The following is a 100759-nucleotide window of genomic DNA, read 5'->3' as shown; positions in this document are numbered from 1 at the left end:
CGCGCGCGCGCGGTGCGTGCCGCGCGGGCCGGCGCGCGGCGCCGTTCGACGCTTGCCGGTGCGTGATCGCGGCGCGCCGCGCGCGGCAAATGGGATGCTGCGCGGCGCGCGCGCCGCAGGCGCTTGGCGCGTCGCCCCCGACCGCAGCGCGCGGCGCGAAACGCCAGCGCGCGTTTGGCGCGACGCGCGCGCATCGAGGCCAAAGCGGCGGCGCAGCGAACGGCGAATACGCGAATTTCAAAACGCAGTGCGCGCATGCGGCGCGCGCGCGCGAAAAAAAAAGTAAGCGAAACGCAGTGTGCTGGTTGCGCACTGACAAGGTTTTCGTGTACTTTACGTGATTGAATTTGTCAAAACGTGAACGCGAAGATGCAAGCCGCGCGCGACGACAAAATCATCGATCAAAATGGGACGCTGATTCAAACAGATATGCGCTTAAACTTCTGCAAAAGACAAAGCCGCACTGCCTGATCCGGTTCAGGCATGGCGGCTTTTTCTTTTACGGTTGTGGGCTCTTGATGTGGACAGCGAACCATGAACACCGTATCCGTCGTCTCTGTTTTCAGAAACGACTATAGCTGAAGCGCTGCAAACTTGAGGAGTTGCAGCAGTTCAGCTGGTGCCGAATTCATTAGCATAAACACGAACACGTTTGTGCCGATGAATAATTCGCCTGACCTCCAGTTACGGGTCGGACGGGTTTTAAATCTTGTAGCGTGATTTTTTCCCATCGCAGATGAAGGAGAACCCAAATGGCAACAGCCGCTAAGAAACCCGCAGTAAAGAAACCAGCCGCGAAAGCCGCTGCCGAGAAACCAGCGAAGAAAGTCGCAGCGAAAGCCGTTGCAGCCAAGCCAGCAGCAAAAGCCGCAGCGAAACCTGCAGCCAAGCCGGCAGCGAAAAAGGCCGTCGCCAAAACCGCAGCCAAGCCGGCAGCAAAGCCTGCAGCGAAAAAAGCCGCAGCCAAGCCAGCAGCAAAGCCAGCAGTGAAAAAAGCAGCGGCAAAAACCGCAGCCAAGCCAGCAGCCAAGTCGGCAGCGAAGCCGGTAGCGAAAAAAGCGGCAGCCAAGCCAGTCGCCAAAAAAGCCGCAGCAAAGCCAGTCGCCAAAAAAGCGGCAGCCAAGCCAGCAGCCAAATCGGCCGCCAAGCCGGCAGCCAAGGCAAAAGCCACGGCCAAGCCAGTAGCGAAAAAGGCAGCAGCAAAGCCGGCAGCGAAACCAGCAGCGAAGAAAACCGCAGCGAAATCGTCGGCCAAGCCAGCAGCCAAGTCGGCAGCGAAGCCAGCAGCCAAGTCGGCAGCCAAGTCGGCAGCCAAGTCGGCAGCCAAGCCAGCCGCCAAGCCGGTAGCGAAGAAAGCCGCCGCCAAGCCAGCAGCGAAGAAAGCAGCAGCGAAGCCGGCAGCGACCAAAGCCGCAGCCAAGCCAGCCGCCAAAAAAGCGGCAGCGACGTCGACCGCCAAAAAACCAGCAGTAACTAAAGCAGCAGCAAAGCCAGCAGCGAAAGCAGCAGCAAAGCCAGCAGCAAAAAAGGTGGCGGCTAAGCCAGCAGCAAAAAAGCCGGTTAAGGCTGCGGCGACGCCAGCAGCCAAGCCAGCGGCAGCACCAGCGGCGATTCCTGCCGTTGCAGCAGCCAAGCCGGCCGTAAAGAAAGCAGCCGCCCCTAAAAAGGCAGCGGCACCGAAAGCCGACGCGGCAAAGCCAGCGGCTCCTGCGCCAGCAGCGGCACCGGCGCCAGCGCCAGCGGCGAAAACTGTGTTGGCTCCGGCAGCAGCATGGCCTTTCCCGACCAGCAGCCGTCCGTAACAGCTAGTTGGGCCTGGATCAGGCAAAATACCGCTGTGTGACTCGCTTCACACAGCGGTTTTTTTTTAAGGAGAGCATGTGTACAGTATTGTTCAGTTGATCGTCGACGCCATCGCCACCATTCTCGGTGGGGTCCTGTTGCTGCGTTTCTGGATGCAGGCGATCCGCGTGCGTCCCCCGAGCTCGCTCGGACAATTCATTTACGCCCTGACCGACTGGATGGTGTTGCCGATGCGGCGCGTCATTCCCGGCGTGGGTGGCTACGACTGGGCCAGCCTGGTCGGCGCCTTCCTGGTGGTGGCGCTGGCGACGTCGGTGATCCTGTTCTTCGGCGCCTCGTTCGAGATGGTGGCCCTGATGGCCCTGTACACCTTCCTGACCTGGATCCTGTACGGCTTCATCGGCTCGCTGTTCATCGAAGTCATCCTCAGCTGGGTCAACCCCCAGGCCCCGATGGCGCCCTTCGTGCAGGCCCTCAACGACCCCTTGCTGCGTCCGCTGCGCAAAGTGGTGCCGCCGATCGGCGGGATCGACCTGTCGGTGATGGTGGCGATGATCCTGCTCAAGATCGTGCACATCCTGGTGCAGATGCTGTTCGGCCTGCGATGAGCCGTGCCTGGTGTTCGGCGCTGCCGGGCGCGTTGCGGCTGGCGGTGCAGATCACGCCGAACGCGAAGAAGACCGAAGTGATCGGCGTGCTGGACGACGCGCTCAAGCTCAAGCTGCAGGCGCAGCCGATCGAAGGCAAGGCCAACGAGGCCCTGATCAAATATTTATCGGGAGAACTGGGCGTACCGAAAAGCGCGCTCACGATCACGCACGGCCTGACCAGCAAGCGCAAGCTGATCGAAGTGGCCTCCAGCACCCTGACGCCGGAGCAGGCCGCGCAAATCCTCCTAAAGTAAAACCAGCCATTTCCTACAACCGGGGTCAGAGCTTTAATTAGAAAGATTTCTAATTAAAGCTCTGACCCCGGTTGTAGGAACACATCGGAATTGTGGAGAACGATGCCCTCAGGCTGCAACGGGGCGAAGGCGGGGCCAATTCGAGCATAGGAACTCGAAAGATTTCTAATTAAAGCTCTGACCCCGGTTGGGGGCTTAGTAGCGGTAGCCGAACTCGGCTTCGAACTTGTCGGCGATCTGGGCGGCTGTGACGACGTGGTTCTGGCCGCCCTGGTGGGCGATCTTGATCGCGCCCATCAGGCTTGCCAGGCGGCCTGTGGTAGGCCAGTCGAGGTCGTTGGTGATGCCGAACAGCAGGCCGGCGCGGTAGGCGTCGCCGCAACCGGTCGGGTCGACCACCGCCGCCGCTTGCACGCAGGGAATCTCGTGGCGCTTGCCGCCGGTGTGAATCTCGGACCCTTTTTCGCCGCGCGTGATGATCAGCGCTTCCAGGCGCCCGGCAATCTCGGCCAGGGTCAGGCCCGTGCGGTCCATTAACATCTCGAATTCGTAGTCGTTGGCGGCCACGTAGGTCGCCTGGTTGATGAATTCGAGCAATTCGTCGCCGCTGAACATCGGCAGCTGCTGGCCCGGGTCGAACATGAACGGCACCTTCAGCGCCGCGCAGTCGCGCGCGTGCTTGAGCATGCCGCCGCGGCCGTCCGGCGCGATGATGGCGACGCGCAGCGGTCCCTGGTCGCCGACATTGTTTTCATGCGCGAATTCCATCGCCCCCGGATGGAAGGCATTGATCTGGTTGTTGTCCAGGTCGGCCGTGACGAAGCATTGCGCCGTGTACGAGTGGGTGATCTTGCGGATCGCGCGCGTCTCGATGCCCAGTTTGTCGAAGCGCTCCAGGTACTCGCCGCCATCCTGGCCGATCGCAGCCATGATCAGCGGCTCGCCGCCCAGCATCTTGAGGTTGTAGGCAATGTTGGCCGAGCAGCCGCCGTACTCTGTCCGCAAGGTCGGTACCAGAAAGGAGACGTTGACCTTGTGCAGTTGGTCGGCCAGCAGCGTTTCGCCGAAACGGCCGTTGTATTGCATGATCTTGTCGAACGCGAGCGATCCGCAGATCAGGGTGGTCTTGGTCATTTTGGGGCCTTATGGATAGAAGATGGCGATGCGGTAGCCGGATGCCTTGATCTGTTTTACTTCAAAAGTCAGTTTGATGCCCTGCTCGGAGCGCGCCGTGAAGCCTTTGCCCACGACCGTGCCCTTGGGCAGGTATTCGGCTGGCACGACGACGCGCCGCAGCAGGGTCTTGTCGTTGCCATCGGTCAGCGCCAGTTCCACGTTGGGCCAGGCCTGGGTCAGGTCGCTCTGGTTGCGCAGCAGGGTCGACAAGGTGAAGGCGTTCGAACCCAGCGATTGCAGTTCGCCGGTTTCGATGCTCAGGCTGTCGATCTGGGCCGGCAGCTCGAGCTTGCAGCCGAGCGTGGCGCAGGCCGATACCAGCATCGGTTTGACAGCCGGGAACTTGGCCACCAGGATGTTGCGGAAGGTGGTGACGCCCTGGGCCACCAGCAGGATCGCCAGCACAACAGAGCCGAGCACCAAGGCGATGCGGCGCGCGCCTTGCTTTTCTTCGAGTTCGCGGCTGCGGCGCAGGAAGTCGGGTTCGTCGTGTTCGGGCTCGCTGACCACCGGCGCCGGTGGCGGCGGCGGTGCGGCCGCCGCCGCTTTCGCCGGTTTGTCGCCCGACGACTGGCGCAGCAGCGGCAGCGGTGCATGCTCCAGGTCGCGCACCAGCGGTTCGGTGTTGGGGCCCGCAAAGGCATCACTGCGTACGTGGTCGTCCGTTTCTTCCGCGTAGGAAAGGACCATCACGGTGTGGCCCGGCTCGTCATACCCGTGTTCGATCACCAGCGGCTCGAAGCGCGCCGGTTTGCTGACGCTCCGCTTGGCGCGTGCCGGCTTTTCTACAGCAGGCTCGACGTGGACAGGGTCGACCTGCGCTCCCAGAACGTCGGCTGGCTCGGCCTGGACGGGTTCGTCGAACACCGGTTCGACCGCCGGCGGCAGGAAGGGATCCGGTTCGGCTGCGGTCGGCTCGACCTGCACCGGCTCGTCGAATACCGGCTCGACTGCCGGCGGCAGGAAGGGATCCGGTTCGGCTGCGGTCGGCTCGACCTGCACCGGCTCGTCGAATACCGGCTCGACTGCCGGCGGCAGGAAGGGATCCGGTTCGGCTGCGGTCGGCTCGACCTGCACCGGCTCGTCGAATACCGGCTCGACTGCCGGCGGCAGGAAGGGATCCGGTTCGGCTGCGGTCGGCGCGACCCGGACCGGCTCGTCGAACACAGGCTCGATCAGCGGCGGCAGGAATGGATCCGGTTCGGCTGCGGTCGGCGCGACCCCGACCGGCTCGTCGAACACCGGCTCGACCAACGGCGGCAGGAATTCGTCCGGCTCGGCAACGGCCGGTTCGACCCGGACCGCCTCGTCGAACACCGGCGCCAGGGACTCAGCGGGCTCGGCGCCTGCCGGCTCGATCGACATCGGCTCCGAAGGTAGGTCGGATGGGGCCGGTTCGACCAACATCGGTTCGGCAAAGGCCGGCTCGGAGAAACGCGGCTCCACAAACGCCGGTTCCACAAACGCCGGTTCCGCAAACGCCGGCTCCACAAACGCCGGCTCCTCGCGCTCCGGTTCGAAGAGCACCGGCTCGATGCGCGCGTCCGGATCGCGTACCGGGGCAGCCGGGTAGTTCAGGTCGAGCAGCGGCTCGTTGAAGCTCAGTTCGCCAAAGTCCGACTCGAATGCGTCTTCAGGCGGTGCAATGGCGACGATTTCTTCATCGACCGGCATGTCGATCGGAAATGGCGCAATTGCCGCATCGGGCGTCGTGTCGCCGTCGGCGCCGATATCGATGGTCGGCCACGGCGTCTTGGACTTGCCGCGCCAGACCGCGGGTTGGGGTTCTGGCTCGACGTAGGGCGCCGCGTACGGCTCGTCATACATGTCCTCGGGCTCGACAAAAGTCGCGATCGAGAGCGGGATGAACGGTTTTGTGCGCGGCGGCGCCGGCTCGGGCTCGTGTTCTTGAACAGGCTCGGCTTGCGCGACAGGAGCCGGTTCCGGTTCCGGTTCCGGCTCCGGCGCGGCCGTCAACGCCGGCTCGGGCTCGGGCGCCGGCACAGGAGCAATTGGTTCCGGAGCAGCTTGCGGAGCTGGCGCCGGTTGCTGCCTCAGCCACACCGGAACGAAGGAAGTGTCCATCTGCAAGGTCGACACCGGGCCGGTGGCCGCCGCGCCGGCCGCCGCAGCGCCGGCTGCCGGTGCGCCCACAGGCACATTCGGCGCCGCAGCGGCAGCAGGCGATTCAGCAGGGGAGGGAACGACAGGCGGCAGCGCGTCGAGTTCGACCAGGGCCGCGTTGCCGTCGAAAATTTCATTGCAGGCGCCGCAGCGCACTATGCCCCCACGTAACTTCAACTGGTCGGAAGCGACCCGGAAAGTCGTGCTGCAATGGGGGCAACGAGTGGCGAGCGCCATGCCTTTATTGACCGCGCGGGGTAGGTGGAACGTTGCTGCCCAGCTGGCCGTGCAGTGCCACCCAGCCATCCTGCTCAGCCCACACGCCGAGCGTGATGAACGGGGCGTACGCCTCGGCCACTTCCTCGGCCTGGCGCGCGAGCACGCCCGACAACACCAGCGAACCACCCGGGGCGACCCGGCCGGCCAGCATCGGCGCCATCAGTTTCAATGGGCTCGACAGGATGTTGGCCACGACCGTGTCGAACTTGCCGGTGGCGTGATGCGGCTTGGCCGAGGCGGCAAAGCTGTCCGGCAGGTAGTAATCGATCTCGCACTGGTTGCGCGCCGCATTGTCGCGCGCCGATTCGATCGCTTGCGGATCGATATCGACACCGGCCACGTCGCCCGCGCCCATTTTCTTGGCCACCATGGCCAGGATGCCGGAGCCGCAGCCGTAGTCGAGCACGGTCTTGCCGGGGGCCGGATGCGCCTCCAGCCATTCCATGCACAGGCGCGTGGTCGGGTGGCTGCCGGTGCCGAACGCCAGGCCCGGATCGAGTTCGAGGATCAGGGCGTCCGGATCCGGCGCTTCGTGCCAGCTCGGAACGACCCAGATGTTCTTGCCGATATGAATAGGCGCGAACTGCGATTGGGTCAGGCGCACCCAGTCTTCGTCGGCCACGGCGCGCGTGGTAAACGACGGTGTGGTGTCGATGCCAATCGCGGCGGCCGCTTCGGCCACGATGGCGGCCTGGTCGGCGTCGACGTCGGTCAGGGCCACCACGCGGCTGTGATCCCAGGCCGCTTCGGCCGGTTCCATGCCGGGTTCGCCGAACAGCGGCTTTTCCTGGTCGGTGCCTTCGTCGGCGTCTTCCACCGACACCGACAGGGCGCCCGCTTCCATCAGCGCGTCGGACAGGGCTTCGGCGTGTTCGCGTGCAATTTCAATGACAACTTCAGTCCAACTCATGCGTCTGCCTTCGTTTCCGATTTGTTAGGGCTGGTCGGGCCTCTCGGCAGATCCGGCTTGTCGGCCAGTTTTTGCTCGAGGTAGTGAATATTGGTGCCGCCTTCGATAAAGCGCGCATCGATCATCAGTTCGCGATGCAGCGGAATATTCGTCAGGATACCCTCAACTACCATTTCCGACAGCGCAATTTGCATGCGGCGGATGGCTTGCTCGCGGGTGGCGCCGTACGCGATGACCTTGCCGATCATCGAATCGTAGTGCGGCGGCACATAATAACCGGCGTAGGCATGCGAATCGACGCGGATGCCAGGGCCGCCCGGCGTATGCCAGGAGACGATGCGTCCCGGCGACGGGGTGAACTTGAACGGGTCTTCGGCATTGATGCGGCATTCGACGGCGTGGCCCGACAGCATGATGTCGCGCTGGCGGAAACGCAGTTTTTCGCCGCAGGCGATGCGGATCTGTTCTTGCACGATGTCGATGCCGGTAATCATTTCGGTGACCGGGTGTTCGACCTGCACGCGCGTGTTCATTTCGATGAAATAGAACTCGCCGTTTTCGTACAGGAATTCGAAGGTGCCGGCGCCGCGATAGCCGATCTTGCGGCAGGCTTCGGCGCAGCGGTCGCCGATCTTTTCGATCAGTTTGCGCGGGATGCCCGGCGCCGGCGCTTCTTCGATGACTTTCTGGTGGCGGCGCTGCATCGAGCAGTCGCGCTCGCCCAGCCAGACGGCGTTCTTGTGTTCGTCGGCGAGGATCTGGATTTCCACGTGGCGCGGATTTTCCAGATACTTCTCCATATACACTTCCGGATTGCCGAAAGCGGTACCGGCTTCGGTCTTGGTCATCGCCACGGCGTTGAGCAAGGCCGCTTCGGTGTGGACCACGCGCATGCCGCGTCCGCCGCCGCCGCCGGCCGCCTTGATGATGACCGGATAGCCCACGCGGCGCGCGGTCTGGATGATTTCTTTCGGGTCGTCCGGCAGCGCGCCGTCCGAGCCCGGCACGCAGGGCACGCCGGCGCGGATCATGGCTTGCTTGGCCGAGACCTTGTCGCCCATCAGGCGGATCGAGTCGGAACGGGGGCCGATGAAGACGAAGCCGGATTTTTCGACGCGTTCGGCGAAGTCGGCGTTTTCGGACAGGAAGCCGTAGCCGGGGTGGATCGCTTCGGCGTCGGTGACTTCGGCCGCGCTGATGATCGCCGGCATGTTCAGGTAGCTCAGGGACGATGGCGCCGGTCCGATACACACCGATTCATCGGCCAACTTCACGTACTTGGCGTCTTTGTCGGCTTCGGAGTGGACCACCACGGTCTTGATGCCCATCTCGCGGCAGGCGCGCTGGATACGTAGCGCGATCTCTCCACGATTGGCAATGAGAATTTTTTCAAACATAGTGGTCGATCAGCCAATCACAAACAGCGGTTGGCCGAACTCGACAGGCTGGCCGTTCTCGACCAGGATCTTGGTCACGACACCGGAGACGTCGGAGTCGATTTCGTTGAGCAGCTTCATCGCTTCGATGATGCACAGGGTCTCGCCTTCCTTGATGTTCGAGCCGACATCGACGTAGGCCGGCGAGCCGGGGGCCGAGGAACGGTAGAAGGTGCCGACCATCGGCGACTTGACGATGTGGCCGGTCGGTTCGGCCGGCACGGCGACCGGAGCGGCCACCGGTGCGGCGGCAGGGACCGGGGCGGGGCCGCCGGCATAGTGCTGCTGCATGCCTTGCGGCTGCATCATGACCATCTGATTCTGCGGGATTGCGGATGACTTGACGATGCGGACCTTGCTCTCGCCTTCGGTGACTTCGAGTTCAGCGATGTCCGACTCGGCAACGAGGTCGATCAAGGTCTTGAGTTTTCGTAAATCCATGTGAAACCCCTTGGAATTGTTTGTGTTTTAAGAGTATGCGGCGTGCTCATGATATAAGCATAACCGCGCATAATGCTTGAAGATGCCGGTAGATTAACGCTTTTTAAGCGCAAAGTCGATGGCAAAGCGATATCCATCAATGCCGAGCCCGCAAATGGTGCCCTGCGCAATGGCGGACAGAAAAGAATGATGGCGGAATGCTTCGCGCTGGTGGACGTTCGAGATATGCACCTCCACGAAGGGGATGGCGACCCCGGCCAGCGCATCGCGCAAGGCCACGCTGGTATGCGTCAGCCCGCCCGGATTGATGACGATCATGTCCACGCCGTCGCCGCGGGCGCCATGGATGGCATCGATCAGGGCCCCTTCATGATTACTCTGGAAGCAAGATATCGTGGCGCCCGCCGCAGCAGCCTGGGCTGTCGCAGCGTTCTCGATGTCGGCTAATGTTGCCTTGCCGTACACCTCAGGCTCCCGTGTCCCCAGCAGATTCAGGTTGGGGCCGTTGAGCAGAAGGAGCTTTTTTGCCATGGTTGAAGGGTCGTTATTGCGCGAAAGTCCCGCATTTTGCCGCCAACTGCGGGCATTGGCAAGCGAAAAAAATTGCTAAAAGTTACTGACTGGTGCATTCCGTACCGTAAAGCACGGTATCGACAAGGATTTGTGCCTCAGGACTTGAGCGCGGCGAGGTCGGCCTTGAGCTCGTCGAACTTGATGCGCCCCAGATAGGTTTTCTTGACCTGCCCATCGGCGCCGATCAGCACGGTGTAGGGCAGGCCGCCGGCCGTGTTGCCGAACTTGCGCGACAAATCGGTGCCGCTGATGCCGGCCACGTAAATCGGGTAGGTGATCTGGAATTTGGTGGCGAATTGGGCGATGTTCGATGGCGAATCGATACCGATGCCGATGACGTTGATGTTCTTGGCGCTGTGTTCGCGGGCCACTTCGGCCAGTTCCGGCATTTCTTCCACACATGGCGGGCACCACGGCGCCCAGAAATTCACCACCAGCGGCTTGCCTTTCCATTGCGAAAGCGCCTGCGGTGCGCCGGCGGCATTGTTCATGGTCTCGGCAAACAGGGCCTCGACCGGGGTGGCCTGGCCGGCCGCCGGCTGCGTGGCGGGCGCGGCGGTGGAAGCGATGACCGGGTCCTGCTTGGTGCGGGTGCCGACATACGCGCCCAGGGCGCCGGCCAGCACGGCGATGCCGGCAAAGGTGAAGAGGGTGTGTTTGTTCATGTCGGGTCCTGGGGGGAAGTCGTGGTTGTCATGATGCTGCGCAGGGTGGCCGCGTCGGCGCGCTGCGGACGGCCGTCGGCGCGCGGCTTGAGGGCGCCGCGCAGGTCGTGCTTTTCGTACAGTTCGGCGTGCACGCCTTCGCCATGCCACAAAAAGCTGACCGTCTCGACCGGGTCGAAGCGCGCGCCCTTGAAGTGCGGCGTTTCGGAAATGTCGAGCGTGACGTTGCGGTTCAGAAGGTAGATCTGCACTTCCTTGGCGCTGTCGGCGAACAGTTGCAGTTCGATGTCGTCGTGCTCGCCGGCGGTGCCGTTCAGGACCGCGCCGGTGATGTAGGGCGAAAATTCGGCCAGCGCATCCATCACCTGCAGGGCGGCAGTGCGCAGCGCGAGCAGGCGCGCCGGCTGGGTGTCGGCCAGGAACAGGGCCTGGTAGTCGCGCACGGCGTCTTCGATCTGCGCGTTGTCGGGCAGCAGGTTGGCGCTATCGGCGCGCTCGCCCAGCACCTGCAGCGCGGCCTTGCGCTTGGCGCCGGCGTAGTCGGCGCCGTCCTGGGCGATCATGCGCGCGGCGACGGCGGCGATTTCCGCGCGCAGCAGGGAGAGCTCGTCAATCGGGGTAGGCATCATGAGCGAGATGATACTCTGGAACGGAAAATCTCATTGGGTCGGGTAAAATCGCGTATTCATTCATTTGGTCACACCCCCGACACCATGCATATTCACATCCTCGGCATTTGCGGCACCTTCATGGGCGGCCTCGCGGTCCTGGCGAAAGAAGCCGGCCACAAGGTGACCGGCTGCGATGCCAACGTCTATCCGCCGATGAGCACCCAGCTCGAAGCCCAGGGCATCGAGCTGATCCAGGGCTTCAGCCCGGACCAGGTCAAGCTCAATCCCGATCTGTATGTGATCGGCAATGTGGTGGCGCGCGGCAATCCGCTGGTCGAGGAAATCCTGAATCGCAGCCTGCCGTTCATGTCCGGGCCGCAATGGATCGGCGAACATATTTTGCATGACAAGTGGGTCCTGGCCGTGGCCGGCACCCACGGCAAGACCACCACCTCGGCCATGCTGGCCTGGATCCTGGAAGACGCCGGTTACTCGCCGGGCTTCCTGATCGGCGGCGTGCCGATGAACTTCGGCATCTCGGCGCGCCTGGCCGGCAGCGAGCCGTCCGGCTATTTCGTGATCGAAGCGGACGAGTACGACACCGCCTTCTTCGACAAGCGCAGCAAGTTCGTCCATTACCGCGCCAAGACCGCCGTGATGAACAACCTGGAATACGATCATGCCGACATCTTCCCCGATATCGGCGCCATCGAGACCCAGTTCCACCACTTGGTGCGCACCGTGCCCGGCGTCGGCCGCCTGATCGTCAATGGCGACGAAGCATCGCTGGGCCGCGTGCTCAAGCGCGGCTGCTGGAGCGAGAAAGAATTGTTCGGCGCCAGCGACGGGGTCGACTGGACCATGACGGAACACGCCGGCGGCGATTTCGACGTGCTGTTCAAGGGCGCGGTGGTGGCCACCGTGGCCTGGGGCCTGACCGGCAAGCACAACCGGCTCAATGCGCTGGCCGCGATCGCCGCGGCGCGCCATGTGGGCGTGCCGGTGGCGCAGGCGGCCGCATCGCTGGCCCGTTTCGAGAGCGTCAAGCGGCGCATGGAAGTGCGCGGCGTGGTGCGCGACATCACCGTGTACGACGATTTTGCCCACCATCCGACCGCGATTGCGACCACCGTCAACGGCTTGCGCCAGCGCATTGGCTACCAGCGCGGCAGCGCCGACAAGGCCCAGGGCCGCATCCTGGCCGTGCTGGAACCGCGTTCGAACACCATGAAGCTCGGCTCGATGAAAGACGCCTTGCCGGGCAGCCTGCGCGAAGCCGACCTGGTGTTCGGCTTCGGCAGCCAGCAAGCGCTCGGCTGGAGCCTGGCCGACGCCCTCGCTCCCCTCGGCGCCATCGCCCACAGCTTCGACCAGATCGATTTCCTGGTCAAGGCCGTGGTCGACGCGGCCCAGCCGGGCGACCATATCCTGGTGATGAGCAACGGCGGCTTCGGCGGCGTGCATCAGAAACTGCTTGAGGCGCTGGCGCAATGATTCTTTACCTGCACGGTTTCCGTTCCTCGCCGCGGTCCTTCAAGGCGCGCGTGGTGGGCGAAAAGATGGCGGCGCTGGGACGCGCGTCCGAGCTGGTCTGCCCGCAACTGCCGGCCTCGCCGAAGGAAGCGATGGCGCTCGCCCTGAGCCTGGTGGAGCGGTACGAGGCCAGCGAACTGGCCATCATCGGCTCCTCGCTGGGCGGTTACTACGCCACCTGGCTGGCCGAGCGCATCGGCTGCCGCGCGGTGCTGCTCAATCCGGCGGTGTATCCCCTGAAAGACCTCGACAAGCATGTCGGTGTCACGACCGAGTATCATTCCGACAAAGTTTTCGAATTCAAGCGCGAATACATCGATGAACTGGGCGCGCTGGCGGTGCCGGCGATTACCCGTCCGGAGCGCTATTTCCTGCTCGCGGCCAGCGGCGACGAAGTGCTCGACTACCGCGACATGACAGCCCATTACGCCGGTGCGCGCCAGCATGTGATCGACGGCAGCGACCACGCCATCGCCGAATTCGGGCAGTACGTGGACGAGGTCCTGGCGTTTTGCCTGGACGGCGCCGCGGGCCGGGTGCGGTGAGGGGCGCGTCGCTGCGCCAGGCCTTGTGGCATCCGCATGTGAACCGGCTCGGCGCGCCGCCGGCCTTGCGCGACTGGCTCACCGGCGGCGGTTCGCTGACGGCGCGGCTGGTGGCGCACAGCACGGCATTTCGCGTGCAGCGCCTGCACCAGCGCCGCGCGATGTGCCTGGCGGACGAGGCGGGCGTGCTGGGCCTGCGGCGCGCGGTCCAGGTGCTGGAGCGCGAAGTGTTGCTGCGCTGCGACGGCGTGCCGGTGGTGTTCGCGCACACGGTGGTGCCGCTGTCGGCCACGGCCAGCGACTGGCCGCTGTTCGGCGGGCTGGGCGAACGCTCGCTCGGCAGCACCCTGTTTTACGACCCGCAAGTACGACGCGGCGAACTGGAATTTGCGCGCATCCGCGCCGGCCATCCTTTGATGCAACGCGCGCGCGCGGCGCTCGGCGTGGAGGGCGACACGGTGTTCTTTGCGCGGCGCTGCCTGTATCGCCGCCACCGGGGCAGCTTGCTGGTGACCGAGGTGTTCCTGCCCCCGGTGCTGGCGCTGAACGAGCAAGTAAATATATCAAGTAAAAATACAAGTAAAAATACAAGTAAAAATACAAAGTAAAGACGAAGCATTCACATGAATCTATTTTTTGAAGAATCCGGCGATTTCAAGGTCGGTACCGTGTTGTCGCAAGCGGGCGAGGCTTACCAGGTCGAAATGCCAAGCGGCAAGCGCACCAAGGTCAAGGTCAAGGACGTGCTCTTGCAGTACGAAAAGCCGTCCCCGCAAGACTTGCTGGACGCGGCCAAGGCGGTTGCCGCCGACGTCGATTTCGAGTTCCTGTGGGAAGTCGCCGGCCAGGACGAGTTCGGATTCGCCGAGCTGGGCGCCGAGTATTTCGGCCACACCCCGCTGCCGTCCGAGGCGGCCGGCCTGATCCTGGCGCTGCACGGCGCGCCGATCTACTTCTATAAGAAGGGGCGCGGGCGCTACAAGGCGGCGCCGGAGGCGGCGCTGCGCGCGGCCCAGGCCGGCATCGAGAAAAAGAAACAGCAGGGCCTGATCCAGGCCGGCTATGTGGACGAGCTCAAGGCCAACAGGCTGCCGGAATCCATGCGTCAACTGGTGCAGCAATTGTTGTTCAAGCCGGACAAGAACAGCATCGAATTCAAGGCGCTCGACGCCGCCTGCAACGAACTGCACACCACGCCGCAGCGCCTGATGCTGGCCGCCGGCGGCATCGGTTCGCCCAAGGAATTGCACATGGCGCGCTTCCTGTTCGAGAATTTTCCGCGCGGCGCGGGTTTCCCGGCCGTTGCGGTCCCCGCCATCCCGGCCAGCCTGCCGGTTGCCGCCGTGGCCGCGTTCTCGATCGACGACGTCACCACCACCGAGATCGACGATGCCTTCTCGGTCGTGACCCTGGCCGATGGGATGGTGCAGGTCGGCATCCACATCGCCGCGCCGGGCCTGGGCATCCGCCCGGACGACGCCATCGACAAGATCGCGCGCACGCGCATGTCGACCGTGTACATGCCTGGCGACAAAATCACCATGCTGCCGGACGAACTGGTGGCCGCGTTCACCCTGGCCGAAGGCAAGACCTGCCCGGCGGTGTCGCTGTACGCCACCATCGACCCGGCCGACTGGAGCGTGAAGTCGACAGTCACCCGCGCCGAGCTGGTGCCGATCAAGAGCAATCTGCGCAACAACGACCTGGACGAGGTGGTCAGCGAAGAAGCGCTGGCCGCCGGCTCCGGCGCGTATCCGCACAAGGCCGAGCTGGCCGTGCTGTGGCAGTGGGCGCTCACCCTGGAAGCGGCGCGCATGGTCAAGCGCGAAGCGTTCGGCCTGAAACCCGAGCAGAACAACCGGGTCGATTTCAACTTCTACGTCGAGGACGATGTGGTGACGGTGCTGCGCCGCAAGCGCGGCGCGCCGCTGGACAAGATCGTGGCCGAGTTGATGATCTTCGCCAACAGCACCTGGGGCAAGCTGATGCACGACTCGGGCGTGCCCGGTATTTACCGTTCGCAAGGTGCCGGCAGCGGCGCCGGCTGGGCCGCCAAGATGCAGGTGCGCATGGTCACCCATGCCGCGCCGCACCAGGGCCTCGGCGTGGACCAGTACGCTTGGAGCACCTCGCCGCTGCGCCGCTACACCGACCTGGTCAACCAGTGGCAGATCCTGGCCTGCGCCGAACACGGCGTGACGGCCCCGCTGGTGGCCCCGTTCAAGCCGCGCGACGCCAATCTGTTCGCCATCGTCTCCGCCTTCGACGCCGCGTATGCCGCCTACAACGACCACCAGCAGAATATGGAGCGCTACTGGTGCCTGCGCTGGCTCGGCCAGCAGGAGCAGCGCCAGGTCGAGGCGGTCGTGCTCAAGGATGAAGTGTTGCGTCTGGCCGACATTCCGCTGATCATTCGCCTGCCCGGCATGCCGCAGGTGGCGCGCGGGGCCCAGGTCAAGCTCGACATCCTGCGTTGGGACGAACTCGACCTGACCATCGAAGCGCGCCTGCTGGAGCTGCCGGCCAGCACCGAGATCGCCGCCGATGCCGACCTCGACTACGAAGAAGAGGAAGCGGCCGAGGCCGCCGCCCCGGCGGATACGGGCGAGGCGGCAGCGACCGAAGCGGTGGAAGCCGAAGGATCGGTCACCGTCGTGACCAGCGAACCGGCGGCCGGCTAAGCTTGTCAGCCGGCGGCCGCCCAACGTTGTCAGCATCGCCACGGCGGCCATTAGAATGTAGAATGGCCGTTCCCTGATTCAACAGATTCTTCCCCGGTATCGTGTGAAGCACTTGCAAAATTTAAGCTCCCTGTCCATTGCCGTGGCCGTTTCGGTCACGGTGCACGCGGCCCTGCTGGCGGTCCGTTTCGTCGCGCCCGACGCGCTCAACCTGACCCCGACCGATCCCGGCCTCGAAGTCATCCTGGTCAACGCCAAGCACGCCAGCAAGCCATTGAAGGCGGACGCGCTGGCCCAGGCCAACCTCGATGGCGGCGGCAATGCCGACGCCGGGCGCGCCGCCTCGCCGCTGCCCGACATGCGCAAGGACGAGACCGGCGAAAGCGTCAAATCGACCCTGCGCCGCATCACCGAGCTGGAGCAGATGCAGCAGAACCTGCTGACCAAGGCCAACGAGTCGAACCTGAACGCGGCGCCGGTGCGCGAGAAGGACCGGCCCGAGCCGGACAGCGACGGCACCGACCTGATCGAGAGCACCAAGCCGCTCGCGCGCCAGAAGGCCGAGATCGCCCAGCGCATCGAAGACCAGAACAAGCGTCCGCGCAAGACCTTCTTCACGCCGAGCACGCAGCAGGTCGGCTACGCCGAATACTACAAAACGACGCAGAAGAAGATCGAAGACATCGGTACGCTGAACTTTCCCCAGCGCGATGGCAAGAAACTGTACGGCGAGCTGATCGTGTATATCCCGATTTTCCAGGACGGCACCATTTACACCAAGGAAGGCGGCGTGCGCATCGAAAAGAGTTCGGGCAATCCCGCGCTCGACAAGGCGGCGCTGGCCATCGTGCGGCGCGCCGCGCCGTTCAACAAATTCCCGAAAAACATGCGTTCCAACGACCGCGACGACTTGTGGATCATGATCACCAGCTTCAAGTTCACGCGCGAAGACAAACTCGAAGCCGAACTGCGCGGCCAGAAGCAATGAGCGAGCGTTACTGCGTCATCGGCAATCCGATTGCCCATAGCAAATCGCCCGAGATCCATGCCGCCTTTGCCCGGCAGACCGGGCAAGACATGCTCTACGAGCGCTGCCTGGCGCCGCTCGATGGGTTCGAGGCCAGCGTGCGCGCCCTGGTGGCGGCCGGCTATGGCGGCGCCAACGTCACCGTGCCCTTCAAGCTGCAGGCGGCCGACCTGGCCGACCGCCTGACCGAACGCGCGCGCGCCGCCGGCGCCGTCAATACCCTGATGTTCAACAGCAGCGGCGGCATCATCGGCGACAACACCGATGGCGCCGGGCTGGTGGGCGACATCACGCGCAATGCCGGCGTGAGCCTGGAAGGCAAGCGCGTCCTGCTGCTGGGCGCGGGCGGGGCCGCGCGCGGCGCCGTGCTGCCGCTGCTGGCGGCCCTGCCGGCCGAGCTGACGATTGCCAACCGCACCCTGGCCACGGCCGACGCCCTGGTCGAGCGCTTCACCTCCCAGCTGGCGCAGGACCAGCGCCTGGCCGCCTGCGCCTTCGACGACATTGCCGGCCAGTACGACGTGGTCGTCAACGCCACCTCGGCCAGCCTGGCCGACGCCATGCCGCCGGTCCCGGCCGGCGCCTTCGGCCCCGGCACGCTGGCGTTGGACATGATGTACGGCAAGGCCCCGACCCGCTTCATGCAGTTTGCCGCAAGCTGCGGCGCGGCCACGCGCGACGGGCTCGGCATGCTGGTCGAGCAAGCCGCCGAAGCCTTTTTGCTGTGGCGCGGCGCGCGTCCCGACACGGCCGAGATCCTGGACCGCCTGCGCCTGGCCGTATGAGCAAGGCCGCCAAGCCAGCCAAGGGGGGCGGCGCGCGCCGGCGCTGGATCAAGTGGCTGTTCCTCGGCCCCTTGCTGATCTTCCTCGCGGTCCAGCTGTATTTCTTCCTGATGGTGTGCTGGTACGCCCAGTTCAATCCGTCGAGCACCAACATGATGGACGACCAGCTGGCGCTGATGCGCGAAAAGAAGCCCAGGGCCGTGCTGCAGCATCAGTGGGTGCCCTACGAGCGCATTTCCGAGAACCTGAAACGGGCCGTGATCGCCTCGGAAGACGCGAATTTTTCCGAGCATGACGGGGTCGACTGGGAAGCGCTGCAAAAGGCCTATGAACGCAACAACCGGCGCCACAAGGTGGTCGGCGGCGGCTCCACCATTACCCAGCAACTGGCCAAGAACCTGTTCCTGACCGGCTCGCGCAGCTACCTGCGCAAGGGCCAGGAGCTGATCATCGCCTTCATGCTCGAAACGGTGATGAGCAAGCAGCGCATCCTGGAAATCTACCTGAACGTGGCCGAATTCGGGCGCGGCATCTTCGGCGCCGAAGCGGCCGCGCGCTATTATTACCGCACCACGGCGGCCAACCTGGGCGTGGCCCAGGCCGCCAAGCTGGCCGTGATGCTGCCCAATCCGCGCTATTACGACAAGCACCGCAGCTCGAGCTACCTGGCGCGCCGCACCACGCTGATCGTCAATCGCATGAGTTCGGCCGACCTGCCTTGATGCTTTGGCCTGATTCCTTGTCCCGATCCTTTGTCCTGATTCCTTGTCCCGATCCTTTGTTCCGATCCCTTGTCCCGATCCCTTGCCCCGATCCCTTGCCATGATCCCTGAACGGAAACCCGCCATGCGCTATCGTCGTCCACCTGCCGCCTTCCAGCGCGGCGCCATCTCCCTGTTCTGGGTCGCGATCGGCTCGGTGGCGGTGGCCGGCATCGCCATGGCCGCCCTGTTTTCCATGCGCTACGAGCGCAATCTGTTCGCCGAAGGCACCGCCAGGCTCGGCAAGACGGTCAAGGCCAGCGGGGCCGGCAAGGCGATCGACGCCGCCGGCGATGCGGTCGGCGCCGCCTCCGGCAAGGGCGACGGCCGCATGCGCAAGTGCGTGATCGATGGCAAGACTGTTATTTCGAACACCGATTGCAAGGCCGACAACCGCACCAGCAAGCTCATCGAGATCCACGACACCAAGGGCATCGAGGCACCCAAGAAGCCGGTGCCGGAGAAGGCCGCGCCGGGCTCGGACCCGATGCTCGACAAAATGATCGAAAAACAGCTGCGCTGAGGCGATTTACGTGTTTCGGGGTGGCCGGACTCAGGCCTAACGGGTACACTTGCGCTGTTTTGAATCCGGCCGAGAAAGCGCATGATCAACGTATTTGTCCTACAAAATGGCCGACTCAATCAGGTACCGATCGAGTCGCGGGCGGATCTCGAAAACGTGGCGCCGGTGTGGGTCGACCTGACCGACCCGACCGACGACGAGCGGGCCTGGGTCAAGACAATCTACGGCGTGATCTTGCCGGGCGAAGACGAAGTCAAGGATATCGAAGCCTCGGCCCGCTATTACGAAGCGGAAAACGGCGACCTGCATCTGCGCACCGATTTCCTGCTGGAAGAAGACGACGGCCCCTCGCGCGTGGTCACGGTCGCCTTCATTCTTGCGCGCAAGATGCTGTTTTCGGTGCACACCGACGACTTGCCGGTGTTCCGCCTGGTGCGCATGCGCGCGCGCTCGCGGCCGGGATCGATTGCCGATTACATGGACGTGCTGCTCGACCTGTACGCCACCGACGCCGAGTATTCGGCCGATGCGCTGGAAGGCATTTACCAGCACCTGGAAGAAGTCAGCGGGCTGGTGCTGCAGAAAGAATTCACCGATAAGGACGCGGCCGACGCGCTGAACGCGATTGCGCGCGAGGAAGATTTGAACGGGCGCATCCGGCGCAACATGATGGATACGCGGCGCGCCGTAAGTTTCCTGATGCGCGGGCGCTTGCTCAATGCGGAGCAGTTCGAGGAAGCGCGCCAGATCCTGCGCGACATCGAATCGCTGGACGGCCACACCTCCTTCCTGTTCGACAAGATCAACTTCCTGATGGACGCCACGGTCGGTTTCATCAACATTAACCAGAACAAGATCATCAAGATCTTCTCGGTGGCCTCGGTGGCCTTCCTGCCGCCGACCCTGATCGCCAGTATTTACGGGATGAACTTCAAGGCCTTCCCGGAGCTGGAGTGGCAGTACGGCTACCCGCTGGCCCTGACCCTGATGCTGGTGTCGATGATTTCGCCGGTGTGGGTGTTCCTGCGCAGGGGTTGGTTGAAGTAGAGGTTTCCCGCACAGGCGCTAGCGCCGGCGCCGTCGTTCCCGCGAAGGCGGGAACCCAAGTTTCTCGGCATCGGCACGAACCTGGGGTTCCCGCCTTCGCGGGAACGACGCGGCTCAGGCGAGCGGCCTGCAAGGTCTGATCAAGCCAGCACCCGGCGCGCCGCCGCGATGGTCTCTTCGATCACCGCATCGTCATGCTGGGCCGACACGAACCCCGCCTCGAACGCGGCCGGCGCGAAGTACACGCCTTCGTCCAGCATCGCGTGGAACCATCTCCGTCGTTCCCGCGAAGGCGGGAACCCAAGTTTGTCGGCATCGGCACGAACCTGGGGTTCCCGCCTTCGCGGGAACGACGCGGCTCAGGCGAGCGGCCTGCAAGGTCTGATCAAGCCAGCACCCGGCGCGCCGCCGCGATGGTCTCTTCGATCACCGCATCGTCATGCTGGGCCGACACGAACCCCGCCTCGAACGCGGCCGGCGCGAAGTACACGCCTTCGTCCAGCATCGCGTGGAACCATCTCCGTCGTTCCCGCGAAGGCGGGAACCCAAGTTTGTCGGCATCGGCACGAACCTGGGGTTCCCGCCTTCGCGGGAACGACGCGGCTCAGGCGAGCGGCCTGCAAGGTCTGATCAAGCCAGCTTGGCAAACACCCGGCGCGCGGCCGCTATGGTCTCCTCGATCACCGCATCGTCATGCTGGGCCGACACGAACCCCGCCTCGAACGCGGCCGGCGCGAAGTACACGCCTTCGTCCAGCATCGCGTGGAACCATCTCCGTCGTTCCCGCGAAGGCGGGAACCCAAGTTTGTCGGCATCGGCACGAACCTGGGGTTCCCGCCTTCGCGGGAACGACGCGGCTCAGGCGAGCGGCCTGCAAGGTCTGATCAAGCCAGCTTGGCAAACACCCGGCGCGCGGCCGCTATGGTCTCCTCGATCACCGCATCGTCATGCTGGGCCGACACGAACCCCGCCTCGAACGCGGCCGGCGCGAAGTACACGCCTTCGTCCAGCATGGCGTGGAAGAATGCATTGAAGCGCGTCTTGTCGCCCGCCATCATCTCGGCATAGCTGCCCGGCACTTCTTCGCTGAAGTAAATCCCGAACATCCCGCCCACCGCATCGGCGCAGAAGGTCACGCCGGCCTCCCTGGCCGCCTGCGCCAGCCCGGCCGCCAGCTTGGCGGTCTGCGCCGTCAGCTTCTCGTAGAAACCCGGCTCCTGGATCAGGCGCAAGGTGGTCATGCCGGCCGCCACCGCCACCGGATTGCCCGACAGCGTACCGGCCTGGTACACCGCCCCGATCGGCGCCATGTTCTGCATCAGCTCGGCACGGCCGCCGAAGGCCGCCACCGGCATCCCGCCGCCGATGACCTTGCCCAGCGCGGTCAGGTCCGGCACGATGTCGTACAGTTCCTGCGCCCCGCCCAGGCCGACGCGGAAGCCGCACATGACTTCGTCGAAAATCAGGATCGCGCCGTGCCGCGTGCACAGATCGCGCATGGCGCGCAGGAACTCCGGCGTGGCCTTGATCAGGTTCATATTGCCGGCCACCGGCTCCACGATCACGCAGGCGATGGTGTCGCCCATGGAGGCGAACGCATCTTCCAGCTGCGCCACATTGTTATAGTCGAGCACCAGGGTGTGCTTGACGAAGTCTTCCGGCACGCCGGCCGAGGTCGGGTTGCCGAAGGTCAGCAAACCGCTGCCGGCCTTGACCAGCAGCGAGTCGGCGTGGCCGTGGTAGCAGCCTTCGAACTTGACGATCTTGTCGCGCCCGGTGGCGCCGCGCGCCAGGCGCAGCGCGCTCATGGTCGCTTCGGTGCCGGACGATACCAGCCGCACCTGCTCGATCGAGGGCACCAGGCGGCAGATTTCTTCGGCCATCAGGATTTCGCCTTCGGTCGGGGCGCCGAACGACAGGCCGCGCGCGGCCGCGTCCTGCACCGCTTTCACCACGTCCGGATGGGCGTGGCCGACGATGGCCGGCCCCCACGAACCGATGTAGTCGATGTAGCGCTTGCCGTCGGCGTCCCAGAAGTAGGGGCCTTCGGCGCGGGTGATGAAGCGCGGCGTGCCGCCCACCGATTTGAAGGCGCGCACCGGCGAATTGACGCCGCCCGGGGTGGATTTCTGGGCGCGCGCGAACAGCGTGTTATTCAGGGAGTCTTGGTTCATGGCTTGCTCGATAAGGGAATGGGGTGGGCGAAAAATTTGTTGGGCACCAGCTTGCCCATGCCGAAGCGCTGCGCGTTGGCCAGCGCGCCGACGGTGAATTCCTGGGCCGCCTGGATGGCCTCGACGGCGTCGCCCTCGCCGAAGCGGCGCGCCATCAGCGCGGCCAGCGCGCCCGACAAGGTGCTGCCGGCGCCCACGAAGGGGCCCGGCAAATGCTGCCAGTTGAAGGTGCCGACCACGCCGTTCTCGTCGAACAGGGTGTTCGACAGCTGCGCCCCGGCGCCCGTGCCGCTCGAGCCGGTGCACTTGACCAGCACGTACTGGCAGCCCATGCCGGTCAGCTCGGCCACGTCTTCCTTGAGCATGTCGGCGCCGCCTTCGCGCCAGGTTTCGGCCATGCGCGCCAGCTCGACCTGGGTGAGCAGCAGCACGGTGGCCTGCGGCACCAGGATCTGGCGGATCGCGCCGAGCATGTCGTCGTCGGCCAGGCCCGAGTCGGGCAGGCTCGATAAAAACGGGTCGAGGATCAGCGGCACGTCCGGATAGTCGGAGACGATTTCGGCGATCGCCGAGGCTTGCTCGATGCTGCTGATTGCGCCGACCTTGAAGGCGGCCACCGGCATGTCTTCGAGCACCACGCGGGCCTGGTCGCAGACCCAGTCGGCGTCGACTTCCTGCAGGTCTTCGACGCGCGCGGTGTCGGCAATGAGGATGCCGGTCATGACCGACAGGCCGTGGCAGCCGAGGGCCGAAAAACACGCCAGGTCGGCCTGGATGCCGATGGCGCCGATGGGATCGGACACGCCGAACGTTAAGATCAGTGGAGAAGTTTGGATTTGCACGGCCGGTAGATTAAGATGCCTGATTCGGCATTTTACTAGATAGAAGGGTAGTCCAACGTGAGCAGCAACGAATCGACCGGCGCAGCAGGCGCCGCTTTCCAGACCTGGATGTGCCTGATCTGCGGCTGGGTCTACGACGAGGCAGCCGGCCTGCCCGAAGAAGGCATCGCCCCCGGTACCCGCTGGGCCGATGTGCCCATGAATTGGACTTGCCCCGAGTGCGGCGCCCGTAAAGATGACTTCGAAATGACAGTTATCTGATTAGCATGAGGCTTATTGCCGACACATGTTGACTAGCCGCAACATTAAGGGGACAAAAGGGTTGCCCTATGATATCGTTCATGCTCATGCTGAGTGAAACTGAAAATGACGACATTGCCGCAACCGAACGTACTGAAAATCATGGTGATCGACGACAGCAGCACGATTCGTCGCTCGGCCGAGATTTTCCTCACCCAGGCAGGCTATCAGGTGGTGCTGGCCGAAGACGGCTTCGATGCCCTGGCCAAGATTAACGACCATCATCCGTCGCTGATTTTCTGCGACATCCTGATGCCGCGCCTCGATGGTTACCAGACTTGCGCGCTGATCAAGCGCAGTGCGCGTTTCCACGCCACCCCGGTACTGATGCTGTCATCGAAAGATGGCTTGTTCGACCGGGCGCGCGGCCTGATGGTCGGCTCCTCCGCCTACCTGACCAAACCCTTTAGCAAAGACAGTCTGCTTAGCGCAGTGCGCGAGCATACTGCCGACACCGTTTCAAAATAATTACTGGAGCCTCCCGTGGCCATACAAAAAATCCTGATCGTCGACGATTCCCCGACCGAGCGTTACTACCTGACCGACATCCTGGTCAAAGCCGGCTTCACCGTGACCACCGCCGAAAACGGCGAGGAAGCGCTGCTCAAGATCAAGGACGACAAACCTGAACTGATCCTGATGGACGTGGTCATGCCTGGCGCGAACGGCTTCCAGGTCACCCGCACCATCGCGCGCGACCCGGACCTGGGCGACGTGCCCATCATCATCTGCAGCAGCAAGAACCAGGAAACCGACCGTGTCTGGGGCCTGCGCCAGGGCGCGCGCGACTACATGGTCAAGCCGGTCGATGCCGAACTGCTGTTGGCGAAGATCGCCGCTCTCGGCGGCGCATAAATCGTGAGCGACGTCGATTTCGCCCCAGCCGTTTCCACGCCCACCGATGGCGTCGGCCGCCGCACCCGCTTGCGCCAGTACCAGGTGCAGCTGCTCGAACGCATGCAGGCTGCCCGTACCAACAGCGGCGCGCGCGTCAACCAGCTGGGAGTGCTGATCGGCGCCGAGCGCTTCCTGCTCGACCTCACCCAGGCCGGCGAAATCGTGCCGGTGCCGCCGGTCACGGTGGTGCCGCTGACGCAGCCGTGGTACCTGGGCCTGGCCAATATCCGGGGCAATCTGGTTGGCCTGATCGATTTCGCGCGCTTCCAGGGAGGCTCGGAAACCGTGGCCGGCCCGGACAGCCGCATCGTCACCCTGGCCAACCACCTGGGCTTTAACTGCGGCCTGCTGGTGGCCCGGGTGTACGGCTTGCGCCACGCCGGCGACATGGAAGTGGTCGGCGACAGATTACGCGATACCGACGCAAACGAATGGATCCCGCTCGACCTGGCGGCCCTCGTTACCGATGCGCGGTTTTTGCACGTTGGATTTTAAGCCGCAGTCATAAGTGGCCATACCTTAAGAAACTGGGAGCTGGAATGGGATTTGCATGGAAGAGTACCCCAAAGGGTGAGCCGGTACCGGATACGGAATTCGGTCCCGACCTGGAGGCTGCGGCCTTGAACAAGGCCGATGCGCCTGCTGGCGCGGAAAACGTGATCGACGACAGCCATCGCGCCGAACTCGATCAGCACGACGAGCTGCGCCTGGCCAACATCATGGGCCGCAAGCGACGCGACGACGATGACGACGGCGATGTCGAAGCGCGCCTGCCGTTCATCGGCCACCTGTCCCTGCCGCGCCAGCTGCGCATCCTGCTGATGGTGTTCGTGGCCGGTATCCTGGTCACCGTGATTGCGCTGTGGCGCAACGCGGCCAGTAGCTCCGACGCATCGGCCCAGACGCAGATCGCATCGGACGCCCTGATGCACTCCCAGCGTATCGGTAAAGCGGCGCCGAACGCGATCCAGGGTAACCCGGAAGCGTTCGTGCAGCTCGAACAGAGCCGCGCCCAGCTCAATGCCGACCTGACCGCGCTCCAGCGCGGCGGCAAGATCGGCGGCGTCGAACTGCCGACGCCACCGGCCAGCATGAACCGCCTGATCGCCGCGGCGAAAACCAAGTGGGTCAGCACCGACAATGCGGCAGGCACGATTCTGCGCATGAAGCCGGAACTGACCGGTTTCGAAAAGACCCTGCGCCAGCTCGACATCCTCTCGCCAGAGCTGTTGACGATGACCGAAGAGCTGCTCAACGAAAAAGTCCAGCGCGGCGGTACGCCACGCGAACTGGCGGCGATCGGCCGCCTGATGATGCTGACCCAGCGCCTCTCGCGCAGCGCCAGCGAATTCCTGACCTCCGGCGGTATCCGTCCTGAAACCGCGTTCCAGCTGGGCCGCGACACCACGACCTTCCGTACCACGGTCGAAGGCTTCCTGAACGGGAACGAGACGATGCAGCTGTCCGCGACCAAGGATGCGGAACTGCGCGTCAAGCTCGAGCTGATCAAATCGAAATTCGACACCTACCAGAAACTGGTGGCCTCGATCCTCGACAACCTGCCGAAATTCACGGCCGCCAAAGGCGCCGAACAGTCGATCTTCTACGAGAACGAAGAAGTCAAATCGCTGCTGACCAAGGTGCAGGTCGGCTTCCGTACCGAGCAGGATTCGAACAACGCCTGGTTCTGGGTGATGGCCCTGTCCACCCTGTTCACCCTGGCCGTCGGCGTCAGTATCGCCCGCGTCATGCTGCAAGATTCGCGTACCCGGGCCCGCGGCGCCGATGTGCGTCGCCAGGAAGCGGAAACGATGCGCCAGCTGGCGCAGTCGAAGGAAGAAGAAGCGAAAGCGACCAACGACCAGAACCAGGCCGCTATTTTGCGCCTGATGAACGAACTGCAGGAAGTGGCGGACGGCGACTTGACCGTGCACGCAACGGTGTCGGAAGACATTACCGGCGCGATTGCCGACTCGGTTAACTACACGGTGGAAGAGCTGCGCGGGCTGGTGGAACGCGTCACGACGACGGCCGAGCAGGTGACCTCGGCATCGACCAACGCACAGAATATTTCGACCGACCTGCTGGCGGCGACCGAGCAGCAGTCGCGCGAGATCCAGGAAGCGTCCGAGACGGTTCTGAAAATGGCGAACGAAATTACCGACGTATCGAAGTCGGCGAACGAATCGGCAGAGGTTGCGCGCCAGTCGGTTGCGGCGGCATTGCAAGGTTCGACGGCGGTGGAAAACTCGATCAAGGGCATGCACGAGATCCGCGAGCAGATCCAGGAAACCTCGAAACGAATCAAGCGCCTGGGCGAATCGTCCCAGGAGATTGGCGAGATCACGGAACTGATTTCCGACATTACCGAACAGACCAACGTGCTGGCGCTGAACGCGGCGATTCAGGCGGCATCGGCCGGCGAAGCGGGTCGCGGCTTCTCGGTGGTTGCGGAAGAGGTTCAGCGACTGGCGGAACGTTCGGCGGAAGCGGCAAAACAGATCGGCGCGCTGGTGCGTACCATTCAGACCGATACCCACGACGCGGTGGCCGCTATGGAAAAATCGACGCAGGGTGTGGTCGAGGGAGCCAGGCTGTCCGATGCTGCGGGTGCCGCACTGTCCGACATTTCGCGCGTTTCGAACCGCCTTGCGGAACTGATTCAGGGAATTTCCTTCGCAACCGAGCTGCAGGCGACATCGGCGAACGATGTGGCGCACAACATTCAGCACATCCTGTCGGTGACCGAAAACACCCAGGACGGTACCCAGCAAACCGCCCAATCGATTCGCCAGCTGTCGCTGCTGGCGCAGGAACTGAAAAACTCGGTATCGCGCTTCCGCGTGGTGGCTTGAGAACCCGGTTGATTTATCAAGGTAAGCATGACCACTACTGACAATTCGCACGTGCCGCAGTTCGACACAGGACCGCTGTCCTGGGTCATGAGCGAGATCCGCGATGCGCTGGGCCGCTCCAACACCGCGCTGGCAGAGGCGGCGGAGCGTACGGCGGAAGCCCAGGCAAGTTCGCTCAAACATGCGAAAGCCTATCTGCACCAGGCGCACGGCGCCTTGCAGATGGTCGATGTCGATGGCGCCGGCGCCATGACCGAAGCCGCCGAGAGCGCGCTGGACCGCTTCAAGGACGGCCTGCTCGATTGCACGCCCGAGCGCGCGCAGATCATCGCCCACGCTTACCAGGCGCTGATCGAGTATCTCGAAGAACTGCTTTCGGGCGCGCCACAGCAGCCGGCGCGCCTGTTCCCTTACTATCGCGCGCTCAAGGAAATGCTGGGCGCCGACCGGATCCATCCGGCCGACCTGTTTTTCGCCGACCTGTCGGCGCCGGTCTCGCTCAAGCGCCACACGGCGCCGACCGCCGAGCCGGACTACGCGGCCTGCCGCACGCGCTTCGAAAAAGCGCTGCTGCCGTTCCTGAAAAGTACCGACAAGGCCAGCTGGCAGCAGCACGCCCAGGTCCTGCTGGAAGCGATCGCCCATGTGGCCGACGCCCAGGACCAGCCTTTGCCGCGCACCTTCTGGATGGCGATGCAGGGCTTCGCCGAACTGGTGGCCCAGGGCCACCTGGCCAGCGACCTGTATGTCAAGCAGCTGTTCGGCCTGATCAACCTGCAGATCCGCCGCCTCTCGCAAGGCCAGGTCAGCCTGCCCGAAACGATGCTGCGCGACGCCCTGTTCTTCATGGCCGCCGTGCCGAATCCGCCGCCGACGGCATTGGCCCTGCGCCGCGCCTATCACCTGGACGGCATGGTCCCGGCCGATTACGATACGCGCCGCTACGGCCGCATCGACGCCGAAGCGCTGAAAACCGCCAAGGAAGCCCTGGCCAAGGCCAAGGCCAACTGGGACCGCCTGTCGGTCGAACCGCTGCCGTCGCTGGAAACCGAATTCGTCGAACTGCTCGGCACCCTGGCCGCGGCCGGCGAGAAGCTGGGCGCTCCGGCGCTGGCGCGCCTGCAGCAGCAGATGGTGCAGGCCGCGACCGCCTCGGCTGCGACGAAACACAATAGCGTGTTCAGTCTCGAAATGGCGACCGCCATGCTGTTCATCGAGAACAGCCTCGACAAGATCCGCCAGCTGCCCGACGATTTCGACGCCCACGCCGAGATCATCGGCGCGCGCCTGCTGGCCATCGGCGCCGGCGAAACGCCGCCCGAAGCGCCGCAATGGCAGGGCGAACTGTCGCGCCGCATCCAGCACGAGCAGACCGTCGCCGTGCTGGCCGCCGAAATGAAGAACGGCTTGCGCCAGGTCGAAAAAGTCCTCGACGACTATTATTCCGACACCAGCAAGCGCGCCACCCTGGCCCAGATCGATCCGGTGCTGCACCAGCTGCAGGGCGCTGTCGCCATCCTCGACCAGGAAGACGCGATGCGCGCCGCCCTGCACGTCAAGGATGCGGTGCGCACCCTGGCCGCCGCCGAAGGCAATCCGGAACTGGAAGCGTCTTCGCTGCAGAACATCGCCCAGAACATCGGCGCGCTCGGCTTCTTTGTCGACATGCTGGCCAAGAACGTCGACGAGGCGCGCGAGCGCTTCACCTTCGACAGCAACGAGGGCATGCTGCGCGCCGTCCCGTTCGAAAAACCGGCGCACGGCGAATCGCAATTCGACCAGGAACCGGTGATCGAGATCGAACCGGTGCCCGTCATCGACACGCCTGCGCCAGTTGCGCCGGTGGTGGTCGAAGAAGAAGTCAAGGCGCCGGTCGTGGTGGCCGCGCCGGCGCCGCCGGGCGACGACGAAATCGAAGCCGAACTGCTCGAAATCTTCATCTCCGAAGCGCAGGAAGTGCTGGCCTTTGTCGGTTCGACCCTGCCGGCCGCGCAAAGCATGCCGAACAACCTGGAAACGCTGACGATGCTGCGGCGTTCCTTCCACACCCTCAAGGGCAGTGGACGCATGGTTGGCCTGAACAACTTCGCCGAAGGCGCCGCCGCCGTCGAAAAAGTGATGAACCTGTGGTTGTCGGAAGAACGCGCGGCCGATGCCAACCTGTTGGCCTTGCTCACGCGCGCCACCACCGACATGACCGCCTGGGTCGAGCAGCTTGCCGCCACCGGCAGCTCGCAGCGCACCAGCGAAGCGCTGGTCGCCGCCGCCGAACGCGTGCAGCATGGCGAAGCGTTCTCCATGGATGCGGCGCCTGCCGACGCGCCAGCGGCGCCGCCGGCGGTCGAGGAAATCGTCGCCGCCACGCCGGTGGACGAGCAGCACGACGAGCACTTCGCGATCGACGATTCGTTCGAGCCGGTGATCCTCGACGACATCATCGCCCTGCCTGCGACCGAGAGCGCGGCGGCGGACAATGTGATCGAGTTCCCGGTACCGGGCACCATCGCGGCGGCCGACGACAACACCAAGCGCATCGGCGACCTCGAAATCCCGCTGCCGCTGTATAACATCTACCTCGCCGAGACCGACGAACTGGTTCGCTTGCTGAGCCAGGACTTCGCCGAATGGCGTCACGAGCCGCAGCGCCAGGTCACGCCGGAAGCCGAAAAAGCCGCGCATACCCTGGCCGGCACCTCGGCCACGGTGGGCTTCCACGCGCTGCGCGAAATCGCCTACGAAGTCGAGATGGTGCTCAAGAGCCCGGCGCCGGTGTTCGACGAATCCCAGCGCGACCTGCTCGACGAAACCATCGAGCGCGTCCGCCACATGCTGCAGCGCTTCGCGCTCGGCGAACTGGCGCCGGCCGAGCCGGATCTGGTGGCACGCCTGCACGTGCTGCGCGAGCAGCTCGCGGCGCAGGAAGCGGCCGCCGTGTTTGCGGGCGCCGACGAAGACCTGGCACGCCGCCTGGACGGCCTGTTTGCCGAAACGCTGGACGAGCTGGTGGCATCGCCGCCGGTGATGCCTGAACGCGAATCGGCAGCGGCCGAGGCGCCGTCCGAGCCGGCCGTCGACGCCATCGACGCCCTGTTCGGCGAAGAAGATCCGTTCGATATTCCGCTGCTGGTCAATCCGGAACCGGCGCAGCCGGTGGTGGAAGACGCGCAGGAACCGGTGCTCGAAGCCGAACCGGTCGTCGACGCCGAAGAGGCGATCGAAGCCGCGCCGGTCGTTGAAGAGCCGGTGCCTGAAGCCGCGCCGGCGATCGAAGAGCCGCCGGTCGAGGAAGCTGTACTCGAAGCCGAACCTGTGCTTGAAGCCGCGCCGGTGCTCGAAGAGCCGCTGGCCGAGGAAGCTGTGCTCGAAGCCGAACCTGTGCTCGAAGCCGAACCTGTGCTTGAAGCCGCGCCGCCGGTCGACGAGCCGCTGGCCGAGGAAGCTGTACTCGACGCCGAACCTGTCATTGACGCAGAGCCTGTCATTGAAGCAGAGCCGCTCGTCGAAGAGGCGGTCGTCGACGCCGTGGCGGAGCCGGAACCGGCGCCGATGCAGCCGATGACGGCGCACGTGCCGCTGCTGGAAGCCTTGCTGCAGACGGAGCCCGAAACGGCCGCCGTGCCGGTGGCGCCCGAAACCGCCTTCGCCGATGACCTTGACGTCGACTTGCTGCCGGTGTTCCTGGAAGAGGGCACCGACCTGCTGCCGGAAATCGGCAACAACCTGCGCAAGTGGCAGCAGAATCCGTCCGATACCGGCCCGGTAGCGCAGCTGCTGCGTACCCTGCACACGGTCAAGGGCAGTGCGCGGATGGCCGGTGCGATGCGCCTCGGTCAGCACACCCACGAGATCGAAACGCAGATCGAGAACATGGTCCACGCCGGAACGTCGACGCCAGCCGCGTTCGACGAACTGATGGCCAACTACGATCACGCGCTGCTGCTGTTCGAACAACTGCAACAACCAGCGCTCGGCGTGGTGCCGGTGCCGGGCCTGGCGGCAGCTGTCGCCGGCAGCGTGGACGACGCGCACGCGGCGACCAGCCGTTCGCCGCTGGTGCGGGTACGCGCCGACATCCTGGACCGCCTGGTCAACCAGGCAGGTGAAGTGTCGATCACGCGTTCGAAGCTGGAAAGCCAGGTCTCGACCCTGAAGGCGTCGCTGAGCGACTTCTCGGACAACCTGGGGCGCTTGCGCCGCCAGCTGCGCGAAGTCGAGATGCAGGCCGAATCGCAGATTTCGTCGCGTATGTCGATCTCCAGCGAACGCGAATTCGATCCGCTCGAATTCGACCGCTTTACCCGTTTGCAGGAACTGACGCGGATGATGGCCGAATCGGTGAACGACGTTGCGTCGTTCCACGAAAGCCTGACGCGTACCGTCGACGGCGCCACCGACGACCTGACCGTGCAGTCGCGCCTGACGCGCGACCTGCAGCAGGACCTGATGCGGGTCCGGATGGTGCAGTTTGCCAGCCTGTCGGAGCGTCTGTTCCGCGTGGCGCGCCAGACCGCAAAAGAAATCGACAAACGGGTCAACCTGGACATCCGCGGCGGCACGGTCGAAATCGACCGCAGCGTTCTGGAACAGATGTCCGCACCGTTCGAGCACTTGCTGCGTAACGCCATCGTGCACGGTATCGAATCGCGCGCCCGCCGTGGCGCGGCCGGCAAGGCCGAAACGGGCGAGCTGCTGATCCAGGTCAGCCAGCAGGGTAACGAGGTGGTCATCCAGTTCAACGATGACGGCGCAGGTCTCGACCTGGCCCGCATCCGCACCAAGGCGCGTGAAAACGGCCTGCTGGCGCCGGACGCCGTCGTCAGCGACGCCGAAGCGGCCGACCTGATTTTCGAACCGGGCTTCTCGACCGCCGATGCGCTGACCGAACTGGCCGGCCGCGGCGTGGGTATGGACGTGGTGCGTTCGCAAGCGCAGGCGCTTGGCGGCCGGGTGGCGATTTCCACCGAAGCCGGCAAGGGCGCGCGCTTCACGATTCACCTGCCGCTGACCCTTGCGGTTACCCAGGTCGTGCTGACCACCAGCGGCACCAAGACCTTTGCGCTGCCATCGATCCTGGTGGAGCAGGTCTTGCAGATGAAGGAATCGGCAGTCAATGCCGCGCACGCCGAAGGCTTTGTCGAATTCCAGGGCCAGAAGGTCGCGCTGCATTACCTCCCGACCTTGTTGGGCGATACCGAAGCGCGCCCGATGTCGCAGCGTTCGTGCCCGGTGATGGTGCTCAAGAGCGGCACCGACCGCATCGCGGTACAGGTTGACGACGTGCAGGGCAACCGCGAGGTCGTTATTAAGAATATCGGCCCGCAGCTCTCGCGCATGATCGGTATTTCGGGCGCGACGGTGCTCGGTTCGGGCGATATCGTCCTGATCCTCAACCCGGTGGCCTTGTCGCACCACCTCGACCATCATCCGCAACAACGCCAGCGCGTGGTGGTGGAGACGGTGGCGGCGGTGCCCGAGACGCGCGCGGCCGACTTTGTGATCATGGTGGTGGACGATTCGCTGACCGTGCGCAAGGTGACCCAGCGCCTGCTGGAGCGCGAAGGCTACCAGGTGGTGCTGGCCAAGGACGGCGTGGACGCGCTCGAACACCTGCAAGAGACGCTGCCCGACCTGATGCTGGTCGATATCGAGATGCCGCGCATGGATGGTTTCGACCTGACCCGCAACATTCGCGGCAACAGCAGCACCAACGAGATCCCGATCATCATGATCACCTCGCGTACGGCGGACAAGCACCGCAACTACGCGCTGGATCTGGGCGTGAATGCTTACTTCGGCAAGCCGTTCCAGGAAGACATGCTGCTGGCGGCGATTGCCGGTCTGCTCAATCGCGAAATGCCGGTAGCGCATTAAGCGAGAGGCAACAAACAAGAACGCCTTCCCGTTAAACCGGGTAAGGCGTTTTTTATTTCTGCTACCTTTAACTCCGTCGTTCCCGCCTGCGCTGGAACGACGGGGTGTGGGCGGTTCTCAGGTTCGCACCGGGTTCAAGCCGCCTTGACCACCGCATACCGTTCCAGCGTCTTCGCCCGCGCCTCGTCATGCCTGACCAGCGGCGCCGGGTAATCCTTCCCCAGCACGATCTTCTTTTGCGCCAGCACCATCGGCGGCACGGTCCACGGCGCGTGGATTTCCTTGTCCGACAAGCCATCGAGCTGCGGCAGGTAGCGCCGGATGAACTTCCCCTTGGCGTCGAACTTTTCCGACTGCGTGACCGGATTGAAGATCCTGAAGTAGGGCTGGGCGTCGCAGCCGGACGAGGAGGCCCATTGCCAGCCGCCGTTATTCGACGACAGGTCGAAGTCGTTCAGGTGCAGCGCAAAATACGCCTCGCCGCGGCGCCAGTCGATCCCCAGGTCCTTGATCAGGAAGCAGGCCGTGACCATGCGCAGCCGGTTGTGCATGTAGCCGGTCTGGTTCAACTGCGCCATGGCAGCGTCGACCAGCGGGTAGCCGGTGCGGCCTTCGCACCAGGCGGCGAACAGCTGGTCGGCTTCGGGGCCGGTCTCGAACGCAATCGCGTCGTAAGCCGGCTTGAACGCGCGCTCGACCACATGCGGATGGCGGTACAGGATCATCGCGTAAAAATCGCGCCAGATCAGTTCCGACAGCCACACCGGCGCGCCTTCGCCGCCGGCCCCGCGCGCGATCAGCTGCGTCACCGTGCGCACCAGGTGGCGCAGCGACAGGGTGCCGAAGCGCAGGTGGATCGACAGGTAGGACGGCCCCTTCAGCGCCGGGTAATTGCGCGCCTCGCCGTAGTCGGCGATGCGGCCGATGAAGTCCTCGAACAGCTGCGCCGCGCCGCTCATGCCGGTCGGGATCGACAAGGCCGACAGATTGGTCGGCTCGAAACCGATCTCGCCCAGGGTCGGCAGGCGCTCGTCGCCGCCAGGGGGCGCGAAGCGCGCCGCGTGCGGCTCCACCGCGTACGCCACCAGGCAATCCGGTTCGGCCGCCATGCGCTTGAGCCAGGCGTTCTTGTATGGCGTGAAGACCGAGAAGTATTGTCCCGCCAGGGTCAGCACCTCGTCTTTTTCGAAAATGACCTGGTCCTTGTAGCTGCGCAGGCGCCGGCCGTCGGCCTCCAGGCGCGCGGCCACCGCCGCATCGCGCGCGATCGCCTGCGGCTCGTAGTCGCCGTTGACGAAGACCGTGTCGACGCCTAATTCTGCGGCGAGTGTTGGAATTGCCTCCACCGGATCGGCATGGCGCACGATCAGGCAAGCGCCCATCTGACGCAATTCCGCATCGAGTTCGGCCAGGCTGGCGTGGATGAATTCCACGCGGCGGTCGGCGCGCGGTAAACTGTCGAGGATTGTGTTATCGTAAATGAATGCGCAATAGACGCTATTCGACGATGTTAGCGCATGATGCAGCGCCGCATGATCGAAGGCGCGCAAGTCGCGGCGAAACCAGACGAGCGATTTACTCATAGTATTGATGGTGTTCGGTATCAAGTAAGGTGGGCCGATTATCGGCTACCATCGCGCTTGGCTGCGCGCATGATGGCGCTTCCCATGGTGGCGGCCGTAAATCAGTGTAAACTATCGAAAAAACCATCGATGGCAAGCCCGGATACTAGCAGTAAAGTGACATATCAGAGAGCGAGCAGAGAGAGTGACGCATATGAAGAAAAGCAAAATCGACAAAACTCTGCCCGTGCCCGGCATGTCGCAGGACGACGATGCTCGTCCCGACGGGGGCAATGCCATGGCATCGGCATCGACCTTGAATCTGGCAAATCATTTCTTGATAGCGATGCCCTCGATGCAAGACCCGATCTTCGGCGGCACCGTGGTCTACATCTGCGAGCACAACGACAAAGGCGTGCTCGGCGTCGTCATCAACAAGCCGACCGACATGACCATGGAAGTGCTGTTCGAACGGATCGACCTCAAGCTGGCCGACGGCTTGCGCACGGCCGTCGTCAACGAACCGATCATGTTCGGCGGCCCGGTCCAGGACGACCGCGGCTTCGTGCTGCACACGCCCGGCGCGCGCTATTCGTCCTCGCTGACCGTGACCGAGGACGTGGCCTTCACCACCTCGATCGACGTGCTCGAAGCCGTGGCCAATGGCGACGGCCCGCAACGGCTGCTGGTGTCGATCGGCTACGCCGGCTGGAGCCCCGGCCAGCTGGAAGATGAAATCGGCCGCAACGGCTGGCTGACGGTGGGCGCCGACGCGCGCGTGCTGTTCGACCTGCCGATCGAAGAACGCTACAACGCCGCCATCAAACTGCTCGGCATCGACCCGATGATGCTCGCTTCCGAGGCCGGCCATGCGTGAGCGGCACTGCAAGGACCGCGCGCGTGGCTGAAGCGGTGATTGAACTCGTACTCGGCTTCGATTTTGGCATCAAGCGCATCGGCATCGCCATGGGCAATACCCTGACCGGCCAGGCGCAGCCGCTCGCGGTGGTCAAGGCCATCGACAACGCGGCCCGCTTCAAGCAGATCGGCGAGCTGATCGCCGCCTGGTCGCCGGCCCGCCTGGTGGTGGGCGAACCGCGCCATCCGGACGGCACCGAACACGAGATGACCCTGCGCTGCCGCCGCTTCGCCAATCAACTGCACGGCCGCTTCAACCTGCCGGTCACGCTGGTCGACGAACGCTATTCGTCGGCCGTGATCCACGCCAAACGCGGCCAGATCGTCGACGACCAGGCCGCGTCCATCATTTTGCAACAATACTTTGACGACCATGCCAACAACAACTAAGCAGTTCGACGCCGAGGCGCTGTACCAGACGCTGCTCGGCCAGGTGAAGGACGGCTTGCACGCAGTGCAGGACGCGGCCATCATCGGCATCCATTCGGGCGGCGCCTGGCTGGCCGAACGCCTCGCGGCGGACCTGGGCCTCAAGGACCGCCTGGGCTTCATCGACGTCTCGTTCTACCGCGACGACTTCGCCAAAAAGGGCCTGCATCCGGACGTCAAGCCGACCCACATCCTGTTCAACGTCGACCGCGCCCACATCGTGCTGGTGGACGATGTGCTGTACACCGGGCGCACCACGCGCGCGGCGATCAACGTGCTGTTCGATTATGGCCGTCCGGCGCGCATCATGCTGGCGGCGCTGGCCGACCGCGGCGGACGCGAACTGCCGGTGGCGGCCGATTTCGTCGCCACCTCGGTCGCGCTGGACGCCAATCAGTCGCTTGTGCTGGCGCGTGCCGGCGACGGGCAATTTTCGCTCACCATAGAAGAAGACCATGCTTAATCCGCAACTGAATAAAAATGGCGAACTGCAGCACCTGTTAAGCATCGAAGGGCTGCCGAAGGCTATCGTCAATCATATCCTCGACACCGCGTCGAGCTTCGTCGGCATCTCGGACCGCGAAGTCAAGAAGGTGCCGCTCATGCGCGGCAAGAGCGTGTTCAACCTCTTCTTCGAAAACTCCACGCGCACCCGCACCACCTTCGAGATCGCCTCCAAGCGCCTCTCGGCCGACGTGATCAACCTGAACATCCAGGCTTCCTCGGCCAGCAAGGGCGAGTCGCTGCTCGACACCATCGACAACCTGTCGGCCATGCACGCCGACATGTTCGTGGTGCGCCATTCGCAGTCGGGCGCGCCCTACCTGATCGCCAAGCACCTGATCGACACCAGGCAGTCGCACGTCCACGTGGTCAACGCGGGCGACGGCCGCCACGCGCACCCGACCCAGGGCCTGCTCGACATGTACACCATCCGCCACTACAAGAAGGACTTCACCAAGCTGCGCGTGGCGATCGTCGGCGACATCCTGCACAGCCGGGTGGCGCGTTCCGACATCCACGCGCTGACCACCCTGGGCGTGCCGGAAGTGCGCGCCATCGGCCCGCACACGCTGCTGCCGGGCGGACTGGAACAGATGGGCGTGCGCGTCTTCACCAACATGGACGAAGGCTTGAAGGACGTCGACGTCATCATCATGCTGCGCCTGCAGAACGAGCGCATGAGCGGCGCCTTGCTGCCCTCGGCGCAGGAGTATTTCAAGAGTTACGGCCTGACCCCGGAGCGCCTGGCGCTGGCCCGGCCCGATGCGATCGTCATGCATCCGGGCCCGATGAACCGTGGCGTGGAAATCGATTCGGCCGTGGCCGACGGCACGCAGGCGGTGATTTTGCCGCAGGTGACATTCGGGATCGCGGTACGCATGGCGGTAATGAGTATTCTGGCAGGAGCGCAAGGGTGAACGTGAACAAGCATCTTCATATCAAGAACGGGCGCCTGATCGACCCGGCCAACGGCATCGACGCCGTCACCGATCTGTACATCGTGGACGGCAAGGTCGCCTCCATCGGCACGGCGCCGGCCGGTTTCAACGCCGGCGGCAGCATCGACGCCACCGGCCTGGTGGTCGCTCCCGGCCTGGTCGACCTGTCGGCGCGCCTGCGCGAGCCGGGCTACGAATACAAGGCCACCCTCAAGTCCGAGATGCAGGCGGCGATGCAGGGCGGCGTGACCAGCCTGATTTGTCCGCCCGACACCGACCCGGTACTGGACGAACCGGGCCTGGTCGAAATGCTCAAGCACCGCGCCAACAAGCTGCAGCAGGCCAATGTGCATCCGCTGGGCGCGCTGACCATGGGCCTGAAGGGCAAGTCGCTGACCGAGATGATGGAGCTGACGGAAGCGGGCTGCATCGGCTTTTCGCAGGCCGAGGAAGTGATCGAAGACACCACCGTCCTGCTGCGCGCCATGCAGTACGCGAAAACCTTCGGCTTTACCGTGTGGGTGCGTCCGCAGGATGCGCACATCGGGCGCGGCGGCATTGCCCACAGCGGGCCGCTGGCCTCGCGCCTGGGCCTGGCCGGGGTGCCGGTCATGTCCGAGACGATCGCCCTGCACACCGTGTTCGAACTGGCGCGCGCCACCGGCGCGCGCGTGCACCTGTGCCGCATGTCGTCCGCCGCCGGCCTGGAGCTGGTCAAGGCGGCCAAGAAGGAAGGCTTGCCGGTCACCTGCGACGTGGCGGTGCACCATGTGCACATGACCGACGCCGACATCGGCTTTTTCGATTCGAACGCGCGCGTCACGCCGCCGTTCCGCAGCCAGCGCGACCGCGATGCGATCCGCGCCGGCCTGTACGACGGCACCATCGACGCGATCTGCTCGGACCACACCCCGGTCGACGACGACGAGAAGCTGCTGCCCTTCGGCGAAGCCTCGCCCGGCGCCACCGGGCTGGAACTGCTGTTGTCGCTGGCGATCAAGTGGGCCGACGATTACGCCGGCATGCAGCATGCCGCTGCCGGTTCGGCCACGCCGCTGGCGCGCGCCATCGCCAAGATCACCGTCGACGCGGCGCGCATCGCCGGCCTGAAAGCGGGCCAGCTGGCGCCTGGCGCTTGCGCCGACGTGGTGGTATTCGATCCGGCCGCGCGCTGGACGGTCGAGGCGTCGGCGCTGGCCAGCCAGGGCAAGCACACGCCGTTCCTCGGCTACGAGCTGGCAGGCCAGGTCAAGGCAACCATCGTGGGCGGACGCATCGCGTTTCAGCGTTAAGATGGTCGGTGGCGCGCGCTGTGCGCGCGCCGGCTTCCCCCGTTCCTTTGGTGTCATTTGAAGATCAAGCTCTATTTCCGGCTGTGCCGCGTGTTTCTCCACCTGTTGACCGGCTTGTCCGCGTGCGCATTCGTGTTCCCGTGGGCCAGCCACAGGCTGCGCGACCGCGTGGTGCAGGGCTGGTCGCGGCGGCTGGTGAAGATCTGCGGCGTGACCGTGGAGCCGCCGGCCGGCGCGCCCGCGCTGGCGCACGCGATGGTGGTGGCCAACCACGTCTCGTGGCTCGATATTTTTGTCATCAACGCGCTGTACCCGTGCCGCTTTGTGGCCAAGTCCGAGATCCGCGAGTGGCCGCTGCTCGGCTGGCTGGCCGACAAGGGCGGCACGGTGTTCCTCGCGCGCGGCAACCGGCGCGACCTGCGCCAGATTTTCAAGGGGCTGGTGCTCAAGCTGCAGCAGGGCGAGCGGGTCGCCTTCTTCCCGGAAGGGACCACCGGTTCGCAGGGCGGCCTGCTGCCCTTCCACGCCAACCTGTTCGAAGCGGCGGTCGATGCCGGCGTGATGGTGCAGCCGTATGCGCTGTGCTATATGGACGGCACACATCAATCGCTGCACCCATCCATCGAATTCATCGGCGAGATGACCTTCGCCCAGAGCATGGTAACGATCCTGTCCGGCCCCCCCATATTCGCGCGAGTGGTGTGTTCCCAGCCGATTAATGCCGCCGGCGCGCATCGGCGCGACGTGTGCGCCGCCGCCCATGCCTCGGTGGGCGCGATGCTGTCCCAGGAAATCGTCGGCCGCTAGACTTGCGGCTTGCCGGGTGCCTTGTACTCGGGGCAGTCGACCTGCAGCAGGCTGCGGTCGTTCAGGCACAGCGCGCTCAGTTTGCCGCCCCATACGCAACCGCTGTCCAGGCCGACCACGTCCTCGCGCAGCAGCAGGCCCAGGGCCGACCAGTGGCCGAACACCACGGTGGTGCCGGCGCTGCGGCGGCCCGGCAGGTCGAACCAGGGCAGCAGGTCCGATCCGGGCGGCGCGCCCGCGCTTTCCTTTTCCTTGAAGTCCATGGTGCCGTCGGGCGCGCACAGGCGCATGCGCGTAAAGGCGTTGACGATGCAGCGCAGGCGCGCGATGCCGGTCAGCTTGTCGTCCCAGCGCGCCGGCTCGTTGCCGTACATCTGGCGCAAAAAATCGATCCAGCCCGGCCCGCGCAGCACCGCTTCGACTTCCGCTGCCAGCGCCATGGCCTGCGCCGCATCCCACTGCGGCGCCACGCCGGCGTGCACCAGCAGGTGGCCTTCGGCCATCATCGCCAGCGGGCGATGGCGCAGCCAGTCGATCAGCTTATCGCGCCCGGGCGCGGCGAGGATGGCGTCGAGCGTGTCGGACCTGGCCATCTTCTGCGCGCCCACCGCCACCGCCAGCAGGTGCAGGTCGTGGTTGCCGAGCAGGGCGTCGCCGCCGCCGCCATCGGCCAGCGCCGCCACCCGGCGCAGGGCCTCGAGCGAGTCCGGGCCGCGGTTGATCAAATCCCCGACGAACAGCACGCGCGCGCGGCCGCCCGCATCGTCATCGATACGGTCGAGCAGGGCGGCGGTTTCGCGGGCACATCCTTGCAGATCGCCGATCACATAGGTTCTTAACAATTCAATTCCAGTCCTGGCGGGTTTCACATAAAATCGGAGTTTCCAATTTCCGGCTTGCGCGGATAGTAAATGATTTTTGTCGGCAGTGCTGCCGGTTTATCCGGCGCCGCGCTATCCGGACTGTGCCCGGTGTCCGCGCCCCCGCGCCGATCGCCCGCGCGCGCCGGCCCTGCCGATCAGAGTTAATGCTTGCCGGCAGTATTTGCTGCTATTTCAAATGATAGGATTTTCTGATGAAAGTCACGCCCACCGCCATCCCCGAAGTGCTGATCCTGGAGCCGCGCGTATTCGGCGACGACCGGGGTTTTTTCTTTGAAAGTTTTAACGAGCGAAAATTCGAGCAGCTGACCGGGGTATCGGTCCATTTTGTCCAGGATAACCATTCCAAATCCGCCAGGAACGTGTTGCGCGGACTGCATTATCAGATCAGCCAGCCGCAGGGAAAACTGGTGCGTGTGAGCGCCGGTTCGGTGTACGACGTGGTGGTCGATTTGCGCAAATCGTCGGCCTTTTTCGGGCGCTGGATCGGATTGGATTTATCGGCCGAAAACCAGCGTCAGCTGTGGGTGCCGCCCGGCTTTGCGCACGGTTTCATGGTCACCAGCGATAGCGCCGAAGTCCAGTACAAGACCACCGATTATTGGGCGCCGGAGCTGGAACGGGTGATTTTATGGAATGATCCGGATATCGGCATCGAATGGCCTTTGTCCGGCGTGCCGATGCTCTCGGGTAAAGACAGCAAGGGTGCGCTGCTGGCGCAGTCGGATGTTTTTCCATGAACATCCTGCTGACCGGCGCCAACGGCCAGCTCGGGCATGAACTGGCGCGCGGCCTGCGCGCCCTGGGCCAGGTGACAGCGCCCGCGCGTGCCGACTGCGACCTGGCCGACCTCGACCAGTTGCGCGCCGTGTTGCGCCGCGTGCGGCCCGGCCTGATCGTCAATGCGGCCGCCTACACGGCGGTGGACCGGGCCGAGGACGAGCGCGCGCTGGCGATGCGCGTCAACGCCGACGCGCCCGCCCTGATGGCCCAGGAGGCCGCCCGGCTCGGCGCGGCGCTGCTGCATTACTCCACCGATTACGTGTTCGACGGCAGCGTTGCGGGCGCGTATGCCGAAACCGACAGGCCCGCGCCGCTGAGCGTCTATGGGCAGAGCAAGCTTGCCGGCGAGCAGGCCATCGCCGCCGCCGGTATCCGGCATCTGATCCTGCGCACCAGCTGGGTGTATGGCATGCGCGGCAATAACTTTCTGCTGACCATGCTGCGCCTCGGACGCGAGCGCGCGCAACTGCGCATCGTTGCGGACCAGCATGGCGCACCGACCTGGAGCCGCACCCTGGCCGATACCAGCGCGCACCTGGCGGGCCTGGCGCTGGCCGGCGGCGCCCCGTGGTGGGAGCGGCATGGCGGCCTGTACCACCTGGCGAGCCAGGGCCGGACCAGCTGGGCCGGCTTTGCCGAGGCGATTTTCAGCGCCGCCGGCCTGGCCTGCGAGGTGATTCCGATCACCGCCGCCGAGTACGGCGCCAGGGCGCTCCGGCCGGCCAATTCCAGCCTCGATTGCCGTCGATTGATGGCGCTGTGCGGCCCCTTGCCGGACTGGCGCGCGGCACTGGCCGCTTGCCTGGCGTCGGCGCCCATACCTGGCGGTATTGCGCAAGAATAAGCAAAAGGGCCGCAACAGGCGCCGATGGCGCTCTTTTTTGCATAAAACCTGCTTATCGCCGGCCGCTGGCCCCCCTCCCGGCGCATTTCAGGGGCGGGTAATCCGGTACAATCATGGATTACCTTCATACCAGATCATGGCGACGGCAACATGTACCGCATGCGTTGGTCCGCCGGGTAGGGCACGAGCCTGCCCGCGTTTTTGCATATATAAATAATAATGTTTTCATTTCTCGTGAGTTTCGTCGCTTCCGCCTTGCTGACCCTGCTTGTAATCAAGCAGGCCAGGCTGCATGGTCCCGCGCTCGATGCCGATTTCTTCGGCGTTCAAAAAGTCCATTCGCATACCGTGGCGCGTATCGGCGGGCTGCCGATTTTCATGGCGGTCGTGATCAGCGCCCTCATTTCGATCTGGCGCGTGCCGCCCATGGCCGGCTGGCTGCTCTCGCTGATGCTGTGCGCGGGCGTGGCCTTTGTCGGCGGGATCGTGGAAGACTATACCGGCAATGTCAGCGCGCTGCGCCGCCTGATATTGACGATGGCGGCCGCCTTGCTCGGCTATTTCCTGCTCGACGCCAAACTCGACCGCATTGATTTTCCGTTCAGTTCATGGCGCATCATGTATATCTGGGTGGCGGTTCCCCTGACTGTGCTGGCAGTGGCGGGGATCGCCAATGCGATTAATATCATCGACGGATTTAATGGTCTGGCCAGCGTGGTAACCATTTGTATGCTTATCTCGCTCGGCTATGTGGCGTGGCAGGTGGGCGATGTGTTCGTGCTGGTGGCGGCGCTGATGGTGGCGGGCGCCACCGCCGGTTTCCTGATCTGGAATTATCCGGTCGGCCTGATATTCCTGGGCGACGGCGGGGCGTATTTTATCGGCTTCATGCTGGGCGAGCTGGCGCTGCTGCTGGTAATGCGCAACCCCGAAGTGTCGACCTGGTACGCGGCTCTGCTGCTGATATATCCGGCTTTCGAAACGATTTTCTCGGCCTATCGCCGCATGTTCTTGCGCGGCAAATCCCCCGCAATGCCGGACGGAATACACCTGCACAGCCTGATTTTCCGGCGCATTGTGCAATGGGCGGTGGGGCGCAAAGAAGCGCGCGCCCTGATGCGGCGTAATTCGCTAACATCGCCCTACCTGTGGATGTTTTCCCTGATGGCGGTAATCCCGGCCACGGTGTTCTGGAAAGATACCGGGGTATTGATTTTCTTCTGTTTATTGTTCGTGGTCAGTTATGTGTGGCTGTATGCGCGTATTGTTCGATTTAAGTCACCTCGCTGGCTCATTCTTCGCAAGAAGGACTAGCAATAATACGCGGATGTAGTATATTGCGACAATTGGTGAGATTTCACTTAATCTGTTTCAACCCACTTTGAAGGAACGATGATGGATCTGTCAAATATGTCCGTTGGTGACCTGCGCAACCTGCAGGATCAAATCAAGCAAGAAATGAAGAAGCGCGAACACCAGGAAGTCGCCAAAGCCCGCGAACAGATCCTGGCGATCGCCCAGAGCGTCGGTGTGCCACTAAAGGATCTGATCGGCACGGGTATCCGCGCCAAGACCGGCAGCGTCGCCGTGCGTTATCGTCATCCGGACAATGCAGCCCAACAATGGACCGGCCGCGGCCGCCAGCCGAAATGGGTGAAAGAATGGGTCGAAGGCGGCAAGGATATCGACAAGCTGCGCGTGTAATCGGTTTTCATGTAGCGGCAGGATCGGCGGGCAATTCCCAAAGGCCCCGCTTGCCGCTACAATATCAGGCATTCGTTTAAGCGTTCCCCCATCACCCTCCCGACGCACTGTTTGCAAGCCCGGTACCGCATGTTCCCGCATGGTTCCCGCCAGCATCTTGCCGCGCCGCGATTCTCCTAAGGTTTCTACTCCATGCTTCCACTTTCCAAGACGATCTTCAAAGCCTACGACATTCGCGGCGTCATCGGCAGCACGCTCGACGCCGGCATCGCGCGCCAGATCGGCCAGGCCTTCGGCACCGCCGCGCTGGCCAAGGGCGAACGCACGGTCGTGATCGGCCGCGATGGCCGCCTGTCCGGTCCGGAACTGGCGCAAGCGCTGGCCGAAGGCTTGCAGGCGTCCGGCGCCGACGTGATCGATCTGGGCGTGGTCGCCACGCCGATGGTCTACTTCGGCACCAATGTGCTGGGCGCGGCCTCGGGCATCATGGTCACGGGCAGCCACAACCCGCCCAACTACAACGGCTTCAAAATGGTGCTGGCCGGCGAAGCGATTCACGGCGAGACCATCCAGGCCCTGTACCACAGCATCGCCGCGCAGGACTGCCCGGCGGCCGCCACGCCGGGCGCCTACCGCACCCACGACATCCGCGCCGCCTACCTCGAGCGCATCATCGGCGACGTCAAGCTGGCACGCCCGATGAAGATCGCGGTCGACTGCGGCAACGGCGTGGCCGGCGCCTTTGCCGGCGACCTGTATCGCGGCATGGGCTGCGACGTGATCGAATTGTTCTGCGACGTGGACGGCACCTTCCCGAACCACCATCCCGATCCCGCGCACCCTGAAAACCTGCAGGACCTGATCCGCTGCCTGCAGGAGACCGACGCCGAAATCGGCATCGCCTTCGACGGCGACGGCGACCGCCTGGGCGTGGTGACCAAGGATGGCCAGATCATTTATCCGGACCGCCAGATGATGCTGTTCGCGGCCGACGTCCTGTCGCGCAATCCGGGCGCCGAGATTCTGTACGACGTCAAATGCACGCGCCACCTGGCGCCGTGGATCAGCAAGCACGGCGGGCGTCCGCTGATGTGGAAGACCGGCCACTCGCTGGTCAAGGCCAAGCTGCGCGAAACCGGCGCACCGCTGGGCGGCGAAATGAGCGGCCATATCTTCTTCAAGGACCGCTGGTACGGTTTCGACGACGGCCTGTATTCCGGTGCGCGCCTGCTCGAACTGCTGACCAGAGAGAGCGATCCGTCGGCCATGATGAACGCGCTGCCGCAGTCCGACAGCACGCCCGAACTGCACCTGCACCTGGCCGAAGGCGAGAACGTGGCCCTGATCGAGCGCCTGCGCACCGAAGCGACCTTCCCGGGTTCGGAGCGCATCATCGACATCGACGGCCTGCGCGTCGAATACCCGGACGGCTTCGGCCTGGCGCGTTCGTCCAACACCACGCCGGTGGTGGTGATGCGCTTCGAAGCCGAAACGCCGGAAGCGCTGCGCCGCATCCAGGCCGAGTTCCGGCGCGTGATCGTGGCCGCGCGCCCCGACGCCGAACTGCCGTTCTGAGCGCGAGCCCCGTTTGGCGCGCCTGAACATCCTGCTGGTGCGCGTGTCGTCCCTGGGCGACGTGCTGCACAACCTGCCGATGGTGGCCGACATCCTGCGCCACCATCCCGACGCCAACATCGACTGGGTGGTGGAAGAGGGCTATGTCAGCCTGGTGCGCCTGAACCCGCGCGTGCGCCGCATCATCCCGTTCGCCTTGCGGCGCTGGCGCAAGAGCCTGGGCAAGAAGGAGACGCGCGCCGAGATCCGCGCCTTCTTCAAGGCCGTGCGCGAAGAAGAATACGACTACGTGTTCGACACCCAGGGCCTGCTCAAGACCGGCATCATCATGGGCGCGGCGCGCGTGAAGAAGGGCGGGCGCAAGGTGGGCCTGGCCAACGGCAGCGAAGGTTCGGGCTACGAAGGCATCTCGCGCATCTTCCACACGCAAAGCATCCCGCTTGACGCGCGTACCCACGCGGTGGCGCGCGGGCGCCTGGTGGCCGGCGCGGCGCTCGGCTACGCGCTCGATACCCAGCCCGACTTCGGCCTGCCCGGTCCCGACCACGCCAACCGCCCGGCATGGATGCCGGCCGGCGACTACGCGGTGTTCTTCCACGGGACCGCGCGCAATGCCAAGAAATGGGCGCCCGAGCACTGGATCGCCACCGGGCGCGCGCTCGCGCCGATGCCGGTGCTGCTGGCCTGGGGTTCGCCGCTTGAGAAAGCCGAAGCCGACACGCTCGCGGCCAGCCTGCCGAATGCCACCGTGCTGCCCAGATTGTCGATGGATGAAGCGGTCGGCCTGGCGCGCAACGCGGCGCTGGCGATCGGCGTCGATACCGGCCTGACCCACATCGCGGCCGCCTTCATGCGCCCGGTGATCGAAATCTACTGCGATTCGCCCAAGTGGAAGACCGAAGGCAACTGGTCCGACAGGATCGTCAACCTGGGCGACAAGGGCGCGCCGCCGCCGGTGGACGAGGTCCTGGCCGCCGTCAGGCAGTTGCGGGGCCTGGCCTGATGCGCGCTTTCTACAGCGTGCTGTGGTACCTGGCCTTGCCGCTGGTGCTGCTGCGCCTGTGGTGGCGCGGCATCAAGGAGCCGGGCTACCGCCAGCACTGGCGCGAACGCCTCGGCTTTTACCGCGAGCGCGTGCCGGGCTGGCACACGATCTGGGTGCACGCGGTGTCGGTCGGCGAAACGCGCGCCGCCGAACCGCTGATCGACGCGCTGATCGCGGCCTATCCCGACAGCCGCGTCCTGCTCACCCACATGACGCCGACCGGGCGCGCCACCGGCCGCGCGCTGTTCGCCAGACATGGCGAGCGCCTGATCCAGGCTTATCTTCCCTACGATACCGTGGCCATGGTGAACCGCTTCATCCGCCAGTTCACGCCGCGCATCTGCATCCTGATGGAGACCGAGGTCTGGCCCAACCTGATCGCCGCCTGCGGCGAGCGCATTCCGGTCGCGCTGGTCAACGCGCGCCTGTCGGAACGCTCGCTGCGGCGCGGCCAGCGCTTCGGCAAGCTGATGGCCGACGCCGGCCGCGGCATCGCCCTGGTGGCCGCCCAGACCGAGGCCGACGCGGCGCGCCTGCGTTCTTTCGGCGCGCAGAAGGTGGAAGTGACCGGCAGCATCAAGTTCGACGTGGTGGTGCCCGAGGCGGCGCTGGAAACCGGCGCCTGGCTGCGCGCGCGAATCGGCGCGCGTGCGGTCCTGCTGTGCGCCAGCACGCGCGACGGCGAGGAAGCGCTGATCCTGGACGCCTTCAGGCGCATGGCCTGGCCGCACGGCGGCGCGCCGCTGCTGGCGATCGTGCCGCGCCATCCGCAGCGTTTCGACGAGGTGGCGGCCATGGTCAAGGAGCGCGGCCTGTCGCTGCAGCGCCGCTCCGGCCTGGCCCAGCAAAGCGTCGAGGCGGACGTGCTGCTGGGCGACTCGATGGGCGAAATGTTCGCCTATTACGCCGCCTGCGACGTGGCCTTCGTCGGCGGCAGCCTGCTGCCGCTGGGCGGCCAGAACCTGATCGAGCCGTGCGCGCTCGGCAAACCGGTGCTGGTCGGTCCGCACACCTTCAATTTTGCGCTGGCCACGCAAGACGCTATCGACGCCGGCGGCGCGATTTGCGTTCTCGATGCAGGCGCCCTGCTCGGCGAAGCGGCGCGCCTGCTGGGCGACCCTGGCGCCCGCGCCGCGATGGGCGCGCAGGCCGCCGCGTATGCCCGGCGCCACCGGGGAGCGACGGCGCGCACAGTTGGTTTATTGCGACGACTGATTTATTAGGCTTTGGTACCATGTGACCACAATAAATAATAACTGGGGAAGCACATGTGGTTCAGTCATCCAAAGCAGGTGGGCAGCCGCAAGCCTGTCGCCGTGCTGGTTCAACGCCAGCGGCTCGATCCGGCCAACGGGATCGCCATCGATGCGCCGCTGATGCCGCTGCCCGTCCTCGGACCGGGACTGGTGGCCGCAGGGGCGCCGGAGACGGTGCAGTTTTCGGTGCGTTACGCCTTGCCGGAATACGTCAGCTTCATGTGGCAGCACGCCGGCTATATCATCCGCCGCCGCCGCATCGGTACCCTTGCTACTTATTGGATGCAAACCAAAAGTACTTCATCGGCCGCCCTGCATTTCGTCGCGCAGGGCCGTTCGCGCAATACCTACGAATTCACGATCGACACGCACGGCATCGTGCGCGCCAGCCGCAGCGGCGTGACCCTGGTCCCGTGGGGCGATGTGTGTTCGATCCGGCGCTATTCGCGCGGCTTCATGATGGTGCTCAAACGCGGCACCCTGCCGATCCCGTTTCGCTGCCTGAGCCAGGCCCAGGGCGAGAGCATGCAGCGCTTCGGCGAATCGGTGCGCGCGCTGGCGCGCCACTGATGCGGGCGGCGCCTGGCGTCAGGCGCTGAACACCACCGGCATCTCCTGCGAGCGCTGGCGCAGCGCCAGCCTGGCGCCGTCATAGTCGGGATACACCGACTCCACCTTGGCCCAGAAGCGCGGGCTATGGTTCATCTCCAGCAGGTGCGCCAGTTCGTGCGCCACCACGTAGTCGATCAGCGTCGGCGCGTAATGGATCAGGCGCCAGTTCAGGCGGATGCGCCCATCGACCGTGCACGAACCCCAGCGCGTGCCGGCCGAGGACAGGGTCAGGGAGGCGTGGCGCACGCCCAGTTTTTCCGCATACACGTCGAGCCGTTCGGCGAACAGGCGCTTGGCTTCGGCCTGGAACCAGATTTTTACGCGCTCCTGCAACTGCCATTCGGCCAGCCCCGCCACCACCCCAACGGTCAGCACGCGCGCTTCGGCATCGAACTCGCAGCGGCTGCGCGGCGCGTCTTCGAGGCGCAGGGTGATGTTCGCGCCCAGGTAGGGCAGCTGGGCGCCGTCGACCCAGACCACCGGTGCGCGTTCCTGGCGCAGTGCGCGCCGCTCGCCGCGTTCGCGCAGCTTGGTGAGGATCCAGCGCTGCTTGGCGCGGATGGCGTTGTCGATCTCGGCGAGGGTGATGCGCCTGGGCGCCGTGACGCGCAGGCCCTGATCGTCGATCATGAAGCCGATCGAACGCCGCGTCGAGCGGCGCAGTTCGAATTCGAGGTGATGGGGACCGAGCTGAATGCGCCGCAGCGGCGGCGCGTCCGGTGCGCGCACCGGCGTGGGGAAAACGACTTTGGGCGCCGGCGGCGGCGCCTTGAACAGCGGCTGCGGCGGGATCGACTGTTTCGCGGCCGGTTCGAGCGCCGCGAAAAAATCCTGGGCGAACAGTTCGAGCTGGTCGCCGTCGATCCTGGCCGAGGACGCGCTTTGCTGCGGCGCCGACGACTGGATCAGGGCGCCGACTCCGCTCAGCCAGCGTTGTAGACGTGGGGCGAAATGACGCGCATTTCGGATTCTATCCAATTTTCTACCTCTTGCATCAAGCTGTCGGGAGTGTGTCCATCGGGCGAAATCGGTTTGCCGACCGATACCGTGATCACACCGGGGCGTTTCAGAAAAGAGTTCTTGGGCCAGCATTCACCAGAATTATGCGCGATCGGCACCACCACCGCGTTGGTTTCGATCGCCAGGCGCGTCCCGCCGCTTTTGTACTTGCCTTTTTGTCCGACCGGGATGCGGGTCCCTTCAGGGAACATGATAATCCATTGGCCGGTCGCCAGGCGGCGTTTGCCATGCGCGACCACGTGCTTGAAGGCGTTCTTGCCCTGGTTGCGGTCGATCGGGATCATGCGCAGCAGCGCCATGGCCCAGCCGAAGAAGGGGATATACAGGATCTCCTTCTTGAAGACGAAGACCAGGGGGCGGGTCAGGTTCGGCAGCAGGAAAATCGTTTCCCATGCCGACTGGTGTTTCGACAGGATGATGGCCGGCGCGTCGGGCAGGTTCTCGTATCCCTTGAATTCGTAGCGGATGCCGCAGATGACCTTGGCGCACCAGATCACGAAGACGTTCCAGCGCGAAGTGACCCAGAAGCGCTGGTTGTACGGCAGCGGCGCGGCCAGGAAGCATACGCAGGCCCAGACGACGGTGGCCACGACCATGATCAGGGTAAACAGCAGGGAACGCAGGAACAGAATGGTATGACGCAAAGAAGTCTCCGGGGATGCGTAAGGAAAGATGGCAGGTAGCGATGGCAGGTAGCGATGGGCAGGCAGCGGTGTCAGGTAGCGCCGGCGGCGGCTGCGGCATTCGCCTTGAGCAGCGCGCCGACCATCGCCGCCAGGTCGGGGAAGACCTGGGTGCCGGGCGGCAGGCCGCCGGTTTCGCGGGTCTTTTCGCCCTTGCCGGTCAAAACCAGGTACGGCGTGCAGCCGCTGATGAAACCGGCCTGCAGGTCGCGCAGCGAGTCGCCCACGGTCGGCACGCCTTTCAGGCTGATCTTGAAGCGCTTGGAGATTTCGTCGAACATGCCGGCCTTCGGCTTGCGGCAATCGCAGTTGTCGATGGCCGCGTGCGGGCAGAAGAAGATGGCGTCGATGTCGGCGCCGACCTGCTGCGCGCTGGCGTGCATCTTCTGGTGGATCGCATTGAGGATCGCCATGTCGAACAGTTCGCGCGCAATGCCCGACTGGTTCGACGCGATGACCACCCGATAGCCCGCCTGGTTCAGGCGGGCGATCGCTTCGAGCGAGCCGGGGATCGGAATCCATTCGGCCGGCGACTTGATAAATGCCGGCGAATCGTGGTTGATCACGCCGTCCCGGTCGAGGATGATCATCTTCATGCTGCTATCTCCTAGGCCGCCAGCTTGGAAATGTCGGCGACGCGGTTCATCATGCCATGCAGGACCGACAGCAGCGCCAGTCGGTTGTTGCGCAGCGCGAGGTCTTCGTCCATCACCATCACGTCGTCGAAGAACCTGGCGACGTCGTCGCGCAGCTGGGCCAGCGTTTTCAGCGTGCCTGCGAAGTCGCGCGCGGCAAAGGCCGCGTCGATCTCGGGGCGCACGCGCGCAATGGCCGCGAAGAGCGCGCGCTCGGCGTCTTCCTTGAGCAGCGACTCAAGCGGCTCTTCCGCCACGGCGCCATTCTTCTTGAGGATGTTGGTGATGCGCTTGTTCGCTTCGGCCAGGGTGGCGCTTTCCGGCAGGGCGGCAAAGGCTTGTACGGCTTCCAGGCGTTCGACGATGTCGTGCAGGCGGTCGACGTGCGAGGTGAGCACCGCTTCGACTTCGTTGGCGGTGAAGCCGCGCTCGCGCAGCACGCCGCGCAGGCGGTCGAACATGAAGGCGCGCACGTCCAGCACCGGATCGGTGAAGCCGGCGATGCCGGCGAAGCGCGCATTGGCGAAACCGAGCAGCTGGATGATCGAGACGTCCATGCGTTTTTCGACCAGCATGCGCAGCACGCCCAGCGCGTGGCGGCGCAGCGCGAACGGATCTTTTTCGCCGGTCGGCTGCAGGCCGATGCCCCAGATGCCGACCAGGGTTTCGAGCTTGTCGGCCAGCGCCACGGCGGTGCCGGTGTCGGTCGACGGCAGGCTGTCGCCGGCGAAGCGCGGCTGATAGTGTTCGGTCGCTGTCAGCGCCACCTGTTCCGGCTCGCCGTCGTGACGCGCGTAGTAGGTGCCCATGATGCCTTGCAGCTCGGGGAACTCGCCCACCATGTCGGTCAGGAGGTCGGCCTTGGACAGTTGCGCGCCGCGCGCGGCCAGCTGTTCGTCGTAGCCCATGGTGTGGGCGATGTCGGTGGCAATGGCCACCACGCGCTGCGAGCGCGCGGCCTGGGTGCCCAGCTTGTTGTGGTAGACCACATTGGCCAGCAGCGGCAGGCGCGATTCCAGGGTCTTCTTTTTATCCTGCTCGAAGAAGAACTTGGCGTCCGACAGGCGCGGGCGCACCACGCGCTCGTTGCCGCCGATGATGTGCTGCGGGTCGTCGGTGGCGATGTTGGAGACGATCAGGAAGCGCGAACGCAGCTTGCCGCCGGCATCGGTCAGCGCAAAGTACTTCTGGTTGGTCTGCATGGTGAGGATCAGGCATTCCTGCGGCACGGCCAGGAATTCTTCCTCGAAGCGGCATTCGTACACCACCGGCCATTCGACCAGGGCGCAGACTTCGTCGAGCAGCGCTTCCGGCATCAGCACCTGGTCGGCGCCGGCGGTGTGCAGCAGGGCGCTGCGGATTTTTTCCTTGCGCGCCTCGATATTGGCGATGACTTTGCCGCCGCTTTCGAGCGTGGCCGCGTACTGGTCGGCGTGCGCGATCGTCAATGGCGCGCCATCGGTCAGGAAGCGGTGGCCGAGGGTCTGCTTGCCGGCCGCCAGGCCGAGCAGGGTCAGGGGCACCACGGCGTCGCCATGCAGCGCGACCAGCTTGTGGGCCGGGCGCACGAACTGCACGGTGGTGCCGTCCGGACGCTGGTAGCTCATGAGTTTTGGAATCGGCAGGCGGGCGCACGATTCGTCCAGCGCGGCCTGCAGGCCGCTTTGCAGTGCGCTGCCGGCCACGCTGCGCGTGTAGAACAGGCTGTCGGCCTTGCCGTCGACGGCGCGTTCCAGGGTAGCGATATCGAGGTCGGGCACGCCGAGGGCGGCCAGCTTCTTGGCCAGCGGCGCGGTGCCCTTGCCGTCGGCGTCCAGCGCGACGCTGACCGGCAGGACTTTTTCGCGCACCGATTTATCGGGCGACATGGCGCGTACGCCGGTGATCGAGACAGCCAGGCGGCGCGGGGTGGCGTAGCTGGTCGCCACGCTGTCGGCGCCGAGGAAGTCGCGCGCTTTGAGGCCGTTGACGATGCCGGCGGCAAAGGCGGCGCCCAGTTTGGCCAGCGCTTTCGGCGGCAGTTCTTCGGTCAGCAGTTCGACGAGGAGAGTTTGAGTCATCATTCTGTTTTTATCTTTCAGGCGGCGAGCGGCGCTTTGGGAGCCATCGGGAATCCCAGTTTTTCGCGCGAGTCGTAATAGGCTTGTGCGACCAGGCGCGACAGCGTGCGCACGCGCCCGATGTAGGCGGCGCGTTCGGTGACCGAAATGGCGCCACGCGCGTCGAGCATGTTGAAGCTGTGCGAGGCCTTCATGATCTGCTCGTAGGCCGGCAGGGTCAGTTCGAGTTCGATCAGGCGCTTGGCTTCCGATTCGTGGTTGGCGAACTGGGCGAACAGCAGCTCGGTGTTGGCGTGTTCGAAGTTATAGGTCGATTGCTCGACTTCGTTCTGGTGGAACACGTCGCCGTAGCTGAGCGATTTCTTTTCCGGAGCGCCGGCCGCACCGATCTCTTCCCATTCGGTCCAGACCAGGTCGTAGACGTTCTCGACGCCCTGCAGGTACATGGCCAGGCGCTCGATGCCGTAGGTGATTTCGCCGAGCACCGGTTTGCAGTCGAGGCCGCCAACTTGCTGGAAATAGGTAAACTGGGTCACTTCCATGCCGTTCAGCCACACTTCCCAGCCCAGGCCCCAGGCGCCCAGCGTCGGGCTTTCCCAGTCGTCTTCGACGAAGCGCACATCGTTCTTTTCCAGGTCGAGGCCGAGGGCCTTGAGCGAGCCGAGGTAGAGGTCGAGGATGTTTTCCGGCGCCGGTTTCAGGACCACCTGATACTGGTAGTAGTGCTGCATGCGGTTCGGGTTTTCACCGTAGCGGCCATCTTTGGGGCGGCGCGACGGCTGCACGTAGGCGGCGCGCCAGGGTTCCGGTCCAATTGCGCGCAGGAAAGTACCCGTGTGAAAGGTGCCCGCGCCGACTTCCATATCGTATGGCTGGAGCAAGGCGCAGCCCTGCTTGTCCCAGTAGGTTTGCAAGGTCAGGATAATTTGTTGAAATGTGAGCATCTTGGTGGCTGTCGCGCGGCTGATGTCGCGAACGAATGAGTTTGCTAAAACGACCAATTTTAGCGGGTTTTAGCGGGACGCTGGGGGGCAAGTAAGGACAATGTCACGTTTGCTGCTTTTTTGCTAATGTGTCCGCATACTTGCGGCCCGAGAACCAGGCAAGGCCCAGCGCCAGCGCCGCCAGCGACAGGAACAGGTAATTGCCCATGCGGATGAAGGGCGTCATGCCGCCCATGCCCTGCACCTGGGCCGTCAAGGCGCCGTGCCGGTACATGGGCAGGGCGTTGACGATCTTGCCACGGCCATCGATCACGACGGTCGCGCCGGTGTTGGTTGCGCGCAGCATCGGCCGCCCGGTTTCGAGCGAGCGCATCTGCGACATCTGCACATGCTGGGGAATCGCCACCGATTCGCCGAACCAGGCCAGGTTCGATACGTTCAGCAGCATCGTGGCCGGACGCGCCATCGAGCGCAGCTGCATGGCGATTTCTTCGCCGAAGACGTCTTCGTAGCAGACATTCGGCAACACCAGCTGGTCCTTGACGGCGAAGGCCGGCTGGACTTGGGCGCCGCGGCTCATGTCGCCCAGCGGAATGCGCATCATGTCGACGAACCAGCGGAAGCCCGCCGGCACGAATTCGCCGAAGGGCACCAGGTGGTGCTTGTCGTAGCGGTAAGCCTGGCCCGAGGGACCGAATCCCATCACGCTGTTGGCATAGCTGCCGGGACCGTCGGACATGGGAATGCCGAACAGCACATGGCTGCCGCTGTCGGCCGCGTATTTCTGGAGCGACGGCAGGTAGTCGGGCGGCAGGTACTGGGGCAGGGCGGCCACGGCCGTTTCCGGCAGGGCGATCAGGTCGGCCGGCTGGGCCGAGATCATGCCGCGATACATCTCCAGCGCCCGCATCACGTGCTCGGGATCGAATTTTTTCTGTTGCTCGACGTTGCCCTGCAGCAGGCGCACGCTGATCGGCTTGCCTTGCGCTTCGGTCCAGGCCACATGGCTCAGCCCGTAGCCGGCCGCGAGGATGCCGGCCAGCAATCCCACGCCGGCCCAGCGCGCGCGCTGGGTCAGCATCACGATGCAGCTGGCGCACACGGCGGCAATCGCGCCGATGCCGTACACGCCGACGATGGCGGCAAAGCCGCCCAGCGGGCCGGCGTTATGGGCGTAGCCGGTGGCAACCCAGGGGAAACCGGTCAGTATCCAGCCGCGCATCCAGTCCGACAAGCCCCACATCACGGGCAGCACCAGCAGCAGGAAGCTGGCGACCGGCAAGGACCAGCGCTTGCGCAGCCAGGTGGAAAACCCGCTGGCGAAGGCGCCGAACAAGCCCATGTAGGCGCCCAGCAGGCACACCGCCGCGACCGCCATCGGCCCCGGAATGTTGCCGAAGCGATTCATGGTGATGTACAGCCAGTGCATGCCGGCAACCGACCAGCCGAAGCCGAAGGCCCAGCCGATCAAGCTGCTGCGGCGCACGCTGGTATCCATGCCGACCTGATAGAACAGGAAGGCGAGCGCCAGGATTTGCAGCGGCCACCAGCCGACCGGCGCGAAGGCCAGTACGCTGGACGCGCCCGCGAGGGCGGCGAACAGCATGGGCAGCAGCGTGGTGCGGGGAGGCCGCTGCGCCGCATGGCGCAGCGCCGGATCGAGCGGCACGGTCGAGCGGCGCAGCATCAATCGTGTTCGTCTTCGGGCAGCGGCAGTTTTTCGACCAGCAGGACGTGCACCTGGCGCGCGTCGGCGCGCAGCACCTCGAAGCGCAATCCGGCAACGTCGAAGGTGTCGCCCTTGTGCGGCATGCGGCCGAGGTGGCTGGCCACCAGGCCGCCGATGGTGTCGACGTCGTCTTCGGGCAGGCTGGTGCCGAGTTCTTCGTTGAACTGGCTGATCTCGGTCAGCGCCTTGATGCGCCAGCGCGGGCCGAACTGGCCTTCCTTGATCGAGAGAATGTTGTCTTCTTCTTCATCGAAATCGTATTCGTCCTCGATGTCGCCGACGATCTGTTCCAGCACGTCTTCGATCGTGATCAGGCCGGCAACGCCGCTGTATTCGTCGACCACGATGGCCATGTGATTGTGATTGGCGCGGAAATCGCGCAGCAGCACGTTCAGGCGTTTCGATTCGGGGATGAAGATGGCGGGACGCAGCATCTCGCGCACGTCGAAAGATTCTTCGGCGTAATAACGCAGCAAGTCCTTGGCCAGCAGGATGCCGATCACCTTGTCGCGTTCGCCTTCGATGGCGGGGAAGCGCGAGTGGGCTGTTTCCAGCACCTGCGGCATCCATTCCTCGATCGGCTTGCTGATGTCGATGACGTCCATCTGCGAGCGCGGGACCATGATGTCGCGCGCGGACAGGTCCGAGACCTGGAACACCCCTTCGATCATGGACAGCGCATCGGCGTCGATCAGGTTGCGTTCGTGGGCGTCGTGCAGGACTTCGAGCAGCTCGGCGCGGTTTTCGGGCTCGGGGGAGATCAGTGCGGTCAGGCGTTCAAACAGTGACCGGTGGGTCTTGGCGTCCGTCCGGACGTCATAAGGATGCTCTGGCATAGTTGGCGTGAGCCGTTGTTGCGATAGGCGTAGGATACACCAAAAGCGCGATTGCCTGTTTTTTGAGCGGAACTGCCTGCCACGCCGCCCGCGCCAAGGCGCGGGCGGCGTTAACGCTTAATCGGTGCGGCGTTCTTCCTGCGCTGCCGGATGCGCGCCTCCCCCCACATCGCCTTCCAGCGTGGCCGCCGCCAGCGCCCGTCTGGCCGGGCCGTGCAGCACTTCCCCGTCCGGCGCGAAGCGCGAGCCATGGCACGGGCAGTCCCACGACTTGTCGCCGGCGTTCCAGTGCACCGCGCAGCCCAGGTGGGTGCAGGCCGCCGATACCGCCTGCAATCCGCCATCGTCGCCCCGGTACACCGCCAGCAGGCGTCCGCCGTCGCGCAGCAGGGCCCCTTCGCCGCGCGCGATCTGGCCGGCGCTTTCGACGTCGGCGCCGCGCAGCCAGTCGGTGTACTGGGCCAGCGTGTTGGCCTGCTCGGTAATGAAGTCGCCCAGCCCGTGCAGCGCCTTGCGCGACGGCGAATACAGCTCGGTCCAGACATTCGTGCGTCCGACGATCAGGTCCGTCACCAGGATCGCCCCGGCCGTGCAGTGGGTCATGCCGTTGCCGGAGTCGCCGGTGATCACGTACACATTCTCACGATCGAGCCGGTTGCGGCCCAAAAACGCCAGGCCGTCGGACGGCTCCATCACCTCGCCCGACCAGCGGTAGGCCACCGCGCCGGCGATCGGGAAGCGCTGGCGCGTCCACGCTTCGATCTCGTCGTAGCGCTGCCGCGCATGCGCATCCTGCCCGCTCTTGTGATCCTGCCCGCCGACGATCAGCAGTTCGTGATCGGCGCCGCTGCCGGCCGAGGCCAGGCGCACGTAGTAGTACGGCTCGCCCGTATCCCACAGCAGCACGCGCGGCAGCGCATCCTTGGGCACCCGCAGCGCCACCACGTAGCTGCGGTAGCCGGCCTGCCTGGCGTGCAGTGCCGTGCGCTCGTTGAACGGGGTGTTGGTCGCCACCACCACGGCGGCCGCGTCGACCTGGCCATGTGCGGTCGTGACCAGCTGGCGCGCCTGTTCCGCACGCAGGTCGAGCGCGCGGGTGTTGTCGTAGATGCGACCGCCCAGGCGCTCGATGGCGCGCGCCAGGCCGTCCAGGTACTTCAAGGGATGGAACTGGCCCTGGCGCGCAAAGCGCAGGCAGGGGCCGGTATCGAAATGCAGGCCCGGCACGCGTTCGAAACGGCGCACGTTCAGGCCGAGGCGGGTGGTGATGGCGTACTCGCGTTCGAGGATATCGTTCCAGGCGCCGTCGGGGGTGAACAGGTAGCCGTCCACGCGTTCGAATTCGCATGCGATGCGTTCGGTGCGGATGATGGCCTCGACGCAGTCGGTGGCCTTGCGGTAGGTGTCGGCCACCAGCGCGGCCTTGTCGCTGCCGAAGCTGCGTTCGATCTCGAAAAAGCGTTCGTCGGGCGGGAAAAAATGCGCGCTGGTGCGGCCGGTTTCGCCGGCGCCGACACCGGAGGCGTCGAGCACCACCACTGATTTGCCTTCGCGCAGAAGCATGTAGGCGGTAGTCAGGCCCGCGATGCCGGCGCCGATCACGCAGACGTCGGCGCTGTCCTTGCCCGTCAACGGGCAGTAGCGGGGAAGGCTGGCGGTGGCGAGCCATGCGGATGTGGCGCCGTGCGGCGTTGTGCTTGTTGTTGCGTTTGTCGCTGCGTCTGTCGCTGCGTCTGTCGCTGCGCTTATTGCTGGGTTTGTTGCCGGGTATGCTGCTGTCATTGGCAGGTTCCTCCTGTCTTGGTTTTCCTCTTGTCGAGTAGTCCAAGTAGACCCGAAGCGGCCGGTCGCCACAGTGCGATGCCGTACAAAAGCGGGTGAGCGGAGTTACCATGTCGTGTAGGCCTGCAAGCCGTGCGCGAGTGCGCCAAATACTACGCCGCGGCGCCGGCGGGCCTTTACACCATCGCGCCGCTGGCCCAGGCGCCAAGCAGTTCCTGCGGCCAGAACTGGCGCGGCGCGATCATCAGGCACAGCGTGTCGGGGTGGGTCAGCACCGGGAACCGGGCGCCCTTCATGACATCGGCCGGCAGGTGCTTGCGGATCGCCAGGATGGACGAGAGCATCACGCGCCGCGTCGTGAGCAGCTGCGGCACCGCGACGTCCTGCGCGCGCTGCTGTTCGCTGGCCAGGTATTGGGCGATGTGCTGGAGCGCGGGCGGCATCTCCTTGCCCTTGTACGAAAACAGCTCTTGCGCGATGCGCTGCAGGGCGTGCGGACGCGCTTCGAAATGGCGTTCGAGGCTGTACGCCAGCAGCGCCGGCATGTCGTGCGGCCCCTCCGAAAACAGGGCATTGTTGGCATGCACCAGCGAGGCCCAGACCACCATGCCTTTTTCGAGCAGCAGGTGCTGGCGGCGGTAGATTTCGGCCAGGCTGTCGGCGCCCAGCCATCCCGGATTGTCGGCGCAGGCGGCGGCGTAGTCGGCCGGGGTGGCCGAGCGGCGCCACTTCATGATGGCGTTGCGGACCTGGTCGAGCGCCAGTTCCATGGCGGCGTCGGCCGGGCATTGTTCGATATCGCCCGGGACCAGCGGCCCGGCGCGCTCGTCGGCGGCCTGCGGCAGCAGCCTGCGCGCGTAGGTTTGCAGCGATTCGGCGCGCGCATCGGCCAGCAGGGTGTCGACGGTGGCCAGCGGATAGGCGGTCGATTCCACGCTGTCGAGAAAACCCATGAAGCTGCGCGCGCGCCGACGCTGGCGCGCAAAGGCCGGATGGGCGCGCACCATGTCGTCGTAGTTCATCCATTGCCACTGGCCTGGGTCGGGCGCGTTGCTGCGCACGACTTCGCCCAGGTAGGCGCCGGCCGCGTCGACGACGCGCTCGCGTTCCTGCGCAGCGATGGCGGCGCCTTGCTGGCGCAGCTGCCCCAGCCAGGCGTCGACGTGGCGCAGCGATGCGACGCTGTAATCGAGCTTCTCGCGCGCCAGTTGGGCGGCGAGCGGCAATGGCTCGTCGCCTTGGCCGAGCAGCGCGGCGCACAGCTGCGGGATGCGGCTGGCGATATCGTCGGCGCGGGCGCAGGCGCTGGCGTCGCTCACGGCCAGTTGCGCGTACCAGCGCGCCACGCTGTCGTGGGCGCCGTTGATGATGTGGTCGAGCACCTGCTGCTGCGGATGGCAGACGCGCCCGCGATGGGTGCGCACCACCTGCAGGCGCCTCTGGCCGCGCGTGACGTAACCCCACTGCCCGCCGATCTGGCCGGCGGCCACGGAGCCGAGGTAGCAGCCGGCGCGGATCGCCCAGCTGGCGGCGAGCGGGCTGCTGAAGGCCGCATTGTCCGGCTGCCTGGCGCGTTCCAGCAGATACCAGGCGTGCAGCTTGTCGAGCAGGGCGGACAGCGCGTTGATGCTGGCGCCGCTGCCATCGAGGACGATGCCGTATTTGTCCTGCACGCCGGCAGCCAGCTTGCGCTGTTCGACGCGGGCGCCGGCATCGATCTCGCGCGCGGCGACAAAGCCGGGGCGGTGCGCGGACAGGCCGGGGCCCGGGCTGACCATGGTGGCGCTGTGGGCCAGGGGCGCCAGCGGCGCCGACTCGACGAACAGCTGCGAGCTGGCGTCGTGCACAAAACGGTAGAACGGGCGGTAGCCGGGATTGGCGCCGACGGCGGCATCGATCCGTGCGGCCAGGTTGCGCAGCACGCGCAGAGTGGCCGGGTTGCAGGCTTCGGGCCGGATCGCCAGGTCGATGGCCACTTCCCTGGCGGCGGCATCGCTCTGGTCGAACAGCTGCAGTTGCAGGCCGTGCGCGTTGGCGTTGCGGTAGGCCAGGGCCGGCGGCGGCGCGGCCGGCAAGCGCGTTTCCAGCTGGTCGGGCCAGAGCTGCTGGGCGCTGTCGACGCGCCGCACGCCGTTGGCGCAGGCGGCCGCAAAGGCCGGCGCCAATGCGGTGGCGCTGTGCAGCGGGGTGTAGACCATCTCCAGCGCGTCGTCGAAGGCGGCGCAGCCCAGTTCGCGCATGCAGTCCCACACCAGCGCGCGCAGGGGGGCGTCGAAACACGGGCGCTCGAAACCGATGCACAGGGCGCCGTCGACGCGTCCGCCGATGACGGTGGCGCTGGCGGCCACGCCGTCGGCGAAAGTGACTTCGGTATCGTACAGGCCGCGACCGAGCTTGCCGTGGCGCGCCAGGATCGGGATCAGGACTTCGAAAGGCATGGCGGCCGGGGCGCCGTTGGCGAAGCGCTGCAGGTAAAGAAAAGTGGTCACGAAATTCCCGGGAAAATGCTGGGCCGCGCAGGAACACCGCCGACCATACGATTTATTCTGTATTTCCGTATGGTACTTCAGAGGCCCCTTCCGGGTCCAATAAAGCGTTAGCATTGTGGAAAGAAAGTGACACGATCCGCCGCGCTGTCCGGACACAAAGTCCGGTCCGCGCCATCCGGAAACCCATGGCGCGGCGACGGTGTCGATGCGTGCGCAGGGCGCCTGGACGGCGCACACGGGCCGCTGCGGCCGCACACCAGGGAGCGGCCAGGGAACTGGTGAAAGCGGCGCCGCTGGCGCGGGCAGCTGGAAGGCGCTCGAGCGCGACAACGCGAAGCTGCCGCGCCCGCGTTCAGGAAGCGTAAGGGTCGGGGTAGCCCAGCGCCTCGAGGATGTCGCGTTCGAGCTGCTCCATCTCGGCCGCTTCTTCATCGTCGTTGTGGTCGTAGCCCTGGGCGTGCAGCACGCCGTGCACGATCAGGTGCGCAGTGTGTTCTTCCACGGTTTTTTTCTGTTCCGCCGCTTCTTTTTCCAGCACGTCGGTGCACAGGATGATGTCGGCGCGGGTCGGATCGATCTCGGCGATGTCTTCGCCTTCGTTATAGGCGAAGGTCAGCACGTTGGTGGCGTAGTCCTTGGCGCGGTAGTCGCGATTGAGCGCGCGGCCTTCGTCGGCGTCGACGAAGCGGATGGTCAGTTCGGCCGGCGCGAACAGCGCCGCCTGCACCCAGCGCCTGATCTTCGGGCGCGTGATCGATGCCTGCAGGCGGGTGTCGGGATACTGGACCGACAGGGAGAGCTTATTTTTTGCGGACATTTTTAGCGATGACAGGTTTCGGCAGGGCGGCCAGCTCGTCGACCGAGGCGGCGCTTTCGTAGGCGTCGACGATGCGCGCCACCAGCGGATGGCGCACCACGTCGGCGCTGGAGAACTGGGTAAAGGCGATCCCGCGCACGTCCTTGAGCACATGCACGGCGTCGCTCAAGCCGCTCTTCTGCGTCTTGTGCAGGTCGACCTGGGTGACGTCGCCGGTGACCACGGCCTTGCTGCCGAAGCCGATCCGTGTCAGGAACATCTTCATCTGTTCGACGGTGGTGTTCTGCGCTTCGTCGAGGATCACGAAGGCGTGATTCAGGGTGCGCCCGCGCATGTAGGCCAGCGGGGCGATCTCGATCACCTGTTTTTCGAACATCTTCTGGGTGCGGTCGAAGCCGAGCAGGTCGTACAGCGCGTCGTACAGGGGGCGCAGGTAAGGATCGACCTTTTGCGCCAGGTCGCCCGGCAGGAAGCCCAGGCGCTCGCCCGCTTCCACCGCGGGGCGGGTCAGGATGATGCGCTTGACGGCATCGCGCTCGAGCGCGTCGACTGCGCAGGCCACCGCCAGGTAGGTCTTGCCGGTGCCGGCGGGACCGACCCCGAAGCTGATGTCGTGTTCCAGGATCGAGCGCAGGTACTGGATCTGGTGCGGGGTGCGCCCGCGCAGGTCGTGGCGGCGCGTCTTGAGTACCGGGCTGTTGATCTCGATGTCGGGCAGCGCCTCGGTCGGCGTGCTGTCCGGGGTTTGCTGCTTGTGCAGGCCGGAGCGCTGTTCGACCAGCGCCAGCTGCACTTCCTCGATCGGGACGATCTTGTTGGCGACCGCGTAGAAGCGTTCCAGGATCTGGACCGCGTGTTCGGCGTTATGGCCGCTGACGATGAATTTTTCGCCGCGCCGGAAAATGGTGACATCGAGCGCCGACGAGATCTGGCGCAGGTTTTCGTCGAGCGGTCCGCACAGGTGGGCAAGCCGCGTGTTGTCGAGCGGCTCGGGGATGAAGTAGTGAGGCTGGATGGGTGTTTTGGTTTTCAACTGGCGCAGGCTAAAGTGTCACCGCGCGCAACGAGTTCGCCGCGCAGGGTGTAGTTAAAACTTTCGGTGATGCGCACGTCGGCCATCTGGCCGATCAATGCGCTCGGATTGATGCCGGGTTCGAAATTGACGACCCGGTTGTTTTCTGTGCGGCCCTGCAGTTCGGCCGGGTTCTTGACCGACGGGCCTTCGACCAGGATGCGCTGCACGCTGCCGACCATGGCGGCGCTGTACTTGCGGGTGTTGGCGTCGATCGCGGCCTGCAGCTTTTGCAGGCGCGCCAGCTTGACCTCGTGCGGTGTGTCGTCGTCCAGGTTGGCGGCCGGGGTGCCGGGACGCTTGCTGAAGATGAAGCTGTAGCTGGTGTCGAAGCCGACGTCCGCGATCAGTTTCATCATCGCCGCGAAATCGGCCTCGGTCTCGCCCGGGAAGCCGACGATGAAGTCGGACGAAATCGACATGTTGGGACGCACCGCGCGGATGCGGCGGATGATGGATTTGTATTCGAGGCCGGTGTAGCCGCGCTTCATCGCGGACAGTACATTGTCGGCGCCATGCTGGGCCGGCAGGTACAGGTGGTCGACCAGCTGCGGAATGCTGGCGTAGGCGTCGATCAGGCGCTGGGTGAATTCCTTGGGGTGGCTGGTGACGAAGCGGATCCGCTCGATGCCGGGAATGGCGGCCACGTATTCGAGCAGCAGGGCGAAATCGGCGATGTCGCCGCCTTCCATCACGCCGCGGAAGGCGTTCACGTTCTGGCCGAGCAGGGTGATTTCCTTCACGCCCTGGGCGGCCAGGCCGGCCACTTCGGTCAGCACATCCTCGAAGCGGCGCGAGACTTCCTCGCCGCGCGTGTACGGCACCACGCAGTAGCTGCAGTATTTGCTGCAGCCTTCCATGATCGACACGAAGGCCGAGGCGCCTTCCACCCTGGCCGGCGGCAGGTGGTCGAATTTTTCGATTTCGGGGAAGCTGATGTCGACCTGGGCGTCGCCGCTGGCGCGCCGTTCGCGCATCATCTGCGGCAGGCGGTGCAGGGTCTGCGGGCCGAACACCATGTCCACGTAGGGGGCGCGCTTGACGATGGCGGCGCCTTCTTGGGAAGCAACACAGCCGCCGACGCCGATCAGCAGGTCGGGCCGGGCCAGCTTGAGCTCGCGCAGGCGGCCGAGGTCGGAAAAGACTTTTTCTTGCGCTTTTTCACGGACCGAGCAGGTATTGAGCAGGATCACATCGGCGTCTTCCGGCGTGTCGGTGCGCACCAGGCCGTCGGACGCGCCGAGCACGTCCGCCATCTTGTCCGAGTCGTACTCGTTCATTTGGCAACCGAAGGTTTTGATGAAGACTTTTTTCTGCATGGAATGATCAACGTGGCGCTGCAGCCTGGTTTCAGGCGGGGTTGCCAGTTTATCGTAAATCAGCGGGGGCGGCCATGTTCGCGACGGCAGCCCGCGCCACGGCAGCGGCGCGCGCCTGCCGCGCCCGCCATTGCACCCGGTCAATGGTTGGGCTAGCCACCCGTCACTGTCCGGTATCCGCAGGAAAAGTTTCGCAAAATCAAATTTCACAATTGCTTAATTGCACACTACCTATTTCTTCTTGTAAATCAATGAGTTCCGAGGGAATTCTGAAAACGGACTGAACACAATAAATGTTCTTGCGTGCGCCACAAATTGTTCTCATGTGTTGAAATGACTATGTGACAAGCTTTCCGGCGGTTAGCTTGATTTCAAACAATGCCGCGTATGCAGAGGTAAGTTGTACTTATGGCATATGAGTCTAATAATGTGTTTGGAGTTTCAAGTGCGTTGGAAGTGAGTAGCGCAGAGCGCATACGAACCGGAAACGTGCTTTTAAGCCAGTTATCAGATTTGTTCTGTTTAATCACGCTCAAGGGCGATTTTCCGGGAACTTATTAAGACGCGTATGGGTCTTTAACATAGTTCGTAACGGCATTATTTCAACCACTCACCACGAGGACAATCATGGCACACCATGCTCTGGCATCACAAGAAAGTTACAACCCCAACCACCTGCTCGATATTCTGCTTGGCAAGATGCAGCTGAAAAACGATGCAGCCCTGTCGCGCATGCTCGAAGTCGCGCCACCGGTCATCAGCAAGATCCGCCACCACCGCCTGCCGGTCGGCGCCTCGCTGCTGATCCGCATGCACGAAGTGACCGGCATGAGCATCCGCGACCTGCGCGACCTGATGGGCGACCGCCGCACCAAGTACCGCCTGTCCGACGCCCAGGGCCGTCCAAAGGCAACCGAAGAGAAAAGCACGCCACCTGACGCATCGACGTCCGGAAACTATGCGCACTAAGTCCACCGGCATGACGCTCCCTGTCATGCCAGCGGAACGGGGCGCCTGATTCCGCCTCTGCGCGCAGAGGCGGGTCGGTCAGCCCATCAGGATCATCGTGATTTCTTCGTACTGCAGTTCGGTTTCGCGGAACACCTGCAGATAGCATTCTTCGTTCAGCCCGAGCGCGGTCCAGGCGACCGGCGACACGGCGGGCACCAGATCGTCGCTTTCCCTTCCCAGGTCGAGCGCATGCACGATGGCGTTGGCCACATGCACGATCGTGGCCAGCAAGCCTGCGTCAGGCAAACCCGGGTCATGGTGGAAGGCGATCGCCATCCGCATCGTATCCGAAAAATTCCAGTGCTCGGCCAGCGCCATGCCGGCCTGCACATGGTCCACACCCATCACCGCCAGTTCGGCATCTTGCACATACGTATCGTTGGCCGCGCGGTATTCCATGACTTGCTGATACAGGTCGGGGAAGCTGCTGACCAGGACCAGGCGACCTATATCGTGCAGCAATCCCGCCGTGAAGGCGTAATCCTGATTGAAACGCACGCGCCGCGCCAGCACCTTGGCACAGCAGGCGCTGCCGATCGAGTGGCGCCAGAAGGCCTTGTGGTCGAAGGCGGCGCAGCGCCCCTCGGCGAAGCAGCCGGTCAGGGCCGAGGCGGTGATCAGGTTGCGCGTGGTCTGGAAACCCAGGTAGGTAATGGCCTGCTGGATGGTGGTCACGCGCACCTGCAGGCCGTACAGCGAGGAATTGGCCAGGCGCAGGGTCTTGGCCGTCAAAGCCTGGTCGTGCGAGACTTTTTTGGCCAGCACGGTGATGTCGATGTCTTCCTGGTCGATGCTGGTGAGCAGTTCCATGACCACCGCCGGCAGCGAGGGCAGGTCGGCCAGGCGCTTGAGCACGTCGTCGAGCACGATGGCGCTCATAAGGCGGCCTCGCGCGCGGCGCGGTAGTCTTCCACATAGCGGCGCAGGGCGCTGGTGGCCCAGTCGTGCGGTTCGTCCGGCTTGTGCTTGCGGAACAGCAGCGCCAGGCGCTGCTGGCTGGCGGCGTGGTCGGGCGCGCGACCGGGGGCCGGCGCGGCGCCGCTGCGCAGCACGGGGACGGCATCGATGCCGTGGCTGGGCAGCAGGGCGATGGTGCGGTCGGTCAGGATCGCGCCCTTGGGCAGGAGGACCTGTCCCTGCCGGTCGAGCAGATCGTCGGACAAGACCATTCCCGGTTCCACGTCGGCCAGCGCCAGGTGCTGGTAAGCTGCGCTCATAGGCATCCTCCCTCGTAATGTACCGATCTTACCATTGCTGTCCACGCCTGTGCGCCACGCAAAAGCGCTCTTTTTGCGAGGCCATGCGCCGCAATTTCTTGCCAATGGGAAGGGCTTACCGTACAGTCGGAGATGCATCGCGCGCAGGCGATCGGGAGGAATCGGATGTTCGGTATTCAAAGCCGGCTGAAACTGCTGTTCGTGGTGATCGTCACCGTGGTGCTGGCCATTTCCGGCAGCTATACGCAGTATTCGCTGGGCAAGGCCCTGGAAGAAAGCAACCAGCGCCTGCGCAAGGGCGTGATCACGCGTTTGCAGATCAGCCTGCCATCGGCCCTGTGGGACCTGGACAAGTCCAAGGTCGACAGCATCGTCGAGGCCGAAATGCTGCCGCCCGAAGTGGTGGCGATCCGCGTCTACGACAGCTCGGTCGGCCTGTTCGCCGGCAAGCTGCGCGCGGCCGACGGCAAGCTGGTGGCGGTCGAGGGCGCGCCCGAGCCGGCCGGCCAGGCGGTCGAGGCGGCGCTGGTGTTCCAGGAGGGCGGCAGCGCCAGCGCCTCGATCAAGCCGGTCTCGGTGGGACGGGTGGTGATCAATTTCAGCCGCGCCCAGATCGACCAGGCGCTCGCGTCCGAACTGATGCGCAAGGTGATCGAAGTCCTGCTGCTCGACCTGATCCTGGTGGTGGCGCTGTCGCTGTCGCTGCGGGTGGTGTTCGAGCCGCTCAAGCAACTGCGCGACGGCCTGTTCGACCTGGCCACGCGCGGCACCGACGAGGTGGAAGAGTTGCCCGAAAACCGGCGCGACGAGCTCGGCGAGGTGATCCGCGGCTTCAACCAGATCCAGCGCCGCCTGAAGTCGACCATCGGGCGCATCCGCGAAGCCGAGGACGCCGCGCGCCGCTCGGCCCAGCAGACCGCGCAGGCGCTGCAAGACTTGCGCCAGACCCAGGAATCGCTGCTCCAGGCTGAACGGCTGGCCTCGCTCGGCAGCCTGGTGGCCGGGGTCGCCCACGAAATCAATACGCCGGTCGGGATCGCCCTGACCAGCGCCTCGGTGCTGAAAGCGGCCACCGACGAACTGGAAACGGCGGTCAAGGGCGCCGGCCTGAAGAAGTCCGACATCCTGCGCTACGTCGAGACCGCCAGCGAAAGCGCGCGCCTGATCATGAACAACGCCTACCGCGCGGCGCACCTGATCCACAGCTTCAAGCAGATCGCGGTCGACCAGACCAGCGAGGCGCGCCGCCCCTTCGGCCTGCACGAATACATCGAGGAAATCGTCTCCAGCCTGCAGCCCAAGCTCAAGAAGACGCCGATTTCGCTGGTGCTGCACTGCCCGGACGACATCGTGCTCGACAGCTACCCCGGCGCCTTCGCCCAGGTCATCACCAACCTGACCCTCAATTGCGTGGAGCACGCCTTCGAAGTCGATACCGCCGGCGAAATCCTGATCAGCGCCCGCCTCGACGGCGAGGTGGTGGAACTGCATGTGAAAGACGACGGCAAGGGCATCGCGCCGGATGTGCTCGACCGCATCTTCGACCCCTTCTTCACGACCCGGCGCGGCCAGGGCGGGACCGGGCTGGGCCTGAACATCGTGTACAACCTGATCGTCAAGCAATTCCTGGGCACCATCGCGGTGAGCAGCACCCTGGGGCAGGGCACCCATTTCACCTTGCGCATCCCGCGCGTGACACCGGTGGACGGCGCCCAGGTGTAGCTGGCGCCCTTGCGTGCGCCCCAGCGCGAGCGCCTGGTTTATTGTACGCTTGTCATTCTTTCGACGCGCCGCCGCGCGCGCGGCATCTCATCAGCTACTCAAAGGACCATCATGAAACTGTACTTCAGTCCCGGCGCCTGCTCCCTTTCTCCCCACATCGTCCTGCTCGAAGCGGGGCTGGCATTCACGACCGAAGCGGTCGATCTGCGCAAGAAGGTCACGGCAAGCGGGGGCGACTACAGCGCCATCAATCCCAAGGGCTATGTGCCGGCCCTGGAAACCGGCCAGGGCGTCCTGCTGACCGAAGGCCCCGCCATCGTGCAATACCTGGCCGACCTGGTTCCCGAGAAGAACCTGGCGCCCGCCGCCGGCACCCCGGAACGCTATGCGCTGCTCGAGTGGCTCAACTTCATCTCGACCGAGCTGCACAAGAATTTTTCACCGCTGTTCCGCCCGAATGCCGGCGCCGACCTGGTCAATTACGCGCACGCCAACCTGACCCAGCGCCTCGGCTACGTGGAGCGCATGCTCGACGGACGCGATTACCTGACCGGCGCCCGCTTCACGGTGGCCGATGCCTATCTGTTTACCGTGCTGAACTGGGCCGGCCCTGTCAAGTTCGACCTGTCGGGTTTTCCGCTGCTGCAAGCGTTCCAGAAGCGCGTGGGGGCGCGGCCGATGGTGCAGCAAGCGCTGCGCGACGAAGGCTTGCTCAAGTAAGCGCCGTTCATGGGCGGACAACGCTGCATCGCGCTGCTGCGCGGGATCAATGTGGGGCGCGCCAAACGGGTCGCCATGGCCGACCTGCGCCAGTTGATCGGCGAACTGGGCTGCACCGAGGTGCGCACCCTGCTCAACAGCGGCAATGTGGTCTTCGATGCGCCGCGCAAGGCGCAAGCCGGGCTGGCGGCGCGCATCCAGGATGCGATGGTGGTCAAGCTGGGCGTGGCGGCCAGGGTGACCGTGCTCGGCAGCGAGGAGCTCGACCGCATCGCCGCCGCCAATCCGCTGCTGCCGGTGGCGACCGATCCTGCGCGCATGCTGGTGTTCGTCTTCAGCGATGCCGGCGCGCCGGCCTTGCTGGCGCCCCTGGCGGACACGGACTGGGCGCCCGAGGTGCTGTCCGTGGGCCAGCATGCCGCCTACCTCTGGCTGCCGGCGGGTGTGGCGGAAAGCCGGGCGATGGCCGCGATGGGCAAGCTGCTCGGCGACGGCTTGACTTCGCGTAACTGGAATACGGTCTGCAAGCTGCAGGCGCTGTGCGCGCAGCCGGCCAGGGGCTGAGGCGGCCGCCGCGCGGGACGGTGCAGGCAAAAAAAATCCCGCGGCGAGCGGGATTTGTTCATGGCTGATCTGTGGTGTTCTTTGATTACTGGAATTTTTCGCCACTGTCGCGGCGGGCGCGGTAACCGATCAGCACCAGGCCGAGCAGCATCATGGCGAACACTTCGGGCTCGGGCAATTCCGACATCTGCGGGGCGGGCATCGTGGCCATTTGCATGGCGCTCATCCGTGGCTGGCTTTCCACATGGGCGGCGGCCGCCTGCTGGTTGTCCAATATCTCGATAGCGCTCGCTGGCGCGGCGCCCACCAGGGCGAGCATGAAAGCTGCTGCGACTGCGTATTTTTTCACGGTGGTTCCTCTTCTTTTTGGTTACCGCAAGCGCATGATTACTCATGCTGCATTGCAACCAGATGAGCAGTAATGCGAATCATCCGGGCCTTGTATTTAACCACGCTCACCACCGATTTCAAAGCCTATTCCACTCTAAACGTCGTTTTTTTGATGTTTTATTGACCAGAGGAATTAACATTTCTCGGTAAATGCTGCACTGCGGCAAAATGCAAGGAAAGTGTCATAAAGACATGAGGCTTGCCGAGGGTTACGCCTCGCTGTCGCGCGACAGCAAGCCATGGCAATACGCGGTATCGGACAGGTCGACCGCGCCTGTCAGGGGATCTTCGGCGGCGGCGGGGCGGGAGCCGAACAGGCTGGCCAGGTAGGCGAAGAATCGACGCATGTCAAACTTTCCATTCGTGGGTTTTAAGGATCATCTAATGATCGCGAATTACCATCAAGGGCTGATACGAAATGTTACGAACGTACCTACATTGCACAAGCGGACCTTGCGCTTTGTCAGGCCCATCCCAAGACGCATTGTCGACTTGATCAGAGGTGTTGCGTCGCAAAATTTTTTCAGCAGATCAAGGTATACCTGGCTTTTTTTTGGCGGTATAGTCTCCCTAATCCTATTGCCCTCAGGCATCAAACTGATGGCAAAGGAGCATGCATGGGCCACATTGCCCGGCAGATGGATGTACCGTCAAGCGACATCGACTGGCCACTTGGTTTGCGGAAATTATCCTGGTCGGATATCGAACGTCGCTGTCACTGCCGCTCCCCACCATCGCGCGGCAGAGGAACGATGTTTGCATAGAAATTCCGTCCGCAGCCACCATTCATAGAGTAAACACATGCCCAATCTTGCCAAGCTCCAGCTCGCCCTCAAGAATGTCTACGTGCGCATCGGCGCCGGACTCCTGCTCGCCCTGCTCGTCGGTTTGGCCATCTATAACGCCGATGTGGAGCAGGACAGCAGCCCGCTGGTCCATTCGCAGGACATTTCGCGCATCACCGCGCTGGCCTCGCAGAAGGACAAGCTGGAATACCTGATGGTGGCCAAGCCGCTGTCGGAGTCGCCGCGCTACATCTTCAAATTCAAGAACGCTCCCGAGCTGCACGTGATCAAGGTGCCCAGCACCTCGCACCTGAGCCTGGAGCGCGAAGTCCTGCTCAAGAACGCGATTCCGTATTCGATCGCCAAGGAAGACTACCTGGCCTCGCACAAGGCGGTGCTGCTCGACGAAGGCCAGAGCGCCGCCAGCGCCGAGGCGCTCGCCTTCCTCAAGCGCCACGCCCTCGATATCTTCCTGATCCTGCTGATCGTCTACGCGATCAAGTTCGGCATTCCCGGCATGGGCATGAGCGCCGCCGTCATCACGCCGGACAAGCTCAAAGGCAGCATGGATGACCTGATCGGCATGGACGACATCAAGCAGGAAGTGCTGCACCTGGAAGACATGATCCGCAACCGCAGCGAATACAAGTCGCACAACATCGACAAGCCGTTCAACGTGATGCTGACCGGCCCCGCCGGCACCGGCAAGACCAAGCTGGTCGGCTACCTGGCCAAGAAACTCAATGTGCCGCTGATCCAGGCATCCGGCTCGGCCCTCGAATCGGGCTACGTGGGCGGCGGCTCCAAGGCGCTCAATGCGCTGTACCGCAAGGCCTGCGCGCGCGGCAGCTGCATCATCTTCCTGGACGAAGCGCAGACCCTGTTCATGCCGCGCGGCCGCGGCGAAAAGAAGTGGGAAGACGACACCGCCAACACGCTGCTCGGCCTGCTCGACGGCGTCAAGAGCGACAAGGGCGCCGGCGTGATCTGGGTGGTGGCCTCGAACTTCGACGACGCCTCGGTCGAGATGGATGAAGCGATGCTGCGCCGCTTCTCGGTCAAGATCAACTTCCGCCTGCCGAACAAGGGCGAGCGCGGCCAGCTGCTCAAGAGCTTCCTGGGCCGCAAGAAGGATGGCCTGGTCGACTGGAACGACCTCGATCTGGGCCAGGTCGCCGAAATGACGGCCAACCTCAGTCCCGCGCTGCTGGAAACCGTGGTCGAACGCGCCAGCATGATCTCGATCCAGGAAAAGGCGATCATCAACACCGACCTGATGTTCCGCGCCTTCGAGCGCGCCACCCTGGGCCTGACCGACCGCGCCACCACGGCCGAAAAGCACAAGCAGCGCGAACGCGTGGCCCTGCACGAGCTGGGGCACTTCTTCATGCAGATCGATCCGTATCTGCGCCAGGGCATGACCCTGGCCGAGGTCAAGGAAAAATCGCACCTGCTCAAGATCAGTACCGAGTCGGTCTCCAAGCTGGGGGCGCTGGGCTATGTGCTGCAGTCGGGCGACGACGTCTCGCTGCGCACGCTGGAAGAACTGGAGCAGGACGTGATCCAGCTGTACGGCGGCGTGGCGGCCGAGGAGCTGTTTTATGGGGCGCGCGGAATATCGGTGGGCAGCCAGAACGACATCGAGAAGGCCACCAAGATGCTCAACCTGATGGTCAACCGCCTGTCGATGTATTCGCGTTCGAAGATCGACTACACGCAGTTGAAGAACGAAGGCAGCGGCGAGCACACGATCCGCCAGGTGGAAGAGAAGTCCGATGAGCTCTACAGCTACACCCTGGGCGCGATCCGCGATTACAAGGCCGTGATCGAGTCGCTCAAGGATACCTTGCTCGACCAGTACGTGCTGTCGAAGGATGCCGTGTTCGCGCTGCTGGAAGAGCGCCGCGACCTGCTGGCGTTCCATGTGGCCGGGCAGCGCCTGGGTAACCTGAAGCTGTGTAGCGAGGCGGCGGTTTAGGGGCCAACGCCAGTATCTTGGTATTGTTAGACTAAGAACCGTCGTTCCCGCCTCGCGGGAAGGACGGGGGTAGCGGCTAGTGCCCGCTCGCCGGCTTCACCCCCGCCAGGTCCACGCTGATTCGCTCCGCCATGCTGCGCGCCAGCTCCCTCTCGCCGACGAATACCTGGCAGCCGGTCTCCTTGCGCAGCAGTTCCGCCTCTTCCTCGTTATGCGTGCGCACCAGCGTCCGGATCGCCGGATTGAGCGCGCGCGCCGTCTCGATCATGGCGCGCACATGGAAGGTGTCGGGCGTCGCAATCACCAGCAATGCCGCGCGCGCGATGTGCGCCTGGATCAGCACCGCCGGTTCGGCCGCATTGCCCACCACCGCCGCGATATCGCGGCGGCGCAGCTGGTCGACCAGCTCGCGGTTCTGCTCCGCCACCACGATATGCACGCCCTGCGCCATGAGCGAATCGGCGATCATCCGTCCGACCCGCCCGTAGCCGACCAGCACCACCTGGCCGCTCAGGCGTTCCTGCGGCACCGACATGGGCAGCTCGGCCAGCGGATCGGTCGAGCGCTCCACCTTGCGCGCCGCGTCCGATTTTTCGCGCAGTGCGCGCTGCAGCGGTTCGATCAACTTGAACAGCAGCGGATTGAGCGCGATCGAGATGATCGCCCCGGCCAGGATCAGGCTCTGGCCTTCTTTCGGCAGCAGGCCGAGCGACATGCCGAGCGCCGCCAGGATGAAGGAAAACTCGCCGATCTGCGCCAGGCTGGCCGACACCGTCAGCGCCGTATTGAGCGGATAGCGCAGCACCATCACCAGCGCAAAGGCGACGATCGACTTGCCGAACATGACCACGGCGACCACCGCCAGCACGCGCAGCGGGCTGTCGACCAGCACCATCGGATCGGCCAGCATGCCCACCGAGACGAAGAACAGGACCGAAAACGCATCGCGCAGCGGCAGCGATTCCTCGGCCGCGCGGTGGCTCAGGGGCGACTCGCGCAGCACCATCCCGGCGAAGAAGGCGCCCAGCGCGAAGGACACGCCGAACAGTTCCGACGAGCCGTAGGCGATGCCCACCGCGGTGGCGACGACGGCCAGCGTAAACAGTTCGCGCGAGCCGGTCTTGGCCACGCGCCACAGGAACCACGGGAACAGCTTGCGCCCGACCACCAGCATGAACACGATGAAGGCGGCCACCTGGCCCAGGGTGATGCCGAGCGTCTTCCAGATATTCGCGTCGGCGCCGGCGGCGGCGCCGTCAGGACCGGTGCCGCCCAGCGCACCGGCCAGCGCCGGCAGCATCACCAGCATCAGCACCGTGACCAGGTCCTCGACCACCAGCCAGCCGACCGCGATGCGGCCGTTGATCGAATCGAGGATGCCCAGGTCTTCCAGGGCCCGCAGCAGCACCACCGTGCTCGCCACCGACAGCGCCAGGCCGAATACCAGGCCGGCGCCCAGGCTCCAGCCCCAGAAGTAGGCCATGCCGATGCCCATGCCGGTGGCCGCGCCGATCTGCAGCACCGCGCCCGGCACGGCGATGCCGCGCACTTCCATCAGGTCGTCCAGCGAAAAGTGCAGGCCGACCCCGAACATCAGCAGCATGACCCCGATTTCGGCCAGTTGCCCGGCCAGCGCCACATCGGCCACGAAGCCCGGCGTGGCCGGACCGATCACGATCCCGGCGGCCAGGTAGCCGACCAGCGCCGGCAATTTGAAGCGCACGGCGATCATGCCGAATATGAGCCCGAAGCCCAATGCGGCGGCGATGGTGGTGATCAGGGTGATGTTGTGGTGCATACGGACGCTCTCCTCGTGATGGGCGGAGCCCCCAGTATAGTTGACATGACGTTGTAAAGACGCCTACGCTTCGGTGGCCAGCGCCAGCAGCGCCTTGCGCACCGAGGCGCGCACGGCCAGGAATTCGGCGCGGCGCCCGGTCTTATCGAGCCGGAACAGCATCAGGCCCTCGATCTGGGCCACCATCAGGATCGCGCGCTGGCGGTATTCGTCGTCGCCGATGGCGGGATTGAGGCCGCGAATGAGCTTGAAGATGGCCTTGCGCTCGCGCGCCATCATGGTATCCATCAGGTTCGAGGCAAAGGCGTTGCGCGAGGCCAGCGCCCAGATCTCGAAAAAGATCGCGTGCGTCACCGGATCGGTGATCTCCTCCAAAAACATGTCGCAGGTCGACAGAAACTGGTCCAGGCGCGGGGCGCCCGCCATGGCCGCCGAAATCGAATCCATCTTGGCCTGGAACAGGTCCATCGTGTAGAGCAGCAGCGCTTCGAGCAGCGCATCCTTGCTCTGGTAGTAGTGCTGCACGTTCGACAGGCTGATGCCGATGTCCGCCGCCACGCGCCGCATCGACAGCCCGGCATAGCCCTCGGCCGCCAGCAGGGTGCGCGCCGCGCGCAGGATGTCGTGGGCCCGCCCCAGCCCTTTTTCGGTGGTGACGGAGGCTTTGTGTCTGAGGGCGCTGGCGAGGGTAGGGGACATGGGCGCGATTATCGCATGGCGCTATGCAAAGCAGGTCGGCTGACCTATAATCGGCGCACTAGGTCGAGCGACCTAGTTTATAAAAACTCCAGGAGACGCGCATGAGCCGCAACGTTTTTGTCACGGGCGTGGGGATGATCCCCTTCGCCAAGCCGGGCGCCAGCGCGCCGTACGACCAGATGGGTGCCCTCGCCGTGCGCCAGGCGCTGGAGGATGCGGGCGTCGCCTATGACGACATCGAGCAGGCTTACGCCGGCTATGTATACGGCGACTCGACCAGCGGCCAGAAGGCGCTGTACCAGGTCGGCATGAGCGGCATCCCGATCGTCAACGTCAACAACAACTGCTCGACCGGATCGACCGCCCTGTTCCTGGCGCGCCAGGCCGTGGCCAGCGGCGCCGCCGACTGCGTGCTGGTGCTCGGCTTCGAGCAAATGAGCCCGGGCGCGCTAGGCTCCGTGTTCGCCGACCGTCCCAGCCCGTTCGAGCCGTTCGACGCGGTGACCGATGAACTGGTCGGCATGCCGGACATTCCGCTGGCGCTGCGCTACTTCGGCGGCGCCGGCCTGGCCCACATGAAGAAGTACGGCACCCCGCTCGACGCCTTTGCCAGAATCCGCGCCAAGGCCAGCCGCCACGCGGTGAACAATCCGCTGGCGCTGTTCCGCAAGGAGGTCAGCACCCAGGACGTGCTGGACGCGCCGGTGATCTGGCCGGGCGTGATGACGCGCCTGATGGCCTGCCCGCCCACCTGCGGCGCGGCGGCCGCGGTGCTGGTGTCCGAAGGCTTCGCGAAAAAGCATGGCCTCAAGGCCGACGTGTACATCGCCGCGCAAGCCATGACCACCGACCGCCCCGGCACCTTCGACTCGGGCGACATGATGCGCCTGGTCGGCTACGACATGAGCCGCGCCGCCGCCGCCAAGGTGTACGCGCAGGCCGGCATCGGCCCCGACGAACTCGATGTCGTCGAGCTGCACGACTGCTTCGCCCACAATGAGCTGATCACCTACGAGGCGCTGGGCCTGTGCCCCGAGGGCGGCGCCGACAAATTCATCAGCGACGGCGACAACACCTACGGCGGCAAGGTCGTCACCAATCCGTCCGGCGGCCTGCTTTCGAAAGGGCACCCGCTGGGCGCGACCGGCCTGGCCCAGTGCTACGAACTGACCCACCAGCTGCGCGGCAGCGCCGGCGCGCGCCAGGTGGGCGGCGCGCGCGTCGCCCTGCAGCACAACCTGGGCCTGGGCGGCGCCTGCGTGGTCACCATGTACCGGGCCGCATGATGGAGATGAACGTTTGCGGCACCTCGACCTGGATGACACAAGAACTGGAGGGCTTTCGCGACGCCGTGCGCCGCTTCGTGGCCAGCGAGGTCGCGCCGCACCAGCAGCGCTGGCGCGAGCAGCAGCACGTCGACCGCGCCCTGTGGCACAAGGGCGGCGCCATGGGCATCCTGTGCGCCGACATTCCCGAACAATACGGCGGATCGGACGGCAGCTTCGCGCACCAGGCCATCGTCTTCGAGGAACTGGGCTACGCGGGCGACATGGCCTTCGGCATCCACGTGCATGCCATCGTCGCCCATTACCTGCTGAACCAGGGCACCGAAGCGCAAAAGCGCAAGTACCTGCCCAAGCTGGCCAGCGGCGAGATGGTGGCGGCGATCGCCATGTCGGAACCCGGCGCCGGCTCCGACCTCAAAGGCATCCGCACCAGCGCCGTCAGGACGGCCGACGGCTACAAGGTCAATGGCTCCAAGACCTTCATCTCCAACGGCTACCTGGCCGACCTGGTGCTGGTCGTGGTCAAGACCGATCTTGAGGCGGGCGCCAGGGGCGTCTCCCTGCTGCTGCTCGAGACGAAGGACAATCCGGGATTCCGGGTCGGCCGCATCCTGGAGAAGGTCGGGCAAAAGGGACAGGACACCTGCGAACTGTTCTTCGACGACGCCCATGTGGCGCTCGATAACGTGCTCGGCGGCGTGGAAGGGCAGGGCTTCGCCCAGCTGATGACCGAGCTGCCCTACGAGCGCACCATCCTCGGCGTGGCCGGCGTGGCCGCGATCGAACGCGCACTGCGCCTGACGGTCGACTACACGCGCGAGCGGCGCGCCTTCGGCCAGGCCCTGATCGAGATGCAGAACACGCGCTTCGTGCTGGCCGAGGTCAAGACCGAAGCCACCGTGGCGCGTATCTTCATCGACCGCTGCATCGAAGACACCATTGCCGGCCGCATGGACACGGTGCGCGCCTCGATGGCCAAGTACTGGATCTCGGACCTGCAATGCAAGGCCGTCGACCAGTGCGTGCAGCTGTTCGGCGGCTACGGCTACATGCTCGAATACCCGATCGCCCAGATGTACGTGGACGCGCGCGTGCAGCGCATCTACGGCGGCGCCAATGAGATCATGAAGGAAATCGTCGCCCGTTCACTTTAGGAGAAGCGCATGGCAGGACCGCTGGCAGGAATCAAGGTGATCGAAATGGCCGGCCTCGGACCCTGTCCGTTTTGCGCCATGATGTTGGCCGACATGGGCGCGGAAGTGATCCGCATCGAGCGCAAGACGGCGCCCGGCGCGGCCACGCCGTTTCCCATGCTGGGCACGAAATACGACGTGCTGGCGCGCGGACGGCGCTCGCTGGCGCTGGACCTCAAGCAGCCGGCCGCGCAAGCCATTGCGCTCGACCTGATCGCAAAGGCCGATGTGGTGCTGGAGGGCTTTCGCCCCGGCGTGATGGAGCGGCTCGGACTCGGGCCGGACCCCTGCCTGGCACGTAACGCCGCGCTGGTGTACGGACGCGTGACCGGCTGGGGCCAGGGCGGCCCGCTGGCGCAGGCGGCGGGGCACGACATCAACTACATCGCCCTCACCGGCATGCTGCACGCGATGGGCCGCGCCGATGCGCCGCCGGCGCCGCCGCTCAATCTGGTGGGCGATTTCGGCGGGGGCGGGATGATGCTCGCCTTCGGCGTGGTCTGCGCCGTGCTCGAAGCGCGCAGCTCCGGCAAGGGGCAGGTGGTCGACGCCGCCATGACCGACGGCGCCGCGCTGCTCGGCGCCATGATGTACGGCTTGCGCGCGCAGGGCGGCTGGAGCGGCGGGCGCGAGGCCAACCTGCTCGACGGCGGCGCCCATTTCTACGATACCTACGCCTGCGCCGACGGCAAATTCGTCTCGGTCGGGGCGATCGAGCCGCAGTTCTACGCGCTGCTGCGCAAGCTCGCCGGCGCGGAAGATGCGGCTTTCGACGCCCAGATGGACCCTGCCGGCTGGCCTCTGCTTACCGACAAGCTGGCGGCCCTGTTTGCGCGGCGCACGCGCGACGAGTGGTGCGCGCTGCTGGAAGGGACCGACGCCTGCTTCGCGCCGGTGCTCGACCTGGACGAAGCGCCGCGCCATCCGCACAACGCCGCGCGCGGCACCTTCGTCGAGGTCGACGGCGTACTGCAGCCGGCACCGGCGCCGCGTTTTTCGCGCACCGTGCCGGCGCTCGGCGGCGCGCCGGCCCGGCCGGGCCAGCACAGCGCGGCCGTGCTCAAGGACTGGGGCTGGGATGAGGCCGCGATCGCCCTCCTGGGGGAGCAGGGCGTCATTTAGCCCGATGCCGTTCTTGTGTTTCGTTTGTGTGGGCGGATTAACCGGCAGCGGCGGCGATCAGGAGTAAGATCGTCACAGTCAACTAACCCTGCGGAGGCATCATGCAAGATACCCTGAACGGCCCCGAGTCCTTCCCGGACGACGCCACGGCCGAAGCGGAAGCGATTCCGGGCCGCGACCTGTTCATCGTCGCCAAATTCTTCACGCCGACCGACGCGTACCTGGCGCGCAGCTTCCTGGTCGCCTCCGGCATTCCGGCGGTGGTGGCCGACGTCAATCACGCCCAGGCAGACCAGTTCCTGCTGCCGGCAATGGGCGGGGTGCGCGTGCTGGCGCCCGAAGAATACATCGCCCAGGCGCAGGAACTGCTGGCCGCGCGCGAGCACGGCGACTTTACCCTGAGCGACGATGTCGATGTCGGCCAGCCCGAATAACTAGGCCGGCGTCGCCGTCCATCCCGGCAGGGCGCCGATGCGCGCCGCCAGGAAGTCCATGAACAGGCGTGCGCGCGCCGGCTGGTAGCGGCGCGACGGATAGACCAGGGCCAGCTGCTGCGGCGTGCCGCTCCATGCCGGCAGCACGCGCGCCAGCCGGCCCGATCGCAGCATGTCGTGCACCAGCCAGTGCGGGCACATGCCGATCCCGGCGCCCGCCAGCAGGCTGTCGCGGATCGCCAGCGCATTATTGACCCGGTAGCGCCCGCGCGTGGTCACCCTCACGAGCTCCTCCCCGCGCTGCAAGGTAATGTCATCGCCATCCGCCAGCCAGGCGAAGCGGAGAAAATCGTGGCGCGCCAGGTCGTCCGGTTTTTTCAGGCGCGCGTGCGCGGCCAGGTAGGACGGCGCCGCCACCAGCCAGCGCGGCGAGGCCGCTAGCGTGCGTGCGACCGCATCGGGCGGCAGCGGGCCGCCCAGGCGCACCGCCACGTCCACGCCGTCGCCGACCAGGTCGACGAAGCGGTCATTCAGAATCAGCTCGATCTCGATCTGCGGATGCAGTGCCAGGAAGTCCTGCGCCAGCGCGTTCAGGTGAAACTGGCCCAGCGCCACCGGCGCATTCACGCGCAGCATGCCTGTAGCCTGGCGCGCGTGGCCGCGCACCTCGGCCAGCGCATCCTCGTATTCGTCCAGCAGGCGCCGGGCGCGCTCGTGAAAGCGCACCCCCTCGGCCGTCGCCAGCAGGCCGGTGGTGCTGCGCTCGAGCAGGCGCACGCCCAGGTGCGCTTCCAGCGCGTTGATCGCCTTGCTGACCGTCGGCTGCGTGGTGCCGGCCTCGCGCGCCACCGCCGACAGGCTGCCCAGGTCGATAGCGCGGGTAAACAGATGCATCAGGCGCAGGGTATCCATCGCCGCTCCTTATTCCATTTTGGAATGAATGATAGTCGATCCGCCCGTCTACCAGGCTAATTCGGAATGGCCTACCTTGTGCCTTTACTTCACTCAAAGGGAAATGCCATGCTTGCCTTTCGCACGTTGCCGTTGTTGTTCGCCTTGTCCATCCCGGCTGCCGCCGCCGAGCCGCACTGGGTCGCCAGCTGGGGCGCCAGTCCGCAGGCGCGCTGGGACGACAGCTTTATCCTGCCGGCCGGCGTGCCGGCGTCGTTCGAGCGGCAATCGGTGCGCGACGTGGTGCGCCTGAGCGTGGGCGGCAAGCGCCTGCGCATCGTGCTGTCGAACCGGTATGGCGCAACGCCGCTGCGGGTGGGCGAGATGCGGGTCGCGCTGGCGGGCGAGGGCGCCGCGCTGGTGGCCGGCAGCAGCCGCGCCGTCACCTTCGGCGGCAGTGTCCATGCCAGCGCGGCGCCGGGCGCGGTGCTGGTCAGCGATGCGGTCGACCTGCCGGCCGGCGCGCTGGCGCGGCTGGCCATCACCACCTACTACCCGGCGCCTACGCCGGTGTCGACCTTTCACTGGGGCGGCCAGCAAATGCCGTATCTGGTGGGCGGCAATGCCACGGCGGCGGCCGACCTGCCGGCGGCGGCGCGCTTTGCGGGGCGCGCTTTTTTGAACTCGGTGCTGGTCGAAGCGCCTGCGGCGGCGCGCAGCGTGGTGGTGCTGGGCGACTCGATCACCGACGGTAACGGTTCCTCGCCCGACCGCGACCGGCGCTGGACCGACGTGCTGGCGCAGCGGCTGGCGCCGGCCGGCGTTGGCGTCGTCAACGCCGGCATTTCGGGCGCGCGCCTGCTGGGAGACCGGATGGGAGCCAATGCGCTGGCGCGTTTCGACCAGGACGTGCTGGCGCAGCCCGGCGTATCGAGCGTGATTATCATGATGGGGATTAACGACATCGGCTGGCCCGGCAGCCCGTTCGCGCCCGGCGATGCGGCCATGAACGCGCAACCGGTCGTCGAGGCCTTGCGCCAGCTGATCGCGCGCGCCCGTGCGCACCAGCTGCGCGTCGTCGGCGCCACGCTCATTCCGTTCGAGGGCGCGCTGGCCGGCACGCCGTTCGAAGGCCATTACAGTCCCGCCAAGGACGCCGTGCGCCGGCGCGTCAACCGCTGGATCCTCGATAGCGGGGAATTCGATGCGGTGTTCGATGCCGATGCGGTGCTGCGCGATCCGGCGCGGCCGTCGCGCATGCGGGCCGAATTCGATTCGGGCGACCATCTGCATCCGGGCGACGCCGGCTACCGCGCGCTGGCGCAGGCGCTCGATTTGCAGGCGCTGATGGGCAAAAAGCGGACGCGGCGCTGAACCAGATGCCTCGCGGCGGCGTCCAAGCAGGGAGATCACTTTGCCCAGGAGTTGCCATGAACGATTTTTTTGAGGCGCGCAACAAAAAGCTGATGCGCGATCTGCAAGCCGCCGCGCTCAATGTGCTCGAGCATAACCAGACCGAAGCGCTGTGCATCCCGATCGACGGCACCGATCCGCCGCTGTACGTGTTTGTCGGCGATGCCGCCGCGCTGGCGCGCGTGTGCGCGATAATCGACAGCGAGGGCGGGCCGATGAATTTTTCGTAGACCAGGGGGCGCCGGCGGCAGATGTAAAAAAACCCCTGAGTGTTTGAATTCTCAGGGGTTTTAAGGCAAACCGCGATTTGCCGTGTTCTTGGTGGTGATAGGTGGACTTGAACCACCGACCCCAGCATTATGAATGCTGTGCTCTAACCAACTGAGCTATATCACCCGACAGACAAAGATTATAAAGATCGGATTTTCAGGTGTCAAGGCTGTGCGATTATTTTTTGCTGCCGGGACACGATCATCTCCAGCATCTGGCCGGCTGGGTTGTCACTCAGGCAATCGATCACCACCCGCTCCGGCATCGAGCGCAGCCAGGTCAGCTGGCGCTTGGCGAGCTGGCGGGTGGCGATGATGCCGGTGTCGCGCAGGGCCGCGCGGTCGATCTTGCCATCGAGATAATCCCACGCCTGGCGATAGCCCACGCAGCGCATCGACGGCAAGCCCGCATGCAGGTCGCCGCGCGCGCGCAGGGCCGCCACTTCCGCCACGATGCCGCTGTCGTCGCGCGTGCCCAGCATCTGGTCGAATCGGCTTGCGATGCGCGCGTGCAGCACGCTGCGGTCCGAGGGCTCCAGCCCGAACGAGAGCAGATCGAAGGGCAGTTCGGTCTTTTCGCGTCTGGCCAGCAGTTCCGACATCGGTTTGCCCGAGAGCGCGATGATTTCGAGCGCGCGGTTGATGCGCTGGGCGTCGTTGGGCGCCAGGCGGTCGGCCGTGTCGGGATCGAGCGCGCGCAGCCTGGCGTGCATGCCGGGCCAGCCGATGAGGGCCGCTTCGGCGTCGAGCTGCACGCGCAGGGCCGGATCGGCCACCGGCAGGTCGTCCAGGCCGTCGGCCAGGCCCTTGAAGTACATCATGGTCCCGCCGACCAGCAGCGCCAGTTTGCCGCGCGCGCTGATCTCGGCCACCAGGCGCAGCGTATCGTCGCGGAACTGGGCCACCGAATACGACTCGGTCGGCTCGATGATGTCGATCAGGTGGTGCGGCGCGCTGGCCAGTTCCTCCGGCGTCGGCTTGGCGGTCCCGATATCCATCTCGCGGTACACCAGCGCCGAATCGACGGAGATGATTTCGGCGGGGATGGCGCGCGCGATCGCCAGCGCGGCGGCGGTCTTGCCCGACGCGGTCGGGCCCATGATGGCAACGGCGAACGGCTTCATGGCGTGGCCCTCGCAAGTGGGGTAGCGGTGATGCGCACCGAGGCAAAGATGGCCAGGCCGAGCCCGCACGACACCAGCGCCAGCGGAATCAGGGTACCGTCGAAGCTGGCGCCGACCACGCTGCCGACCGCGAACGCCACGCACATATACAGGGCGCCCATCAAGCCGGCGGCGGTGCCGGCCTGCTGCGGAAAGGGCGAGACCGAACCCGATTGCGACACCGGAAAATTGATCCCGTGCGCGCCCATCGTCATGAACATGGCCAGCACCACCACGCTCCAGTGCGCGAGGCCGGCGCCGACGGCGGCCAGGAACACGGCGCCGGCGGCCAGCGACATGGTGCTGCCGATGCGCAGCGTGACGGCGGGGCCGAACAGCGGCAGCAGGCGGCGGCACACGATGGTGCCGCTCAGGTAGCCCGACACGCCGAGCGCGAAGCAGTAGCCGAACCACGCGGTCGGCACCTCCAGCACGCGGATCAGCACCAGCGAGGAACCGGAAATGAAGGCGAAGATGGCGCCGTACGACAGCGCGCCGGGCAGCGCATGGGCCCAGAATGCGCGCGAGCCGAGCACCAGCCGGTAGTTCGCCAGCAGGCCGCGCAATTCGGTCGCCTTGGGATTTTTATGGACGTTCGTCTCGGGCAGGCGCAGCACCACCGCCGCCAGCAGCAGCGCCGACAGGATCGACAGCGCCACGAAGGCGGCGCGCCAGCCGAAGGCCACCTGCAGGTAGGAGCCGAGGATCGGTCCGGTGAGGGGAGCCAGCGAGAGCCAGGAGCTGGCGCGCGCGATCACGCGTACGCTGTCCTGCGGCGCGTAAGCGTCGCGCACGATCGCGCGGGCGACGATCACGCCCGAGCAGCAGCCCAGCGCCTGCAGGAAGCGCGCCACGATCAGCAGCGCGATATTCGGCGCGGCCGCGCACAGCAGGCTGGCCAGCACGTACAGCGACAGGCCCCAGATCAGCACCGGGCGCCGTCCGAAGCGGTCCGACAGCGGGCCGACCACCAGCTGCGCGCCGCCGAAGGCGATCACGAACATCGACAGTGTCAGCTGCACGGTGGAGGCGGGCGCGCCGAAGCCGCTGGCCAGGCTCGGGAGCGAGGCCAGGTACAAGTCGGTCGACAGGGGCTGCAGCATCATGAAGCCGATGATCAGCAGCAGTACCGGCACGTGCGCGTACTGCGCCAGCGGGGCGATGGTGTCGTTCTGGCGCATCGTCATTGGCCGCGCAGGAACAGCTTGTCGAGCGAGGAGATGTCGAGCTGCACCCAGGTCGGGCGCCCGTGGTTGCACTGGTCGGCGCGCTCGGTGCTTTCCATCTGGCGCAGCAGGGCGTTCATTTCGGGCTGGTTCAGGATGCGGTTGGCGCGCACCGCCGTGTGGCAGGCCAGGGTGCCGAGCAATTCGTTGCGGCGCTCGATCAGCACGCGCGAGCCGCCGAATTCGCGCACGTCGCGCAGCACGTCGCGCGCCAGCGTCTGCGCGTCGGCGTTCTTGAGCAGGGCCGGGACCGAGCGCACCGCCAGGGTGGTGGGCGAGAGCGCCGCGATGTCGAAACCGAGCGCCTGCAAGGTGTCCTGGTTCTCCTGGGCGGTGCCCACTTCGACCGCGTCGGCGAAGAAGGTGACCGGGATCAGGAGCGCCTGCACCTGCATCGCCTGGCCGCCGACCTGCGCGTCGAGCGCGTTTTTCAGCTGCTCGTACAGGATGCGTTCGTGCGCGGCGTGCATGTCGACCAGCACCAGGCCCTTGGTGTTCTGGGCCAGGATATAGATACCGTGCAGCTGGGCCAGCGCGAAGCCGAGCGGGTATTGCTCGTTCGACATCGTCTGCGCCGGCGCGGTGTAGGGCGTGACGGGCGCGCTGGCCGCACTCGGGGAGGCGGCGAACAGGGCGCCGTAGCTGTCCATGGTCTGCGCCACGCCGGGGGCGTCGTAGCGGCTGCCGGGCGGATAAGGCGACGGCGAATAAGTGGAAGAGAGCTGGGCGCCGAAACTGGTCTGCTCATGCTCGCGGCGCCAGGTGGACGTGGCGCCGACGTCGGCCGCCATCTGCGGCGCCGGCACGCTGCCGTGGTCGGTGGCCGAGGTTTTGGCGAGCGCGCGCTGGACCGCGTGGAACACGAACTGGTGCACCGCGCGGCTGTCGCGAAAGCGCACCTCGATCTTGGACGGGTGCACGTTGACGTCCACCAGCGCGGGGTCGAGGTCGAGCGCCAGCACGTAGGACGGGAAGCGGTCGCCGTGCAGCACGTCCTGGTAGGCGGCGCGCACCGCGTGCACCAGCAGCTTGTCGCGCACGAAGCGCCCGTTCACATAGAAGAACTGGCCGTCGGCGCGCGCCTTGGAAGCGGTCGGCAGGCCGGCGTAGCCGTGCACGCGCAGGGGGCCGGCGCTTTCGTCGATGGCCAGGCGGGCCTCGGCGAAGTCGCTGCCGAGGATATGGGCGCTGCGGCGCGCCATCTCGCTCACGTTCCAGTGATCGATGGTGCGGCCGTTGTGCGACAGCGAAAACGCCACGTCCGGGCGCGCCAGGGCGATGCGGCGCACCACCTCCGCGCAGTGGCCGTATTCGGTCTGTTCGGACTTGAGGAACTTGCGCCGCGCCGGCGTATTGAAGTACAGGTCCTGCACATCGATGGTGGTGCCGTGCGCGCCGGAGGACGGAGCGACGGTGCCGAGGTGGGAGCCGACGATTTCCCAGGCGTGCGGCGCATCGGCGGTCCGCGAGGTGACCGAGACGGCGGCCACGGCCGCGATGGAGGCGAGCGCTTCGCCGCGAAAGCCGAGGGTCGCCACGTTTTCCAGGTCGGTCAGGGACGCGATTTTTGAGGTGGCATGGCGCGCCAGGGCGAGCGGCAGCTGGTCGGGGGCGATGCCGCGGCCGTTATCGGTGATGGCGATGCGTTTCACGCCGCCTTCTTCGAGGCGCACGGTGATCTGGGTGGCGCCGGCGTCGAGCGCGTTTTCGAGCAGCTCCTTGACCACGGCCGAGGGTCGCTCGACCACCTCGCCGGCGGCAATCTGCGAAATCAGCTGGTCGGGGAGGGCCTGGATCGGGCGGTGCGCGGAAATGGGAGCATTCATGCGCGAATTATATCCCCAGCGCCCGCGAACGCCGCACCGCGCCCCCAACTTCCCACTTTCCTACAACCGGGGTCAGAGCTTTAACTTGCAACATTGTATGAATCGGCACCGTCAGAGTGTGAACGGCCCTGGTTTCGACGACCTGGAATGATGAGCGTCACGAAGTGTGGCGCCAATGTCGCAGAACCGCAGGCTGGCTGCGATTCTGCAACGAAAGAATTGCACATAAAAGCTCTGACCCCGGTTGGGGAGGAAACTAGGGCTGTTCGCGCACGGGGATGGGGGCGTTGCAGAGGTCGACATGGCCGGCGGCAACCTTGGTCCAGGGGCCGCCGCGGTTGCGCTGGGCTTCGACCGCCGCTTTGTAGGCGGCACTGTCGGTGCGCATCACTTCGAATCGGCTGCGCTCGGCCTCGGGGACGTCGGCCGCCACCCTGAACGAGGCGATCGGGACGTGCTGCTCTTTCTTGTCGTAGAAGCCCATCGGTTGCGGGCCGCGCGGCAAGGTCGACAGCAGCGGCATGCCGGAAATCACCCGCCCCACCACCGTGATATTCCGGTCCAGGTGGCGCGGGGCGTGCCCGATCACCACGTACAGCGAGGAGCCGCCGCCGCTGTCGGCGCCATTGTCGCGCCCCACGCCGACCATGCCGTAGCAGTGCGCCAGCCAGGCCTGGCCGGTCCGCGGGTCGCGCGCGGAAGGAAATCCGTTCGAGTGCCCCACCTGGCGCGCGTAGCCGTCGCGGTCGGGCAGGCGCGTGAAGTGGCTGTCGTTCTTCATCGGGACCGTGAATTCCCCAGGCAAGGTGGCCTTCGCGGTCTTCATCGGGCGCGGGTTCTTTTCGTCCGGGTCGCCCCATTGCACCACCCAGTTGTCCTGCGAGCGGATGATGGCCAGGCCGTCGAAATAGGCTTCGCGGGCGAGCAGTCTGATGTTCGTTGCGTGCCGTGGGGCGAAGGTCGGGGCCAGTTCGATGATCACCCGTCCGCCCGGCACCTCCATGTACAGGGTGTTCTCGGGATCGAGCGGGCGCCAGTCCGAGGGCTTGGAGGCCTTGATCACGTCAGCCACTGTGGGCTTCGACGGCAGTTCCCGGGCAGCCCCGGCGCCGTGCGCGGGCAGGGCCAGGTCGCATGCGAGCAGGGCCGTCACTAGACTTGTCTTGTTGATACCGTGTGCTACATCCATCTGTTGTCTCCAGGTCGGTTGCCGGCACGGCGTCGGCTGCGCCGCTCGCCGCCATTGTAATGCGCAAGATAGTCACTCAGGAAACTTCTGACGCGGCGCAATTTTCTTGCGCGACGCCTTGTCGCGGATACAAATTTTCACGCGCAGTGATGTTATGATGCGGCGCTACCTTTTAGGATATTTATGGATCTGATGCAATTCTTCGACATGATCCTGCATGTCGATAAGACCCTGGGGATTTTGCTGGCCCAATATGGTGTCTATGTTTACGCCGTCCTGTTTGCCATCGTGTTTTGCGAAACCGGCCTGGTGGTCTTGTTCTTCTTTCCTGGCGATACTCTTTTATTCATTGCGGGTGCGGCTTGCGCCACCGGCCAGCTCGATCCCTGGATCCTGATGGCCCTGCTGATCACCGCGGCCGTTACCGGCAACACCGTCAATTACTGGATCGGCGAAGCGATCGGCCAGCGCGTGTTTACCCATAATTACCGCTGGCTCAACAAGGATGCGCTGCACCGCACCCACGAGTTCTTCGAAAAGCACGGCGGCAAGACCATCATCCTGGCGCGCTTCGTGCCGGTGGTGCGCACCTTCGCCCCTTTCGTGGCGGGCGTGTCGGACATGACGCATGCGCGCTTCCAGCTGTATAACTTCACCGGGGCCTTCCTGTGGGTGGTGAGCCTGGTGACGGCCGGTTATTTCTTCGGTAACTTGCCGATCGTGCGCGATAACCTGACCATCATCGTGATGATCGGTGTCGGCGCGGCAGTCATCCCCCTGGCCCTCGGCGGTTTGTATAAATTCAGCCGCAAGATGCTCAGCCGTTAAGCAGTTCCCCGCATCGGCGCGACATTTTCGCGCCGATGTTGCTTTGCAGACTCAAGTTTCCCCGCCTGCCCGCCGATAACCAGACTGTATTTCTAACTTTCTGGAACATCATGCGCAACCTGGTCGCCTTTTTCGCTTGCACCCTGGCCATCTCGACGGCAAGCGCCAACGATCCTCCCGCAAGCGCCAAGGCCGCCTCGTCCGCGCCTTCCGCCTCCAAAGCCGCTGCCGCCAAAACCGCTGCCTCCAAAGCCGAGCCGGTCAAGCTGGCCGCGCTCGACAATGCCAAGCCGGCCGCCGCCCCGTCGGCCAAGGCCGCCGCCGCGCAAGCGCTGAGCGAGGCCGATGCCGAAGCCGAACTGTCCGCCAAGATCGCGGCGCGCCTGGCGGTCATGCGCGCCAACCAGGCTGCCCGCGTGGCCGCTGCCGCCAGGGCCAAGAAGGCCACGGTGACGCGGCGCGAAGCGGTCGCCGCGATCACCCAGCCGCCGCCGGCGCGCCCCTTCCACAGCGATACCTGGTCGTACGAGGGCGAGACCGGCCCGGCCAACTGGGGCAAGATCAATGCCGCCTGGTCCAAGTGCGGGACCGGCACGCGCCAGTCGCCGATCGACCTGCGCGACGGCATGAAGGTCGACCTCGAACAGATCGGCTTCGATTACAAGCCGTCCGGCTTCAACGTGGTCGATAACGGCCACACGGTGCAGGTGACGGTGGGCGGCGGGAATTTCCTGACGGTGCAGAACCGCTCGTACGAACTGATTCAGTTCCATTTCCATCGCCCGTCCGAGGAACGCGTCAACGGCAAGGGGTTCGAGATGGTGGTGCACCTGCTGCACAAGGATCCGGAAGGGCGCCTGGCCATGCTGGCGGTGCTGCTCGAACGCGGCAAGGGCAACAACACGATCCAGACGGTGTGGAACAACCTGCCGCTGGAAAAGCTCGATGTGGTCAGCCCGAACGTGGTGCTGGACGTGGCCGAACTGCTGCCGCAGCGCCGCGATTACTATACCTTCATGGGGTCGATGACCACGCCGCCCTGCAACGAGGGCGTGCTGTGGCTGGTGATGAAGCAGCCGATGCAGGCCTCGCCGGCCCAGATGGCGCTGTTCTCGCGCATGTATCCGCTCAACGCCCGCCCGGTCCAGGCCAGCTCGGGACGGATGATCAAGGAATCGAACTAAGTACTTGACCGGAAATAAATGTGAGTTTTGGCAAACAGAAACGGATGCGGTGCAAGGCGGCGAGTGCGCGGCAGTGCGAGCACTGCAAGCAGGAGCCAACGCAGCAACGCGCCGGTTCTGGCAGCCAAAAACACATTTATTTCTGGGCGAGTACTTAGGCTTCTATTCGGCGCCGATCTCGACCGTATGGGCGCCGCGCCAGACTGCGCCCGGCTCCAGCGTGAGCGGCGCGATCAGGGCCGGTTCGATGCACACGAAGCGCCGGTATTCGGCGTCGTCCATGTCGCTGAGCGCGGCCGCATCGAGCGCCCCCGGATTCCACACCACCGCGTCGGTGAAGCCGCTTTGCGCCAAGCGCAGCGTGGCCTCGCCATCGGCCAGCGTCATCTCTGCGCCGATGCCCCGGTAGATGCGGTCGATGTGGTCCTCGATCCGCAAAGCGCCTTCCTGCACGCCGCCGATGCGCACGCGCGCCAGGTCGTGCACCGCAAAGTAGGTGTGCAGCGCGGCCGAAAACGCGAACGCCTCGGCGCCCGGGTTATTCACTTCGAAGGCCAGCGCCAGCGCGCCGCCGTTCACCTGCACCCGCAGCGCCAGCGCAAACGCGTGCGGCCAGGCCTGGGCCAGCGCGGGCGGCAGGTCGGCATCGGTCAGCGAAAAGACGGCATAGCCGGCGCCGCGCTCGTGCAGGCGCCAGCTGGCCACGCGCGCAAAACCGTGGCGCATGCCGGTGCCGCGTTCGGCGAACTGGGGGAAGATCACGGGCACGCCGCCGCGGATGGCGCGGCTGCCGTCGAGCTTCGAGGCGGCGCTGCAGAACAGGCGTTCGGCGCCATCGGCGCCCTGCCACGACACCAGGTGCGCGCCGTACAGGGTGACGATGGCCTGGGCTCCGCCGGCGCCGCGAATGCGCACGGCGGGCAGTTGGCCGTAGTCGACCATGTCGATGCTGTTCATGGAGTCGTTCATGGATGCGTTCATGTCTGGCGGCCCTTGGCCAGCGGCGGATTGGCCGCGAAATAGCGCTTGATGCCCTTGGTGATGGCGGCGGCGATCTGGTCCTGGTAGCCGTTGTCGCGCAGCTTGGCTTCTTCTTCGGGATTCGAAATGAAGGCTGTCTCGATCAGGATCGAGGGGATGTCGGGCGCCTTGAGCACCGCAAAGCCGGCCTGTTCGACCGAGCCTTTGTGCAGGCGCGCGATGCCGCTGATTTCGCCCAGCACCGCTTTGCCGACTTTCATCGAGTCGTTGATCTGGGCCGTCGTCGACAGGTCCAGCAGCACGCTGGCGATCTGCCTGTCGTGGCTCTGGATGTTCACGCCGCCGATGGCGTCGGCCAGGTTTTCCTTGTTGGCGAGCCAGCGCGCGGCGGTCGAGGTGGCGCCTTTTTCGGACAGAACGAACACCGACGAGCCGCGCGCGCTCGGCAGCATGAAGGCGTCGGCGTGGATCGAGATGAACAGGTCGGCCTGCACCTTGCGCGCTTTTTCGACGCGCACGCCGAGCGGCACGAAGTAGTCGCCGTCGCGGGTGAGCATGACGCGCATATTGGGCAGCTGCTCGAGCTTGAACTTGAGCCGCTTGGCGATCGCCAGCACGATGTCTTTTTCGCGCGTGCCGGCCGAGCCGATCGCGCCCGGGTCTTCGCCGCCGTGCCCGGGGTCGAGCGCGATGGTCATCATGCGCACCACCTTGCCGCCCTTTTCTCCGCGTTCGCCTCGTTCGTCTTTTTCAGCCTTGTGCGCGGCCACGCGCGGCGGGTCGGGACGGACCGGGGCCGGCTCGGGCAGGTCGGGCTTCGCCGCCGGTACGGTCGGCTGGGCCAGCACCGGGCCGGCCGGCGGCAGCGGCGCCGGCGGCTGCGCGGGCGGCACCAGCACGACCACCGGCGGCGTCACCACCGGCGGCAGGGCCGTCGAGGTCGCGGGCGCGGTGGCGGCCAGCGGCGGCCTGGGCGCGGGGGCCGGCAGTTCGGGGTTGCCGGCCGGCGCGTCGGCGCGCGACCATTCGCCTTTTTCGATCATCGCCGCGATCGGGTCGACCGGCTGCACCGGATACAGGTCGAAAATCAGGCGGTGCTTGTAGGTGCCCACCGGCTCCAGGGTAAATACCTGGGGCTTGATTTCTTCTTTCAGGTCGAATACCAGGCGCACCACGTTGGGCCGGTTCTGGCCCACCCGCACCTGCTTGATGTAGGGGTCGCCCGACTGGATCTTGGCGACCAGGCTTTTCAGGGTGGGATTGAGTTCCAGCCCTTCGATGTCGACCACCAGGCGCTGCGGGTCGGGCACGGTGAAGTGCGTGACTTTCAGGTCGCTGTCGTTTTCGAGCGTGACGCGGGTGTAGTCGGCGGCCGGCCAGACGCGCACCGCGAGAATTTGCGCGGCGCCGGCAGGCAGGACGGGAAACACGGACAGCAGCAGGGTGCCGCCAGCTTTCAGGATGGTGCGCCGGGTTACTGGTCCCGGAATCAAAGGTTTGGTGCGAATGTAAGGCGGTCGAGGCATAGCAAACCCAAGTCGGACAACGCTTGCAATTCTACATCACGGCCGAGCCCGGCAACGTGAAGGAATACACGCAAGTCGGGCGGCGGCAGCACCGGATCGGCTTTTTCGGGCCATTCGACGATGCAGATATTGTCCCCGTTAAATTCTTCGCGGAAACCGGCGTCCAGGAATTCTTCCGGACTGGCCATGCGGTACAGGTCGAAATGGATCACATGCACCGTGCGCCCGCCGAGCTCGATGCTGTAGGGCTCGGACAGGGTGTAGGTCGGGCTCTTGACGGTGCCGGCATGTCCGGCCGCGTGCAGCAGCGCGCGGGTGAGGGCGGTCTTGCCGGCGCCGAGGTCGCCGTGCAGGTGGATGGACAGCCCCGGCAGCAGGGCGCGCGCCAGTGCGGCGCCCAGTGCGGCGGTGCCGGCTTCGTCATGGAGATGGGCTTTGAAGTGCTGCATGGAATAGAATAGTCGCTGTGATGTTTGCCAGTTTCCGATTGTACTCCCGCCCAGCATGCTTTCTTCCCCTGACGAATCCGATCTGTCCGCCCTGGCGCAGTCCATCAAGCAATGGGGCCGCGAGCTCGGCTTTGGCGAGGTGCGCATCGGCGACGCCGACCTGTCGCACGCGGAAGCGGGCTTGCAGGCCTGGCTCGACGCCGGCCGCCATGGCGAGATGGATTACATGGCCAGCCATGGCATGAAGCGCGCCCGTCCGGCCGAGCTGGTGCCGGGCACGGTGCGGGTGATCAGCGCGCGCATGGATTACTTGCCGCCGGCCACGCCCGACGACTGGCGCGAGCGCGAGGCGGCGCGCCTGCAAGACCCGGGCGCGGCCGTCATCTCGATCTATGCGCGCGGGCGCGACTACCATAAGGTGCTGCGCAGCCGCCTGCAGCAGCTGGCCGAGCGCATCGAGCGCGAAACCGGGCAGCTGGGCTTCCGGGTGTTTACCGATTCGGCCCCGGTGATGGAATTGCCGCTGGCCGAAAAAGCCGGCATCGGCTGGCGCGGCAAGCACACCCTGATCCTCAATCGCGATGCGGGGTCGATGTTTTTCATCGGCGAGATCCTGGTGGACGTGGCGCTGCCGGTCGATGCGCCGGTCAGCGCCCACTGCGGCCAGTGCAGTGCGTGCATGACGGCGTGCCCGACCCAGGCGATCCTGGCGCCCGGACGGCTCGATGCGCGCCGCTGCATTTCTTACCTGACCATCGAATTAAAAAACAGCATCCCGGAAGAGCTGCGCCCGCTGATCGGCAACCGGGTGTATGGCTGCGACGATTGTCAGACAGCGTGCCCGTGGAATAAGTTCGCGCAAAAGGCGGTGGTGCCGGATTTCGACGAGCGCAACGCGCTCGGCAGCGCCGATATGGTCAGCCTGTTCGCCTGGAGCGAGGAAGAATTCGGACGCAGGCTGGAGGGCAGTCCGATCCGGCGCATCGGGCACGAGCGCTGGCTGCGCAACCTGGCGGTCGGACTGGGCAATGCGGCCGAGGCGCGCAAGGGCGACCCGGCCATCGTGGCGGCCCTGCGGGCGCGCGCCGGCCATGCCTCGCCGATGGTGCGCGAGCATGTGGCGTGGGCCTTGCAGCGGCATGCCGGAGAGCCGCCTACAGGCGCTTCAATCTGACCGCCGACCAGTCGCTATCCATCGACACCATGGCCACGCCGGTCACCCCGCGCTCCTTGGCCCAGGCAAAGATGGTGTCGCGCGTGAGGTCGGTGGCCTTGGGCGCGCTCGGCTTGAGGTAAGCCACCCACAGGGATCCCTTTTCGCCCAGCCGCTGCAATGCGGCGGGAAACCATTTTTCCAGCTCGGCCTGGTTAAGTGCGAACACCAGCACCACGTCGGCCGGGTCCTCGTCCTCGTTGATCAAGGTCTTCGGCAATTGTTCCAGCATGGCGGGATGGACCGCGCCATTGAAGACCGCCAGCGACTTGGCGGTCTTCAGGTACATCTTGTCGGCTATCGTTTTTTCGCTCATCGGATACTACCCAGATTGAATTAGGAAGCAAAATTATGCTACCAGTGTTTGACCCGGGTACGCACCGTTGCGTTCATTTTCAATGTGATTATGTTGTTCAGTTTCTTTCCGGCCACTTTTGCCGAAGCGGTCCCACAGGCGGTCGTGGAAGGGCAGGACGATGACGTTGAGCACCGGCTCGATCAGCGCCGCCAGGCCGCCGAAGGCGAGCGAGCCGCTGGCCCAGAACATGACGCCGAAGGCGACCGCGATGTGCAGGCCGGTCTGGCTCAGCTTTTCCAGCGCCAGCGCCAGCATCCGGGCGCGCGCCGCGTGCGCCGCGCTCGCCAGCGCCAGCCTGCGCAGCGCATGCCAGGCGCGTTCGTGCAGCGGCAGAAGGGCCACGTTGATGACGGGTTCGATGATGGCGGCCAGGCCGCCCAGCGCGGCCGAGCCCGTCATCAGCCAGGTCAGGGCGAAGGCGATCCCCATGTGGGTGGCGATCCTGCTGGTGGTTTTTGCGGCTGCCCTGACCATGGCGGTCCTTCCGGTGCGTATTCGATCAGTAAATGATAATCGTTCGCATTTGGAAAAGACAGTTGATTGTGTATCTTGCTGCGATAGGGGAAAGCTATCCTGCCGGCGGCAGGGCCGAGCTGTCGTTTATTTGAGCAATCCGGCCAGTTCCACCGCGGTCTTGACCTGCATCTTGTCGAAAATATGGGCGCGGTGCACTTCCACCGTGCGCATGCTGATGCCGAGCTGGTCGGCGACGACCTTGTTCATCTTGCCGGCCAGGATCAGGTCCAGCACTTCGCGCTCGCGCGCCGACAGGCTGGCCAGGCGCGCCTGCACCAGCGCGGCCGCGCCGGCCTGGCGCGACAGGGCCAATGCCTCTTCGACCCGGTCCATCAGGCGGTTGCCGTCGAACGGTTTTTCGAAGAAGTCGAAGGCGCCGCGCTTGAGGCTGTCGACCGCCATCGGCACGTCGCCGTGGCCGGTCAGGAAGATCACGGGCAGGCGCGCGGTCAGGCCGCGCGCGATCAGCTGGTCGAACACGGCCACGCCGTTCAGCTCGGGCATGCGCACGTCGAGCAGCAGGCAGTCGCCCTGCGGGTCGAAGCGGGCCGCGGCCTGGTCCAGGAAAAGTTGGGCGCTGGCGTGCCCGCAGGCTTCAATGCCGCGCGAACGCGCCAGCCAGACGAGGGAGTCGCGCAGGACGTCCTCGTCATCGACGATATGCAACATGGGGAGTCTCCGGTTTTTCGCGTAGTCTACCCCAGCGGCGCCGCTTGCGCCGGCAAGCTGAAGCTGAAAATGGTGCCGCCGTCCGGATTGGCGGCGTGTTTCAGGCTGCCGCCGTGGAATTCGACGGCGCTGCGGCACACCGACAGGCCCATCCCCATGCCTTCGGCCTTGGTCGAGAAGAAGGGCGAAAACAGGCGCGCGGCCACCTCCGGCGCAATGCCGTGCCCCTGGTCGATCACGGCCACGCACACCTGGCCCTGCTCGCAGGTCGCGGCGATGCGCAGCAGGCGCCGGCCGGGCGCAATGTCCTGCATGGCTTCGATGCCGTTGCGGGTCAGGTTCAGCAAGACCTGTTCGAGCATCATGCGGTCGGCGCTGACGCACGGCAGGTCGGGCGCGATGCTGGTCTCGACCATCACGTAGAACTTGCGCGCCTGCAGTTCGATCAGGGCCAAGATGCCCTCGACCAGGGCGTGCACGGCGATCTGCTGGCGCTGCGGTTCGCGCTTCTTGACGAAGGCGTGCACGCTGCGGATGATCTGGCCGGCGCGCTGGGCTTGCAGGCTGGCCTGTTCCAGCGCCGGCTGCAGCAGGCCGGCGTCGACGCCCTGGCCCTTCGCGCGCGCCCGTCCCAGCACGTTCAGGGCGCCGGTGGTGTAGCTGGCGATGGCCGCCAGCGGCTGGTTCAGTTCGTGCGCCAGCATCGAGGAAATCTCGCCCATGGTGGCCAGGCGCGCGCTGGCCTGCAGCTTTTCCTGCTGCTGGCGGTTGAGTTCTTCGACGCGTTTCAGGTCCGAAATATCGAGGATCGAACTCATCCAGCCGGTCTGGCGGCCGTCGCTGTCGACCAGCGGGGCTTCGAAAATGAGCACCGGCACGCGCACGCCGTCGCTGCGCTGGAAGATGGTTTCGAACTGCTGGGTCGCTTCGCCTGCCAGCACGGCGGCGAAGCGCTGCTGGTAGACCGCCATCGCTTCCGGCGCCCAGTAGGGCATGGGCGGGCTCTTGCCCAGCAATTCTTCGGGCGGCAGGCCGACCATCTCGCAAAAGGCCGGGTTGACGTAGGTGACGCGCCCTTCCAGGTCGCGCGCGCGCAGGCCGGTGACCAGGGAGTTTTCCATGGCGGTGCGAAACGCCATCTGCTGGCGCAGGGCGCCTTCGGCGGCCAGGCGGCGCGCGATGTGGCGCCACAGCGCCAGCAGGCTGGCCATCAGGCCCAGCGCCAGCAGCACCACCGAGCCGACCAGCAGGTTGGGCAGCAGGCGCGGTTCGCTCTTGACGCTGTCGGTGGCCAGCATCACGCTGGCGCCGGCCAGGTCGAGCGCGCGCTTGTGGGTGTACACGCCGCGCCCGGGACCGGCGGCGGCGCGCTTGGCCAGCACGCTGTCGTCGCGGTCGACCAGGGAAATGGCGTTATCCTGGGCGAACCACCAGGGCACGGTCTCGTCGAGCAGGACCTTGAGGTCGACCGTGGCCACCAGGCTGCCCACGTAGGCGCCGTCGCGAAACAGCGGCAGGTGGTAGTCGAGCAGGCGCTGGCCGGGCGCGGCGCCCGCATACGGTTCGGCGTAGCGCCCGGCCCGGCCGGCGCGCGCCATCTCGGCGGCGTCCTGCGCCGGCGCGCGCAGGCTGGGGAGACCCGGCGAGGGCGCGCCCGGCGCGGCGCTGGAGGCGCGCAGGCGCAGGCCGGGGTCGAACCAGCGCACCTGCTCCAGCTCGTGCGTCAGCTTGCGCATCTGGGCCAGGCGCGCCTGCAGCGCCGCCTCGTCGAGCTTGCCTTCGGACAGTTCGGCGCCGAGCGCGGCCAGCGCCTCTTCGATGCGGCTCAGTTCGAAGCGGATGGTTTGCTCGACCCACAAGGTGTCGGCGATCAATTGTTCCTGGCGCTCGTTGGTTTCCATCTGGCGCGCCTGCCACGGCAGCCAGAACAGCACCGCCAAAAACAACAGAACCAGCAGTACCGGCAACAGCCAGCGCCAGGGGCCGCCAAGAACGAAACGGGGACGTGCGCGGGGGGAAGTGGATGTCATGGCACAAAGTGTCCGGTTTTGTGTGTCTTGGCTATTGTGGTTATCCACAGTTGCAGTGCAGAATGACGGTTGGCAGACTGCCTTGCAGTCAAGAAACGTTAGTTTTCATAATTAGGGAGACAAGTATGCAGATTAAATCGCTCGTCGTCGCGCTTGCCGCAACGCTCAGTGTCAGCGCCTGGGCACAAGCCCCGATCGTGATCAAATTCAGCCATGTCGTGGCCACCGACACGCCCAAGGGACAGGCTGCCGAACGCTTCAAGGAGCTGGCCGAGAAAGCCACCAAGGGCCGGGTCAAGGTCGAAGTCTACCCGAACAGCCAGCTGTACAAGGACAAGGAAGAACTCGAAGCCCTGCAACTGGGCGCGGTGCAGATGCTGGCGCCGTCGCTGGCCAAGTTCGGCCCGCTCGGCGTGAAGGAATTCGAAGCCTTCGACCTGCCATACATTTTCCCGACCAAGGCCGCGCTGTACAGCGTGACCGAAGGCCCGATCGGCAAGAGCCTGCTGCAGAAACTGGAGCCGAAGGGCATTACCGGCCTGGCGTACTGGGATAACGGCTTCAAGGTGATGTCGGCCAACAAGCAGCTGCGCACCCCGGCCGACTTCCGCGGCCAGAAGCTGCGCATCCAGTCCTCCAAGGTGCTCGACGCGCAGATGCGCGCACTCGGCGCCAATCCGCAGGTGCTGGCCTTCTCCGAGGTGTACCAGGCGCTGCAGACCGGCGTGGTCGACGGCACCGAGAATCCGCCATCGAATATGTTCACCCAGAAAATGCACGAAGTGCAGAAGCACGTGACCGTGTCCAACCACGGCTACCTGGGCTATGCGGTGATCGTCAACAAGAAGTTCTGGGACGGCTTGCCGGCCGATATACGCACCAGCCTGACGAGCGCCATGCGCGACGCCACCACGTTCGAAAAAGCCATCGCCCAGCGCGATAACGACATGGCGCTGGAAGCGATCAAGAAAACCGGCAAGACCGCCATCTACACGCCGACCGCGGCCGAACAGGCCGAATGGCGCAAGGTGCTGCTGCCGGTGCACAAGCAGATGGAAAGCCGCATCGGCGCCGAACTGATCGGTTCGATCAACAAGACCGCCGCCGCAGCGAAGTAATCATGTTGTTCCCTGGCGGGCGCTGCGGCATGCAGCGCCCGCCTGCACGCATTTCCCCCATTCCCCGTTCTTTCCTCGATTCATAGTCTTAACATAGGATTCGACATGAAATTTCTCGACCATCTGGAAGAGTGGATCATTGCGAGCCTGATGGGCGCAGCCACGCTCGTTGTGTTCGTCGCGGTGGTCCACCGCTATTTTTCCGGCCTGCCGATTCCGGTGGTGCAGGACTGGCTGATTCAAATTAACACTAGCTGGGCCCAGGAACTGTGCATCTACATGTTCGTCTGGATGGCCAAGTTCGGCGCGGCCTACGGCGTGCGCACCGGCATCCACGTCGGCATCGATGTGATCATCAACCGCCTGGACACGCCCTGGCGCAACAAGTTCATCGTGTTCGGCCTGATGGCCGGCGCGCTGTTTACCGCCATCGTCGGCACCCTGGGCGCCAACTTCGTGTGGCACATGGCGCAGACCGACCAGACCTCGTCCGACCTCGAAGTGCCGATGTGGCTGGTGTACCTGGCGGTGCCGCTCGGCTCTTACCTGATGTGCTTCCGCTTCCTCCAGGTGGCCGTGCATTTTGTCCGCACCGGCGAATTGCCCAAGCATGACCACGGCCACGTGGAAGGCCTGGAAGACGAGATTTCCGCAGCGAAAGGCGGTGCCGCATGAACGCCCTCATCATCTTCACCCTGCTGATCGTGCTCATGCTGACGGGCATGCCGATCTCGATTTCGCTCGGCCTGACCGTCCTGACCTTCCTGTTCACCATGACCGACGTGCCGATCCAGTCGGTCGCGCTCAAGCTGTTTACCGGCATCGAGAAGTTCGAGATCATGGCGATTCCGTTCTTTATTTTGGCGGGCAATTTCCTCACGCACGGCGGGGTGGCGCGGCGCATGATCAACTTCGCCACCGCCATGGTCGGCCACTGGCACGGCGGCCTGGCCCTGGGCGGCGTGGTGGCCTGCGCGCTGTTCGCGGCGGTCTCCGGTTCCAGCCCGGCCACGGTGGTGGCGATCGGCTCGATCATCCTGCCGGCCATGGTGCGCCAGGGCTATCCGCGCGGCTTCGGCGCCGGCGTGATCACCACCTCGGGCGCGCTCGGGATCCTGATTCCGCCGTCGATCGTGATGGTGATGTATTCGGTCACCACCAACACCTCGGTCGGCCAGCTGTTCATGGCCGGCGTGGTGCCGGGCCTGATGCTGGCCAGCCTGCTGGGCCTGACCACCTGGTTCCTGGCGCGCAAGCATAACTATCCGCGCATGAAAAAGGCGAGCTGGGGCGAGCGCTGGCACGCCTTCCGCAAGAGCGCCTGGGGCTTGCTGCTGATCGTCATCGTGATGGGCGGGATTTATTCGGGCAAGTTCACCCCGACCGAAGCGGCCGCGATGGCGGCGGTGTACGCCTTCATCATCGCCGTGTTCGTCTACAAGGACTTGAAGATCAAGCAGGTGGCCAAGGTGCTGCTCGATTCGGCCTCGATGTCGGCCATGCTGCTGTACATCATCACCAACGCCATGCTGTTCTCCTTCCTGATGACCAGCGAAGGCATTCCGCAAGCGATGGCGGCCTGGATCACCGACCAGGGCCTGGGCGTGATCAGCTTCCTGCTGGTGGTGAACATCCTGCTGCTGTTGGCCGGCAACGTGATGGAACCGTCCTCGATCGTCCTGATCATGGCGCCGATCCTGTTCCCGGTGGCGATGAAACTGGGCATCGATCCTGTGCACTTCGGCATCCTGATCATCGTCAACATGGAAGTGGGCATGTGCCATCCGCCGGTCGGCCTGAACCTGTACGTGGCCTCGGGCATTACCAAGATGGGCATCTCGGAACTGACGGTGGCGGTGATGCCGTGGCTGCTGACGATGCTCGCTTTCCTGGTGGTGGTGACCTACGTACCACAGATTTCCCTGTGGCTGCCTAATTTAATTTACAAGTGAAATAATTTTCCCCTAACGTGAATAAAAAGCCACATTTTCTTAAATTAAATAAGTTATGATGAGCACCGATTCAGCACCATACTGGTGCGAATGGGGCGAACGGATTGCAGGTTGGGGGAGTGGGAAGATAGAAGAAACGGTAGTCCATACCGGAGAAATATCGAGGAGACACGCGTTTTACAGAATGCCGTTGGCATGACCAAACGGCCGGGAACGTGAACAAAATTTGGAACGCACCGCAAGGTGCGTTTTTTTTCGTCCGTCCGAAACGGCGGCGGCTTGGTTTGGCGCCGTCTGGGCCTATACTCTCGTGTATGAACGATCAAGCACAGAACATGTTTTCGGCCATTGTGACGGCGCCCTTCGGCGCTGTCGGTATCCGCACCGAGGCCGGGCAGGTGCGCGAACTGGTGTATCTGCCGCCTCATTTTGGTGCAAGGGAGGCGGGCGATGCGGTCGCCGAACTGGCGGCGCGCCAGGTGGACGCGTATCTGCGCGACCCCGACTTTCGCTTCACCCTGCCGCTCGCCGAGGCCGGCAGCGTGTTCCAGCGCAAGGTCTGGGAGGCGATTGCCGCGATCCCGCGCGGCACGGTGCGCACCTACGGCCAGGTCGCCAGACACATCGGCTCGGCGCCGCGCGCCGTGGGGCAGGCTTGCGGTGCCAACTGGTTTCCGATCATCATTCCGTGCCACCGGGTCACCGCCGCCGGCGGGCTGGGCGGCTTTTCGAACCATGACGAAGAAAATGGTTTCCACCTGAGCGTCAAGCGCTGGCTGCTCGCGCATGAAGGGGCAGGCAAGGCACCATGGCAACAGCAGTCAATGTTCAACTGATCGACGCCTTTTGCGACCAGCTATGGCTGGAGCAGGGCCTGGCCAACAACTCGATCGACGCCTACCGGCGCGACCTGCGCCTGTTCGCGCGCTGGCTGGAGGTGACGCGCCCGGCAGTGGCCAGCCTGCATGCGGTCGGCGCGTCCGAGCTGGAAGCGTATTTTTCCGACCGCCATGCCGAATCGAAGCCGAGCACGGCCAACCGGCGCCTCTCGGTGCTCAAGCGGTTTTACCAGCTGGCGCTGCGCAACAAGGAGATGATTGCCGATCCCTGCCTGCGGATGGCCTCGGCAAAGCAGCCGCAGCGCTTCGTGCACACGCTCACCGAGGCCCAGGTGGAAGCGCTGCTGCAGGCGCCCGACGCGAGTACGCCGCTGGGGCTGCGCGAGCGCACCATGCTCGAACTGATGTATGCCAGCGGCTTGCGCGTGTCCGAACTGGTGACGCTGAAGATGATGGAGCTGAGCCTGAACGACGGCGTGCTGCGCATCACCGGCAAGGGCAGTAAAACGCGCCTGGTGCCCTTCGGCCAGGAAGCGCGCCAGTGGCTCGAACGTTATCTCAAAGACGCGCGTGGGGTCATCCTGAACGGCCAGACGGACGATGCGCTGTTCGTGACCGCGCGCGGGGGGCCGATGACGCGCCAGATGTTCTGGATCCTGATCAAGAAACACGCGGGCGCGGCCGGGATCACGGCGCCCCTGTCGCCCCACACCCTGCGCCATGCGTTCGCCACGCACCTGCTGAACCATGGGGCCGACTTGCGGGTTGTGCAACTCTTGCTGGGGCATGCAGATATTTCCACCACGCAAATTTACACGCATGTTGCGCGCGAGCGCATGAAGCGGCTGCACGCCGCGCATCACCCACGTGGTTAATTCAAATGCCGATCGCATAACTGGGT

The 100759-nt window shown here is 65.1% G+C and carries 95 protein-coding genes, 1 tRNA gene and 3 pseudogenes; 52 read left to right on the top strand and 47 right to left on the bottom strand.

Annotated features, from left to right (window positions below; all coding sequences use genetic code 11):
- Positions 1-341, top strand: a 341-nt coding sequence (locus tag EJB06_RS32045) for a hypothetical protein (RefSeq protein WP_164558028.1), incomplete at its 5' end; no start/stop codon positions are given.
- Positions 342-631: 290 nt separating this feature from the next.
- On the opposite strand, the gene EJB06_RS32040 is transcribed toward EJB06_RS32045, so the two are convergent.
- Complete coding sequence (locus tag EJB06_RS32040) at positions 632-1633, bottom strand: hypothetical protein (protein WP_164558027.1); 1002 nt, start codon at positions 1631-1633, stop codon at positions 632-634.
- A 247-nt stretch (positions 1634-1880) separates the two neighbouring features.
- Between EJB06_RS32040 and EJB06_RS24545 the strand changes: the two genes are divergently transcribed.
- Positions 1881-2411, top strand: a complete 531-nt coding sequence (locus EJB06_RS24545; protein ID WP_229427264.1) for a YggT family protein — start codon at positions 1881-1883, stop codon at positions 2409-2411.
- The gene (locus tag EJB06_RS24540; RefSeq protein WP_126076645.1) at positions 2408-2707 is read left to right on the top strand and encodes a DUF167 domain-containing protein; all 300 of its coding nucleotides are present in this window, start codon (positions 2408-2410) and stop codon (positions 2705-2707) included. Before EJB06_RS24545 ends, EJB06_RS24540 begins: the two co-directional genes overlap by 4 nt.
- A gap of 195 nt (positions 2708-2902) precedes the next feature.
- On the opposite strand, the gene EJB06_RS24535 is transcribed toward EJB06_RS24540, so the two are convergent.
- Positions 2903-3841, bottom strand: coding sequence for a carbohydrate kinase family protein (locus tag EJB06_RS24535; RefSeq protein ID WP_126076644.1), 939 nt, complete (start codon positions 3839-3841; stop codon positions 2903-2905).
- A gap of 9 nt (positions 3842-3850) precedes the next feature.
- Positions 3851-4141: pseudogene (locus EJB06_RS33135) on the bottom strand (DUF3426 domain-containing protein); the annotation flags it as partial.
- Positions 4142-4577: 436 nt separating this feature from the next.
- Here EJB06_RS33135 and EJB06_RS33130 point away from each other — a divergent pair.
- Positions 4578-5456, top strand: a complete 879-nt coding sequence (locus tag EJB06_RS33130; RefSeq protein WP_370660152.1) for a serine-rich family protein — start codon at positions 4578-4580, stop codon at positions 5454-5456.
- A gap of 686 nt (positions 5457-6142) precedes the next feature.
- Here the strand turns inward: EJB06_RS33130 and EJB06_RS33125 are convergent.
- The 7 genes and pseudogenes from EJB06_RS33125 to EJB06_RS24500 all read right to left on the bottom strand — a co-directional run.
- Positions 6143-6244 (bottom strand): annotated as a pseudogene (locus tag EJB06_RS33125) (zinc-ribbon domain-containing protein); the annotation flags it as partial.
- A gap of 4 nt (positions 6245-6248) precedes the next feature.
- Complete coding sequence (gene prmA / locus EJB06_RS24525) at positions 6249-7196, bottom strand: 50S ribosomal protein L11 methyltransferase (protein ID WP_126076642.1); 948 nt, start codon at positions 7194-7196, stop codon at positions 6249-6251.
- Positions 7193-8593 (bottom strand): acetyl-CoA carboxylase biotin carboxylase subunit, encoded by a 1401-nt coding sequence (gene accC, locus EJB06_RS24520; protein WP_126076641.1) that lies wholly within the window; start codon positions 8591-8593, stop codon positions 7193-7195. Before accC ends, prmA begins: the two co-directional genes overlap by 4 nt.
- 9 nt (positions 8594-8602) lie before the next feature.
- Positions 8603-9073: an acetyl-CoA carboxylase biotin carboxyl carrier protein gene (gene accB, locus EJB06_RS24515; RefSeq protein WP_126076640.1), complete on the bottom strand. Its 471-nt coding sequence runs from the start codon at positions 9071-9073 to the stop codon at positions 8603-8605.
- Between the two features lie 93 nt (positions 9074-9166).
- Positions 9167-9604 (bottom strand): type II 3-dehydroquinate dehydratase, encoded by a 438-nt coding sequence (gene aroQ, locus EJB06_RS24510; RefSeq protein WP_126076639.1) that lies wholly within the window; start codon positions 9602-9604, stop codon positions 9167-9169.
- A 137-nt stretch (positions 9605-9741) separates the two neighbouring features.
- Positions 9742-10311 (bottom strand): TlpA family protein disulfide reductase, encoded by a 570-nt coding sequence (locus EJB06_RS24505; protein ID WP_126076638.1) that lies wholly within the window; start codon positions 10309-10311, stop codon positions 9742-9744.
- Positions 10308-10940 (bottom strand): hypothetical protein, encoded by a 633-nt coding sequence (locus EJB06_RS24500; RefSeq protein WP_126076637.1) that lies wholly within the window; start codon positions 10938-10940, stop codon positions 10308-10310. The genes EJB06_RS24505 and EJB06_RS24500 overlap by 4 nt, the downstream gene beginning before the upstream one ends.
- Positions 10941-11024: 84 nt before the next feature.
- On the opposite strand from EJB06_RS24500, the gene mpl reads away from it, so the two are divergent.
- From mpl to corA, 9 genes are all read left to right on the top strand, one after another.
- Positions 11025-12416 carry a UDP-N-acetylmuramate:L-alanyl-gamma-D-glutamyl-meso-diaminopimelate ligase gene (mpl, locus tag EJB06_RS24495; RefSeq protein WP_126076636.1) on the top strand — a complete coding sequence of 464 codons (1392 nt, stop codon included), beginning with the start codon at positions 11025-11027 and terminating at the stop codon, positions 12414-12416.
- Positions 12413-13000 (top strand): YqiA/YcfP family alpha/beta fold hydrolase, encoded by a 588-nt coding sequence (locus tag EJB06_RS24490; RefSeq protein WP_126076635.1) that lies wholly within the window; start codon positions 12413-12415, stop codon positions 12998-13000. Before mpl ends, EJB06_RS24490 begins: the two co-directional genes overlap by 4 nt.
- On the top strand, positions 12997-13608 hold the full coding sequence (locus EJB06_RS24485; RefSeq protein ID WP_126076634.1) for a chorismate--pyruvate lyase family protein: 612 nt from the start codon (positions 12997-12999) through the stop codon (positions 13606-13608). The genes EJB06_RS24490 and EJB06_RS24485 overlap by 4 nt, the downstream gene beginning before the upstream one ends.
- 15 nt (positions 13609-13623) lie before the next feature.
- Positions 13624-15681: a ribonuclease catalytic domain-containing protein gene (locus EJB06_RS24480; protein WP_126076633.1), complete on the top strand. Its 2058-nt coding sequence runs from the start codon at positions 13624-13626 to the stop codon at positions 15679-15681.
- 103 nt (positions 15682-15784) lie between these two features.
- The gene (locus EJB06_RS24475) at positions 15785-16669 is read left to right on the top strand and encodes an energy transducer TonB (RefSeq protein ID WP_126076632.1); all 885 of its coding nucleotides are present in this window, start codon (positions 15785-15787) and stop codon (positions 16667-16669) included.
- Positions 16666-17493, top strand: a complete 828-nt coding sequence (gene aroE, locus EJB06_RS24470; RefSeq protein ID WP_126076631.1) for a shikimate dehydrogenase — start codon at positions 16666-16668, stop codon at positions 17491-17493. Before EJB06_RS24475 ends, aroE begins: the two co-directional genes overlap by 4 nt.
- Positions 17490-18215 carry a monofunctional biosynthetic peptidoglycan transglycosylase gene (gene mtgA / locus EJB06_RS24465; RefSeq protein WP_126076630.1) on the top strand — a complete coding sequence of 242 codons (726 nt, stop codon included), beginning with the start codon at positions 17490-17492 and terminating at the stop codon, positions 18213-18215. Before aroE ends, mtgA begins: the two co-directional genes overlap by 4 nt.
- A 124-nt stretch (positions 18216-18339) precedes the next feature.
- Complete coding sequence (locus EJB06_RS24460) at positions 18340-18777, top strand: DUF4124 domain-containing protein (protein ID WP_126076629.1); 438 nt, start codon at positions 18340-18342, stop codon at positions 18775-18777.
- Positions 18778-18858: 81 nt separating this feature from the next.
- Positions 18859-19824: a magnesium/cobalt transporter CorA gene (gene corA, locus EJB06_RS24455; protein ID WP_126076628.1), complete on the top strand. Its 966-nt coding sequence runs from the start codon at positions 18859-18861 to the stop codon at positions 19822-19824.
- Between the two features lie 385 nt (positions 19825-20209).
- Here corA and EJB06_RS24445 read toward each other — a convergent pair.
- The 4 genes and pseudogenes from EJB06_RS24445 to thiD all read right to left on the bottom strand — a co-directional run.
- A pseudogene (locus tag EJB06_RS24445) lies at positions 20210-20344 on the bottom strand (glutamate-1-semialdehyde 2,1-aminomutase); the annotation flags it as partial.
- Positions 20345-20454: 110 nt separating this feature from the next.
- A complete protein-coding gene (locus EJB06_RS24440; protein WP_370660151.1) occupies positions 20455-20583 on the bottom strand; it encodes a hypothetical protein in 129 nt (42 codons plus the stop codon).
- Positions 20584-20708: 125 nt separating this feature from the next.
- A complete protein-coding gene (gene hemL, locus EJB06_RS24435; RefSeq protein ID WP_126076627.1) occupies positions 20709-21998 on the bottom strand; it encodes a glutamate-1-semialdehyde 2,1-aminomutase in 1290 nt (429 codons plus the stop codon).
- The gene (gene thiD, locus EJB06_RS24430) at positions 21995-22840 is read right to left on the bottom strand and encodes a bifunctional hydroxymethylpyrimidine kinase/phosphomethylpyrimidine kinase (protein WP_126076626.1); all 846 of its coding nucleotides are present in this window, start codon (positions 22838-22840) and stop codon (positions 21995-21997) included. The genes hemL and thiD overlap by 4 nt, the downstream gene beginning before the upstream one ends.
- A gap of 108 nt (positions 22841-22948) precedes the next feature.
- Here thiD and EJB06_RS24425 point away from each other — a divergent pair, with 108 nt between their 5' ends.
- The 6 genes from EJB06_RS24425 (at position 22949) to EJB06_RS24400 (ending at position 32763) form a co-directional block, all read left to right on the top strand.
- A complete protein-coding gene (locus EJB06_RS24425; RefSeq protein ID WP_126076659.1) occupies positions 22949-23101 on the top strand; it encodes a rubredoxin in 153 nt (50 codons plus the stop codon).
- A 105-nt stretch (positions 23102-23206) separates the two neighbouring features.
- Positions 23207-23608 carry a response regulator gene (locus tag EJB06_RS24420; RefSeq protein WP_126076625.1) on the top strand — a complete coding sequence of 134 codons (402 nt, stop codon included), beginning with the start codon at positions 23207-23209 and terminating at the stop codon, positions 23606-23608.
- Positions 23609-23623: 15 nt separating this feature from the next.
- Positions 23624-23995, top strand: coding sequence for a response regulator transcription factor (locus EJB06_RS24415; RefSeq protein ID WP_126076624.1), 372 nt, complete (start codon positions 23624-23626; stop codon positions 23993-23995).
- Positions 23996-23998: 3 nt separating this feature from the next.
- Positions 23999-24532, top strand: a complete 534-nt coding sequence (locus EJB06_RS24410) for a chemotaxis protein CheW (RefSeq protein WP_229427263.1) — start codon at positions 23999-24001, stop codon at positions 24530-24532.
- A 44-nt stretch (positions 24533-24576) separates the two neighbouring features.
- A complete protein-coding gene (locus EJB06_RS24405) occupies positions 24577-26892 on the top strand; it encodes a methyl-accepting chemotaxis protein (protein WP_229427262.1) in 2316 nt (771 codons plus the stop codon).
- 27 nt (positions 26893-26919) lie between these two features.
- Positions 26920-32763 carry a hybrid sensor histidine kinase/response regulator gene (locus EJB06_RS24400; RefSeq protein WP_229427261.1) on the top strand — a complete coding sequence of 1948 codons (5844 nt, stop codon included), beginning with the start codon at positions 26920-26922 and terminating at the stop codon, positions 32761-32763.
- Between the two features lie 134 nt (positions 32764-32897).
- Here the strand turns inward: EJB06_RS24400 and EJB06_RS24395 are convergent, their stop codons facing one another.
- Positions 32898-34346 carry a cryptochrome/photolyase family protein gene (locus tag EJB06_RS24395; RefSeq protein ID WP_126076623.1) on the bottom strand — a complete coding sequence of 483 codons (1449 nt, stop codon included), beginning with the start codon at positions 34344-34346 and terminating at the stop codon, positions 32898-32900.
- 193 nt (positions 34347-34539) lie between these two features.
- Between EJB06_RS24395 and EJB06_RS24390 the strand changes: the two genes are divergently transcribed.
- The 6 genes from EJB06_RS24390 (at position 34540) to EJB06_RS24365 (ending at position 39213) form a co-directional block, all read left to right on the top strand.
- Positions 34540-35202: a YqgE/AlgH family protein gene (locus EJB06_RS24390; protein WP_126076622.1), complete on the top strand. Its 663-nt coding sequence runs from the start codon at positions 34540-34542 to the stop codon at positions 35200-35202.
- Between the two features lie 89 nt (positions 35203-35291).
- Positions 35292-35633 (top strand): Holliday junction resolvase RuvX, encoded by a 342-nt coding sequence (ruvX, locus tag EJB06_RS24385; RefSeq protein ID WP_229427265.1) that lies wholly within the window; start codon positions 35292-35294, stop codon positions 35631-35633.
- Entirely contained in the window at positions 35617-36135 is a 519-nt protein-coding gene (gene pyrR / locus EJB06_RS24380) for a bifunctional pyr operon transcriptional regulator/uracil phosphoribosyltransferase PyrR (RefSeq protein WP_126076621.1), read from the top strand. Before ruvX ends, pyrR begins: the two co-directional genes overlap by 17 nt.
- Positions 36128-37093, top strand: a complete 966-nt coding sequence (locus EJB06_RS24375; RefSeq protein ID WP_126076620.1) for an aspartate carbamoyltransferase catalytic subunit — start codon at positions 36128-36130, stop codon at positions 37091-37093. The genes pyrR and EJB06_RS24375 overlap by 8 nt, the downstream gene beginning before the upstream one ends.
- 2 nt (positions 37094-37095) lie before the next feature.
- Positions 37096-38406: a dihydroorotase gene (locus tag EJB06_RS24370; RefSeq protein WP_126076619.1), complete on the top strand. Its 1311-nt coding sequence runs from the start codon at positions 37096-37098 to the stop codon at positions 38404-38406.
- Positions 38407-38463: 57 nt separating this feature from the next.
- Positions 38464-39213: a lysophospholipid acyltransferase family protein gene (locus tag EJB06_RS24365; RefSeq protein ID WP_126076618.1), complete on the top strand. Its 750-nt coding sequence runs from the start codon at positions 38464-38466 to the stop codon at positions 39211-39213.
- Here the strand turns inward: EJB06_RS24365 and EJB06_RS24360 are convergent.
- Positions 39210-40055: a symmetrical bis(5'-nucleosyl)-tetraphosphatase gene (locus EJB06_RS24360; RefSeq protein ID WP_126076617.1), complete on the bottom strand. Its 846-nt coding sequence runs from the start codon at positions 40053-40055 to the stop codon at positions 39210-39212. The genes EJB06_RS24365 and EJB06_RS24360 overlap by 4 nt on opposite strands.
- Positions 40056-40288: 233 nt before the next feature.
- Here EJB06_RS24360 and rfbC point away from each other — a divergent pair, with 233 nt between their 5' ends.
- The 8 genes from rfbC (at position 40289) to EJB06_RS24320 (ending at position 47871) form a co-directional block, all read left to right on the top strand.
- Positions 40289-40834 (top strand): dTDP-4-dehydrorhamnose 3,5-epimerase, encoded by a 546-nt coding sequence (gene rfbC / locus EJB06_RS24355; protein WP_126076616.1) that lies wholly within the window; start codon positions 40289-40291, stop codon positions 40832-40834.
- Positions 40831-41721 (top strand): dTDP-4-dehydrorhamnose reductase, encoded by an 891-nt coding sequence (gene rfbD / locus EJB06_RS24350; RefSeq protein ID WP_126076615.1) that lies wholly within the window; start codon positions 40831-40833, stop codon positions 41719-41721. The genes rfbC and rfbD overlap by 4 nt, the downstream gene beginning before the upstream one ends.
- Positions 41722-42069: 348 nt before the next feature.
- Positions 42070-43035, top strand: coding sequence for an MraY family glycosyltransferase (locus EJB06_RS24345; RefSeq protein ID WP_229427260.1), 966 nt, complete (start codon positions 42070-42072; stop codon positions 43033-43035).
- A gap of 81 nt (positions 43036-43116) precedes the next feature.
- Positions 43117-43425: an H-NS histone family protein gene (locus EJB06_RS24340; protein WP_054268487.1), complete on the top strand. Its 309-nt coding sequence runs from the start codon at positions 43117-43119 to the stop codon at positions 43423-43425.
- Positions 43426-43617: 192 nt separating this feature from the next.
- Positions 43618-45000, top strand: coding sequence for a phosphomannomutase/phosphoglucomutase (locus EJB06_RS24335; RefSeq protein ID WP_126076613.1), 1383 nt, complete (start codon positions 43618-43620; stop codon positions 44998-45000).
- Positions 45001-45022: 22 nt separating this feature from the next.
- On the top strand, positions 45023-46003 hold the full coding sequence (waaC, locus tag EJB06_RS24330) for a lipopolysaccharide heptosyltransferase I (protein WP_126076654.1): 981 nt from the start codon (positions 45023-45025) through the stop codon (positions 46001-46003).
- Positions 46003-47268: a lipid IV(A) 3-deoxy-D-manno-octulosonic acid transferase gene (gene waaA, locus EJB06_RS24325; protein ID WP_126076612.1), complete on the top strand. Its 1266-nt coding sequence runs from the start codon at positions 46003-46005 to the stop codon at positions 47266-47268. The genes waaC and waaA overlap by 1 nt, the downstream gene beginning before the upstream one ends.
- Before the next feature lie 45 nt (positions 47269-47313).
- On the top strand, positions 47314-47871 hold the full coding sequence (locus tag EJB06_RS24320) for a YcxB family protein (RefSeq protein ID WP_229427259.1): 558 nt from the start codon (positions 47314-47316) through the stop codon (positions 47869-47871).
- A gap of 18 nt (positions 47872-47889) precedes the next feature.
- Here EJB06_RS24320 and EJB06_RS24315 read toward each other — a convergent pair whose 3' ends face one another.
- The 12 genes from EJB06_RS24315 to miaB all read right to left on the bottom strand — a co-directional run bounded on the left by EJB06_RS24315 (position 47890) and on the right by miaB (position 63299).
- Positions 47890-48822: a M48 family metallopeptidase gene (locus EJB06_RS24315; protein WP_126076652.1), complete on the bottom strand. Its 933-nt coding sequence runs from the start codon at positions 48820-48822 to the stop codon at positions 47890-47892.
- A 14-nt stretch (positions 48823-48836) separates the two neighbouring features.
- A complete protein-coding gene (locus EJB06_RS24310; RefSeq protein WP_126076611.1) occupies positions 48837-49577 on the bottom strand; it encodes a lysophospholipid acyltransferase family protein in 741 nt (246 codons plus the stop codon).
- Between the two features lie 71 nt (positions 49578-49648).
- Positions 49649-50212 (bottom strand): D-glycero-beta-D-manno-heptose 1,7-bisphosphate 7-phosphatase, encoded by a 564-nt coding sequence (gmhB, locus tag EJB06_RS24305; protein WP_126076610.1) that lies wholly within the window; start codon positions 50210-50212, stop codon positions 49649-49651.
- Positions 50213-50223: 11 nt separating this feature from the next.
- Positions 50224-52311, bottom strand: a complete 2088-nt coding sequence (gene glyS, locus EJB06_RS24300; protein WP_126076609.1) for a glycine--tRNA ligase subunit beta — start codon at positions 52309-52311, stop codon at positions 50224-50226.
- A gap of 17 nt (positions 52312-52328) precedes the next feature.
- Positions 52329-53255, bottom strand: coding sequence for a glycine--tRNA ligase subunit alpha (gene glyQ / locus EJB06_RS24295; protein ID WP_126076608.1), 927 nt, complete (start codon positions 53253-53255; stop codon positions 52329-52331).
- Between the two features lie 103 nt (positions 53256-53358).
- On the bottom strand, positions 53359-54942 hold the full coding sequence (lnt, locus tag EJB06_RS24290; protein WP_126076607.1) for an apolipoprotein N-acyltransferase: 1584 nt from the start codon (positions 54940-54942) through the stop codon (positions 53359-53361).
- Positions 54942-55820 (bottom strand): CorC family transporter, encoded by an 879-nt coding sequence (locus EJB06_RS24285; protein ID WP_126076606.1) that lies wholly within the window; start codon positions 55818-55820, stop codon positions 54942-54944. The genes lnt and EJB06_RS24285 overlap by 1 nt, the downstream gene beginning before the upstream one ends.
- 117 nt (positions 55821-55937) lie before the next feature.
- Positions 55938-57452, bottom strand: a complete 1515-nt coding sequence (locus EJB06_RS24280; RefSeq protein ID WP_229427258.1) for an FAD-dependent oxidoreductase — start codon at positions 57450-57452, stop codon at positions 55938-55940.
- A 326-nt stretch (positions 57453-57778) separates the two neighbouring features.
- A complete protein-coding gene (locus EJB06_RS24275) occupies positions 57779-60091 on the bottom strand; it encodes a hypothetical protein (protein ID WP_126076604.1) in 2313 nt (770 codons plus the stop codon).
- 352 nt (positions 60092-60443) lie between these two features.
- Positions 60444-60908, bottom strand: a complete 465-nt coding sequence (gene ybeY, locus EJB06_RS24270) for an rRNA maturation RNase YbeY (protein WP_126076603.1) — start codon at positions 60906-60908, stop codon at positions 60444-60446.
- Positions 60892-61941, bottom strand: coding sequence for a PhoH family protein (locus EJB06_RS24265; protein ID WP_126076602.1), 1050 nt, complete (start codon positions 61939-61941; stop codon positions 60892-60894). The genes ybeY and EJB06_RS24265 overlap by 17 nt, the downstream gene beginning before the upstream one ends.
- Positions 61938-63299, bottom strand: coding sequence for a tRNA (N6-isopentenyl adenosine(37)-C2)-methylthiotransferase MiaB (gene miaB, locus EJB06_RS24260; RefSeq protein ID WP_126076601.1), 1362 nt, complete (start codon positions 63297-63299; stop codon positions 61938-61940). The genes EJB06_RS24265 and miaB overlap by 4 nt, the downstream gene beginning before the upstream one ends.
- 627 nt (positions 63300-63926) lie before the next feature.
- Here miaB and EJB06_RS24255 point away from each other — a divergent pair.
- Positions 63927-64268: a hypothetical protein gene (locus EJB06_RS24255; protein WP_099875234.1), complete on the top strand. Its 342-nt coding sequence runs from the start codon at positions 63927-63929 to the stop codon at positions 64266-64268.
- A 78-nt stretch (positions 64269-64346) separates the two neighbouring features.
- Here EJB06_RS24255 and EJB06_RS24250 read toward each other — a convergent pair whose 3' ends face one another.
- Together EJB06_RS24250 and EJB06_RS24245 are read right to left on the bottom strand one after the other, a co-directional pair.
- Positions 64347-65189, bottom strand: a complete 843-nt coding sequence (locus EJB06_RS24250) for an HDOD domain-containing protein (protein WP_126076600.1) — start codon at positions 65187-65189, stop codon at positions 64347-64349.
- Positions 65186-65527 carry a hypothetical protein gene (locus EJB06_RS24245; RefSeq protein WP_126076599.1) on the bottom strand — a complete coding sequence of 114 codons (342 nt, stop codon included), beginning with the start codon at positions 65525-65527 and terminating at the stop codon, positions 65186-65188. Before EJB06_RS24245 ends, EJB06_RS24250 begins: the two co-directional genes overlap by 4 nt.
- A gap of 165 nt (positions 65528-65692) precedes the next feature.
- On the opposite strand from EJB06_RS24245, the gene EJB06_RS24240 reads away from it, so the two are divergent.
- From EJB06_RS24240 to EJB06_RS24230, 3 genes are all read left to right on the top strand, one after another.
- On the top strand, positions 65693-67249 hold the full coding sequence (locus EJB06_RS24240; protein WP_126076598.1) for a sensor histidine kinase: 1557 nt from the start codon (positions 65693-65695) through the stop codon (positions 67247-67249).
- Positions 67250-67360: 111 nt separating this feature from the next.
- Positions 67361-67969, top strand: a complete 609-nt coding sequence (gene gstA, locus EJB06_RS24235; protein ID WP_126076597.1) for a glutathione transferase GstA — start codon at positions 67361-67363, stop codon at positions 67967-67969.
- Positions 67970-67978: 9 nt separating this feature from the next.
- Positions 67979-68533, top strand: coding sequence for a DUF1697 domain-containing protein (locus tag EJB06_RS24230; protein ID WP_126076596.1), 555 nt, complete (start codon positions 67979-67981; stop codon positions 68531-68533).
- Positions 68534-68618: 85 nt separating this feature from the next.
- On the opposite strand, the gene EJB06_RS24225 is transcribed toward EJB06_RS24230, so the two are convergent.
- Together EJB06_RS24225 and EJB06_RS32035 are read right to left on the bottom strand one after the other, a co-directional pair.
- Positions 68619-68882 (bottom strand): PEP-CTERM sorting domain-containing protein, encoded by a 264-nt coding sequence (locus EJB06_RS24225; RefSeq protein WP_126076595.1) that lies wholly within the window; start codon positions 68880-68882, stop codon positions 68619-68621.
- Between the two features lie 250 nt (positions 68883-69132).
- Positions 69133-69270, bottom strand: a complete 138-nt coding sequence (locus EJB06_RS32035) for a hypothetical protein (protein WP_164558026.1) — start codon at positions 69268-69270, stop codon at positions 69133-69135.
- A 454-nt stretch (positions 69271-69724) separates the two neighbouring features.
- Between EJB06_RS32035 and EJB06_RS24220 the strand changes: the two genes are divergently transcribed.
- A complete protein-coding gene (locus EJB06_RS24220; protein ID WP_126076594.1) occupies positions 69725-71686 on the top strand; it encodes an AAA family ATPase in 1962 nt (653 codons plus the stop codon).
- Positions 71687-71762: 76 nt separating this feature from the next.
- On the opposite strand, the gene EJB06_RS24215 is transcribed toward EJB06_RS24220, so the two are convergent.
- A complete protein-coding gene (locus EJB06_RS24215; protein ID WP_126076593.1) occupies positions 71763-73484 on the bottom strand; it encodes a cation:proton antiporter domain-containing protein in 1722 nt (573 codons plus the stop codon).
- Between the two features lie 63 nt (positions 73485-73547).
- On the bottom strand, positions 73548-74183 hold the full coding sequence (locus EJB06_RS24210; protein WP_126076592.1) for a TetR/AcrR family transcriptional regulator: 636 nt from the start codon (positions 74181-74183) through the stop codon (positions 73548-73550).
- A 101-nt stretch (positions 74184-74284) separates the two neighbouring features.
- Between EJB06_RS24210 and EJB06_RS24205 the strand changes: the two genes are divergently transcribed.
- From EJB06_RS24205 to EJB06_RS24190, 4 genes are all read left to right on the top strand, one after another.
- The gene (locus EJB06_RS24205) at positions 74285-75469 is read left to right on the top strand and encodes a lipid-transfer protein (RefSeq protein ID WP_126076591.1); all 1185 of its coding nucleotides are present in this window, start codon (positions 74285-74287) and stop codon (positions 75467-75469) included.
- 32 nt (positions 75470-75501) lie between these two features.
- A complete protein-coding gene (locus EJB06_RS24200) occupies positions 75502-76623 on the top strand; it encodes an acyl-CoA dehydrogenase family protein (protein WP_229427257.1) in 1122 nt (373 codons plus the stop codon).
- A gap of 9 nt (positions 76624-76632) precedes the next feature.
- The gene (locus EJB06_RS24195) at positions 76633-77784 is read left to right on the top strand and encodes a CaiB/BaiF CoA transferase family protein (RefSeq protein WP_126076589.1); all 1152 of its coding nucleotides are present in this window, start codon (positions 76633-76635) and stop codon (positions 77782-77784) included.
- Between the two features lie 101 nt (positions 77785-77885).
- The gene (locus EJB06_RS24190; RefSeq protein ID WP_229427256.1) at positions 77886-78218 is read left to right on the top strand and encodes a PIN domain-containing protein; all 333 of its coding nucleotides are present in this window, start codon (positions 77886-77888) and stop codon (positions 78216-78218) included.
- On the opposite strand, the gene EJB06_RS24185 is transcribed toward EJB06_RS24190, so the two are convergent.
- Positions 78219-79130: a LysR family transcriptional regulator gene (locus tag EJB06_RS24185; RefSeq protein WP_126076588.1), complete on the bottom strand. Its 912-nt coding sequence runs from the start codon at positions 79128-79130 to the stop codon at positions 78219-78221.
- A gap of 108 nt (positions 79131-79238) precedes the next feature.
- Here EJB06_RS24185 and EJB06_RS24180 point away from each other — a divergent pair, with 108 nt between their 5' ends.
- Both EJB06_RS24180 and EJB06_RS24175 read left to right on the top strand, forming a co-directional pair.
- Positions 79239-80483 (top strand): SGNH/GDSL hydrolase family protein, encoded by a 1245-nt coding sequence (locus tag EJB06_RS24180; protein ID WP_229427255.1) that lies wholly within the window; start codon positions 79239-79241, stop codon positions 80481-80483.
- Between the two features lie 56 nt (positions 80484-80539).
- Positions 80540-80752, top strand: a complete 213-nt coding sequence (locus tag EJB06_RS24175; RefSeq protein WP_126076586.1) for a hypothetical protein — start codon at positions 80540-80542, stop codon at positions 80750-80752.
- 89 nt (positions 80753-80841) lie between these two features.
- Here EJB06_RS24175 and EJB06_RS24170 read toward each other — a convergent pair.
- From EJB06_RS24170 to EJB06_RS24150, 5 genes are all read right to left on the bottom strand, one after another.
- Positions 80842-80918, bottom strand: a tRNA-Met gene (locus tag EJB06_RS24170).
- Positions 80919-80955: 37 nt separating this feature from the next.
- Entirely contained in the window at positions 80956-81915 is a 960-nt protein-coding gene (gene miaA, locus EJB06_RS24165) for a tRNA (adenosine(37)-N6)-dimethylallyltransferase MiaA (RefSeq protein WP_126076585.1), read from the bottom strand.
- Positions 81912-83141 carry a multidrug effflux MFS transporter gene (locus EJB06_RS24160; protein ID WP_126076584.1) on the bottom strand — a complete coding sequence of 410 codons (1230 nt, stop codon included), beginning with the start codon at positions 83139-83141 and terminating at the stop codon, positions 81912-81914. The genes miaA and EJB06_RS24160 overlap by 4 nt, the downstream gene beginning before the upstream one ends.
- Entirely contained in the window at positions 83138-85006 is a 1869-nt protein-coding gene (gene mutL, locus EJB06_RS24155) for a DNA mismatch repair endonuclease MutL (RefSeq protein ID WP_126076583.1), read from the bottom strand. Before mutL ends, EJB06_RS24160 begins: the two co-directional genes overlap by 4 nt.
- Before the next feature lie 256 nt (positions 85007-85262).
- On the bottom strand, positions 85263-86195 hold the full coding sequence (locus EJB06_RS24150) for a peptidylprolyl isomerase (protein WP_126076582.1): 933 nt from the start codon (positions 86193-86195) through the stop codon (positions 85263-85265).
- Between the two features lie 183 nt (positions 86196-86378).
- Here EJB06_RS24150 and EJB06_RS24145 point away from each other — a divergent pair, with 183 nt between their 5' ends.
- Both EJB06_RS24145 and EJB06_RS24140 read left to right on the top strand, forming a co-directional pair.
- Positions 86379-87023 carry a VTT domain-containing protein gene (locus tag EJB06_RS24145; RefSeq protein WP_126076581.1) on the top strand — a complete coding sequence of 215 codons (645 nt, stop codon included), beginning with the start codon at positions 86379-86381 and terminating at the stop codon, positions 87021-87023.
- Between the two features lie 110 nt (positions 87024-87133).
- Positions 87134-88207: a carbonic anhydrase gene (locus EJB06_RS24140; RefSeq protein ID WP_126076580.1), complete on the top strand. Its 1074-nt coding sequence runs from the start codon at positions 87134-87136 to the stop codon at positions 88205-88207.
- A gap of 162 nt (positions 88208-88369) precedes the next feature.
- Here EJB06_RS24140 and EJB06_RS24135 read toward each other — a convergent pair whose 3' ends face one another.
- From EJB06_RS24135 to tsaE, 3 genes are read right to left on the bottom strand one after another with little or no spacing between them, the layout of a single operon-like run.
- The gene (locus EJB06_RS24135) at positions 88370-89176 is read right to left on the bottom strand and encodes a D-hexose-6-phosphate mutarotase (protein ID WP_229427254.1); all 807 of its coding nucleotides are present in this window, start codon (positions 89174-89176) and stop codon (positions 88370-88372) included.
- A gap of 8 nt (positions 89177-89184) precedes the next feature.
- Positions 89185-90714 (bottom strand): N-acetylmuramoyl-L-alanine amidase, encoded by a 1530-nt coding sequence (locus EJB06_RS24130; RefSeq protein ID WP_126076579.1) that lies wholly within the window; start codon positions 90712-90714, stop codon positions 89185-89187.
- Positions 90678-91163 (bottom strand): tRNA (adenosine(37)-N6)-threonylcarbamoyltransferase complex ATPase subunit type 1 TsaE, encoded by a 486-nt coding sequence (gene tsaE / locus EJB06_RS24125; RefSeq protein ID WP_126076578.1) that lies wholly within the window; start codon positions 91161-91163, stop codon positions 90678-90680. Before tsaE ends, EJB06_RS24130 begins: the two co-directional genes overlap by 37 nt.
- Before the next feature lie 55 nt (positions 91164-91218).
- Here tsaE and queG point away from each other — a divergent pair, with 55 nt between their 5' ends.
- Positions 91219-92337: a tRNA epoxyqueuosine(34) reductase QueG gene (gene queG / locus EJB06_RS24120; protein WP_126076577.1), complete on the top strand. Its 1119-nt coding sequence runs from the start codon at positions 91219-91221 to the stop codon at positions 92335-92337.
- Here the strand turns inward: queG and EJB06_RS24115 are convergent.
- The 4 genes from EJB06_RS24115 to EJB06_RS24100 all read right to left on the bottom strand — a co-directional run bounded on the left by EJB06_RS24115 (position 92318) and on the right by EJB06_RS24100 (position 95949).
- Positions 92318-92692: a DUF3052 family protein gene (locus EJB06_RS24115; RefSeq protein WP_126076576.1), complete on the bottom strand. Its 375-nt coding sequence runs from the start codon at positions 92690-92692 to the stop codon at positions 92318-92320. The genes queG and EJB06_RS24115 overlap by 20 nt on opposite strands.
- 33 nt (positions 92693-92725) lie before the next feature.
- Positions 92726-93208 carry a DUF2061 domain-containing protein gene (locus EJB06_RS24110; RefSeq protein ID WP_126076575.1) on the bottom strand — a complete coding sequence of 161 codons (483 nt, stop codon included), beginning with the start codon at positions 93206-93208 and terminating at the stop codon, positions 92726-92728.
- 126 nt (positions 93209-93334) lie between these two features.
- Positions 93335-93919, bottom strand: coding sequence for a response regulator transcription factor (locus EJB06_RS24105; protein WP_126076574.1), 585 nt, complete (start codon positions 93917-93919; stop codon positions 93335-93337).
- A gap of 26 nt (positions 93920-93945) precedes the next feature.
- Positions 93946-95949 (bottom strand): PAS domain S-box protein, encoded by a 2004-nt coding sequence (locus tag EJB06_RS24100; protein ID WP_126076573.1) that lies wholly within the window; start codon positions 95947-95949, stop codon positions 93946-93948.
- A 125-nt stretch (positions 95950-96074) separates the two neighbouring features.
- Here EJB06_RS24100 and EJB06_RS24095 point away from each other — a divergent pair, with 125 nt between their 5' ends.
- From EJB06_RS24095 to xerD, 5 genes are all read left to right on the top strand, one after another.
- On the top strand, positions 96075-97067 hold the full coding sequence (locus tag EJB06_RS24095) for a TRAP transporter substrate-binding protein (RefSeq protein ID WP_126076572.1): 993 nt from the start codon (positions 96075-96077) through the stop codon (positions 97065-97067).
- A 105-nt stretch (positions 97068-97172) separates the two neighbouring features.
- Positions 97173-97742: a TRAP transporter small permease gene (locus EJB06_RS24090; protein ID WP_126076571.1), complete on the top strand. Its 570-nt coding sequence runs from the start codon at positions 97173-97175 to the stop codon at positions 97740-97742.
- Positions 97739-99019, top strand: a complete 1281-nt coding sequence (locus EJB06_RS24085) for a TRAP transporter large permease (RefSeq protein ID WP_126076570.1) — start codon at positions 97739-97741, stop codon at positions 99017-99019. The genes EJB06_RS24090 and EJB06_RS24085 overlap by 4 nt, the downstream gene beginning before the upstream one ends.
- A 335-nt stretch (positions 99020-99354) precedes the next feature.
- Complete coding sequence (locus EJB06_RS24080) at positions 99355-99855, top strand: methylated-DNA--[protein]-cysteine S-methyltransferase (RefSeq protein WP_126076569.1); 501 nt, start codon at positions 99355-99357, stop codon at positions 99853-99855.
- Positions 99828-100733, top strand: a complete 906-nt coding sequence (gene xerD, locus EJB06_RS24075) for a site-specific tyrosine recombinase XerD (protein ID WP_126076568.1) — start codon at positions 99828-99830, stop codon at positions 100731-100733. Before EJB06_RS24080 ends, xerD begins: the two co-directional genes overlap by 28 nt.
- Positions 100734-100759: the final 26 nt, after the last annotated feature.

The sequence above is a fragment of the Massilia atriviolacea genome (genome assembly GCF_003953935.1).
Taxonomy (GTDB): Bacteria; Pseudomonadota; Gammaproteobacteria; order Burkholderiales; family Burkholderiaceae_D; genus Telluria_A; species Telluria_A atriviolacea.
This window is presented reverse-complemented; position numbering and strand designations above follow the sequence as displayed.

What these genes read in the sequence shown, in the direction of transcription:
- EJB06_RS24540 (WP_126076645.1), top strand. Translation starts at nt 2,408, where the DNA reads ATGAGCCGTGCCTGGTGTTCGGCGCTGCCGGGCGCGTTGCGGCTGGCG.
- EJB06_RS24535 (WP_126076644.1), bottom strand. Translation starts at nt 3,841, where the DNA reads ATGACCAAGACCACCCTGATCTGCGGATCGCTCGCGTTCGACAAGATC.
- prmA (WP_126076642.1), bottom strand. Translation starts at nt 7,196, where the DNA reads ATGAGTTGGACTGAAGTTGTCATTGAAATTGCACGCGAACACGCCGAA.
- accC (WP_126076641.1), bottom strand. Translation starts at nt 8,593, where the DNA reads ATGTTTGAAAAAATTCTCATTGCCAATCGTGGAGAGATCGCGCTACGT.
- accB (WP_126076640.1), bottom strand. Translation starts at nt 9,073, where the DNA reads ATGGATTTACGAAAACTCAAGACCTTGATCGACCTCGTTGCCGAGTCG.
- aroQ (WP_126076639.1), bottom strand. Translation starts at nt 9,604, where the DNA reads ATGGCAAAAAAGCTCCTTCTGCTCAACGGCCCCAACCTGAATCTGCTG.
- EJB06_RS24505 (WP_126076638.1), bottom strand. Translation starts at nt 10,311, where the DNA reads ATGAACAAACACACCCTCTTCACCTTTGCCGGCATCGCCGTGCTGGCC.
- EJB06_RS24500 (WP_126076637.1), bottom strand. Translation starts at nt 10,940, where the DNA reads ATGATGCCTACCCCGATTGACGAGCTCTCCCTGCTGCGCGCGGAAATC.
- mpl (WP_126076636.1), top strand. Translation starts at nt 11,025, where the DNA reads ATGCATATTCACATCCTCGGCATTTGCGGCACCTTCATGGGCGGCCTC.
- EJB06_RS24490 (WP_126076635.1), top strand. Translation starts at nt 12,413, where the DNA reads ATGATTCTTTACCTGCACGGTTTCCGTTCCTCGCCGCGGTCCTTCAAG.
- EJB06_RS24480 (WP_126076633.1), top strand. Translation starts at nt 13,624, where the DNA reads ATGAATCTATTTTTTGAAGAATCCGGCGATTTCAAGGTCGGTACCGTG.
- aroE (WP_126076631.1), top strand. Translation starts at nt 16,666, where the DNA reads ATGAGCGAGCGTTACTGCGTCATCGGCAATCCGATTGCCCATAGCAAA.
- mtgA (WP_126076630.1), top strand. Translation starts at nt 17,490, where the DNA reads ATGAGCAAGGCCGCCAAGCCAGCCAAGGGGGGCGGCGCGCGCCGGCGC.
- EJB06_RS24460 (WP_126076629.1), top strand. Translation starts at nt 18,340, where the DNA reads ATGCGCTATCGTCGTCCACCTGCCGCCTTCCAGCGCGGCGCCATCTCC.
- corA (WP_126076628.1), top strand. Translation starts at nt 18,859, where the DNA reads ATGATCAACGTATTTGTCCTACAAAATGGCCGACTCAATCAGGTACCG.
- EJB06_RS24440 (WP_370660151.1), bottom strand. Translation starts at nt 20,583, where the DNA reads ATGCTGGACGAAGGCGTGTACTTCGCGCCGGCCGCGTTCGAGGCGGGG.
- hemL (WP_126076627.1), bottom strand. Translation starts at nt 21,998, where the DNA reads ATGAACCAAGACTCCCTGAATAACACGCTGTTCGCGCGCGCCCAGAAA.
- EJB06_RS24425 (WP_126076659.1), top strand. Translation starts at nt 22,949, where the DNA reads ATGTGCCTGATCTGCGGCTGGGTCTACGACGAGGCAGCCGGCCTGCCC.
- EJB06_RS24420 (WP_126076625.1), top strand. Translation starts at nt 23,207, where the DNA reads ATGACGACATTGCCGCAACCGAACGTACTGAAAATCATGGTGATCGAC.
- EJB06_RS24405 (WP_229427262.1), top strand. Translation starts at nt 24,577, where the DNA reads ATGGGATTTGCATGGAAGAGTACCCCAAAGGGTGAGCCGGTACCGGAT.
- EJB06_RS24400 (WP_229427261.1), top strand. Translation starts at nt 26,920, where the DNA reads ATGACCACTACTGACAATTCGCACGTGCCGCAGTTCGACACAGGACCG.
- EJB06_RS24395 (WP_126076623.1), bottom strand. Translation starts at nt 34,346, where the DNA reads ATGAGTAAATCGCTCGTCTGGTTTCGCCGCGACTTGCGCGCCTTCGAT.
- EJB06_RS24390 (WP_126076622.1), top strand. Translation starts at nt 34,540, where the DNA reads ATGAAGAAAAGCAAAATCGACAAAACTCTGCCCGTGCCCGGCATGTCG.
- ruvX (WP_229427265.1), top strand. Translation starts at nt 35,292, where the DNA reads ATGGGCAATACCCTGACCGGCCAGGCGCAGCCGCTCGCGGTGGTCAAG.
- pyrR (WP_126076621.1), top strand. Translation starts at nt 35,617, where the DNA reads ATGCCAACAACAACTAAGCAGTTCGACGCCGAGGCGCTGTACCAGACG.
- EJB06_RS24375 (WP_126076620.1), top strand. Translation starts at nt 36,128, where the DNA reads ATGCTTAATCCGCAACTGAATAAAAATGGCGAACTGCAGCACCTGTTA.
- rfbC (WP_126076616.1), top strand. Translation starts at nt 40,289, where the DNA reads ATGAAAGTCACGCCCACCGCCATCCCCGAAGTGCTGATCCTGGAGCCG.
- rfbD (WP_126076615.1), top strand. Translation starts at nt 40,831, where the DNA reads ATGAACATCCTGCTGACCGGCGCCAACGGCCAGCTCGGGCATGAACTG.
- EJB06_RS24340 (WP_054268487.1), top strand. Translation starts at nt 43,117, where the DNA reads ATGGATCTGTCAAATATGTCCGTTGGTGACCTGCGCAACCTGCAGGAT.
- EJB06_RS24335 (WP_126076613.1), top strand. Translation starts at nt 43,618, where the DNA reads ATGCTTCCACTTTCCAAGACGATCTTCAAAGCCTACGACATTCGCGGC.
- waaA (WP_126076612.1), top strand. Translation starts at nt 46,003, where the DNA reads ATGCGCGCTTTCTACAGCGTGCTGTGGTACCTGGCCTTGCCGCTGGTG.
- EJB06_RS24320 (WP_229427259.1), top strand. Translation starts at nt 47,314, where the DNA reads ATGTGGTTCAGTCATCCAAAGCAGGTGGGCAGCCGCAAGCCTGTCGCC.
- gmhB (WP_126076610.1), bottom strand. Translation starts at nt 50,212, where the DNA reads ATGAAGATGATCATCCTCGACCGGGACGGCGTGATCAACCACGATTCG.
- glyS (WP_126076609.1), bottom strand. Translation starts at nt 52,311, where the DNA reads ATGACTCAAACTCTCCTCGTCGAACTGCTGACCGAAGAACTGCCGCCG.
- glyQ (WP_126076608.1), bottom strand. Translation starts at nt 53,255, where the DNA reads ATGCTCACATTTCAACAAATTATCCTGACCTTGCAAACCTACTGGGAC.
- lnt (WP_126076607.1), bottom strand. Translation starts at nt 54,942, where the DNA reads ATGCTGCGCCGCTCGACCGTGCCGCTCGATCCGGCGCTGCGCCATGCG.
- EJB06_RS24285 (WP_126076606.1), bottom strand. Translation starts at nt 55,820, where the DNA reads ATGCCAGAGCATCCTTATGACGTCCGGACGGACGCCAAGACCCACCGG.
- ybeY (WP_126076603.1), bottom strand. Translation starts at nt 60,908, where the DNA reads ATGTCCGCAAAAAATAAGCTCTCCCTGTCGGTCCAGTATCCCGACACC.
- miaB (WP_126076601.1), bottom strand. Translation starts at nt 63,299, where the DNA reads ATGCAGAAAAAAGTCTTCATCAAAACCTTCGGTTGCCAAATGAACGAG.
- EJB06_RS24255 (WP_099875234.1), top strand. Translation starts at nt 63,927, where the DNA reads ATGGCACACCATGCTCTGGCATCACAAGAAAGTTACAACCCCAACCAC.
- EJB06_RS24250 (WP_126076600.1), bottom strand. Translation starts at nt 65,189, where the DNA reads ATGAGCGCCATCGTGCTCGACGACGTGCTCAAGCGCCTGGCCGACCTG.
- EJB06_RS24245 (WP_126076599.1), bottom strand. Translation starts at nt 65,527, where the DNA reads ATGAGCGCAGCTTACCAGCACCTGGCGCTGGCCGACGTGGAACCGGGA.
- EJB06_RS24240 (WP_126076598.1), top strand. Translation starts at nt 65,693, where the DNA reads ATGTTCGGTATTCAAAGCCGGCTGAAACTGCTGTTCGTGGTGATCGTC.
- gstA (WP_126076597.1), top strand. Translation starts at nt 67,361, where the DNA reads ATGAAACTGTACTTCAGTCCCGGCGCCTGCTCCCTTTCTCCCCACATC.
- EJB06_RS24230 (WP_126076596.1), top strand. Translation starts at nt 67,979, where the DNA reads ATGGGCGGACAACGCTGCATCGCGCTGCTGCGCGGGATCAATGTGGGG.
- EJB06_RS32035 (WP_164558026.1), bottom strand. Translation starts at nt 69,270, where the DNA reads ATGCGTCGATTCTTCGCCTACCTGGCCAGCCTGTTCGGCTCCCGCCCC.
- EJB06_RS24220 (WP_126076594.1), top strand. Translation starts at nt 69,725, where the DNA reads ATGCCCAATCTTGCCAAGCTCCAGCTCGCCCTCAAGAATGTCTACGTG.
- EJB06_RS24215 (WP_126076593.1), bottom strand. Translation starts at nt 73,484, where the DNA reads ATGCACCACAACATCACCCTGATCACCACCATCGCCGCCGCATTGGGC.
- EJB06_RS24210 (WP_126076592.1), bottom strand. Translation starts at nt 74,183, where the DNA reads ATGTCCCCTACCCTCGCCAGCGCCCTCAGACACAAAGCCTCCGTCACC.
- EJB06_RS24205 (WP_126076591.1), top strand. Translation starts at nt 74,285, where the DNA reads ATGAGCCGCAACGTTTTTGTCACGGGCGTGGGGATGATCCCCTTCGCC.
- EJB06_RS24200 (WP_229427257.1), top strand. Translation starts at nt 75,502, where the DNA reads ATGACACAAGAACTGGAGGGCTTTCGCGACGCCGTGCGCCGCTTCGTG.
- EJB06_RS24195 (WP_126076589.1), top strand. Translation starts at nt 76,633, where the DNA reads ATGGCAGGACCGCTGGCAGGAATCAAGGTGATCGAAATGGCCGGCCTC.
- EJB06_RS24190 (WP_229427256.1), top strand. Translation starts at nt 77,886, where the DNA reads ATGCAAGATACCCTGAACGGCCCCGAGTCCTTCCCGGACGACGCCACG.
- EJB06_RS24185 (WP_126076588.1), bottom strand. Translation starts at nt 79,130, where the DNA reads ATGGATACCCTGCGCCTGATGCATCTGTTTACCCGCGCTATCGACCTG.
- EJB06_RS24180 (WP_229427255.1), top strand. Translation starts at nt 79,239, where the DNA reads ATGCTTGCCTTTCGCACGTTGCCGTTGTTGTTCGCCTTGTCCATCCCG.
- EJB06_RS24175 (WP_126076586.1), top strand. Translation starts at nt 80,540, where the DNA reads ATGAACGATTTTTTTGAGGCGCGCAACAAAAAGCTGATGCGCGATCTG.
- miaA (WP_126076585.1), bottom strand. Translation starts at nt 81,915, where the DNA reads ATGAAGCCGTTCGCCGTTGCCATCATGGGCCCGACCGCGTCGGGCAAG.
- EJB06_RS24160 (WP_126076584.1), bottom strand. Translation starts at nt 83,141, where the DNA reads ATGACGATGCGCCAGAACGACACCATCGCCCCGCTGGCGCAGTACGCG.
- mutL (WP_126076583.1), bottom strand. Translation starts at nt 85,006, where the DNA reads ATGAATGCTCCCATTTCCGCGCACCGCCCGATCCAGGCCCTCCCCGAC.
- EJB06_RS24150 (WP_126076582.1), bottom strand. Translation starts at nt 86,195, where the DNA reads ATGGATGTAGCACACGGTATCAACAAGACAAGTCTAGTGACGGCCCTG.
- EJB06_RS24145 (WP_126076581.1), top strand. Translation starts at nt 86,379, where the DNA reads ATGGATCTGATGCAATTCTTCGACATGATCCTGCATGTCGATAAGACC.
- EJB06_RS24140 (WP_126076580.1), top strand. Translation starts at nt 87,134, where the DNA reads ATGCGCAACCTGGTCGCCTTTTTCGCTTGCACCCTGGCCATCTCGACG.
- EJB06_RS24135 (WP_229427254.1), bottom strand. Translation starts at nt 89,176, where the DNA reads ATGAACGACTCCATGAACAGCATCGACATGGTCGACTACGGCCAACTG.
- EJB06_RS24130 (WP_126076579.1), bottom strand. Translation starts at nt 90,714, where the DNA reads ATGCCTCGACCGCCTTACATTCGCACCAAACCTTTGATTCCGGGACCA.
- tsaE (WP_126076578.1), bottom strand. Translation starts at nt 91,163, where the DNA reads ATGCAGCACTTCAAAGCCCATCTCCATGACGAAGCCGGCACCGCCGCA.
- queG (WP_126076577.1), top strand. Translation starts at nt 91,219, where the DNA reads ATGCTTTCTTCCCCTGACGAATCCGATCTGTCCGCCCTGGCGCAGTCC.
- EJB06_RS24115 (WP_126076576.1), bottom strand. Translation starts at nt 92,692, where the DNA reads ATGAGCGAAAAAACGATAGCCGACAAGATGTACCTGAAGACCGCCAAG.
- EJB06_RS24110 (WP_126076575.1), bottom strand. Translation starts at nt 93,208, where the DNA reads ATGGTCAGGGCAGCCGCAAAAACCACCAGCAGGATCGCCACCCACATG.
- EJB06_RS24105 (WP_126076574.1), bottom strand. Translation starts at nt 93,919, where the DNA reads ATGTTGCATATCGTCGATGACGAGGACGTCCTGCGCGACTCCCTCGTC.
- EJB06_RS24100 (WP_126076573.1), bottom strand. Translation starts at nt 95,949, where the DNA reads ATGACATCCACTTCCCCCCGCGCACGTCCCCGTTTCGTTCTTGGCGGC.
- EJB06_RS24095 (WP_126076572.1), top strand. Translation starts at nt 96,075, where the DNA reads ATGCAGATTAAATCGCTCGTCGTCGCGCTTGCCGCAACGCTCAGTGTC.
- EJB06_RS24090 (WP_126076571.1), top strand. Translation starts at nt 97,173, where the DNA reads ATGAAATTTCTCGACCATCTGGAAGAGTGGATCATTGCGAGCCTGATG.
- EJB06_RS24085 (WP_126076570.1), top strand. Translation starts at nt 97,739, where the DNA reads ATGAACGCCCTCATCATCTTCACCCTGCTGATCGTGCTCATGCTGACG.
- EJB06_RS24080 (WP_126076569.1), top strand. Translation starts at nt 99,355, where the DNA reads ATGTTTTCGGCCATTGTGACGGCGCCCTTCGGCGCTGTCGGTATCCGC.
- xerD (WP_126076568.1), top strand. Translation starts at nt 99,828, where the DNA reads ATGGCAACAGCAGTCAATGTTCAACTGATCGACGCCTTTTGCGACCAG.